Origin of the sequence: Klebsiella sp. CN_Kp088 (genome assembly GCF_040064335.1) — a bacterium.
GTDB lineage: Bacteria > Pseudomonadota > Gammaproteobacteria > Enterobacterales > Enterobacteriaceae > Klebsiella > Klebsiella aerogenes.
On record NZ_JBEAIQ010000033.1, the window covers coordinates 1 to 84,581 of the forward strand.

The 84,581-nt window shown below is 54.0% G+C and carries 77 protein-coding genes and 1 other annotated feature; of the genes, 17 read left to right on the top strand and 60 right to left on the bottom strand.

The genetic code is table 11. The annotated features are described in order from the left end of the window. The first annotated feature begins 199 nt into the window (after positions 1 to 199). Both ABLV08_RS20775 and ABLV08_RS20780 read left to right on the top strand, forming a co-directional pair. Positions 200 to 1,828 carry a sensor histidine kinase gene (locus ABLV08_RS20775; RefSeq protein WP_048230101.1) on the top strand — a complete coding sequence of 543 codons (1,629 nt, stop codon included), beginning with the start codon at positions 200 to 202 and terminating at the stop codon, positions 1,826 to 1,828. Further along, entirely contained in the window at positions 1,821 to 2,525 is a 705-nt protein-coding gene (locus tag ABLV08_RS20780) for a response regulator (protein WP_048230100.1), read from the top strand. The genes ABLV08_RS20775 and ABLV08_RS20780 overlap by 8 nt, the downstream gene beginning before the upstream one ends. A gap of 5 nt (positions 2,526 to 2,530) precedes the next feature. Here the strand turns inward: ABLV08_RS20780 and ABLV08_RS20785 are convergent, their stop codons facing one another. Beyond that, positions 2,531 to 3,160, bottom strand: coding sequence for an alanyl-tRNA synthetase (locus ABLV08_RS20785; protein ID WP_045358820.1), 630 nt, complete (start codon positions 3,158 to 3,160; stop codon positions 2,531 to 2,533). Between the two features lie 92 nt (positions 3,161 to 3,252). Here ABLV08_RS20785 and ABLV08_RS20790 point away from each other — a divergent pair, with 92 nt between their 5' ends. Next, positions 3,253 to 4,185: a LysR family transcriptional regulator gene (locus ABLV08_RS20790; RefSeq protein WP_063410534.1), complete on the top strand. Its 933-nt coding sequence runs from the start codon at positions 3,253 to 3,255 to the stop codon at positions 4,183 to 4,185. A 69-nt stretch (positions 4,186 to 4,254) separates the two neighbouring features. Here ABLV08_RS20790 and ABLV08_RS20795 read toward each other — a convergent pair whose 3' ends face one another. The 4 genes from ABLV08_RS20795 to ABLV08_RS20810 all read right to left on the bottom strand — a co-directional run bounded on the left by ABLV08_RS20795 (position 4,255) and on the right by ABLV08_RS20810 (position 10,471). Next, a complete protein-coding gene (locus ABLV08_RS20795) occupies positions 4,255 to 6,540 on the bottom strand; it encodes a hydratase (RefSeq protein WP_348856226.1) in 2,286 nt (761 codons plus the stop codon). A gap of 55 nt (positions 6,541 to 6,595) precedes the next feature. After that, positions 6,596 to 7,858 carry an SLC13 family permease gene (locus tag ABLV08_RS20800; protein WP_047077421.1) on the bottom strand — a complete coding sequence of 421 codons (1,263 nt, stop codon included), beginning with the start codon at positions 7,856 to 7,858 and terminating at the stop codon, positions 6,596 to 6,598. Positions 7,859 to 7,937: 79 nt separating this feature from the next. Then, positions 7,938 to 9,371: an anion permease gene (locus ABLV08_RS20805; RefSeq protein ID WP_285198288.1), complete on the bottom strand. Its 1,434-nt coding sequence runs from the start codon at positions 9,369 to 9,371 to the stop codon at positions 7,938 to 7,940. A 44-nt stretch (positions 9,372 to 9,415) separates the two neighbouring features. Then, positions 9,416 to 10,471, bottom strand: coding sequence for a 4-oxalomesaconate tautomerase (locus ABLV08_RS20810; protein WP_047077423.1), 1,056 nt, complete (start codon positions 10,469 to 10,471; stop codon positions 9,416 to 9,418). 266 nt (positions 10,472 to 10,737) lie between these two features. Between ABLV08_RS20810 and ABLV08_RS20815 the strand changes: the two genes are divergently transcribed. After that, positions 10,738 to 11,676, top strand: coding sequence for a LysR family transcriptional regulator (locus tag ABLV08_RS20815; RefSeq protein WP_015368323.1), 939 nt, complete (start codon positions 10,738 to 10,740; stop codon positions 11,674 to 11,676). Positions 11,677 to 11,679: 3 nt separating this feature from the next. Here the strand turns inward: ABLV08_RS20815 and rihC are convergent, their stop codons facing one another. The 6 genes from rihC to ribF form a co-directional block, all read right to left on the bottom strand. Next, positions 11,680 to 12,594, bottom strand: coding sequence for a ribonucleoside hydrolase RihC (gene rihC / locus ABLV08_RS20820; RefSeq protein ID WP_045358831.1), 915 nt, complete (start codon positions 12,592 to 12,594; stop codon positions 11,680 to 11,682). 68 nt (positions 12,595 to 12,662) lie between these two features. Beyond that, complete coding sequence (gene ispH, locus ABLV08_RS20825; RefSeq protein ID WP_015368325.1) at positions 12,663 to 13,613, bottom strand: 4-hydroxy-3-methylbut-2-enyl diphosphate reductase; 951 nt, start codon at positions 13,611 to 13,613, stop codon at positions 12,663 to 12,665. Between the two features lies 1 nt (position 13,614). Further along, complete coding sequence (fkpB, locus tag ABLV08_RS20830; RefSeq protein ID WP_015368326.1) at positions 13,615 to 14,064, bottom strand: FKBP-type peptidyl-prolyl cis-trans isomerase; 450 nt, start codon at positions 14,062 to 14,064, stop codon at positions 13,615 to 13,617. Positions 14,065 to 14,189: 125 nt separating this feature from the next. Next, positions 14,190 to 14,687 (bottom strand): signal peptidase II, encoded by a 498-nt coding sequence (lspA, locus tag ABLV08_RS20835; protein WP_015368327.1) that lies wholly within the window; start codon positions 14,685 to 14,687, stop codon positions 14,190 to 14,192. After that, a complete protein-coding gene (gene ileS / locus ABLV08_RS20840; protein WP_032713312.1) occupies positions 14,687 to 17,503 on the bottom strand; it encodes an isoleucine--tRNA ligase in 2,817 nt (938 codons plus the stop codon). The genes lspA and ileS overlap by 1 nt, the downstream gene beginning before the upstream one ends. A 45-nt stretch (positions 17,504 to 17,548) precedes the next feature. Continuing rightward, positions 17,549 to 18,487 (bottom strand): bifunctional riboflavin kinase/FAD synthetase, encoded by a 939-nt coding sequence (gene ribF / locus ABLV08_RS20845; RefSeq protein ID WP_015704352.1) that lies wholly within the window; start codon positions 18,485 to 18,487, stop codon positions 17,549 to 17,551. A gap of 330 nt (positions 18,488 to 18,817) precedes the next feature. Between ribF and rpsT the strand changes: the two genes are divergently transcribed. After that, positions 18,818 to 19,081 carry a 30S ribosomal protein S20 gene (rpsT, locus tag ABLV08_RS20850; RefSeq protein WP_002887965.1) on the top strand — a complete coding sequence of 88 codons (264 nt, stop codon included), beginning with the start codon at positions 18,818 to 18,820 and terminating at the stop codon, positions 19,079 to 19,081. A gap of 72 nt (positions 19,082 to 19,153) precedes the next feature. Here the strand turns inward: rpsT and nhaR are convergent, their stop codons facing one another. The 14 genes from nhaR to ABLV08_RS20920 form a co-directional block, all read right to left on the bottom strand. Beyond that, positions 19,154 to 20,053 carry a transcriptional activator NhaR gene (gene nhaR / locus ABLV08_RS20855; RefSeq protein WP_032709857.1) on the bottom strand — a complete coding sequence of 300 codons (900 nt, stop codon included), beginning with the start codon at positions 20,051 to 20,053 and terminating at the stop codon, positions 19,154 to 19,156. 50 nt (positions 20,054 to 20,103) lie between these two features. Beyond that, entirely contained in the window at positions 20,104 to 21,276 is a 1,173-nt protein-coding gene (nhaA, locus tag ABLV08_RS20860; protein ID WP_015704351.1) for a Na+/H+ antiporter NhaA, read from the bottom strand. 120 nt (positions 21,277 to 21,396) lie between these two features. After that, positions 21,397 to 21,687 (bottom strand): hypothetical protein, encoded by a 291-nt coding sequence (locus ABLV08_RS20865; RefSeq protein ID WP_045388760.1) that lies wholly within the window; start codon positions 21,685 to 21,687, stop codon positions 21,397 to 21,399. A 60-nt stretch (positions 21,688 to 21,747) separates the two neighbouring features. Then, entirely contained in the window at positions 21,748 to 22,587 is an 840-nt protein-coding gene (locus ABLV08_RS20870) for a DsbA family protein (RefSeq protein ID WP_348856227.1), read from the bottom strand. Between the two features lie 58 nt (positions 22,588 to 22,645). Then, a complete protein-coding gene (locus ABLV08_RS20875; RefSeq protein WP_348856228.1) occupies positions 22,646 to 23,344 on the bottom strand; it encodes a pili/flagellar-assembly chaperone in 699 nt (232 codons plus the stop codon). Further along, entirely contained in the window at positions 23,337 to 23,855 is a 519-nt protein-coding gene (locus ABLV08_RS20880; RefSeq protein ID WP_032710055.1) for a fimbrial protein BcfF, read from the bottom strand. Before ABLV08_RS20880 ends, ABLV08_RS20875 begins: the two co-directional genes overlap by 8 nt. Before the next feature lie 10 nt (positions 23,856 to 23,865). After that, positions 23,866 to 24,402, bottom strand: coding sequence for a fimbrial protein BcfE (locus ABLV08_RS20885; protein ID WP_045378916.1), 537 nt, complete (start codon positions 24,400 to 24,402; stop codon positions 23,866 to 23,868). Beyond that, positions 24,403 to 25,410, bottom strand: a complete 1,008-nt coding sequence (locus tag ABLV08_RS20890) for a fimbrial protein BcfD (RefSeq protein WP_348856229.1) — start codon at positions 25,408 to 25,410, stop codon at positions 24,403 to 24,405. Beyond that, positions 25,411 to 28,014 (bottom strand): fimbrial biogenesis usher protein, encoded by a 2,604-nt coding sequence (locus ABLV08_RS20895; RefSeq protein WP_348856236.1) that lies wholly within the window; start codon positions 28,012 to 28,014, stop codon positions 25,411 to 25,413. It lies immediately after the preceding gene. Positions 28,015 to 28,021: 7 nt separating this feature from the next. Continuing rightward, entirely contained in the window at positions 28,022 to 28,708 is a 687-nt protein-coding gene (locus ABLV08_RS20900) for a fimbria/pilus periplasmic chaperone (RefSeq protein ID WP_047057293.1), read from the bottom strand. Between the two features lie 71 nt (positions 28,709 to 28,779). Next, positions 28,780 to 29,322: a fimbrial protein BcfA gene (locus ABLV08_RS20905; RefSeq protein WP_015368341.1), complete on the bottom strand. Its 543-nt coding sequence runs from the start codon at positions 29,320 to 29,322 to the stop codon at positions 28,780 to 28,782. A 315-nt stretch (positions 29,323 to 29,637) separates the two neighbouring features. Continuing rightward, positions 29,638 to 30,330, bottom strand: a complete 693-nt coding sequence (locus tag ABLV08_RS20910; protein WP_045388775.1) for a winged helix-turn-helix transcriptional regulator — start codon at positions 30,328 to 30,330, stop codon at positions 29,638 to 29,640. Between the two features lie 318 nt (positions 30,331 to 30,648). Continuing rightward, entirely contained in the window at positions 30,649 to 33,714 is a 3,066-nt protein-coding gene (locus ABLV08_RS20915; protein WP_348856230.1) for a chitinase, read from the bottom strand. Positions 33,715 to 33,802: 88 nt separating this feature from the next. After that, positions 33,803 to 35,917: a glycosyl hydrolase family 18 protein gene (locus tag ABLV08_RS20920; protein WP_348856231.1), complete on the bottom strand. Its 2,115-nt coding sequence runs from the start codon at positions 35,915 to 35,917 to the stop codon at positions 33,803 to 33,805. A 390-nt stretch (positions 35,918 to 36,307) separates the two neighbouring features. Between ABLV08_RS20920 and ABLV08_RS20925 the strand changes: the two genes are divergently transcribed. Together ABLV08_RS20925 and ABLV08_RS20930 are read left to right on the top strand one after the other, a co-directional pair. Further along, complete coding sequence (locus ABLV08_RS20925; protein ID WP_045388784.1) at positions 36,308 to 36,751, top strand: transcriptional regulator; 444 nt, start codon at positions 36,308 to 36,310, stop codon at positions 36,749 to 36,751. Positions 36,752 to 36,766: 15 nt separating this feature from the next. Beyond that, positions 36,767 to 37,300: a glycoside hydrolase family 108 protein gene (locus ABLV08_RS20930; RefSeq protein ID WP_032713290.1), complete on the top strand. Its 534-nt coding sequence runs from the start codon at positions 36,767 to 36,769 to the stop codon at positions 37,298 to 37,300. A gap of 60 nt (positions 37,301 to 37,360) precedes the next feature. Here the strand turns inward: ABLV08_RS20930 and ABLV08_RS20935 are convergent, their stop codons facing one another. From ABLV08_RS20935 to dnaK, 4 genes are all read right to left on the bottom strand, one after another. Continuing rightward, positions 37,361 to 37,705, bottom strand: coding sequence for a phage holin family protein (locus tag ABLV08_RS20935; RefSeq protein ID WP_045378934.1), 345 nt, complete (start codon positions 37,703 to 37,705; stop codon positions 37,361 to 37,363). A gap of 126 nt (positions 37,706 to 37,831) precedes the next feature. Then, positions 37,832 to 38,776: a LysR family transcriptional regulator gene (locus ABLV08_RS20940; protein ID WP_032709849.1), complete on the bottom strand. Its 945-nt coding sequence runs from the start codon at positions 38,774 to 38,776 to the stop codon at positions 37,832 to 37,834. A 169-nt stretch (positions 38,777 to 38,945) separates the two neighbouring features. Next, the gene (gene dnaJ / locus ABLV08_RS20945; RefSeq protein WP_020079653.1) at positions 38,946 to 40,088 is read right to left on the bottom strand and encodes a molecular chaperone DnaJ; all 1,143 of its coding nucleotides are present in this window, start codon (positions 40,086 to 40,088) and stop codon (positions 38,946 to 38,948) included. Between the two features lie 86 nt (positions 40,089 to 40,174). Continuing rightward, complete coding sequence (gene dnaK / locus ABLV08_RS20950) at positions 40,175 to 42,091, bottom strand: molecular chaperone DnaK (protein ID WP_020079654.1); 1,917 nt, start codon at positions 42,089 to 42,091, stop codon at positions 40,175 to 40,177. Positions 42,092 to 42,533: 442 nt separating this feature from the next. On the opposite strand from dnaK, the gene satP reads away from it, so the two are divergent. Continuing rightward, entirely contained in the window at positions 42,534 to 43,100 is a 567-nt protein-coding gene (gene satP, locus ABLV08_RS20955; RefSeq protein ID WP_015368353.1) for an acetate uptake transporter, read from the top strand. A 40-nt stretch (positions 43,101 to 43,140) separates the two neighbouring features. On the opposite strand, the gene ABLV08_RS20960 is transcribed toward satP, so the two are convergent. The 3 genes from ABLV08_RS20960 to tal form a co-directional block, all read right to left on the bottom strand. Then, the gene (locus tag ABLV08_RS20960) at positions 43,141 to 44,445 is read right to left on the bottom strand and encodes an MFS transporter (RefSeq protein ID WP_045388790.1); all 1,305 of its coding nucleotides are present in this window, start codon (positions 44,443 to 44,445) and stop codon (positions 43,141 to 43,143) included. A 113-nt stretch (positions 44,446 to 44,558) separates the two neighbouring features. Further along, positions 44,559 to 45,146 (bottom strand): molybdopterin adenylyltransferase, encoded by a 588-nt coding sequence (mog, locus tag ABLV08_RS20965; RefSeq protein WP_015368355.1) that lies wholly within the window; start codon positions 45,144 to 45,146, stop codon positions 44,559 to 44,561. Between the two features lie 110 nt (positions 45,147 to 45,256). After that, a complete protein-coding gene (tal, locus tag ABLV08_RS20970; protein ID WP_032715979.1) occupies positions 45,257 to 46,210 on the bottom strand; it encodes a transaldolase in 954 nt (317 codons plus the stop codon). A gap of 202 nt (positions 46,211 to 46,412) precedes the next feature. On the opposite strand from tal, the gene ABLV08_RS20975 reads away from it, so the two are divergent. Next, on the top strand, positions 46,413 to 47,843 hold the full coding sequence (locus ABLV08_RS20975) for a sodium:alanine symporter family protein (RefSeq protein ID WP_015704336.1): 1,431 nt from the start codon (positions 46,413 to 46,415) through the stop codon (positions 47,841 to 47,843). A gap of 77 nt (positions 47,844 to 47,920) precedes the next feature. Further along, positions 47,921 to 48,694 (top strand): peroxide stress protein YaaA, encoded by a 774-nt coding sequence (yaaA, locus tag ABLV08_RS20980; RefSeq protein ID WP_032709845.1) that lies wholly within the window; start codon positions 47,921 to 47,923, stop codon positions 48,692 to 48,694. 50 nt (positions 48,695 to 48,744) lie between these two features. On the opposite strand, the gene thrC is transcribed toward yaaA, so the two are convergent. From thrC to yjjY, 6 genes are all read right to left on the bottom strand, one after another. After that, a complete protein-coding gene (gene thrC / locus ABLV08_RS20985) occupies positions 48,745 to 50,025 on the bottom strand; it encodes a threonine synthase (RefSeq protein WP_032715978.1) in 1,281 nt (426 codons plus the stop codon). Between the two features lie 3 nt (positions 50,026 to 50,028). After that, a complete protein-coding gene (thrB, locus tag ABLV08_RS20990) occupies positions 50,029 to 50,958 on the bottom strand; it encodes a homoserine kinase (protein ID WP_020079659.1) in 930 nt (309 codons plus the stop codon). Position 50,959: 1 nt separating this feature from the next. Then, the gene (thrA, locus tag ABLV08_RS20995; RefSeq protein WP_042892484.1) at positions 50,960 to 53,422 is read right to left on the bottom strand and encodes a bifunctional aspartate kinase/homoserine dehydrogenase I; all 2,463 of its coding nucleotides are present in this window, start codon (positions 53,420 to 53,422) and stop codon (positions 50,960 to 50,962) included. Positions 53,423 to 53,447: 25 nt separating this feature from the next. Then, positions 53,448 to 53,566: a sequence feature (Thr leader region), on the bottom strand. Next, a complete protein-coding gene (gene thrL / locus ABLV08_RS21000) occupies positions 53,505 to 53,573 on the bottom strand; it encodes a thr operon leader peptide (protein WP_004222578.1) in 69 nt (22 codons plus the stop codon). It overlaps the preceding feature by 62 nt. 210 nt (positions 53,574 to 53,783) lie before the next feature. Beyond that, on the bottom strand, positions 53,784 to 54,470 hold the full coding sequence (locus ABLV08_RS21005; RefSeq protein WP_032706622.1) for a tRNA/rRNA methyltransferase: 687 nt from the start codon (positions 54,468 to 54,470) through the stop codon (positions 53,784 to 53,786). 396 nt (positions 54,471 to 54,866) lie between these two features. Continuing rightward, complete coding sequence (gene yjjY / locus ABLV08_RS21010; protein WP_001541509.1) at positions 54,867 to 55,007, bottom strand: protein YjjY; 141 nt, start codon at positions 55,005 to 55,007, stop codon at positions 54,867 to 54,869. A 95-nt stretch (positions 55,008 to 55,102) separates the two neighbouring features. Between yjjY and arcA the strand changes: the two genes are divergently transcribed. Continuing rightward, positions 55,103 to 55,819, top strand: coding sequence for a two-component system response regulator ArcA (gene arcA, locus ABLV08_RS21015; RefSeq protein ID WP_002887843.1), 717 nt, complete (start codon positions 55,103 to 55,105; stop codon positions 55,817 to 55,819). 65 nt (positions 55,820 to 55,884) lie between these two features. Here arcA and creD read toward each other — a convergent pair whose 3' ends face one another. The 4 genes from creD to creA are packed head-to-tail and all read right to left on the bottom strand — an operon-like array spanning position 55,885 to position 59,899. Then, positions 55,885 to 57,240, bottom strand: coding sequence for a cell envelope integrity protein CreD (gene creD, locus ABLV08_RS21020; RefSeq protein WP_348856232.1), 1,356 nt, complete (start codon positions 57,238 to 57,240; stop codon positions 55,885 to 55,887). Positions 57,241 to 57,299: 59 nt separating this feature from the next. Next, entirely contained in the window at positions 57,300 to 58,724 is a 1,425-nt protein-coding gene (gene creC / locus ABLV08_RS21025; protein ID WP_015368365.1) for a two-component system sensor histidine kinase CreC, read from the bottom strand. After that, positions 58,724 to 59,413 carry a two-component system response regulator CreB gene (gene creB / locus ABLV08_RS21030; RefSeq protein ID WP_015368366.1) on the bottom strand — a complete coding sequence of 230 codons (690 nt, stop codon included), beginning with the start codon at positions 59,411 to 59,413 and terminating at the stop codon, positions 58,724 to 58,726. The genes creC and creB overlap by 1 nt, the downstream gene beginning before the upstream one ends. 12 nt (positions 59,414 to 59,425) lie before the next feature. Continuing rightward, entirely contained in the window at positions 59,426 to 59,899 is a 474-nt protein-coding gene (creA, locus tag ABLV08_RS21035; protein ID WP_015368367.1) for a protein CreA, read from the bottom strand. 208 nt (positions 59,900 to 60,107) lie between these two features. Here creA and robA point away from each other — a divergent pair, with 208 nt between their 5' ends. Then, positions 60,108 to 60,977, top strand: coding sequence for an MDR efflux pump AcrAB transcriptional activator RobA (gene robA / locus ABLV08_RS21040; protein ID WP_015368368.1), 870 nt, complete (start codon positions 60,108 to 60,110; stop codon positions 60,975 to 60,977). On the opposite strand, the gene gpmB is transcribed toward robA, so the two are convergent. Then, positions 60,974 to 61,621, bottom strand: a complete 648-nt coding sequence (gpmB, locus tag ABLV08_RS21045) for a 2,3-diphosphoglycerate-dependent phosphoglycerate mutase GpmB (RefSeq protein WP_015368369.1) — start codon at positions 61,619 to 61,621, stop codon at positions 60,974 to 60,976. The two genes, robA and gpmB, sit on opposite strands and share 4 nt — an antisense overlap. Before the next feature lie 113 nt (positions 61,622 to 61,734). Here gpmB and yjjX point away from each other — a divergent pair, with 113 nt between their 5' ends. Next, entirely contained in the window at positions 61,735 to 62,250 is a 516-nt protein-coding gene (yjjX, locus tag ABLV08_RS21050) for an inosine/xanthosine triphosphatase (protein WP_015368370.1), read from the top strand. Here the strand turns inward: yjjX and trpR are convergent. Both trpR and sltY read right to left on the bottom strand, forming a co-directional pair. Further along, positions 62,237 to 62,563 (bottom strand): trp operon repressor, encoded by a 327-nt coding sequence (gene trpR / locus ABLV08_RS21055; protein WP_015368371.1) that lies wholly within the window; start codon positions 62,561 to 62,563, stop codon positions 62,237 to 62,239. The genes yjjX and trpR overlap by 14 nt on opposite strands. 87 nt (positions 62,564 to 62,650) lie before the next feature. Continuing rightward, positions 62,651 to 64,588 carry a murein transglycosylase gene (sltY, locus tag ABLV08_RS21060; RefSeq protein ID WP_032709839.1) on the bottom strand — a complete coding sequence of 646 codons (1,938 nt, stop codon included), beginning with the start codon at positions 64,586 to 64,588 and terminating at the stop codon, positions 62,651 to 62,653. 219 nt (positions 64,589 to 64,807) lie between these two features. Here sltY and ettA point away from each other — a divergent pair, with 219 nt between their 5' ends. Then, positions 64,808 to 66,475, top strand: coding sequence for an energy-dependent translational throttle protein EttA (gene ettA / locus ABLV08_RS21065; protein ID WP_015704325.1), 1,668 nt, complete (start codon positions 64,808 to 64,810; stop codon positions 66,473 to 66,475). Positions 66,476 to 66,572: 97 nt separating this feature from the next. On the opposite strand, the gene nadR is transcribed toward ettA, so the two are convergent. The 3 genes from nadR to serB all read right to left on the bottom strand — a co-directional run bounded on the left by nadR (position 66,573) and on the right by serB (position 70,236). Further along, on the bottom strand, positions 66,573 to 67,805 hold the full coding sequence (gene nadR, locus ABLV08_RS21070) for a multifunctional transcriptional regulator/nicotinamide-nucleotide adenylyltransferase/ribosylnicotinamide kinase NadR (RefSeq protein ID WP_015368374.1): 1,233 nt from the start codon (positions 67,803 to 67,805) through the stop codon (positions 66,573 to 66,575). Between the two features lie 67 nt (positions 67,806 to 67,872). After that, positions 67,873 to 69,255: a DNA repair protein RadA gene (gene radA, locus ABLV08_RS21075; RefSeq protein ID WP_015368375.1), complete on the bottom strand. Its 1,383-nt coding sequence runs from the start codon at positions 69,253 to 69,255 to the stop codon at positions 67,873 to 67,875. A gap of 9 nt (positions 69,256 to 69,264) precedes the next feature. Next, positions 69,265 to 70,236, bottom strand: coding sequence for a phosphoserine phosphatase (gene serB, locus ABLV08_RS21080; RefSeq protein ID WP_015368376.1), 972 nt, complete (start codon positions 70,234 to 70,236; stop codon positions 69,265 to 69,267). A gap of 104 nt (positions 70,237 to 70,340) precedes the next feature. Here serB and ABLV08_RS21085 point away from each other — a divergent pair, with 104 nt between their 5' ends. Together ABLV08_RS21085 and lplA are read left to right on the top strand one after the other, a co-directional pair. Continuing rightward, the gene (locus tag ABLV08_RS21085; RefSeq protein WP_015368377.1) at positions 70,341 to 70,973 is read left to right on the top strand and encodes a YtjB family periplasmic protein; all 633 of its coding nucleotides are present in this window, start codon (positions 70,341 to 70,343) and stop codon (positions 70,971 to 70,973) included. Between the two features lie 17 nt (positions 70,974 to 70,990). After that, on the top strand, positions 70,991 to 72,007 hold the full coding sequence (gene lplA, locus ABLV08_RS21090) for a lipoate--protein ligase LplA (RefSeq protein WP_045388808.1): 1,017 nt from the start codon (positions 70,991 to 70,993) through the stop codon (positions 72,005 to 72,007). Between the two features lie 78 nt (positions 72,008 to 72,085). Here lplA and deoD read toward each other — a convergent pair whose 3' ends face one another. The 12 genes from deoD to ABLV08_RS21150 all read right to left on the bottom strand — a co-directional run bounded on the left by deoD (position 72,086) and on the right by ABLV08_RS21150 (position 83,225). Further along, on the bottom strand, positions 72,086 to 72,805 hold the full coding sequence (gene deoD / locus ABLV08_RS21095; protein ID WP_002887789.1) for a purine-nucleoside phosphorylase: 720 nt from the start codon (positions 72,803 to 72,805) through the stop codon (positions 72,086 to 72,088). Positions 72,806 to 73,002: 197 nt separating this feature from the next. Next, positions 73,003 to 74,226, bottom strand: coding sequence for a phosphopentomutase (deoB, locus tag ABLV08_RS21100; protein ID WP_015368379.1), 1,224 nt, complete (start codon positions 74,224 to 74,226; stop codon positions 73,003 to 73,005). 52 nt (positions 74,227 to 74,278) lie between these two features. Continuing rightward, positions 74,279 to 75,601 carry a thymidine phosphorylase gene (gene deoA / locus ABLV08_RS21105; protein ID WP_015368380.1) on the bottom strand — a complete coding sequence of 441 codons (1,323 nt, stop codon included), beginning with the start codon at positions 75,599 to 75,601 and terminating at the stop codon, positions 74,279 to 74,281. A 113-nt stretch (positions 75,602 to 75,714) separates the two neighbouring features. After that, on the bottom strand, positions 75,715 to 76,494 hold the full coding sequence (gene deoC / locus ABLV08_RS21110; RefSeq protein WP_015368381.1) for a deoxyribose-phosphate aldolase: 780 nt from the start codon (positions 76,492 to 76,494) through the stop codon (positions 75,715 to 75,717). Between the two features lie 408 nt (positions 76,495 to 76,902). Further along, positions 76,903 to 77,688, bottom strand: a complete 786-nt coding sequence (locus tag ABLV08_RS21115) for a metal-dependent hydrolase (protein ID WP_032713277.1) — start codon at positions 77,686 to 77,688, stop codon at positions 76,903 to 76,905. After that, entirely contained in the window at positions 77,685 to 78,758 is a 1,074-nt protein-coding gene (locus tag ABLV08_RS21120) for a patatin family protein (protein WP_032713275.1), read from the bottom strand. Before ABLV08_RS21120 ends, ABLV08_RS21115 begins: the two co-directional genes overlap by 4 nt. 151 nt (positions 78,759 to 78,909) lie before the next feature. Beyond that, positions 78,910 to 79,071 (bottom strand): DUF1328 domain-containing protein, encoded by a 162-nt coding sequence (locus ABLV08_RS21125; protein ID WP_015368384.1) that lies wholly within the window; start codon positions 79,069 to 79,071, stop codon positions 78,910 to 78,912. Between the two features lie 123 nt (positions 79,072 to 79,194). Further along, the gene (gene osmY / locus ABLV08_RS21130) at positions 79,195 to 79,806 is read right to left on the bottom strand and encodes a molecular chaperone OsmY (RefSeq protein WP_348856233.1); all 612 of its coding nucleotides are present in this window, start codon (positions 79,804 to 79,806) and stop codon (positions 79,195 to 79,197) included. A gap of 217 nt (positions 79,807 to 80,023) precedes the next feature. After that, complete coding sequence (gene prfC / locus ABLV08_RS21135; RefSeq protein ID WP_020079669.1) at positions 80,024 to 81,613, bottom strand: peptide chain release factor 3; 1,590 nt, start codon at positions 81,611 to 81,613, stop codon at positions 80,024 to 80,026. 91 nt (positions 81,614 to 81,704) lie between these two features. Further along, positions 81,705 to 82,382, bottom strand: coding sequence for a pyrimidine 5'-nucleotidase (gene yjjG, locus ABLV08_RS21140; protein ID WP_015368388.1), 678 nt, complete (start codon positions 82,380 to 82,382; stop codon positions 81,705 to 81,707). Between the two features lie 14 nt (positions 82,383 to 82,396). Continuing rightward, the gene (rimI, locus tag ABLV08_RS21145) at positions 82,397 to 82,843 is read right to left on the bottom strand and encodes a ribosomal protein S18-alanine N-acetyltransferase (RefSeq protein ID WP_015368389.1); all 447 of its coding nucleotides are present in this window, start codon (positions 82,841 to 82,843) and stop codon (positions 82,397 to 82,399) included. Continuing rightward, the gene (locus tag ABLV08_RS21150; RefSeq protein ID WP_015368390.1) at positions 82,812 to 83,225 is read right to left on the bottom strand and encodes a DNA polymerase III subunit psi; all 414 of its coding nucleotides are present in this window, start codon (positions 83,223 to 83,225) and stop codon (positions 82,812 to 82,814) included. Before ABLV08_RS21150 ends, rimI begins: the two co-directional genes overlap by 32 nt. A 102-nt stretch (positions 83,226 to 83,327) precedes the next feature. On the opposite strand from ABLV08_RS21150, the gene rsmC reads away from it, so the two are divergent. Beyond that, a complete protein-coding gene (gene rsmC, locus ABLV08_RS21155) occupies positions 83,328 to 84,356 on the top strand; it encodes a 16S rRNA (guanine(1207)-N(2))-methyltransferase RsmC (RefSeq protein ID WP_348856234.1) in 1,029 nt (342 codons plus the stop codon). The last annotated feature ends 225 nt before the right edge of the window (positions 84,357 to 84,581 follow it).

The following is an 84,581-nucleotide window of genomic DNA, read 5'->3' on the forward strand; positions in this document are numbered from 1 at the left end:
GGTTTGTAGCCCCGGTAAGCGCAGCGCCACCGGGGAGAGGTTCCCGGATAGCGGCAGTCGCCTTATCCGGGCTACCACACCAGCGCCCGATTCAATGGTTTTGAACGGGTGCTTTTCTGAAATTATTGGATCTGTGTGCCATCTGGTAGCACGCAGGCCGCCAAACGAGGAAACTAACTATTTAATGTCTATCGGCCCTATGTCTACCCGCAAAATCACCCATTGGTTTGCAAGGCGATCCTTTCAAAACCGCATCTTCCTGCTGATCTTATTTACCTCGACTGTCGTCATGCTGGGCATGTCGTGGTATCTGACAGACATTACCGAGGAACGTCTTCATTACCAGGTCGGGCAACGGGCATTAATTCAGGCAATGCAGATTTCGGCAATGCCGGAGCTGGTGGAAGCGGTACAGAAACGCGATCTCGCCAGAATTAAAGAGCTTATCGACCCCATGCGTTCCTTCTCTGACGCCACCTACATCACCGTCGGCGACGCCAACGGGCAGCGTCTTTATCACGTCAACCCTGACGAAATCGGTAAATCAATGGAAGGTGGTGATAGCGATGAGGCGCTGTATAACGCCAAAAGCTATGTCTCGGTACGCAAAGGTTCGCTAGGATCATCGTTACGGGGTAAATCGCCGGTGCAGGACGCCACCGGCAAAGTCATCGGCATCGTGTCGGTCGGTTATACCATTGAACAGTTAGAAAACTGGCTCAGCCTGCAGATAAGCTCGCTACTGATCCCGATGGCGATCATCCTGCTATTGCTGCTGTATTGCGCCCGCCGCTTCTCGTTGCATATCAAAAAGCAGATGCTCAATATGGAGCCCCAGCAGCTATCGCAACTGCTCATCCAGCAAAGCGTGCTCTTTGAATCGGTGTTTGAAGGGCTTATCGCCATAGACTCAAACTATAAAATAACCGCGATAAATCAGACCGCCCGCCGTCTGCTTAATCTGAGCCAGCCAGAGCCGACGCTAATCGGCAAAGGGATCAGCAGCGTTATTTCGCAAGAGGCCTTCTTCTACGATGCGCCTCACGAGAATAAGAAAGACGCGATCGTCACTTTTAATCAGATCAAAGTGATCGCCAGCCGTATGGCGGTGATCTTAAATAATGCGCCCCAGGGATGGGTAATTAGTTTCCGTAGCAAAGATGATATCAATACCCTCAGCCTGCAGCTCAGCCAGGTGCAACAGTACGCCGATAACCTGCGCGCCGTACAGCATGAACACCGTAATTTGATCTCGACTATCGCCGGACTGCTGTTTCTCAAACGCTACGATCACGCATTGGATCTGATTCAGCAACAGTCAGAAAGCCACCAGAAGGTGCTCGATTTTATTGCGCGTAATTTCCAGGATAATCACCTTGCCGGGTTACTGATCGGTAAATATTACCGGGCCAAAGAGCTCGGCCTTGAACTGGTGTTCGACCCATCCTGTTTCGTCGATAAACTTCCCGGCGCGCTTTCGCACAGCGAATGGATCTCGATCGTGGGGAATCTTCTCGACAACGCCTACAATGCCACTTTGCGCCAGCCGCTGGGATCGAAACAGATCGAATGTTTGATTAACAGCGATGGTCATGAACTGATTGTCGAGATCGCCGATCAGGGTTGCGGCATTGACGAGGCGCTACGCGATCGGATCTTCGAACGCGGCGTCACCAGCAGCGCCAGCGGCGATCACGGTATTGGGCTCTGGCTGGTACGCAGTTACGTAGATCAAGCAGGCGGCAGTATCGTCGTCGAAAATAATATTCCTTTTGGCACCATCTTTACTCTTTATATCCCCCTGACCCGAGATGAACATCATGGATAGCATTACTACTCTTATCGTTGAAGACGAACCTATGCTGGCGGAAATCCTGGTGGATACCATCAAACAGTTCCCCCAGTTCAACGTTATCGGCATTGCGGATAGACTGGAAAGCGCAAAAAAAATGCTGCGTCTCTACCAGCCGCAGCTGATCCTGTTAGATAACTTTCTCCCTGATGGCAAGGGATTGGATCTGATTCGCCACGCCGTCAGCACCAACTACAAAGGGCGAATCATTTTTATTACCGCTGATAATCATATGGATACCATCAGTGAAGCCCTGCGTCTGGGGGTATTTGATTACCTGATTAAGCCAGTGCACTATCAACGTTTACAACACACCCTGGAGCGCTTCGCCCGCTACCGCAGTTCGCTGCGTTCAAGCGAACAGGCCAGCCAGACCCACGTCGACGCCCTGTTTAATATTCAGGCTCGCGAGCAAACAGAACCTGCCGGCGCGCCGCTGCGCGGGATCGATGAAAGTACCTTTCATCGCGTGCTGCAGCTGTTCTCCGCCCCGGAAGTGGTGCATACCGCTGACTCTCTGGCTCGCATCCTCGGCAGCAGTAAAACCACCGCCCGCCGCTATCTGGAGCAAGGCGTTAAAAACGATTTTCTGGAAGCGGAAATCAGTTATGGCAAAGTCGGCCGACCGGAGCGCATTTATCGCGGCAAACATCCCTATCCGGAGCATGCCTGAAACACTTACTCGAGGTTATAGCTGACGATCATCTGCCCTTTTTTCATTTTCAGCTGGCTGATAACAATATTCCCCAGCGCCGCCAGACTGGCAACATGGGTACCGCCGCAGGGATAAGCCGGTAGCTCGCCAAATCCCACCGCGCGCAAGCCATTAGCGAAGGTGATGCGGCGCGGTAAATCCTGCTGCTGCCACGCGCTCACCTGCGCCAGCAGTGCGCTGGCTTCCGGTAATACGGCGCCAGCGCCGGCAGCAAACGTAATCCGCCCCTCTCCCGGCCAATGATGCGCCTTCACCGGCCGCCAGCCAAACTGCTCGCCTGCCAGCCCCAGCAAATGACCGGCTGAGTGCAGGCGGGCATGTAGCTGCCGCGCAGAGGCATCGATTCGTATCTTCACCTCGCCCAGCGGCAGCGGCTGCTCAACGATATGCAGTACGCTATCGCCGCGTGTAGCGACCGTCATTACGACCTGCTCGTCGATCCAGCCGCTATCCGACGGCTGGCCGCCGCCCTGCGGATGGAACAGCGTACGATCAAGTTCAATGGCGTAACGGCCATCGGCTTCGGCGCGACAGCCGATAATCAGAGCACGCCCTTCGGTGGCGTCGCTGGCGTAATAAACACGTTCAGTCATGGTTGTTCTCCTCTCTGTCAGCACAGTATATTGATAATATTGACAGCGATAATCTCTTCTACAACCAATGCACTTTTGCTCCGAGGGCACAAATGAATTTGAATCTTCTACCTGACCTCGCCCTCTTTGTACAAATTGTCGAGCAAGGCAGCTTTTCCGCCGTCGCCCGCCAGAACGGCCTTACCCCCTCCGCCGTGAGCCGCAGCGTCTCGCGGCTGGAGCAGGAAATGAGCTGCAAGCTGCTGCACCGAACCACACGCAAACTACGGCTGAGCGATGCCGGGAAAGCGGTGTATGAACCTGCGCTTGAAATGCTGGAAGCAGCGCGACAGGCCATGGACTCCGCCGGGAGTACCCAGACGGTGGCGCAAGGTAAACTCACCCTGAGCGTGCCGAAGGCCGTCGGACGCTTTGTCATACATCCGCTAATGATGAGCTTTTTCAACCAATATCCGCAGGTAGACGTCTGCTTACGGTTGGAAGACCGCGACCTTGATTTTATCGATGACGGCATTGACCTGGCGCTACGCATCACCCATAGCCCCTCCCCTGGCCTGCATGGCAAACCACTGATGCCGATCGCTCATCTCATCTGCGCCACTGAGGAATACTTACAGCGCCACGGAATGCCGCATACCCCACAGGATCTGCGTACGCATAGCTGTATCAGCCTTGGCGAAACGCCCGCCGACGCGCGGTGGAAATTTCGTCGCGAAGGCAAAAGCGAAACGGTGCAGACGCATGGGCGCTACGCCGCTAACCACACCGCCGTGCGTCTCGATGCCGTTAAGCAACATCTGGGTATCGGCAGTCTGCCGCTGTTTACCGCTCGCGAAGCGCTGGCAAAGGGTGAAATTGTGCAAGTGCTGGCGGAGTGGGAATTTATCAGCAGCTATTCCGGCAATCTGTGGTTGTTATGGGCAGGCCATAAGCATATGCCCGCCAGGATGCGGGCAATGATTGATTTTCTTAGCGAGAAGGTGCCGACACTGAACGCAGGCAACACATTGCCAGCCGCCAACTAAAACGTGTTCATATTTTCCAGAAGCTCATCTGCTGACAGCAAAATAGCTGCCAGCAGGGATTGGAATCAATTAATGGCCGTTTATTAATTGATTTTTATTATAATTAATAAGGCCACCTGCTTTGATAATATCTTGTTCTGATGAAGTTAATTTCTCCATATACAGCGTTATCTGCTGCACCGGGCGATGGTCGCTAACGACAAAAGCGGTGATATCACTTAACTCGCCCTTCAGCGCGCTTTTTATTGCCGGGATATAGATAAAATCGCCGACCTCGAAATCAGGCGCCTCTTTCATCTGCAGCGGCAGCATTCCCCAGTTAATCACATTGGAACGATAGCGCTTGGTCGCGTACTCCTGACAAATATTTGCCAGCCCGCCAAGTACTCGCTGGCAGCTGGCCGCCTGCTCTCGCGCCGAGCCATCACCGGGTTTCACCGCATAGATCATGCTACCGATCTCCGTCTGTGCCGCGGTAATATTTTCCTGACCCGGCAGCAGCCGTATCTGGGAAAATATATTTTCCAGCTGTGGATTTAAACGGCAAAGATCTTCACCATTGACGCGTTGTTGCTCGATGGCGGCAATTTTTTTAGCCCGCTCCACATACTGCGGATCGCGTCGGGAAAGGGTAAATTCCGCCAGACCTAATGGGTTTGAACGAAACGATGATGTTTCACCTGATGGTATCAGTTCGTCGGTAGTGGTCACCGGATCCATTATTTTTGAAGTAACGGCTAACAGAATATTATCCGTTAACGCATTCATTTCCGGCCAGTCTTTGATATTTGGGCCATAGATCAGCGGTTGCTGCGTAACACCTTTAACGAATCCCTGATAAACCCGGTTTTTATAGGGGGAAACATCAAATTCATATTCCTGAGCTTCGTGCCAACAATCAAGCTCCGCCGCCGAGGTTAACAATCCCCCGTTAGCGGCCGTCGCGGCAATTGAACGCGCATCCATCAGCGCCACCGCTGACATTTGCCCATTTCCAGGCTTGGAACCTTCACGGTTCGGAAAGTTACGCGTCGTATGACGGATGCTCAAGCCGTTATGCATCGGGGTATCGCCGGCGCCAAAGCAAGGGCCGCAGAATGCGGTACGAATAATGGCGCCCGCGCTCATTAAATCATTGATCATCCCCCTTTTCGTTAACGCCATCAGCACCGGCTGAGAGGAGGGATATACAGAAAGTGAGAAAATATTGTCGCCACAGGAATGATGCCTCAGGGCATTAGCCGCCTGCGCCACGTTGACATAGTTTCCTCCCGCGCAACCAGCAATAATCCCCTGCTGAACGCGTAATTTGCCATTCTCTATTTTGTCCAACAGAGATAGCTTCGCGCGCCCCAGCGAGATTTTCTCAGATTCAATTTCAACTTCGCGTAAAATATCCGGCAAATTCTGATTAAGCGTATCAATTTCATAGACATTGGCAGGATGAAACGGTAGCGCGATCATCGGCTTGATGGTGCTTAAATCGATCTCAATGCAGCCATCGTAGTAAGCCATCTCTTTGGCTGACAGCGCCCGATAGTCTTTCTCTCTACCATGAAGCCGCAAAAAGTTTTTCGTCTCTTCATCGGTCTGCCAGATGGAGGATAAGCAGGTGGTCTCGGTAGTCATGACGTCAATACTGTTTCTGTAGTCGGTCGACATACTGGCCACGCCGGGGCCGACGAACTCCATCACTTTGTTCTTCACATAACCACTTTTGAATACCGCACCAATCATTGCCAGCGCAATATCCTGAGGGCCAACGCCAGCGGCAGGTTTACCGGTTAAAAACACCGCGACGACCTCGGGATAATCAATATCCCAGGTGTTTCCCAATAGTTGTTTAACTAACTCACCGCCGCCTTCACCGACGGCCATCGTCCCCAGCGCGCCATAACGCGTATGGCTATCCGAGCCCAGTATCATTTGGCCACCGCCGGCCATCATCTCGCGCATGTATTGGTGAATAACGGAAATATGCGGCGGTACATAAATGCCGCCATATTTCTGTGCTGATGTAAGACCAAAAATATGATCGTCGCTGTTAATGGTACCGCCCACTGCACAAAGTGAATTGTGGCAATTGGTTAAAACATACGGCAAGGGAAAGCGCGTCATTCCAGAGGCCTTAGCCGTCTGGATGATGCCCACGAAGGTGATATCATGGGAAGCCATGGAATCAAACTTTATTTTTAATTTCTGTTCATCGCCAGAAATATTATGTGCTGACAGTATTGACCAGGCGATGGTTCCCTTCCGCGCAATATCTTTAGCGACAGGATTTGCGCACTCCTCTTCCGGAATGATCCCGTACTGATGGGATAAATATACCCCACGATCGTGTAATTTGATCATGACTAGCATCCTTTAAGATAGATTAAATAATAACGGTGTTCTTTTCTTCGTGACTCTACGAATAAAAAGGAAAGAATATCGGCAGCAAAATAAAACTGACAATTACCGAGATGGCAATCAGAGGTAATCCGACTCTGACATAATCCATAAACCGATATCCCCCGGCGGAAAAAATCATCATATTCGCCGGCGTGCCAACCGGTGTCGCATAGGCACATGAACAGCCAATGACAATAGCCATCAACACCGCTCGCGGATCAGCGCCCATTGAATTTGCAATAGACAGGCCAATGGGAATAAGCAAGGCCGCCGTTGCGGTATTCGACATAAAATTGGTTAATACGCAGGAAATAATCAAAACGGCACTTAACAATAAGAACGGTGAAGCCTGTTGACCAAGCAGATCGATAATTGAGTGGGCCATGATTGCACCAGCGCCAGTGGTTTCGAGTGCTTTCGCTAAAGCTAATGTGCCGCCAAAAAGGAAAATCGTCTGCGAGTCAATTGACTGATACGCCTGTTTTTCAGTAATCACTCGTGTAATAACCAAGAATAAAGCGCCAATTGAACCGATAATAGCAATCGGCAAACCAATGACGTTCTCAAAAATCATCCCCAGTACGGTAAATACCAACACTAAAACAGCAATTACTTGCTTATATTTTGGACAGTCAACTTTCCTGCTCTTTTCTGATTTCCCCGCAGTACTCACAGATTGCGCTGGCAGCAGTTTATAACCGATGGTCAAAAAGTAGATGATCCCGCAAAGCAGCATGGGGATACCTAGTTTGGCATACTCGAAAAAACCGAAGCGCTGCCCGACTTGCTCCAGAGCTGACTGGGCGATCAGATTACCCGGCGAGCCAATAAGCGATAAGTTTCCGCCCAACGCTGAAGCAAACGCCAATGGCATCAACAAACGGGATTGCGCATAGCCGGACTTAACCGCGGCACCAATGACCACCGGAATCAGTACCGCAGCGGTTCCCGTATTAGACAGAAAACCAGAGAGTATTCCGCAAACCAACATAATAATAACGATGAGCTGTTTCTCCGAGCGAGCGTAACGGGTAACGATTCCGCCAATTTTATCCGTCACCCCTGTCTCAAATAAGGCGCCGCCAACCACGAACATTGCCACAAATAAAATAACGTTCTGATTAATAAACCCCGCAAAAGCCGTTTTTACATCAAAAACACCTGTTACAACTAAAGTAATACAGACGATCATAGCCGTAGCGGCCAGAGGGATTTTTTCCCAAACAAACATCACAATTGAAAATAACAACAGTGACAATGTAATTGCTACTGGTGACATAAAGATATAACACCTCTTTTCAGCGTGTGAATTTAATAATTAGTCTAAGCAGGTGATGCAGCGTTTTATAAACTTCAAGTTAAATCACTTTCCAGTACATTAATAATTCCCACCACCATACCCCAACGGTGATATGCAGAATAAAAGTCAATAGCGCTAATATACCGCCAACAATCCACCAGGATTTAATATCATTATAACCAACCCCGAATATGACCGGGCCGGCAGCACCACCATAATGGGTGACCATACCGCCATAGGAATTACTAAACAGCAGCGCTAAAGCGGTTAACATAACTGGCGCACCGGAAACATTCGCCAGCATGGCAAAGACCGGAACCATCGCCACAATATAGGCGCTGCCCGAGGCAAAGAAATAACGAACCAGTATACTCAACGCGACGATGACAACGAATGCCAGCGTGCTATGGCTACCAAATGAAATGTTATCTTTCAGTAACTCGGCCAACCACAAGAAAAAACCAACTTTGGAAAGCAAAGAACTCAAACCAATGATACCGCCGTACCAAATTAGCGTGTTCCAGCCACCTTTATTTTTAATGACATCATCCCAGGTAACAATTTTTAATATCAGCATCAACGCCATGACGCAAATCGCCACCGTTGATTCATTAACCCCAAGAGAAGTGCTAAATATCCAACCCGCTAACGCCATCACAAACAAGCAGGAGAGCATTTTTTCACGTAAGGTCATCGGCCCTAAAGACTCAAGACCTTCTTTGGCAATGGCTTTATTATCTACTTTTTTTAATTCGGGCGGGTATAGCTTATAGGTTATAAGCGGTGTCAGTAACAGCATGATTAAGCCTGGCAATATGCCAGCCAATGCCCATCCGCCCCAGCTCAATTTGATATGGCAAATATCCTCAATCATTTTGAGCGCCAGGATATTACCCGCCATGGCGGTAAAGAACATATAACTGGTGGTTTTGGTAACCATATAGACGTTCATCATTAAATAATGACCAACGCGTTTTGCCGTATGCTCTGGTTCCGATCCTAGCGCGACAGCCACGCTATTGATGATAGGTAATACGATACCGCCAGCACGGGCCGTATTCGACGGTGTCGCGGGTGAAAGAATCAGATCCAGAAAGGCGGTAACATAGCCTAAGCCAAGTGTGGTACTCCCTATCTTGCCAATAAGAATATATGCAATCCGTTTACCTAAACCAGTAATAACAAAAGCGGCACTTAAGGTAAATGCAGAAAACACCAACCAGGTGGTACCTGATGCATAGCCACTTAATACGCTCGATGATTTTATTGAACCATCACCTAAATTGCCAATGACAACCATGGAGGCAGCCACAGCGACTAACAGTATGACTGGTTCAGAAAATGGTTTAATCACTAAACCAACAATTGCAGCCAGATAAATACCTGACAATACCCATGCAAGTTCAGTCAACCCAGCCGGGGCCGGAAATAGACTAATAAGCAATGGAATAGCAACAAGCAATAATAGCTTGCATAATGTTTTTTTATCCATTTTAATCCCTTACCTGAATGAATTTTATAAGTGCGCAGCCGCATTTATTCAGGGAGATAAACCATGCCAGAAAGAATTTTACGTGCGGTACGAATCACCGATGCGCGAATATTTTCAGGAGTTTCATTAGCATTACTTAAATTGACGTCAATACTTCCGCTAGGGTGTTCAACTCTGATTAATCCCGCACCCGATATTCTCGTCAGCTCGTTAACTACGGTATCAGCAATAATACAAGAGCTCGCCAGACCGATAGCGCCCGTTATGGCCAACGATTTATGACAGTTGTGGGGCATGAAATATCGAACACTCAGCGTTCCACCGTGTTGAGGTGGGGCAACCAGCACTGGTTTAGGTATTACCATGTTCGAGACATCGCCAAATCCCATTGCCGCGCCTGCTTGCTTACGTATTGATTCAAGGCGCTGAAAAAATTCCTTATCCTGATCTAATTCCGCCGCCGATTCATACCCTGTTTTACCCAAGCTATGCGCTGGAATAATAACCATCGGCATCGCCATATCGATACAGGTGACGCGAATATCATCCAAAATATCAACCCGGTTGCCGGTTGGGAAAAGCTGGCCTGATTTCGCCCCGGCGGCATTTAAGAATGTCAGGCCTACCGGGGCCGCCAGCCCTGGAACGCCATCAATATGGGTATCTCCTTCATAAACAACCTGGCCGCCCGGGGTTTGAATGTCTGCGTCAACAAAGGTGTTGGTATTGACGTTTCTGATTCGCACCCGCGTTACCGGGGAATTCGCCGCGACAAGTCCTTTTTCGATAGCAAACCCGCCGACTGCGCACAGCATGTTGCCGCAATTAGGCGTAGTATCAACCCGTCGCTCATTGACAATGACCTGTACAAATAAGTAGTCAATATCCGCTTGCTGGCTGGTCGATCTACTGACAATAGCCACTTTACTGGTTTGCGGACTCCCGCCGCCAATGCCATCAATTTCCAGTTCATGGCCAGAACCCATGATAGTTAATAATGTTTCATCACGTTTTTGAATATCTTCTGGTAGATCATCTGCTAACAGGAAAGCGCCTTTTGATGTTCCACCACGCATGAGAACACACGGAATTTGTTTCATAACATGTTCCTTACAAATATAAAAAGATTAAATAAACGGGGCGTGAATTTAATGCGCTTAATGTATTTAAAGTTTTTTATTTACTTTATTATTCATTTACTCGCACAACCGTTTACCATCTGATTCTACTTGCAAGGAAGATAGTGATTGATAAAATATAAAAATAAGACTTATACCTACAAAACATTAATAACTACTATCGTCATGGCAATAATTAACAGAGCCATTCTATATATAAATTATTTATTTCTGATTACGGAGCAGCAATGAACAATGAACTATCCGGAATGAAAGCTTTTGTCACTGTTGCCGAGCTGGGTTCATTTAGCAAAGCGGCAGAGGTACTTAACCTGACGCAACCCGCATTGACCCGCAAAATACAAAAAATAGAAAGTAACCTCAATACAGCCCTTTTCGAACGAACCACCCGAAAAATCATGCTCACTCAAGCAGGAAAAATGCTTCTTCCAAAGGCAAAGTCACTGATTGCCAGCCTTGATGCCGCCATTTTTAACATCAGCAACCTGACTTCTAATGTGCATGATACGGTAACGCTTTCTTGTATCCCGACGGCGGTATTTTATTTTTTACCTCGCGCCATCGTTCAATTTAATCAGCGTTACCCCCATATCAAAGTTCGAATTTATGAACAAGGTATAGAAAATTGCATGGCCTCGGTGAGAAAAGGCGAAGTCGATTTTGGAATAAATATGAACTTCATCACACATCCCGACATCGAATTTAGCCCACTGGTTAATGAACCCTTCGTGCTGGCTTGCCGGCAGGATCATCCGCTGGCCAGTAAAAAATTAGTGGAATGGCGGGAGCTCGTCTCGCAGAGATTAGTTGGCGTCAGACGCTCGAGCGGTAATCGGCAACTGATTGAAAGTTGCCTGCAGGATAAGCCATGGAAATTAGATTGGTTTTACGAAGTCAGACATTTATCCACCTCTCTGGGTCTGGTCGAGGCGGGGCTTGGCATATCGGCCTTGCCCTGCCTGGCCATGCCGCATCACGCCAACAGCGCTGTCGTCAGCGTGCCGCTGGTCGAACCGGTAATCAGACGCACGCTTGGCATGATTCGCGTTAAAAACCGCCCTCTTTCCGCAGCGGCTGAACGCTTCGCGTCATTATTACTGCTCATGTGGACGGATGAAGCGAGAGAGTTATGGTGTAATGTGGTCGATTCACACCAGCAGCTATAACTGTCACGGCGCGAGAGCGAAAACCTCCGCCGCCCAACGTTGAAAACCCGCGACATCCAAATCCAGCGCCACCTGTGCGTTGGCCGGTTGTCCCAGACGCCCTTCGATATCTACCACGGTAGCGCCAGCCGTCCAGGTCCCCTGCGTCTCTACCGCCACAAAGCAGGGTTTGAGCGTAAACAGATCCGGACGAACCAACCACGCAATAGCGCATAAATCATGCATTCTCAGACCGCTGCTCATACTGCCGCTGCGATAATGGCTAAATAAAGCATGAAGCATTTTGCCTGTCTGATTGAGCGTGGGCAGAGTGACCAGATAGTCCGCACTCAGCATCGCCTTATTGGTGACATCCAGCCCGCACATCACAATCTCCAGCCCGCTCTGGAAGACTTTCGCGGCGGCTTCAGGATCGATGGCGATATTAAACTCGGCGTTGGGGGTAAAGTTACCGCGCCCGGCCGAGCCGCCCATCAGCACCAGCCGACGAATATTAAACAGGCACTCAGGATACTGCGTTATCAGCAAGGCAATGTTGGTTAGCGGGCCGATGGCCACCAGGGTCAAGGGTTCCGGCGCGTGCATCAACGCATCGCGGATCGCCTGAAATGCCGGTTTTGCCAGCGGTTGACGGTTATGTTCGACGAAATCATAGCCCTCCATGCCGGATTCGCCATGCACCGAGGCGGCATCGCGCAGCGGACGTACCAGCGGCATCGACGCGCCTTGCGCCAGCGGTACATCGGCATTCCAGAAATGCAGCAGTTGCAGCGCGTTGCGGGTCGTCTTTTCCACCGAGACGTTGCCCGCCACCGTGGTCATTAATTGCAAATCCAACTGCGGCGAGAAGAGCGCGGCGGCGATCGCCGCCGCATCGTCAATACCCGGATCGGTGTCGAGAATAATCGGTAAGCGCATGGTTTTCTCCCAAAAAAAAATGCCAGACGTTAAGTCTGGCATCTTCTCATACTGCTGGGTGAAAGAACTTATTCTACTTCACGGACATCTACACGCAGCTCTTTCGGCACCTCGAAAACGATATTCTCTTCACGGCCTTCCAACGGCACCGCTTCGCCGCCGCCCAGCTCCTGCAGACGGGCAATCACATTCTGCACCAGGATATCCGGGGCCGACGCGCCCGCTGTTACCCCAACGCAGGCAGCAGACTTAACCCATTGTTCCTGGATATCGGTGGCATCGTCGATAAGATAGGCCGCTTTCCCCATCCGCTGCGCCAGTTCAGCCAGGCGATTGGAGTTCGAAGAGTTTTTCGAACCGACCACCAGCACCACATCAGCCTGCTCCGCCAGCGCGCGTACAGCTTCCTGACGGTTGGTGGTGGCGTAGCAAATATCGTCTTTACGCGGGCCGACGATTTTCGGGAAGCGCTCGCGCAGCGCGTCGATAACGTCAGAAGTATCATCGACGGAGAGCGTGGTCTGGGTCATAAACGACAGTCGGGCATCGTTTTTCACTTCCAGCGTCAGCACATCCTCCGGCGACTCAACCAGATACATGCCCCCTTCGGGGTTATTGTACTGGCCCATGGTGCCTTCAACTTCCGGATGCCCGGCGTGGCCAATCAGAATCGACTCTTCGCCGCGGCGGCTGGCGCGGGCGACTTCCATATGGACTTTAGTTACCAGCGGGCAGGTAGCGTCGAAAACCGTCAGGTCACGACTCTTCGCTTCGTTGCGTACCGCCTGTGAAACCCCGTGGGCGGAGAAAATCAGGATCGCGCCGTCCGGCACTTCGCTAATCTGTTCGATAAAAATCGCTCCACGCTGGCGCAGGCTATCGACGACGTAGCGGTTATGGACAACTTCGTGACGAACGTAGATCGGCGCGCCGTACAGCGTCAGCGCGTTTTCGACAATGCTGATAGCGCGGTCAACGCCGGCGCAAAAACCGCGCGGGTTAGCCAACAGGATCTGCATCTTACCCCTCCAGCGCCGGATCGACTTCCAGCACTTCAATATCAAAATGAACGGTACGCCCGGCCAGCGGATGGTTGAAGTCGACGGTGATGGAATCGCCGTTCACTTCGCGGATCACACCGGGCATTTCGCTGCCATCCATTGCGGTAAAGAGCATAATCGCGCCGATTTCCGGCTCGCCGGCGTCGATAAACTCGCGGCGAGAGAAGTACTGGATCAGATCCGGGCTAGGTACGCCGAAGGCGGCGTCAGGTTCCAGCGAGAACGTGGTTTTATCGCCGGCTTTCAGCCCCAGCAGATGCTGCTCCAGCCCTTCGGAAAGCGAGGCATCACCAAGACGAAACAGCGCTGGTTTGCCGTTGCCGCGCGTGGATTCGGCGGTGGAGCCGTCATCCAGTTTCAGCGTGAAGTGCACCAGCACCGCGCTGTTGCTCTGTACAGAGTTAGACATGCAGGTTTGCTCTTTTATATTGCCGCCGCTTGTTTGCCCGGTGGCGCTGCGCTTACCGGGCCTACAAAGGGCGATATATACTGTAGGCCGGATAAGACGCTTTAGCGTCGCCATCCGGCAATTTTTTATGATGTTTTTTTATCACTGGAAGGCAAGAAGCCTTCCAGTACAATCAGCGCCGCGCCGATGCAGATGGCGCTATCGGCAAGGTTGAAGGTGGCGAAATGCCAGTCGCCGACATAGAAGTCGATCATATCGACCACAAAGCCGTGCCACAGACGGTCGAACAGATTACCCAGCGCGCCGCCAATGATCAGCGCGTAGGCAATGTTGTTCAGCTTTTGCGTCGCCTTCGAACGGTACATCAGCACCGCCAGCACCACGCAGATACCAACGGCAATCCCGGCGAAGAACCAGCGCTGCCAGCCGCCGCTGTCGGCGAGGAAGCTAAAAGCCGCGCCGTAGTTGCGCGCATAATGCAGATTAAGCGATGGAAACAGCGAAACCGTCTCCCCCAGAGCGAAGTTCTGGAGGATCAGGAATTTGCTGCCCAGATCGATAATCAGCACGGCTACGACGACCCACAGCCAGCGTAGCCCCGTTGAACAGATCGATTTACTCATCAGGCGAATTTACGTTGCTCGCCGTCACCGGCGACGTTACTGACACAGCGACCGCAGATTTCTGCGTGTTCCGCCACCTTGCCGACATCGCTGGTGTAATGCCAGCAGCGTGGGCACTTCTCGCCCTCGGCTTTGCTCAGGACCACTTTCAGCCCTTTCAGCAGATCGCTCTGCCAGGCATCAGCCGGCGCCTGTGCATAATCGGCAACGTTAGCGCCGGAGGTCAACAGGACAAATCGTAATTCTTCGCCCAGCGCGTTGAGCTTGGCCGCCAGCTCAGCATCGGCATACAGCGTAACCGCCGCTTCCAGAGAACCACCGACTTTCTTATCAGCACGCGCCTGTTCGATCACCTTATTAACTTCGCCGCGCACTTTCAGCAGTTCATCCCAGAAATCGTCGTTCATCGCTTCGTCGTCGGCCAGGCCGAACAGGCCTTCATACCACTCGCCGGTGAAGACGTATTTTTCACGCTCGCCCGGCAGATAGCCCCAGATTTCGTCCGCGGTGAAGGACATGATCGGCGCCATCCAGCGCACCAGCGCTTCCACGATATGGAACAGCGCGGTCTGGCAGCTGCGACGCGCCACGCTGTCCGCTTTCGCGGTGTACTGGCGGTCTTTGATGATGTCGAGATAGAACGAGCCCATTTCGATGGAGCAGAAGCGCATCAGGCGCTGCACCACTTCGTGGAAGTCGTAGGATTCGTAGGCTTTGAGGATATCTTCCTGAGCCGCCTGCGCGCAGCCGACCGCCCAGCGGTCCAGAACGACCATCTCTTCCGGTTTAACCATATCTTTTGCCGGATCGAAACCGTTAAGGTTCGCCAGCAGGAAGCGCGCGGTATTACGGATACGACGATAGCTGTCCGCGGCGCGTTTGAGGATCTCATCGGAGACCGCCATTTCGCCGGTATAGTCGGTGGAAGCCACCCACAGGCGCAGAATATCGGCGCCCAGTTTGTTCATCACGTCCTGCGGGCTAACGGTGTTACCGATAGACTTGGACATTTTGCGGCCCTGACCGTCGACGGTGAAGCCGTGGGTCAGTACCTGACGATATGGCGCTTTGCCTTTCATCGCCGTGGAGATCATCAGTGAAGACATGAACCAGCCGCGATGCTGATCGGAGCCTTCCAGATACATGTCCGCGGCGTGACCGGCGAATTCCGGACGTACATCAACCACGGAAGAGTGGGTGGACCCGGAGTCAAACCACACGTCGAGGGTATCCGGCACTTTTTCGTAGCTGTCAGCGTCATCGCCAAGGATGTCGCGGGAATCGAGATCCCACCACGCCTGGATGCCGTCAACTTCAACGCGTTTCGCCACTTCTTCCATCAGTTCGAGGGTACGCGGGTGCAGCTCGTGGGTTTCTTTATGCACGAACAGCGACATCGGCACGCCCCAGGTACGCTGACGGGAGATACACCAGTCAGGACGGTTGGCCACCATCGATTCGATACGTGCCTGGCCCCAGTCCGGGATCCACTGCACGCCTTTAATCTCTTTCAGAGACTGCGCGCGCAGGCCTTTTTGATCCATGCTGACGAACCACTGCGGGGTAGCGCGGAAGATGATCGGCGATTTGTGGCGCCAGCAGCACGGATAGCTGTGCTGCATTTTTTCCACGTGCAGCAGCGCGCCGCTGTCACGCAGCATCTCAACGATAATGTCGTTGGCTTTGAAGACGTTGATACCGTCGAGAGACGGGTAAGTCCCCGGCAGATAAGAGCCGTCCGGGCCAACCGGGTTGGCGATTTCCAGACCGTATTTCTGGCTGATAGTGTAGTCGTCCGGGCCGTGGCCGCCGGCGGTATGTACCGCGCCGGTACCCGCATCCAGCGTCACGTGGTCGCCAAGGATCGCCGGCACATCGAAATCGAGGAACGGATGCTTAAAGCGCATCAGTTCAAGCTCGGAACCCTGTACCGCCGCCAGGATGGTGTAATCCGCCACGCCAATGCGCTGCATCACGCTCTCAACCAGGTCTTTCGCCAGGATCAGCGCCTGGCCGTCAACCTGCACCAGCGCATAGTCGAACTCAGGAGACAGAGAGATAGCGCGGTTGGCCGGCAGGGTCCACGGCGTGGTGGTCCAGATAACCAGAGAAACCGGGCCGTTAACGTCGGCTACGCCGAACTTCGCCAGCACGGCGGCTTTATCTACCGCGTGGAACGCCACATCGATAGACGGAGACGTTTTGTCATAGTACTCAACTTCCGCTTCCGCCAGCGCGGAACGGCAGTCAACGCACCAGTGCACCGGCTTAGCGCCTTTATGCAGGTGACCGTTGCCGATGATTTTACCCAGCGCGCGGATGATATTGGCTTCAGTTTTGAAGTCCATGGTCAGGTACGGACGCGACCAGTCGCCCAGCACGCCCAGGCGGATAAAGTCTTTACGCTGGCCGTCGATCTGCTCGGCGGCATATTCACGGCACTTGGCGCGGAATTCTGCGGCGGTGAATTTCTCACCCGGCTTGCCGTATTGCTGCTCGACTTTCAGTTCGATCGGCAAACCGTGGCAGTCCCAACCCGGAACGTACGGCGAGTCAAAACCCGTCAGTCCTTTGGACTTAACGATAATGTCTTTCAGAATCTTGTTAACCGAGTGACCAATATGAATGCTGCCATTCGCATAAGGAGGGCCATCATGCAGAATGAAGGTTTTTTTGCCTTTTTTCGCCGCACGGATGATGCCGTACAGGTCATCATCGGTCCAACGCGCCAGCATTCCCGGCTCGCGTTTGGCGAGGTCGCCACGCATCGGGAACCCTGTTTCCGGCAAATTCAGGGTGGATTTATAGTCACTCATCAGATTCTCGGTTCCGTTATTTCGGTTTGATAAATACCAGTAGGATTATCCCTGCCTGGTGAGCCCAAAGTACTCGCGGGCCGTTAACTCATCTCGTGCGATTTGCGCTTTTAGCTCATCCAGCGACGCAAAACGCTGCTCGTTACGTATTTTTTTACGCAGTATTACATCTATATGGCGACCGTAGAGGTCCATTACAACGTCCAGAAGGTGAACTTCCAGCTGCTGTCGCACGCCGGAGACCGTTGGACGAGTGCCAATGTTGGCGACGCCGGGTAATGGCTTATCGCCGAGCCCTGTCACTTCTACCGCAAAGACCCCTTTAACCGGGGAAACCTGACGACGCAGCGGTAAGTTCGCCGTCGGGAAACCTATGGTGCGCCCCAGCTCATCGCCGTGGACGACGCGACCAGAGATGGTAAACGGATGCCCCAGCAGGTTTTCCGCCTGCGCGAGGTCATCGTCGGCCAGCGCCTGACGCACCGCGGTGCTGCTAATACGCACGCCGCCTTCGCAGAAGGTCTGGGTACTGGTGACGTCAAAACCGTACTCCGCCCCGGCCTTCTGTAATAACAAGAAATCCCCCTGACGACCAGCGCCAAAGCGGAAATCATCGCCGACGGCAAGGAACCGCACGCCCAGCTGACGCACCAGCAGTTCGCTGATGAAATCTTGCGCCGTCAGCGCGGCGAAACGCCGGTCGAAACGGACACACAGCACGTAGTCGACACCGCTTTCCGCCAGGTAGCCAAGCTTCTCACGCAGCCGCGTGATCCGCGCCGGCGCTTTATCGGCGGCAAACAGCTCCAGCGGCTGCGGCTCAAAAATCATCACCACAACCGGCAGACCGAGCTGGCGGCCCTCTGCGCGCAGGCGCTGCAGCAGCGCCTGATGCCCGCGATGCACGCCGTCGAAATTTCCAATGGTCAGCACGCACCCGTGCGGGGCCTGACTGAGATTATGTATGCCGCGTATCAGCTTCATGTCTGGCTCAAAACAGTGAAAATCGTCCGAGTATACCTTGTACAACAGGCGACGTTAACCAGCGATTGCACCTCGATTACGAAAGATCCTGCTAATTCATTCACTCAGCGTAATAATGCAGGAAAAACTATACGCAGCCGTCGATTTTTATGGTGGAAAGACTGTATTCGACTACAACAAGCTGGTAGAATCTTGCGCCATCACTACGTAATGAAGCCTCGTTATCTTAAACGGCGCTTATTTGCACAAATCCATTGACAAAAGAAGGCTAAACGGGCATATTCCTCGGCCTTTGAATTGTCCATATAGAACACATTTGGGAGTTGGACCTTGGCTAATATCAAATCAGCTAAGAAGCGCGCCGTTCAGTCTGAAAAGGCTCGCAAGCACAACGCAAGCCGTCGCTCTATGATGCGTACTTTCATCAAGAAAGTATACGCAGCTATCGAAGCTGGCGACAAAGCTGCTGCACAGAAAGCATTTAACGAAATGCAACCAATCGTGGACCGTCAGGCTGCTAAAGGTCTGATCCACAAAAACAAAGCTGCGCGTCATAAAGCAAACCTGACTGCACAGATCAACAAACTGGCTTAATCGCCCGCTTGCTGAACTTTGTTAAAAAAACCCGCGAAAGCGGGTTTTTTTATGTCTGTTGTTTGCCGGTACTTAGCTTTGCGGCTGCGCAAACAGCGAGGAATAATCGCGGTTGCAGATACGCTGTACCGCAGGATGCTGAATCATTCGCTCGGCAAAAATAGCGTGATACTCCTCCATCACGTTTTCCATGCGGCCAATTTCGACAATCGACTCATCGGCATAGAAATCGTGAGCATAGAGGGTTGGCGCCACAAAAATCGCATTATGCGCCGCGCCGAAGGCTTTCATAAGCGCCGCATCGTCGAACTCGCCGAGAATTTCCACCTGCAGCCCCTGCGAATTAAACCAGTTCAGCAATTTGCGCCCGAGCATGGAACGGCGACCGGGAATGAGCAGGCGACGTTCCTCAAGACAGGCGGGAAACGGTTTTTCCGGCGGCGGATTCATACACCAGAAGCTCACCCCGCATTCACCGATTTTCACCGAGAACAGCCCTTCCTGCTGGGTTGAATCAATCGGGCAATCCGAGATAATCATATCCAGCTTATGCTGGCTCAGTTGTTCCAGCAGCATCTCGTGGGTGGATTCAAAACAGCGCAGGTGAATTTGTTCATCTTCCACTACCGCCGCATCCAGCACGCCGCTCACCAGCCGCTTGGATAGCGCATCGGCGACGCCGACATCAAACAGCAGGTTCGACTCTTTGCGATAATTGACGATATCAAGCATCTCCTGGCTCAGGGTGAACATGCGATCCGCGTAGCGAAACACCAGCTCTCCCAGCTCACTGGGTTCCAGGCCTCGTCCTTTACGTTTAAAGAGTTTGCCCTGCAATCGTTCTTCCAGCGCCTTAATCTGCCCGGTAATCGTCTGCGGCGTCAGATACAGCGCCTCGGCGGCGCCGACGACCGAGCCTTCCCGATAGACGTGCCAAAAGTAGTACAAATGGTTGTAATTGATATGCGACATGCTTCTCTCCCTGATATGCCCCGGAGAGCCCGCAGGCTCTCCCGATGATGTTACACGCTGTGAGGATCCGTTACGCGCTTACGCAGAATCATGTAGCCAATGATGGCTGACAGAATCGACCCTATCAGAATGCCCAGCTTGGCCCAGTTGATCAATCCGGGGTCAACGCTACTGAAGGCGAGCGTGGCGATGAAAATCGACATGGTGAAGCCAATTCCGCACAGTACGCCGACCGCCATAATCTGTGGGAAACGGGTTCCCGGCGGCAACGAGGCCCACTTAAACTTCAGCGCCAGCCAGCAGAACAGGCTAATGCCAAGCGGCTTACCGACAAACAGCCCGGCAATAATCCCCAGAGGCAGCAGCGAAGTCAGCCCCGCGAACGTGACGCCCTGCAGCGAAACCCCGGCATTGGCAAAAGCGAACAGCGGCAGGATTAGAAACGCAACCCACGGATGCAGCACATGCTCAAGCTGCTTCGCCGGCGATTTGCCATTCTGCTCCTTCAACGGGATCATAAAGCCGACGATAACCCCCGCCAGGGTCGCATGTACGCCAGATTTCAGTACTGCCGTCCACAGCACCGCGCCAACCAGGATATAGATACCGGTGCGCCGCACGCCGCAGAGATTGAGCGCCGCCAGTACCACAATCGCGCCAGCAGCGACGGCCAACGACAGTACCGACAGATCGTTGGTATAAAACAGCGCGATAATCACTATCGCCCCGAGGTCATCAATAATAGCCAGCGCCATCAGGAAAATTTTCAACGCCGTTGGTACCCGGTTGCCTAATAGCGCTAAAACGCCAAGCGCAAAGGCGATATCGGTCGCCGCCGGGATCGCCCACCCTTCCCGCGCAACGGGATCCTGAGCATTGAAGGCTAAATAGATAAGCGCCGGCACCACCATGCCGCCAATCGCGGCAACTACCGGGAACACCGCCTGACGACGGCTGGCGAGCGCCCCCTGGATCATCTCACGCTTCACCTCCAGGCCAATTAACAGGAAAAACACCGCCATTAGCGCATCGTTGATCCACAACAGCATGTTTTTGTTAATTTCCAGCGCGCCGACGCGCAGCTGTACCGGGGTATCTAAAAAAGCATGATACAGACCGCTGGTGACGCTGCTATTGGCCATCATCATCGCCAGTGCGGCGGCGCAGATTAGAATAATGCCCCCGGAAGCATCGCTACTGAAAAATCGTTGCAGATGTTTCACTTTTACTCTCACCTTATTGGTCAATAACTCGATAAAAGTATGATACAGCCGCCAACACATCGAAAAAAACAGATTTAAATTGCCATTAAGATCGCTTTTTCCGATCCTTATCGACATCCGTTAATCATAGACCACCCGCAGCAGAGTGAGCTGCTTGTCGGCATCGAGATAACTTTTCTCCACCGTTGCGTAAGCCGAAGCCAGCGAAGTGGTGATATTTTCCACAATCACGTGGCGTTCGATGCGATCGGCGCGCTGGCACAAAATCTCGCTACTTTCCGTTTCGTTCCAGCAACTTTCAGTAACTACATTGCCAAAAAATTGGATATTACCGGCAGTGTGAGCCCGCACGCCGCCAATCGTGAACAGTGAAATGGCCGCCAGCCCTAACCAGCCTTTCTTGAATTGCATACGCCAAATCCTCGGTCTGAGGAAGCTGATAACCGGGTACAGCGCCCCGGTCGGTGAGACTTAACCTTTAGCTTTCTGAATTGCCATCTGCAACGCATCCTGCGACGTGCTGCCCGGCACTACCGAGATACGCCCGGTATCCGGAGCCGCTGCCTGCGGCATCACCACAAAAGCCGGGGTTCCGGAAAAGTTCATATGCTGCGCCAGCGCCTGATTGCTCAGCAGCGCATCATGTACCGCCCCGCTCTGCTGGGCGGTTTTAACCGCCCTAATCTGTGGCTGGGTGAGATAGTGCGACGCCAGCGCATAAACATCCTGCTCGGTGAGCTGTCCCTCCACCTTACCCGTGGCGTACAGCGCATTATGCCAGGCCAAATACTTTTCGCCGCCATCGTTCAGCCACACCTGTTCGCCGATTCTCGCCGCCAAACCAGACACCGGCCAGCGGGATGAAAAGATCGGAAACTCTTTAAAGATAAAACGCGTATCAGGATTCGATTTCACCATCGCTTCCACCACCGGCGACATCTTGCTGCACCAGGAACACTGGTAGTCAAAAAACATCACCACCGCCGCTTTAGCATCCGCCGGTCCAACGGAGGGTGAGCTGTCGCTCAGCAACTCAGAGCGGTACTGCAGCGCCAGTTGCGCATAAGCCTGCTTCTGGGCAACCTGCTGACGCTGATGTAGCGTTTCGCTGGCGGCAATCAGGAATTCAGGATGATCCGCCAGATACGTCGCTACCGCTTCGCCGACTTTATCAGGATGGCTGGCAATATACGCCTCAGCGGTCGGCCCAATATCGCCTATCGCCGGGTCGGTCTTCGCCGCCAACGTGGAAAAAGAGATGATGCCGCCAAGCGCTAGCCACGCCGCCGATTTACAGGAAAGTTTGCGCATTATTGAGTTCTCATTGTTAAGTTCAGGGGATACCCACAAGGGCAGAGTAAAATCGCCATCATCGTTGCGCCGTTACCGTGACCGGCGGCATCACGCCTCCGGCATCGTTGAGGCTTTGCCAGCGCACCGCGCAGTGTGTCGTTTGTCGACACCAGTCTGTGCGGCGGGTAGAAAACGGCGCGACCACGCCGGCAGCGTCGATCGGCGACCCGTTGACGCGGGTTGAAAAGAGGGTGACGTAATAGGGGCCTGGATTACGTACCGTCAGCCCATCCGCCGTTAAGTTCCAGACCAGATGACGATAGGCCTGCTGCGGATCGCCGATTAGCCCCACAGGTCGATAAATCAGTTTTAACGCCGAGCGAAATGCCATCTGCACGCTATTGGCGCCGGTTTTTCCCGATGGAATAGCGGCAATGCTCAGCGTAAACAAGCTTTCACGGTCCCGCGCCAGCGCCTCGCCGCTCCATGCGACACGCAGCGTGTTCTCCTGACCTGTGCGCAATAAAAATAGCGGCGGCGTCACCGCGAATGGCGGTTTACGGGACGACAAATTATCGGCGCCGGGCCAGCGTCCACCGCTCAGCACGTGGCTATCCACCAGCCAGTCACTGTCCGAGGTATTGCGCAGTGGAACGCTCAACGTCGTCCTCTCAGCGTGATAAATAAAACGCGTGCCGCCAATCACCACACCGGCATGGCTTATTGCTACGGGCAGCAGCCAGAGCCCTGGCCAGTAGAAATATCGTCTATTCATAACTCAGTACGAAAGTCGCGGAAGCATCGGCAGCCCCCGGCGCCACCGGGGCGCCATCAGCCACATAGCGGGCATAAAACTGTAAACGTTCGGACGCGGCGCCCGCGGTTAGCGCCAGCACATCGCTCTGCGCCCCCGGCGCGATTTGCTGTTTATTCTTGTCATAGAGCGCAATTCCTATACCGCTTGCGGTATCCGCTCCGGTATTCACCGCGAACAAATCGCCATCTTGCGGATCGCTGGTACCGCTAAAGCTCACCGTTACGCCGCTGGCGGTGCTGCCGCAATTTTGTAGCGTGATCGAAAAAGGCTGCCACTCCGCGCCGGCGCCTGCCTGATAAAACTGGCGGTTGCTAACGGTTCCCATATCGACCTGAATGTTCTCGGAATCCGGCGACAGCGTGCAGGTGTTGTCGGTAATGGTTCCGGTGACGTAGACCCGGCCGTCATGGGCCAGCGCACCGCTTGCCGCCAGAGCCAGCCCCCAGCAGAGGTACAGTTTTTTAATCATTGCCGCGCGCCTATTCATATTGCAGGTCGAAATACATCACCGCCGTCGCATTGCCGGAGGTCACGGTTGGCCGGGTAGATTTGTAGCGGATATAGAACGATAAGGTATTGCGGCCCGTTTTCAGCGGGTAGACCACCGAACTGGTGTTATTGATGCTGACGGCATCCTGGTCCTCATCAAGGATCTCCACGCCAACACCACCTGCCAGCATTTTTTCGCTACCCATGCCGGTATCGCTCAGCGCCAGCAGCGCCGGATTGTCGCTGTCGGCGGTACCGGTAAACCAGATTTTGCTGCCGGTAATACCGCGCGAGCAGTTTTTCAGGTTGATGTTGAACGGCTTGAACTTCGTCGTCGTACCGGTAGAGGGAAAATCTGCCACTGAGAACTGACCTAAATCGATACTCTGGCTGAGGCTGGAAATTTCGACATCGCAGGTTTGCGCGACAATGGTCCCGGTGAATTCCAGGTTGTAACCGCTATCGTCGGCATAGCAACCGTTGCCGCATAGCAGGATGAATAAGAAGAAGTAACGAATCAGGCGCATTTAGTCGAAATCCACCCGTAAGTTAGCCAGCGCGGTGAAGGCCCCCTCCGCAGGCGTCTGGCCGGTGGTACTGACTGGATACGCCTGTAGGGAAATAGTCGCGCGTCCGTATTCATCCGTCGTGAAAGGCTCGACGCTGCTGGCGTCATTCGGCGTTAATACCGCGCCGTCGCTGCTCTCAACCACCACGCCAACATCAGGATTGTCAGAGGCAATGGCCTGGCTTAAGTGGCTATCGGCGGTGGCTATCAACCGCAGACTTAAGTTGACCTGTGAATCCACCCCACTGCACTTCACCGGCACGGTGAATCTTTTCTTACGGACACCCGTTGGTTTTTCCCCGGCGCGATTGAAGCCGCCGCTGTACAGCGAGCCAAAATCCACAAGAATGGTTTGCCCGGCGTTAATTTCGCAGCTTTGCGGCACTGTCACACTGCCGCTGTAGACAATGCTGTACACCACATTACTCAGTGGATCGTCGCCAGTGGTAGTGACATAAACATTAAACATGGTCTTCGGCTCGATATTTACCGTGCCAATAAATGGCTTCACAACCTTAAGCTGGAATACCAGATTCGAATCATGTACCGGAAAAGGCGAGCCATTGTTAACGTTGGCGTCATAGCCCATATAGACATAATCCATTGGTGGATAAAATTCCCCGGCCGCCGAATCTTCAATGCGCATTGCTCCTTCAAGATAGGAGCCATCCAGCTGCATATATTTCCAGTCGCCGTTGGTTTCCACTATCGATGAAGAAGCGACATACGAACGATACGTCCGCCCCGAATCCGAAGAGCCGGCGGGACAAACCGCCTGCACGTTCACATCCTGGTTTTTACTAAGTTGCGTGGTCGTACCGGCCTGATTCTGCGCCGCCGTTAGCGTCGTCGTCAGGTCATAATCGACCGTTGCAGGCGAGCCATTGGTGTTCTGGCAAACGGCCGCCAGACTACCGCGGGCCAGCAGCAGCCCCATTAACAGCACAAGAAAAGAGACAGGCTTCATTTAGCGACATTCCAGATGCTGACGCGCCAAAGACTGGCTAACGTCAGGGAGATGATAATGAGTGAGACATTGTTGGTCAGGATGCTGTCCCCATTGTGCTTTCAGCGTACCCTGCGGGCTAAGGCCTGAGAGATACACTTCCCCGTCGTCGCCGACGATGCCTTCTTCAGGCGAGCCAGCAATGGAAACCGTGGCGCCAAACGGCAGCGGTTTCCCGTAACGGCTTAACGTCAACAGCGCTCGCTCGCCAACCCGTGCCGTAAAGTTGGCCAGCACCAGCGCGCCTTGGGTGGGAACGACATTGATCACCGCATCATCAATATCGACATCGTCTTTTAGCGAGTTGACGTCCAGCGCCATACGGTTCTGGCGATAGGTAGTGGCATACGGCACCACCGCGTAGCCGCGGCTATCGGTGTGGATCCCCGGCTGATCTTCAATATTGACGTTTCCTGCCCCCGGCACGGCAATAAGGACATTGGTATCGCCCAGCGGCTGGCTGAGCGTCAAGCCATGGGCATGCGCGACTATTCCGCCGCTGAGGCCATAATTCAGTTGCCGATAATCGCCATGATTGCTGTTGTTGTAGCCGACATTCAGATTGCCCTTCGCGCCATCGTATTCCAGGCTGGCGGAACCGCTCTCGCCAACGCCCCGATTCTGGTATCCCTGCTGAACGCTGTAGCTCAGGTTGTTTTGATCCAACAACGTGCCGCTGATACCGCTATTCTGCGTTACGCCGCCGTGGCCATCGCTACTGGTGGAGAACGTCGCATAAACGTTATGACGCCGCTGGGTAATATCGTCGCCGTGAGAAAGCCACTGGCTGAGCGGTAATGAGATATTGAGCGCCAGCGCCTGGTCGCGTTCCTCCTCGCCGGGCGTGCGGCTGCTGCTATATGACAGGCTCCACGAGATCCCGGCCAGCGTGTCGCTGTAGCCAATTTGTAGCAATTTATTGGTTTCATCGGTGTGCCAATAACTCTGTTGGCTACCGGTGACGTACAGTGAGCCAAAATGACCGAACTGTTGAGAGAGGTTGATCTGTACCTTGCCGCGTTTGGTGTAATACAGGTTGTAGTCATCGCCAGTATCGCGATCGCCGTCATCCTCCTGCGGGTCGTTATAGCCTGACATCCGCTTCCACGCGGTATCATCAAGGGTATAAAAACCAGAGGTTGAGTAGCGATACCCCAACAATTGAAAATGGGTGCCCAGGTCGTTTAAGGATTTGGCATATAAAAAGCGCAGCGATTGCCCCTGATGTTCGCTCTCATCCGCCAGCGTACTGTAGGCTTGCGTAAGATCGACGGAAATCGCCCCCCAGTCGCCGAAGTTAGCTCCAGTGCCCAGCGCCAGCGCGCGGTAATCGGAGGAAAACTGCGTTCCGCCGTACAGCGTAAAGCCATGCGGCAACCCCCACATCAGGGTCGCCTGGCCGAAACTCACCTCTCGTTTTTGGCTGCTATCACCGCGATAGGTCGCCGCGGTGGCGGCATATTTCACCCGCCCCTCGCGTTGCAGAACCGGTACGGCGGCATAAGGCACGTTAAAGCTGGAGATGCTGCCGTCGGACTCCTTGATCTCGACGTTGAGATCGCCGCTGGAGGAGGTCGGATAGAGATCGTCGATGGTGAATGCGCCAGGCGGTACATAGCGCTGGTCGATGGTGTAGCCGTTCTGACGTATCGTCACCTGAGCGTTGCTTTTGGCGATGCCGTGGATAGTCGGCGCGAAGCCTTTCATGCTGTCCGGCAGCATATTGTCGTCAGACGCCAGCTGTAGCCCACGAAACGGCAGGCTGTCGAAAACGCCCGCGGGGGTGTAGCTATCGCCCGCCGTCAGTTCGCCTTTCAGCGCCGCCACATCACGTTCAACGTAGGTGCTGATGTGCTGCCAGTCGCTTTTATGTTGCTGATTATCGCTGTTGTAGTTCCATGTCGAGTAATCACGTAAACGCCAGGCGCCAAGATTTAATCCGCTATTGAGGCCGAGGAAATAACTATCGCTATTGCCGCCGCCAACGCTGTGGTCCCGGCTATTCGCGCCGGTAAACGTATAGTTGAGCAACAACGCATTGATACCTTCATCCCAGTTTTGTGGCGGAATATAGCCCCGCGCCTGGTTGTTTAGCGCCGCCTGCGGAATACTGATATTGAGACGCTGCTGGCTAAAGTCAAAAACGCTGGAAGCCGCAGGGATCGCAGCAGCAAGATCGACGCAGTCGCCCGCAGCGGCCTTCGCCAACTGCGGAAATGCGCTGATATTCACGTTCATGCCGTTGAGCATCTCAGGTGTCAGGCAGGCGCGAAGGCCTGAGCCATCGGCAGACTGCTGGTTCGCGCGAAAAGCAATATCGCGCGTCGTCAACAATGCGCCATTAAGATAGACATCGACCCGATAAACCCCCGGTGCCTGGCCATTATCCTCAAAGTGGGAAAGATCGGCGATCTTCGACGGGTCGTCAGATAAAAAAGCCGGGTTAAAATAGTTTTCGGCCCAGCTACGCGGCAGCGTGCATAGGCTTGCCGAGATCAGAGCCAGGCTGATAAGCGCCGGAAGTCTACCCACCGTCAACTGGCGAGCGGCGACATCGAGTTTCAACACAATATCAATGACTCAGACAGGTTTGCAGCGGCGTGGTAGCGCCGAAATCGTTAATCGACTGGAAAGTCACCTGCCCTACGCCGCCTTGCAACGTTATCTCGCTTTTCGGCGGGACCATTGAATTGGCTAACTTCTGCCCGCCGACATGAATATCAACCAGCGAGACATAATAGGGAGATGGATTGACGATGGTCAGGCGATCGTCTGCACGCTGACAGCGTAACATTGCCGGAGCTTCTACCGAGGCAACCGGTAAGTGTTTGGGGCGAATAAACAGTTTAATGACGCTTTGGGTGGCGATTTGCAGCGAATTCGCCGCCAGCTTGCTTTTATTAACCGAGGGAATGGCTTTACTGTTGAGATAAAAAACGCTTTCGCGATCTGTCGGCAGGGAGGGGCCAACGTACATAATACGCAGCAGATTTTCTTTTCCCGGCTGAATGACGAACAACGGCGGGGTAACAACAAAATCAGCGCTTCGGTCGCCATCGGCATTCGCCACCCACGATTGGATTAAAAATACATTATTGCTGGAGGAGTTTATTATCGGCAGAGAGACCTGCTTATCACCCTGCGGATAAATAACCCGGGTCGAACCCAGCGCAATACCGCCTGCATAGGCCAACTGAGTTACTCCCAGCGCCGCCAGCAGCAATAACGAAAATAAAATCGGGGTAATTCGCGTACTCATTTTTTTGATAACCACGGAGGAGATGAAATGCATCCCTCCGCTGCCAACAACGGAGGAGATGCGGATACCAATCAGGAATAGACCATGCTGAAGGTCGCGGTCGCTGCGACGTTACCTGCAGTCGCCGCGCCGGTAGCGACATAATCAACGCTCAGCGGTACGGTGTTTTCGCCATTAATCAGAGTGATCGCACCGGAGGTGTCGCCGATGTTCAGAACCTGTCCATCCGGGCCGTACAACTGCAGCGCAACATTTGTCGCCGAACCCGCGCCAGCGGTATTCGCCAGCGAGCCGGCAAGTGAACTGTCCTGCTGACCATTAAAAATGACCGCCGCATTCTGGCTAACGGTGGTGTCGCAATCTTCCAGTTTGATCGAGAAATCTTCTTTCTGATTAGCGACCATACCGGCAGCCGTCAGCTTGCTGGTGCGGACCTGGCTCAGGGTAACCGTCTGATCGATAGAGTCAGCTGAAACGGAGCATGCGGCATTCACAACCTGTCCGGTAAAATTCACCGTACCGCCGGAGACCGTTGAGGTATCCGCATTTGCCGCGCAGGTCATCCCCCCTGCAGCCATGGCTGTCATTACCATCGCTAAAAGATGTTTTTTCATAAATAACCTTTTAAATACACAAGTCGAAAATAAGTTAATAACGAATTTTAGTACCGAGCGCTCTTCACAGAACTCTCTTGTTGGTACCGGGCGCAAAAAACGTTAAAAGTTGTAGCGTACAGAAATACTATATTCAATGAATAGCAATCCCGCGCTGATTTATAAGCGCCGAGCGATAATTAATTTCTGCCGTTATTTAATTATTATAAATTGGCCAGAGAGTTGCAATCGGCAGGGACTGTTTTTATAGGACCGCCATTAACTAACTGTTTTTACAGTAAATAAATCATTGTAACTGTTATTTAGATTCAGTCATTAGTAAGCCAACGGCAGTTTTTTAACCCCTAACAGACGTCCACCATCAATATTGATATAACCACCTTTTCGCAATTCCGAAAGAAGCTTCATGGTACGACTCCTCGATATTCCAGTACGCCGTTGAATAAAATTGAGAACATTGATGCTCTGGCGATATTCGTCGTTGTAGGCGGCAATTTCGATTAATAACGCGCGAACCTTAAGATAAGAATCAACGCCAACCAGCTCCCGGTCGCGAACGTTCATCACCATCAGACGATAGGCAAGGAAACGGGCAACGTCGTGCCAAAGATTGCACTCATCCGTCACTTTAATAAAATCCGCCAGCGAGACCGCACGACCACGGCATTCTGTTTCAGCAATCAAAAAATGCTCCGGGCGGGTGGGAACATCGTATGTCACGCCATAGCTATCTATCAGCCCTGCAAGCGAAGGGGCAAAGACCGATAGCACATTCAACCCTCTGTCGCTGCGGCAAATAGAGAAGATCCCGGACTCCAGTAACACAATTCGGGTGCTCTGCTCTGTATACAGCGAAAATTCTTCACCCGGCTGCACGATGAAAGGCTTGCCAAATGGCAGGAGTGCAGAAAATAAGGCATCAATCGCAGCATGAGGTTTAGCCTGCTGAGAGAAAATATATGAGTGCAAGACATTCTCATTATCATTTTCGAAACCATTTAATTTCATTATATCTTCATTAAATATCCATAATCATATGAGAAATAAAGATATACGCACATTAGTTAGCCTTCAATTAATAATAAATAAATACTAAATATAGAATAAATGTATGATGAAAGCACAAATAATCAATCATTTATTGAATAAGGTAATTCTCAAACAAATAACCAACAAAGATCTCAAAATATCAATAACTATTTTTAACATCGCACACTATTACAAATGAAATTATTTTTTATGATATAACAAGAAAGTGAAAAGGCGGCGATCCAGAATAGTACCTCTTCTGAATCACCACCTTAACGCTACATGAAATAGAGGAAATTAACTAAAGTAGCGGGGCGCTGCGTAGTACTCCGCCATTTTCTCTGACAACCAACCGCCATCTTCACCGTTGGAATGAATAGTGGTGATACTGACGGTCGAACCGCCGCCCCACAGCACGGCAAAAACGTTATAGTCCGGCAGATTTAACGCCTGCATCTGGCTCCAATCATATCCGCCATCGCGGCGCAGAAAATCACCCACCGTCGCGACGCCATAGGTCGTGCTGTTCATCGCGGTATTTAGCAGCGTTGGGGTAATGGCGTTGATATCGCTGCCAATCCGCGAATCCCCCATGAAGAAAGTGCCACCTGACGCAAAATGCGCCGCCGCAATTTTACTGGTCCCTTCCGCCACTGTCGGCATATGGCCGCCGGGGATCTGCCACAACATCGCCGGTTTCTGCAACGCTCTGGCGACCTCCTTCACCATGCCCAGATAGTTAAACCAGCAGGTAGCATTCCAGCCGTAGTGGGCTAAGGCATCCGGGCTGAAGCAGTCGCGTTCAAATTTATCAAATGCGATAAAGTCTGGCGCATAGTCGCCGCCGTACACGCCCAGTTCATTAATGAAGTCAGCGATCGCCGCCCCTTGTTCCCGCGGCGCGGCATTGGCGCGCAGCAGCCAATCTGCCGTGCCCGTCGCCCAAACGTTGGTCTGCCAGCCGAAAGCGATGTCCGGCGCGAACTGGCGAACGATATAGTTAATCGCCTGTACGTAGCCGTACAAATCGTTGCTGAAAGTCGGCAGCGTCGGCGCGCTAAACCCTGGCATCGAAGGAAGCGCATTAATCGCCGCCGCCAGTTGGACATTGACCTGTACGCTATTGGCCTTACGCAGCGCGGTATAGCCATAAGGCTCCTGCTGCATGGCGCCAAGGAAGTCTGGATTCAGGACAAAGGTTGCCGGAACCGGATGCTGGTCATCTTTCCAGGATTGCGCAGCCAGACACTGGGTAATGAAGCTACCAAAGTGATTGCGTAGACGCTGTTCGTCCTGCAGGTCCGATACCGCGCTGCCGCCGCTGGCATTGGCGGTATAAACCACCATCACCGGCATCACCGCACGGCCGGCGTCGGCCTCGATCTCGCGAACCAAAGGCACGGTTTTATGGATCGGTAGTGAGGCATAATCAAGGAAGCCATCGCCGTTAGTGTCCACTTCCGCCGCCGGAATCGGATCGCCGCCGCCATCAAAACCATCATATTTAAACAGCGCGCTGAACGGGACATTGCGATAAAGATCGACAGTCTCCGCCGCATTTACCGTCACGCCGCCGTGCGCCAGATAATTCGGCCATCCTTTTACCTGCAGCGGAACGCCCTGGATAAACTCAAGCGTGACGTTATTAACGCTTTGCAGCAAACGCAACGGCGCGCTGACATCACAGCGCCACGGCGTACCGGCGATATACACATCCGCGACCTGCACGCTATATTCCCCGGCAGATAAACGCAGCGGTAATTTCTGCTGACGAGTATCGCTTGCCAGCACGAAACTGTACTGGTAGCTGCCGCAGCAGAAACGATAGCGTTGAGCAGCTGCGCCCTGCGGTAAGCCTAATACCGTCACCGCGACTTCAACAAAGTTGTCGCTCGCAACGGGCGTTTTTTGTAGCGCAACGCCTGCCTGAGCCGTCGTGCCTACCTTCGGCACGAAGGTCGCAGGCTGCGCAGACGTTGTCAGCAACTGGTTGTTCATCGTCGTCGGCTGCAGGCAAATAGCATATTGATGATTTGCTAATAGCCGAGTGACGCGCTGCGGTTGGTTCGCCATCAGCGTCAGGGTACGTTCGCGTACACCTGCTTCCGACCACAGCTCAACGACGACTTCTGCGCCTTCCAGTTCCTCATCCGCCAGCAGCAGCTCGATCGCGGCAAAGATCACCGCTGGCTGATAAGCAATCTGGCACCGTTCAACGGCGTTACCGGACGAGAGTTTCAACGTATAACTTTCAGCAACGGGTGAAATTCTCATCTCGTCGTTACACAATTCCAGTACCGTAATACCGTAGCTTCCTGCGCTCAGATCGCCAATGGTCAGCGAAGCGCCCCATTCGCCGGCAAAGCGCTGCTGGCGACCATCCGGATACTGTAGCTCAATCTCCGGCTTCAGCGAGGTGCTCTGCGCCTGCGTCGGGAATTGCACAATGATTTGTCCCTGGCGTCCAGGATCATGGGCCAGCGTCGCCGTGAGGTCGCTAAGTACGACGGGTGTTTGCGTGGCCGAAAGATAAAATTCCAGCACCGCCGATTTACCGGAAGCCAACAGGTACTCGCCGTCGTTATTGATTGTGATGGTATTTTTTTCTGTCGGCCAACCGCCGTCGCTGGTCAGCGTCACTGCCTGATTACCCAGCATAGTGCCGCTAAATGGACTGTACGGATCGGGATGCGCGGTCGCGGTGAAGCCTAATTTCAACTGGTTAATATCGACGGACTGCGAATACTGGTTCGTCAGCGTCAAGGCAATGCGCTGATACCAACTGGACGCTTTCACCTCACCGGATACCAGGGTCAGTGCTGCGCCGGTCATCGTATCATCGACAGGCGATTCAGGTTCAACTTCATCAGCGGTGTCATCCGCAGGTACTTCAGGTTCTGGCTCAACTTCATCAGCGGTATCATCCGCAGGTACTTCAGGTTCTGGCTCAACTTCATCAGCGGTATCGTCCGCAGGTACTTCAGGTTCTGGCTCAACTTCATCAGCGGTATCGTCCGTCAGAGTTAACGTAAAGGTGGACATTTTTACCGGTACCTGGGTGGCAGCCAGGCTAAAAAACAGGGTACCGCTTTCCCCTGCCTGCAGTAATAATTCACTACTGTTGTTGATGATGATTTCATTGAACTCCAGGGTTCCCTGGGCGGTGTCACGCAAAGTTAATGAACGATCCCCTTTTAGCGTGCCTCCCGTATTGCCCCACGGATCCGGATGACCGGAGGCGGTAAAGCTAATTGCCGCCTGGTTCAGGTCAACCGCGCGGTGACTTTCGTTTGTGAAGGTTAAAGTGACTTTTTGGTACCAGCTGTTCACATCAATCTGGCTATTTTTAATTACAACGGTCATCAACGTGATTCCTCATTCCCTGGTGGAAAAAAGCCCCGGAAAACCGGGGCTTTGTCATGGAGCCCATACCTCGTTAAGCGCAGAAGTATCAGTAAGCGCCTAAGTCAGTCCATGCGCCGCTCTGACCGCAGTTCAGGTCAGGCTGGTCGCCCTGGGACCACCATTTCACCTGGTAGTTGTGACCTTTCCAGCTAACAATTTCGAAGGTACCCCAGCTTGCGCCGTATACGGTGTTAGCATCCCACAGCGCGTGAGGCGCATCCTGGTCTGCCGCATCATCGGTAGAGGCGTCATCTTCAGCCGGTGTAGTATCTTCGTCTGGAACCGGAATAATGTCAGTTTCATCTTCTTCATCAGCCGGTTCAGGTTCGCCCTGAGCAGCTAATGCTGGAACCGCAGTCAGCACAAAACGTTGCTGAGTGGAAGGTTCGTTGTAGCAGTCACGCACAAACAGAGTGAACTGGAGGGTCGTTTTCGCGCTCACTTCAGGCACCACGAACTCAATCACTTCCGCGGCTTTATCCGCGACGGTAATTCCAGATGGCACGCCCCAGCTGTAGCTCAGTTCATCATCATCTTCATCAGAAGAACCCGCGCCAGACAGTTGAACGGTAGAACCGCCGACGACCAGCAGCTCAATAGCGGCTTTTGGCGCATGATTGACGTCAGTTGTCTTATCGTCTTCTTCGGATTCATCTTTTTCTACGTTGATGCCTTCGAAATAGAACGGGTCCATATCGATGACTTCAGACTCAATTTCATAACCGAGGCCTTCACGAGCTGCGTTCAGCAACACGCCATTATCCTGATCGATAGTCCAGGTAAACATACCGCCCAGGCCCAGACTTGCTGCATATTCGCCCTTTGCTTTTACTGAACGCGGGGTATCCAGGGACATGAACAGCTTGGATTCCGGGTTATACAGGTAGTCAGCATCAGCGACCTGATCGGTGTAAACGTTGAAACCATTGCGGCCTTTCTGGTTTTCCAGATCCAGGTAGTTGTAGATCACGTCATACCATTCATTCGTACCGGACTCGAAAGTACCCGTGGTGTCCCCGTTACCTGGGTTATAGGTGCCTTTCAGCGGAGACAGCGACTCCAGCTCAACGTTACGGCCATTACGGGTATAGCCGGCATAGCCAATGTTGATATTTTCAGCTGGGAAACCTTCGGACAGCAGATGTTCCACGATAGTGTTGACGCCCCAACCGCCCTCTTCCAGCGCATTCAGGTTAGTGTGATGGGCAACGGTTTCCGCCCACGGGGTGCCAAAGAAGTCATAGGTCATCAGGTTAATGCCGTACAGACCTGCTTTAATCAGCGCTTTCACGTTGGAATAATCAAAGGTCTTCACGACCGCGGAGCTGGCGATAGAGATTTTCACATTGCTCAGGTTGGCGGAATCCAGTTGCTTACGCAGTTCGCCAATCAGCAAGGCGTAGTTTTCGCCATCTTCCGGACCGCAAGGGTTGCCCGCGCCTTCGGCATTCGGGTATTCCCAGTCGATATCCACTTCGCTGAACATCGGGAACTGTTTGAACAGCTTCACCACACCTTTAGCGAAGGTTTTGCGTGCGGAATCAGACGCTGCAGTTTCATGGAAGCCGTTGCTCATGGTCCAGCCGCCGATGCTCATGGACAGCACCAGGTTGTGGCCTTGCTGTTTGGCTTTCGCCTGCAGGTCACGCAGACCGCCGAGCAGACCTTTGGTGTTCTCCTGGGTTACGGTTTTCGGATCAACGTCCCAGCCGCTAACGCTGTGGCCAACGTTAACGTAAGACTGGAAGTCGCCCCACGGATCAAGGAAGGTCGGTTCATATTTGACTTTGCCGCATTGTTCCGCGCCTTCGGCAACCACATCGCGATACTGACCATCATTTTTATGGAAGCCGGTCACACCTACGAATCCGACAATAATTTTGTCATAAGCGGTCGGTGAGATATTGGTCAGGTCATAGCCGCGACCGCGGTTATCTTTAGAATCGTCCCCTTGCAGGCGACCATCATACTGAGACCAGTCGGTATAATAGCCAAATACCTTCGGCTTAGTGGTTGCTGCTTTATATTTGTTATAGACCGGCTTTGCGACACGCGCTGAAGTATAGCTATAGTTGCTAACTTCAGTTGCTGGGTTAAAACCATCAGCGGCGTTGCTGGTTTCGGTAAGAGTATCGCCTTTAATCAGTTTGCTGGTAGCCATTTTAAATTTCCTTTTAAGTTTAAAATTTATCGCAGTTCGTTCTGCGAGACCAATAATCCATGACTCACAAAGAATCGGCTAATCACAAAATCTCAGCAATTCATCAGCGTTAAAGAATTATTTTTATGATGTCTTATCAGGAAACATCAGCGTGACATCATTGGGCAAATGAGGTCCATCTCCCGGCCGGAGTGACAAAAAACAGACAGCATATTAAATATTATTTAGGTAGTAATTAATCGTCATTTAATTTACGTGAGATTATGTGACAAGAATCTCCTCAACAAATAACACTACAATAAAACAGATGACAAAAAATGGATTAAGCCATTTCTTGTGCAATATATTCATCGGCGACAATCAGGATGTGCAAATCTAAAGGACGACGTTATGAAAACATATCTCATCAATAACAACTGTATCTACAACGAACAGAAATATGAACTAAGAACAAGCTCAAATTCGCAGGTTATTCGAATGACGGCGATGCGTTCCAAATGTCTTAGCTTCATTATTGAAAACGCTCATCTGGAGATTATCGAACGACAGAAAATTACCAATGAGCTGTGGGGTAGCAGAAGTCATTTTGTGAATGATGCCAATCTAACGCAGATACTGTATTTAATCAGACGTGACCTGAAAACGCTGGGCATAAACGATCTTTTCATTACCATCCCGCGCCAGGGATTACAGGTCAACAAGGACATCACCATTGAGAAAGTCGAACCCAAAAAACCTAAAGTCAGGAAGCAGTTTTTCCGTAAAACGCTAGCGGCCCTGACCACCGTCTTTTCGGTCACGCTAGGTACAATGATGTACATGCATATTCATTAATTCAGGGAGAATAAAATGAATCCAATTATTGATGGAATCCTCGGACTGGAAGGCGGCTATAGCGCCAACCCGAAGGATAAAGGCGGTGAGACTAACTGGGGCATCACTGAAGCAACGGCGCGAGCGCACGGTTATCAAGGAAAGATGAGCGAACTTTCTCACAATGAAGCCTATGCGATGCTGGAAACGGATTACTGGATCAAACCCGGCTTTGAACAAGTATCGCAACTTTCCTGGGCGGTGGCATTTGAACTCTGCGATGCCGCCGTGAATATTGGTCCTCATCACCCTTGTACGTGGCTACAGCGCTGGCTTAACGTGATGAATCGCGAGCAGCAGTATTACCCGGATATAAAAGCAGATGGCAGCATCGGCCCGCAAACCTTACATGCGCTAAATTCCTATTTGTCGCGACGAGGTAAAGAAGGAGAAGCGGTGTTAGTGAAAGCACTCAACTGCAGCCAGGGAGCTTATTATCTTGATATCTGCGAAAATCGCCGGAAAAATGAGGAGTTTATTTACGGCTGGATTAAAAACCGAGTGACATAGTTGGTACGGCTGAATTTATAATAAAAGACTCATGGATGAGCCTTTTATTACCCGATGAAACTATTTGAGTTTCGTACCGCCAACCGCGTTTTTAACTTTCTCTCCGAGAATTTTTAATATGGGTCCAGCAAAAACACCGCCTAAACCGGCGGCTAACAGCACCATATTAAAGCTAAACCCTTTTTCGATAGCAATAGCGCTAAGGAGAAAACTGGTAAAGCAAGATATGACCACCTGCGTCAGGCAGGTCATAATCCCCTGATGTGATTCGCCATCTTCTTCTTTATTCCTGCGAAGAAGGAAACTGACGAAACCGCCCCAGGCGCCAATAGAGATAATGGTCAGAAGTATTTCCACTTCCAGTAGCACAACTTCCGTTGTTTCTAAATGATTAGGTATAGACATAATCGCTCCTGAATAACTAAAGTTTAAAAAAGATTCATCAGGAGTGTAAGTGGCAGAGTCGCGGAAAGGTAATCAAAGAACATCAAGACTAACCACATCATCTCAATGACGGTAAGGTGATGAAACTTACCGTCGGAATGATGACAGCGTATGCAACATGGAAACCGTTTCATTTATCGCTGATATATTTCTACTGTTTTTGTTCCATGAAGCATAAACCTGCACGGACTTAAACATTAATTCAGGTGGAGGTTGAATGAAATTTATATCGTATTTACGCTGATTTTTATAAAACAGCGCAAGTTTTAAAGGCAATAGCGCAATTAATGTGGTTCTTTCTACCATGCTAACCACTCCAGTGATGGAGTCGCTGCAATAGCCTATAGCTCGGGAACCACGGTAATAAACATCATCTTTAAATAATCCGTTATCAGTGATGATGGAAGGAGAGGAAATGCCGGGTTGATACATGGCATGGCGGGAAGAGTAGAACTGATGCAAAGAAAGCTGCGATAGTTCGCTGAATAAATGGCCTTTGGCGCAAATACAGACAAAGTTTCTAAAGCTATCAATAACTTGATTATCGAGTCCGGCCTCAACCAACGGTTCAGAACCGATCGATAAATCACATTGTGCCGTCAGTAAAAGCTCTTTAGCTTTATCGCGGCTAATGTTGCGGGACGAAAAATGGTTGATAACGCTCTGCTCGAAAAGCGCGCTACCGTACAGTTGGGAAAGGTAATAGCTTTCGATGAAGTCACTTCCAAGGATCGTAATCCGGGCATCATCGGCCTTGCTTGCAGTCTGAAAGGTATTATCGACAAGCGACATAGCCTGGCGAAAGCTATGGTGGATTTCGATCGCTTTCGCCGTTGGCAGTAAACCATCTTTGCTTCTGACAAACAGCTCTTGCTCATAGAAGTTTTGCAGACGTCTTAATGCCAGAGAGACCGCTGCGGGAGTGATGGCCAATTTTTTCGCCGCCTTCACGGCATTACCTGCCGAAATGACAGCGTCAAGAACCTTGATTAAATTATAATCAAAGCCCTTATTGGCACCTTTCGATCCCATCCACTGTCAGCCTCTTTTATCGAAAAAAGCAATATAGATAATACTCAAAATAAATCAAATCCGGACATGCTAAACAAAGTATAGCGTTTCTATTCAAGGCTGAGATTGGGACAGAAAAAAGCCTGAACAAGGATGTTCAGGCTTGTGCTAATAACGTGGATAAACGCAATTAACGCGTTAAATCATCAAAGAATTTTTTCACGCCATCGAAGAAGCTTTTGGAACGCGGGCTATTTTTTTCCCCCGTAGGGCCGCCAAAAGTTTCCTGCAACTCTTTAAGCAATTGCTTCTGCTTGTCGTTAAGACCCACCGGGGTTTCAACTACCACGCGACACAACAGGTCGCCCTGAGCGCCGCCACGTACTGACTTAACGCCCTTGCCGCGCATGCGGAACAGTTTGCCAGTCTGCGTTTCGCCAGGAACTTTCAGGTTAACGCGGCCATCCAGCGTCGGTACTTCAATCTCGCCGCCAAGCGCAGCCATGGTGAAGTTGATCGGTACTTCGCAGTACAGATTATTCCCCTCACGCTCGAAGATCGCGTGCTGTTTGACCTGAACCTGAACGTACAGATCGCCCGCCGGAGCACCATGCTCGCCCGCTTCGCCTTCGCCAGCCAGACGAATACGGTCGCCGGTATCGACGCCAGCCGGGATTTTCACCGACAAGGTTTTGGTTTTTTCAACGCGACCGTGACCGTGGCATTTATTGCACGGATCTTTAATCAGCGTACCGCGTCCCTGACAGTGTGGACAGGTTTGCTGAACGGCAAAAAAGCCCTGACGCATCTGGACCTGACCGGAACCGTGACAGGTTGGACAGGTCTGCGGCTGAGTTCCGGATTTGGCGCCGCTGCCGTGGCAGACATCGCACTCTTCCAGCGTCGGGATGCGGATTTCCTTGGTGACGCCACGGACCGCTTCTTCCAGCGTCAATTCCATGTTGTAACGCAGATCTGCGCCGCGCGCCGCGCGCTGACGACCACGGCCACCGCCGAAGATATCGCCGAACACATCGCCAAAGATATCGCTGAAATCCGCGCCGCCGCCAAAGCCGCCACCGAAACCGCCGCCGCCCATGCCGCCTTGTTCAAACGCGGCGTGGCCGTACTGATCGTAGGCTGCACGCTTCTGGGCATCAGTCAGGACTTCATACGCTTCTTTGATTTCTTTAAATTTGGCTTCGGCCTCTTTGTCACCCTGGTTACGGTCCGGATGGTATTTCATGGCCAGGCGCTTGTACGCCTTTTTGATTTCACGCTCTTCCGCTGTTTTGGAAACGCCTAAAATCTCGTAATAATCTTGCTTTGCCATTGGTGTTTTTCAGCCCCTTAACATGCGTGCACGGGCGGAGAGGAAACCTCTTCGCCCGTGCCAGTGTTTACCCGTTCAAAGGGCGATTATTTTTTATCTTTCACTTCTTCGAACTCAGCGTCGACAACATCGTCATCCTTCGCGCTGCTTTCTTGAGCGTCAGCGCCGCCAGCCTGCTGCTGAGCGTGCTGCTGCTGAGCGATTTCCATCAGCTTCTGGGAAGCCTGGGCCAGCGCCTGCATCTTCGCTTCGATGTCCGCTTTGTCTTCACCTTTCAGAGAAGTTTCCAGTGCGGTCAGCGCAGACTCGATTGCAGTTTTGTCGTCAGCCGGCAGTTTGTCGCCTGCTTCTTCAACCTGCTTACGGGTGCTGTGCAGCAGATGGTCGCCCTGGTTACGGGTCTGAACCAGCTCTTCGAACTTACGGTCAGATTCAGCGTTAGCTTCCGCTTCGCGAACCATTTTCTGAATTTCTTCTTCATTCAGACCGGAAGAAGCCTTGATGGTGATCTTCTGCTCTTTACCGCTGTTTTTATCTTTAGCGGAAACGTGCAGGATACCGTCAGCATCGATATCGAAGGTCACTTCGATCTGCGGCATACCGCGCGGTGCTGGGTTAATACCATCCAGGTTGAACTGACCCAGAGATTTGTTATCGGAAGCGCGTTTACGCTCACCCTGCAGCACATGGATGGTTACCGCGGACTGGTTGTCTTCCGCAGTAGAGAACACCTGGCTGTGCTTGGTCGGGATCGTGGTGTTTTTGCTGATGAGCGCGGTCATCACGCCGCCCATGGTTTCGATACCCAGCGACAGCGGGGTAACGTCCAGCAGCAGAACGTCTTTAACATCACCAGTCAGTACACCACCCTGAACGGCTGCGCCGATAGCTACAGCTTCATCCGGGTTAACGTCTTTACGCGGTTCTTTACCAAAGAACTCAGCAACTTTCTTCTGCACCATCGGCATACGAGTCTGACCACCAACGAGGATCACGTCGTTGATATCGGAAACGGACAGACCGGCATCCTGCAGGGCAACTTTCAGCGGCTCGATGGAACGGTTAACCAGATCTTCAACCAGGCTTTCCAGTTTCGCGCGAGTCACTTTGATGTTCATGTGTTTCGGACCGGTCGCGTCTGCGGTGATATACGGCAGGTTAACGTCGGTCTGTTGAGCGGAAGACAGCTCAATTTTCGCTTTTTCTGCGGCTTCTTTCAGACGCTGCATCGCCAGCGGGTCGTTGCGCAGGTCAATACCCTGCTCTTTCTTAAACTCGTCAACGAGGTAGTTGATCAGACGAGTATCGAAGTCTTCACCACCCAGGTGGGTATCACCGTTGGTTGCCAGAACTTCGAAGGTTTTTTCGCCGTCAACTTCGTCGATTTCAATAATAGAGATATCGAAGGTACCACCACCGAGGTCGTATACCGCGATAGTGCGGTTGCCGACTTCTTTATCCAGACCGTAAGCCAGCGCAGCGGCAGTCGGTTCGTTGATGATACGTTTGACTTCCAGACCCGCGATACGACCGGCATCTTTGGTTGCCTGACGCTGAGCATCGTTGAAGTACGCAGGTACGGTGATAACAGCTTCAGTTACCGGCTCACCCAGATAATCTTCAGCGGTTTTCTTCATTTTTTTCAGCACTTCAGCAGAAATCTGCGGCGGCGCGGTTTTGGTGCCTTTCACATCAAGCCAGGCGTCGCCATTATCTGCGGCAACGATTTTGTACGGCATGATGGAAACGTCACGCTGAACTTCTTCATCCTGGAAGCGGCGACCAATCAGGCGTTTAATCGCAAACAGGGTGTTTTGCGGGTTTGTCACTGCCTGACGTTTAGCCGGCTGACCAACCAGAGTTTCACCATCCTGGGTATAGGCAATAATAGAAGGCGTGGTGCGATCGCCTTCGGCGTTCTCCAGCACGCGAGCGGTAGTGCCATCCATAATCGCTACACAAGAGTTGGTAGTACCCAGGTCGATACCAATAATTTTACCCATCTAAACGTCTCCACTAAAAATTCGATCAACATGTGGTTGTGAACCTGTAATAAGGGCGAAACGTGCGGTTTCAACTGCCCTGACATCATTTTTTTTCAGGTTCTTCACTGCGGTTGACTACAAGATGGGGTCGCCCTGGTTTTCATCAAGGGGCAGGCCAAAAAAAATTTTTCTGGCAAAACGCAGACGCGAGAGCAAACGACACGCCAGACGATAAAAATAGCCGGTATAACCCATACAAAAAATAAATAGTAAATAAGAACATATTCATTGGATATCGCACTCGTTCGCCGAAGAGTTGGCCATTATCGCCGCGAAAGGTAAATTGCTGAAAAATACCCCGCCAGATCATAGACAGCCTCTGCACGCCTCATTATTATGCCGCGCCCCACCGCAAGTGGCGGGGTAATGCTTCCCTTTCTAATCATTATTTTGAGGAATTATGGGCAACACTAAGTTGGCTAATCCGGCACCGCTGGGCCTTATGGGCTTTGGCATGACCACTATTCTGCTTAACCTGGCAAATAGCGGCCTTTTCGCATTCGATGTAGCTATCCTGGCGATGGGCATTTTTTACGGCGGCATTGCGCAAATTTTTGCCGGCCTGCTCGAGTATAAAAAAGGCAACACCTTTGGTTTAACCGCTTTTACGTCCTACGGCTCCTTCTGGCTGACGTTGGTCGCGATCCTTCTGATGCCGAAAATGGGCCTGGCTGATGCGCCGAACGCGCACTTCCTGGGCATGTATCTCGGCCTGTGGGGTATCTTTACGTTGTTCATGTTCTTCGGCACGCTGAAAGCCGCGCGCATGCTGCAGTTCGTCTTCCTTAGCCTGACGGTACTGTTCGCGCTGCTGGCGATTGGTCACCTGGTCGATAACGAAGGCATTGTTAAAATTGCCGGTTGGGTCGGCCTGGTATGCGGCGCGAGCGCTATTTACCTGGCGATGGGAGAAGTGTTGAACGAGCAGTTCGGCCGCACCGTTCTGCCGATTGGCGAGCCACGCTAATGGCCTGCCGCCGCCCGCAAACCGGGCGGCGGCGTTAAATTTAACGCTGCAGTTCTCCTTGCGGTAAAACCGCCTGCGTCGTCAACCCCTGACGCAGCCAGATACCTAACCCCAGCCCCATCAGCGACAGCGCCAGTACGTACCAGGCCGGCGCCATCGGCGAAACCCCCATCAGCATCGTAACGGCGATCGGCGTCAGACCGCCGAAAATGGCGTACGACAGGTTGTAGGAAAATGAGATGCCGGTAAAACGCACTTCCGCCGGGAAAGCGCGCACCATTACGTAAGGTACCGCCCCCACCACGCCGACGCACAGCCCCACCGTCCCATACAGCAGAAACAGCCGTTGCGGGCTGGCGCCGGAAAGGTGGTAAAAGGCCCAACTGGCGACCGCCAACAACAGGCTACCGACGATAAAAGTGCGGCTGGCGCCGAAACGGTCTGCCGCCAGACCGGCGAGTAGACAGCCGATGCACAGCATAATCGTGGCGATGCTATTGGCCTGCAGGGTAATAGCCGGCGCAAAGCCATAATGTTTTTGCAGCCAGACCGGCGACATCAGGATCACCACCACCACGCCGGCGGACAGCAGCCAGGTGAGCAGCATCGAAACGATGACGGCCTTCTGGTGCTTAAGCGCCACCGCCTTCACCGGCAACTCCTGCGCCAGCGCTTTGCGCTTCTGCATCTCCAGAAATATCGGCGTTTCCTGCAGCCAACGACGCAGGTACATCGCCACCAGGCCAAAAACGCCGCCCAGCAGGAAAGGAATACGCCAGCCGCCGTCGTGGATACCTTGCGGCGTCATGCTGGTGTTGATAAGCGTCGCCACCACCGACCCCAACAGGATACCGACGGTCAATCCCGCGGTCAGGGTGCCGCAGGCGATACCGATGCGTTTTTCCGGGACATGTTCGGCCACGAAGACCCAGGCGCCCGGCACTTCTCCGCCAATCGCCGCCCCTTGTAAAATACGCATGAGCAGTAATAGCAGCGGCGCAACGATGCCCATCGAGGCATAAGTCGGCAGCAGACCGATCGCCAGCGTCGGCAGCGCCATGAGCAGAATGCTGAGGGTGAACATTTTTTTGCGACCGACCAGGTCGCCAAAGTGGGCCATGATAATGCCGCCAAGAGGGCGCGCCAGATAACCTGCGGCGAAAATACCGAAGGTCTGTACCTGACGTAGCCATTCCGGAATATCGGCCGGGAAGAACAGTTCGCCGACGACGGCGGCGAAGAAGACAAAGATAATGAAGTCATAAAACTCCAGCGCCCCGCCGAGGGCGGCCAGCGTCAGAGTTTTATAATCCTGTCGATTCAGTGCTCGGGTGTGTTGTGACATAACTGGCGCTTCGTCCGCAGTAATATTACGCAATGTGTAAAGTAAAAAACACTATACCGTAAATAAAACAGCACACCACCGGCGATGCAGGTTATATCAGCAATGCATTAAATTCAGGATAAAGTTTCACGTCGTGCACTTTTCGGGCGAAAAGCTGCTACAACGCTCGCTTCCGTCTCCACATACGGCCCCTCAAGCAACTGTACACAATAAGGTACACTTGCAAAGACACCATGCACCAGCACCTTACCGTCCGCGTCTTTGACTCCTTCGAGAGTCTCCTGAATCGCTTTCGGCTGGCCAGGCAGGTTGAGGATCAGCGCCTGCTTGCGGATGACGCCAACCTGCCGGGAGAGGATAGCCGTCGGCACAAAGTGTAGGCTAACCTGGCGCATTTGCTCGCCGAAACCGGGCATGACGCGATCGGCAATCGCTAAAGTTGCGTCCGGCGTCACATCACGGCGCGCCGGGCCGGTGCCGCCGGTGGTCAACACCAGATGACAGCCCATCTCGTCAACCAGCTCGCACAGCGTTTGTTCAATGATGGGCTGTTCATCAGGGATCAGGCGAGTCTGCAGTTCAAAGGGCGTTGTCAGCGCACGCGCCAGCCACTCTTCCAACGCAGGAATACCTTTGTCCTGGTAAACGCCGCTGGAGGCGCGGTCAGAAATAGAAACTAAGCCGATGCGTAATTTATTCATATTCATTCCGTTCAAATAGTGCAATTAAGCGGAATGATACACGCTGGAGAGAATTACAGACAGGATTCAAAAGAAGTAGCGTGACCGGTAGCCCGGTCACGCTGGGATGATTACAGCAGGTCGCCGATCATTTTTTCCAGTTTTTCCTGGTCGATGGCAAACTTACGGATACCTTCCGCCAGTTTGTCTACCGCCATCGGATCCTGGTTGTGCTGCCACAGGAACTGAGATTCAGTAATGCGTTCCGGACGCGCTTTCACTTCGCCGCTGAACGCCAGTTTACGCTCGACAGCGCCTTCGCTTTCCGCCAGCTCTTTCAGCAGCGTAGGGGCGATGGTCAGACGGTCGCAACCGGCCAGCTCAAGGATTTCGCCAACGTTACGGAAGCTTGCGCCCATCACGACGGTTTCATAGCCGTGCTGCTTGTAGTACTCGTAGATTTCGCTAACGGAAACCACGCCCGGATCTTCTGCCGGCGCGTACTCTTTCTTATCCGTGTTCGCTTTGTACCAGTCGAGGATACGGCCAACGAACGGAGAAATCAGGAAGACGCCCGCTTCGGCGCAAGCGCGAGCCTGAGCGAAGGAGAACAGCAGGGTCAGGTTACAGTTGATGCCTTCTTTTTCCAGCTGCTCAGCGGCGCGAATGCCCTGCCAGGTCGAAGCCAGTTTGATCAGGATACGATCGTTGCCGATACCGGCATCGTTATACAGTTTGATCAGGCGTTTCGCTTTCGCGATAGAGGCGTCGGTGTCGTAGGACAGACGGGCGTCAACTTCAGTAGAAATACGGCCCGGGATCAGTTTAAGGATTTCGAGACCGATGTTCACCGCCAGTTTGTCGGAAGCATCGATAATCTGCTGCGCGCGATCGCTGCTCTGGCCGCGAGCCCAGGCAACAGCATCGTCAATCAGCTTACGGTACTCAGGGATCTGAGCCGCGCCGAGGATCAAAGAAGGGTTGGTGGTGGCATCCTGAGGCTGATACAGCTTCATTGCCGCGATATCTCCGGTGTCAGCTACGACAGTGGTGTACTGACGCAGAGAAGTCAATTTATCCGTCATGATAGTGTTTCTCTTAAACAGCAGTTAAGGGGATGTAACCGGTCTGCCAAGATGATAACACGCCATAGGGTCAGCGCAACCGCCGACAATGCAAGAGCGCAGAGTGTGATAAACTCGACATATTAATTATCTGAATGCTAAAGGATTGTCACCGGAGTGGTAGCGCTTACACCGCGCGCCGGCATGGACAAGAGGACGTTTAATGCCTGATTTTCTCTCGTTTATCAATGAAATACTCTGGGGCTCGGTAATGATTTACCTGTTACTGGGCGCCGGTATTTGGTTCACCTGGCGAACGGAGTTTATTCAGTTCCGTTATATTCGCCAGTTTGGCAAAAGTCTTAAAAAAAGCCTTCGCCCGCAGCCCGGCGGATTAACGTCTTTTCAGGCGCTGTGCACCAGCCTGGCGGCTCGCGTCGGCAGCGGTAATCTGGCGGGCGTGGCGTTAGCGATTGCCGCCGGCGGCCCAGGTGCCGTGTTCTGGATGTGGGTCTCCGCACTACTCGGCATGGCCAGTAGCTTCGCCGAATGTTCTCTTGCCCAACTGTACAAAGAGCGCGATGGCGAAGGCCAGTTTCGCGGCGGCCCGGCATGGTATATGGCCCGCGGCCTCGAGATGCGCTGGATGGGCGTGGTCTTCTCGATTCTGCTCCTGCTGGCCTACGGGGTGATTTTTAATACCGTGCAGGCCAACTCGGTGGCGCACGCCATGGCCTATGCCTTCGATTTGCCGATGGTCGCCGTCGGCGCCGCGCTGGCTGCCGCAACACTGTTGATTATCGTCCGCGGATTACGCGGCGTGGCGCGATTGATGCAGTGGTTTGTGCCGCTTATGGCTCTGATATGGGTCGGCGCCAGCCTGTTGATTGGCCTCTGGCACTTCGCCGCCCTGCCGGCGGTTTTTGAAACCATCTTCCGCTGCGCTTTTGGCTGGCAGGAAGCGGCGGCGGGCGCGGTGGGTTATACCATCAGCCAGGCGCTTACCGGCGGTTTCCAGCGCGGGATGTTTTCCAACGAAGCAGGCATGGGTTCAACGCCAAATGCTGCCGCTGCCGCTGCATCATGGCCTCCGCATCCCGCGGCGCAGGGCATCGTACAGATGATTGGCGTCTTTATTGATACCATTGTTATCTGTACCGCCAGCGCGGTCATTATCATGCTGGCGCCGCGCGAAAACCGCGACAGTGCGGTCAGCGGTATTCAAACCATGCAGCACGCGATGGGCGATCTTATTGGCAGTTGGGGGCCGGGATTGGTGGCTGCTGTGCTACTGTTCTTCGCTTTCAGTTCGATTGTCGCCAATTATATTTATGCCGAAAACAATCTGATCTTCCTGCGTCTCAATAAGCCGCTACATATCTGGACGCTCCGGGTTATCACCGTGTTGATGGTACTGACAGGCACCCTGGTGAGTCTTCCGGTGGTCTGGCAACTGGCGGATATTATTATGGCGCTAATGGCGATCACCAACTTAACGGCGATTTTGCTGCTGTCGCCAACGGTTCGGATCCTCGCCAGCGATTATCTGCGCCAGCGCAAACTCGGCGTGCAACCGGTCTTCGACCCCGCTCGCTATCCGGAAATTCAGCAACATCTGGCACCCGGCGCCTGGGATGAGATACCGCGTGAATAGCGCGGTAATCGCAGCAATCGATCCCATCGTACTCTTTTTTTGTTAAAATTCGTCGAAATTCCCTGCAAGGACTGGATATGCTGATTCTGATTTCACCTGCTAAAACGCTCGATTATCAAAGCCCGCTGGCAACGACGCGCTATACCCAGCCCGAACTCCTGGAGCATTCTCAACAGCTTATCGGTATCGCCCGTAAGCTGACAGCGCCGCAAATCGGTAAGCTGATGAGCATCAGCGATAAGCTGGCCGATCTCAACGCCACCCGTTTTCACGACTGGCATCCGGACTTTACCCCGCAGAATGCCCGTCAGGCGATACTGGCGTTCAAAGGCGACGTTTATACCGGTCTGCAGGCCGAAACCTTTAGCGAAGCGGATTTCGATTTTGCCCAGCAGCATCTGCGCATGCTTTCCGGCCTTTACGGCGTATTACGCCCGTTGGATCTGATGCAGCCCTACCGTCTGGAGATGGGTATTAAGCTTGAAAATCCGCAGGGCAAAGATTTGTATCATTTCTGGGGCGATATCATCACCGATAAGCTCAATCAGGCGCTGCAGGCCCAGGGCGACGATATCGTCATCAACCTGGCATCCGATGAGTATTTTAAATCGGTCAAACCGAAAAAATTGCAGGGACAGTTGATTAAGCCAGTATTCCTCGATGAGAAAAACGGTAAATTCAAGGTGATCAGCTTCTATGCCAAAAAAGCGCGCGGTCTGATGAGCCGCTACATCATTGAAAACCGTTTAACCCGTCCGGAACAGCTGCAGGCGTTTAATAGCGAAGGCTATTTCTTTGATGGGGAAGCTTCGGAGAAAGGCGAACTGGTGTTTAAGCGCCACGAGCAGTAAAAACGACGACACCCCTGTCCGGTAAGCGACAGGGGTGTTTTCAGTCTTAATTAGCCCATCATCAGCTTACGCAGCGCGGCGAAATCAGCCGGCAGATTATGCGACAGCAGCGGCAGGTCGGCGCGGTCAGCCAGTTCTTTCGGCAGCGGCAGCGTCTCCTGCAGAATCTCTTCTACGCTCTCTTTGAATTTCGCCGGATGCGCGGTACCGAGGAATAACCCGTACTCGCCCGGTTGCAATTGGTCGCGCAGCGCGCGATAAGCAATCGCCGCATGCGGTTCAGAGGTGTAGCCGATGGACTTCAGTTCACGCATGGTTGCTTTGGTGGTTTCATCATCAACCGCGGCGTATCCCAGCTCATTAAGACGCCAGATTTTGCGGCGGAACAGCTCTTCCACGCGCGGCCAGTTGTTCGGTTGGCTGACGTCCATGGCGTTAGACAGGGTCGCCTGCGTCGCCTTCGGCGCCCAGTTGCCATCCTGCAGGAAGCGCGGCACGGTATCGTTGGCGTTGGTAGCGGCAATAAAACGCTTAATCGGCAGCCCCAGCGATTTCGCCAGCAGGCCGGCGGTGAGATCGCCGAAGTTGCCGCTTGGCACCGACACCACCAGCTGGTTACGGGCCTCCTGCGGCAGCTGCGCGACCGCCTCGAAGTAGTAGCAGATCTGCGCCAGCAGACGACTGATATTAATAGAGTTGGCGGAGTTGAGGCCAATCGCGACCTTCAGCTCTTCATCGTCAAACGCCTGCTTAACCAGCGCCTGACAGGCGTCGAAATCACCGTCAATCGCCACGGTTTCGATGTTGCCGCCCAGGGTGCAGAACAGCTTCTCCTGCAGCGGGCTAATCTTACCGCGCGGATAGAGGATAACTACCTTGACGTTCGGCAGGCCGTAGAAGGCATGCGCCACGGCCGCGCCGGTGTCGCCGGAGGTCGCGGTCAGGATCGTCACCGGCTTATCGCCTGCGATATGCGTCAGCATCTGGGCCATAAAACGGCCGCCAAAATCTTTAAACGCCAGGGTCGGGCCGTGGAACAGCTCCAGGCAGCCGACATCATCCTGTACTTGAGTGACCGGCGCCGGGAAGGCGAACGCCGAAGCTACGCGGGCCTGCAGTTCATTCTGCGGGATCTCATCGCCAATAAAGGCCGACAGGATTTTCGCGCTGCGGGTCACGAAATCCTGCTCCAGCATTTCGTCGATTTCGGTCAGATTGAATTCCGGCAAATCGTGCGGAAAAAACAGCCCCTGTTGTTTGCCAAGCCCTTGCGTCACGGCCTGCGCAAAGCTGACCTGTTCGTTATGATCTTTTAAGTTATACAGTTTCATCACTTATCCCACTACTCGAGCGCCCGCCGTGTCCAGCCGGCAAATATGAACGAAGCCTTCCTGATTTTGCAGATAATGCGCGGCCAGCCAGTCGGCGACGCGCTGCGCGGTGTCCGGTTTATCGCACAACGCGAACAGCGTCGGGCCGGAGCCGGAAATACCACAAGCCTGCGCGCCGATTTCCATCGCCGCCTGACGCGCTTCGCTGAAGCCCGGCAGCAGTTTGGTGCGGTACGGTTCGGCAATAACATCTTTCATTAACTTTGCCGCCAACTGCGGCTGACGGCTATAGCAGGCGTGAATAAAACCTGCCAGATGGCGACCATGGGCGATGCAATCCTGACGGCGATACTGTGCCGGAAGAATCGCGCGCGCTTCGGCGGTAGAGACCTTAATGCCCGGATAGGCCAGCACCCACAACCATTCATCAAAACCCGGGATCTGCTGGCTGATGATGCCTTGCTCTTCAATCATCAACTGCATACCGCCAAGATAGCACGGCGCCACGTTATCATAGTGAACGCTGCCGGAGATGCGCCCTTCCATCTCGCCCATCAACGCCAGCATCCGGTTTTCATTCAGCGGCTTGCCGCAGTGTTCGTTCATCGCCACCAGCGCGGCGACCACCGAACAGGCGCTGGAGCCAAGGCCCGAGCCAATCGGCATATTCTTTTCCAGGGTCATCGCCACCGGAACCGTTTTACCGATCTCGCGGCAAAAGGCTTCCCAGCATTGATAGACGATATTTTCCTGCGGCGCCGACGGTAATTTGCCGGCGAAGCGGCCTACGTTACGCAGGCTAAACTCCGCCGCTGCCTCTACCGAGACGTTATCCCCCAGCAACGTGCCGTCGACCGGCGTCACCGCGGCCCCCAGCACATCAAACCCGACGCTCATATTGGCACTGGAAGCCGGGGCGTATACTTTGACCATCTTAAACTCCTAACTTCCATGACAGGGTACGCAGCAGGTCGGCGAACACGCCAGCCGCGGTTACGTCGTTACCCGCGCCATAGCCGCGCAGCACCAGCGGCAGCGGCTGATAATAGTGGCTGTAAAACGCCAGCGCGTTCTCGCCGTTCTTCACCTTATACAGCGGATCGTTACCGTCCACTTCGGCGATTTTCACCCGGCAGACGCCATCTTCTTCAATATTGCCAACGTAACGTAAGACTTTACCCTCGTCGCGCGCTTTAGCAACCCGCGCGGCGAATTGATCGTCAAGCGTCGGCAGGCGCGCCATAAAGCTATCGACATCGCCGCTGGCATCAAAATCGGCAGGCAGCGCAGGCTCAACGATAATATCCGAGAGCTCCAGCTCGCGCCCGGTTTCGCGGGCAAGGATCAGCAGCTTGCGCGCCACATCCACGCCGGAAAGATCGTCGCGCGGATCCGGTTCGGTATAGCCCATCTCACGCGCCAGTTTAGTGGCTTCGGAGAGGCTCATCCCTTCATCCAGCTTACCAAAAATGAATGAAAGCGAGCCAGACAGGATCCCGGAGAAGTGCAGCAGTTCATCGCCGGCATTCAGCAGGTTCTGCAGGTTTTCAATGACCGGAAGACCCGCGCCGACGTTGGTGTCGTAGAGGAATTTGCGCCGCGAGCTGCTGGCGGCGTGGCGTAACTGGTGATAGTAATCCAGTGAAGAGGTGTTGGCCTTTTTATTCGGCGTCACCACGTGGAAACCTTCACGCAGGAAGTCAGCGTACTGGTCGGCTACCGCCTGGCTGGAGGTACAGTCAACGATAACCGGGTTCAGCAGGTGATACTCCTTCACCAGGCGGATTAAACGGCCCAGATTAAAGGGTTCTTTCGCTTCCGCGAGTTCGCCACGCCAGTTTTCCAGATTCAAACCATGGACGTTGGTCAGCAGCGCCTGCGAATTGGCGACGCCGCATACGCGCAGATCGATATGCTTGCCCTTCAACCAGCTCTGCTGGCGTTTAATCTGTTCGATTAACGCGCCGCCGACGCCGCCGACGCCAATCACGAAGACTTCAATAACCTGGTCGGTGTTAAACAGCATCTGATGCGTCACGCGCACGCCAGTGGTCGCATCGTCATTGCTGACGACCACCGAAATTGAGCGCTCGGAAGAGCCCTGGGCAATCGCCACGATATTAATATTGGCGCGCGCCAGCGCGGCGAAGAATTTCGCCGAGATACCGCGCAGCGTACGCATCCCATCACCCACGACGGAGATGATCGCCAGCCGCTCCATGATTGACAACGGCTCCAGCAGACCTTCTTTCAATTCGAGATAAAATTCATCTTCCATCACCCGCTTCGCGCGAGCGCAGTCGCTTTGCGGCACGCAGAAGCTGATGCTGTATTCCGAAGAGGATTGGGTAATCAGCACCACAGAGATACCGGCGCGGGACATGGTGGCAAAGACGCGCGCCGCCATGCCAACCATGCCCTTCATTCCTGGCCCGGAAACGTTGAACATCGCCATATTGTTGAGATTCGAGATCCCTTTTACCGGCAGGCCGTCTTCATCAAGGCTGGCGCCGATAAGCGTTCCCGGCGCCTGCGGATTACCGGTATTTTTAATCAGGCATGGGATCTGGAACTGGGCGATGGGCGCGATGGTGCGCGGGTGCAGCACCTTAGCGCCAAAATAGGAAAGCTCCATCGCTTCCTGATAAGACATGGATTTCAACAGGCGCGCATCCGGTACCTGACGCGGATCGCAGGTATAAACGCCATCGACGTCGGTCCAGATTTCGCAGCAGTCAGCGCGCATACAGGCGGCCAGCACAGCTGCGGAATAGTCAGAGCCATTACGCCCCAGCACCACCAGTTCACCCTTTTCATTGCCGGCGGTAAAACCGGCCATCAGCACCATGTGGTCTGCCGGGATTTGGCTGGCGGCGATACGGCGAGTGGATTCAGTAATATCGACAGTGGATTCAAGGTAGTGGCCGACGGCCAGCAGTTTTTCGACCGGGTTAATCACGCTGACTTTATGACCGCGCGCTTCCAGCAACGCCGCCATGATAGCGATAGAGAGCTTTTCACCGCGACAGATCAACGAGGCGTTAACGCCGTCCGGGCACTGGCCCAGCAGACTGATACCGTGCAGGACGTGTTTAATCTGCGCAAATTCCTGATCAACGAAGGTTTTCAGCTGTGCGAGCGGGAAGCCTGGCTGCATGTCGGCCAGTCCCTGCAGCAGGTCGGCAAAGATGCGTTCGGCGTCGGCGATATTGGTCAGAGCGTCCTGGCCGCTGATAGTTTTTTCAATCATCGCGACCAGATGGTTAGTAATTTTCGCCGGGGCAGACAGCACGGTCGCAACCTGCCCCTGCCTGGCATTGCTCTCCAGAATATCGGCAACTCGCAGAAAGCGTTCTGCATTTGCCACTGATGTACCGCCGAACTTCAACACTCGCATGGTTCTTACCCCTTGATCTCTTGTCAAAAAAAAAGCCCGCACTGTTCAGGTGCGGGCTTTTTTCTGTTGTTTCCTGTACGCGTCAGCCCGCACCGTTACCTGTGGTAATGGTGGTGGTGATAATGGTGGTAATCATGCCGATGCGATTCATGGATGTTGTGTACTCTGTATTTTTATCTGTCTTGTGTCCTGCCTATATTGGTTAAAGTATCTGCCTGCTTAAGTCAACGAATTTCTAAATTGGCGACTTTTCAACCAACACCATCATTCCGCCACAGCACCCCGATATTTCCGCCGCATTACCAGACTGTTGCTATTGCAATCAGTACACAAAACTATAAAAAAAACTTATTCCGGTATTTTATTCCGGGAGACTTTTTTCAATATCATGCAACAAACGATGCAGCATGGCGGTGTCGCGCTGCTGTAACAGCCCGATTCGCTGTTGTAGCCAGTCGGCCAGTTTCATGTCGTCATCGACCCCCAACCGTCCAAGTAGTGAAAGCGCCCGCTGACGAAGCGCCTGCAATTGTTTTTCGTCGGTTTCAGGCTGCTGAACCGCAGTCTGCTGCTGCAGTGAGCTCAGCTGATAGCAATACACCATCACCGATTGCCCAAGATTCAAGGAGGGATAATCGGCGACCATCGGCACGCCGGTAAGCACATCGGCCAGCGCCAGTTCATCGTTAGTTAATCCGGAATCTTCACGGCCAAAGACCAGCGCCGTATGTTTCATCCATTGTGCTTTTTCTTCCAGCAGCGGTAGCAACTGCTGCGGCGTGGCGTAGTAGTGAAAACGCGCGCGACTGCGGGCGGTAGTGGCGACGGTAAAGTCGACATCGTGCAGGGCCTGCTCAAGCGTCGGGTAGGTTTTTATATTATCTAAAATATCTCCCGAACCATGCGCCACCCAGCGCGCGGCGGGCTGCTGATGCGCTTCGCTATCGACAATCCGCAATTCGCTGAATCCCATGGTTTTCATCGCTCGCGCCGCCGCGCCCACGTTCTCCGCCCTGGCGGGCGCCACCAAAATAATTGATAAACGCATTGTGCTTCTCTTTATCCTCTTACGCGGCGCGACTCTGCGGTCTCCCCCATTTTACGCGGCGAAAATTTACAAATTTGCAACAAAAATCACTAAAAATGGGCTTTCTTACTCTTAAAAAAAACTAAACTGTTCACATTGGACACCAATACGGAGTATGTTAACAGAACGCATTTATCCATATGTTTGGCAATGATATTTCAGTTTTCATTTGCCCACAGGCTTAGGATTCACTGCATTTATTAATTCATAGTTGCAACTAATTGAGCTGTGTAAGAAATGTGACGATAAGTCGCAAATCGATGCAATGATTTCACAAGACTGTTAACGTGCTACAATTGAACTTGATATATGTCAACGAAGCGTAGTTTTATTGGGTGTTCGGCCTCTCTTAGCCTGTTATGTTGCTGTTAAAATGGTTAGGATGACAGCCGTTTTTGACACCGTCGGGTCCAGAGGGAAAGTACCCACGACCAAGCTAATGATGTTGTTGACGTTGATGGAAAGTGCATCAAGAACGCAATTACGTACTTTAGTCATGTTACGCCGGACATGTTAATTTGTGGCATGTACCAGGCAGGTCAGGGACTTTGGTACTTCCTGTTTCGATTTAGTTGGCAATTTAGGTAGCAAACATGCAGACCCCGCACATTCTTATCGTTGAAGACGAGTTGGTAACACGCAACACGTTAAAAAGTATTTTCGAAGCAGAAGGTTATGATGTATTCGAAGCGACCGATGGCGCGGAAATGCATCAGATCCTGTCTGAAAATGATATCAACCTGGTGATCATGGATATCAACCTGCCAGGTAAAAATGGTCTTCTGCTGGCGCGTGAACTGCGTGAGCAGGCTGACGTCGCGCTGATGTTCCTTACCGGCCGCGACAACGAAGTTGATAAAATTCTTGGCCTCGAAATCGGCGCCGATGACTATATCACTAAACCGTTTAACCCGCGTGAACTGACTATCCGCGCGCGTAACCTGCTCTCCCGTACCATGAACCTCGGTACCGTGAGCGAAGAGCGTCGCAGCGTTGAGAGCTACAAGTTCAACGGTTGGGAACTGGATATCAACAGCCGTTCGTTGGTGAGCCCAAACGGCGAGCAGTATAAGCTGCCGCGCAGTGAATTCCGCGCGATGCTGCACTTCTGCGAAAACCCGGGCAAAATCCAGTCACGCGCAGAGCTGCTGAAGAAAATGACCGGTCGCGAGCTGAAGCCGCATGACCGTACCGTGGACGTGACCATTCGTCGCATTCGTAAGCATTTCGAATCCACGCCGGATACCCCGGAAATCATCGCCACTATTCACGGTGAAGGTTACCGCTTCTGTGGCGATCTGCAGGAATAACTTCGGTTATGCCGCAGCTATAATGCAAAAACAGCGCCTTCTGGCGCTGTTTTTTTATCTCTCTTTTACTTCCAGATACGTAACGTGTCTTCATCCTTACTTTGCGGTTTTTGCGGATTGCTTTGCGGTAGTGACAAGGCGTACCAGTCCACGCGGCGGGTCAGGAACATCAACGCGCACAGCGCCAACAGTAGAACCCCGGTGCCGAGCAGCAACGCGCTATCCTCAGAACGCAACAGTAACCACATCACGCCATCCAGCAGCAGTAGCACTGCAACAAATAACAGACTATTACGCCACCCTTTCAGTACCGCCTGTAAATAAACGCCGTTTATCACCGCGCCAATCAGGCTGGCAACGACCCAGGCAGGCGTAAACCCAACATGTTCCGAGAGCGCCAGCAACACCAGGTAGAACATCACCAGCGATAACCCCACCAGCAGATACTGCATTGGATGCAGACGGCGATGCGTCAGGCTCTCGAAAACGAAGAAGGCCATAAAAGTTAGCGCGATTAACAGGATGGCGTATTTAGTCGCCCGGTCGGTGAGCTGATATTGATCGGCCTGCGACATCACGTCCACGCTGAAGGCGGGTAAACGCGGCCATTCAATATCGGTATCATCGTTGAAATAGCTGCCCATATTGTTGGCGAACCAGCTGCTTTGCCAGTGCGCGCTATAACCCGAGGCGCTCACTTCGCGCTTTGTAGGCAGGAAGTTGCCCAGGAATCCCGGATGCGGCCAGTTACTGGTTAGCCGCAGCTCGCTGTTGCGGCCCAACGGTACGACAGAGAAGTCGCCGGTACCATTAAGATCGAGGGTAAAAGCAATCTCCAGCGGTTTGTTGTCTGCGGTTAATACCGGCATCGGCATATGAATGCCCATACCGCCGCCGTTCAATCCCAGCCCCGGTTCAACGACCAGTGCCGTACCGTTAATGACCGGCGCGTTGATGGCGCCGATGCCGCGGGCATCGCTCACGCTGAGAACTAAAAACGGCTTTCCTAACGTGGTATTCGCTTTTTTCAGCTCCGTCAGCCGCGTAGGATCATACTGCGCCTTAATTTGCAGGGTGTTATGCCAGATCTGCCCACTGTAAATGCCGACTTTTCTCGACTCCACATTTTGCGCGCCGCTGACCGCCAGCGATTCCGGTAGCCAGTAGTAGATCCAGCGACGCTGATATTCGACCTCTTTTTGGTTCTCCATTCGGGTCAGCGTCTCGGTTACCGGGATGGCGATCAGCGGCCCGGCCAGCTTTTGTGAACCGCTGGTGCTGTGCTCTATCGCATCCACAACATCGCTACGATAGTCCGCCCGCTCGACAATAAGCGCTCTGACCATCATCAGCGGCACGGACAACAGCAAAATACAGCCCAACAACGTACTAATTTTCCAGAACAACGGTGATTTCATCATAGCCTTCTCCCAATCGTGATGGGCTCACTGTAAGGGGGCTATGTGCAGTGTGTTTGAAGTTATGTGAAGGGACGGTGAAGATGTAGCGTCGCGACCACGCCGCCTTCAGGGCGATTGTGCAAACTAATATCGCCCTGATGTAGACGCGCGACTTCACGAACAAACGCCAGGCCAAGACCACTGCTTTTATGGCCGTCATCCCGCGGCAGCGAGTAAAAGCGTTCAAAGATGCGCTCCAGCGCAAAATCAGGAATTCCGCTACCGTTATCCGTGACGCTCAACCACGCCTCTTCATTACGCATCTCTACCGCCAGGGAAATTTCACCGCCGTACGGGGTAAAGTCAATCGCATTGTCGATAAGATTGCCCAGCGCCTGCCCCAGTAGTTCGCTATCGCCATTCACCGTTACCCCGCTCTCCTGCCAGCGTAAGGTGATGGCCTTCGCCGTCAGCGCAATGTCGCGGTCTTCCGCCAGACGTTGGAAAAGCGCATCAACCGAAACCAACTGCGGCGTTATCTCCAGACGATTTTCCAGCCGCGCCTGCTGCAGCAGTTTTTCCACCAGCAGTTGCATGCGCGTATTCTGCGCAAGAATATTGGCGGTGAAACGCGCGGCGATCTCGGGCGGCGGCGCCTCGCTCAGGATCTCCGCCGCGCCGCGAATGGCCGCCAGAGGGCTTTTGAGTTCATGCGTGAGATCGTAGACATAGTTTTCAATCGCGTTTTTGCCTTCAAGCTTCACGCGCATGCTCTCCAGCGCCTGCGCCAGCTTGCTTAGCTCGCGGCTGCCGACGTTCGGTAGAGGTAACGGACGCTCGGCGGTCACCGAATCAGCGTAACGAACCAGTTTGCCAATTGAGAAGTTAATCCACCAGACGATCCCGCCGCCGATCAGTAAAGCGATCCCCAACAACGCGCCGCCAGCCCACAGGATCCGCCGCTCGCTGCGTTTAATCACCGGCGTCATGGCCAGATTAGGTTTGCCGACGCTCACCACGCCGATGATACGGCCGTTATCCATTACCGGTGCGGCAATGTACATGACTGAGCTATTATCATCATCAGGATCGCTGCGCGTGCTGCGCGCGCCGTACTGGCCGCGTAGGGTCAGCCAGACGTCGTTCCAGCGCGAATAATCCTGGCCCACCGCCTGCCCGCTGGAGTCAAACACCACCTTTCCCTGAGCATCCGTCAGATAGACGCGATACTCATTGCGCATTTTCCTGATACCGCTGATATTGGCGTTGATGGGCTGCTGATTAAGCGACTGAAACGCCTGCGCCAACCGCCCTTGCTGCGGGTTTGCCGAAAGCAGGTCATCACGAGCCAGCGCCGCCAGTAGCGTTGCGGTATCGTTAAGCGTGCCTTCCGTTGCCCTACGCACGCCCGGTTTGACTTCCTGCACAAATATTGAGAGCACAAACCACGCGGCAATGGCGACAATCAAAAAATAACCCAGCAGCAGGCGCATCCCGATACGCATCAACAGCCTCCCAGGCTATAGCCCAAACCGCGATGCGTATTAATAGGGTTAACATTCGGATTCACCGCCCGCAGCTTGGCGCGCAGGGTCTTGATATGGGTATCGACGGTGCGATCGATACTCTCGTAGGCATCGCTCCATACCAGTTCCATCAGCTGCTGGCGGGAGAATACGCGACCGGGGGCGTTGATTAGGGTTTTCAGCAGCAGGAATTCGTAACGCGTCAGATTCAACGGTTGGCCAAACCAGCTTATCGCCATCGCCTGCTCATCCAGCAGGAACTCGCCAACGCGCACCACCGGCGAAGGAGCTGAAAATTTCTGTAGCCGACGCAGAACAGTACGCACCCGCGCGCAAACTTCGCGCGGCGAAAATGGTTTGGCGATGTAGTCATCAGCGCCAATTTCCAGTCCCAGCAGCTTATCAACCTCTTCGCTGCGTGCGGTCAGAAACAATAGCGGCAATGCCGGATGGCGCGCCAGCAGTCGTCGGCATAGTTCAAAGCCGCTAATATCGGGCAAACCAACGTCGAGGATCGCTAAATCCGGGATCTGATGCAGCGCCGCATCAAGCGCGGGCAACCCGCGTCCGAAAACGGTCACGTCGAATCCTTCCTGCTGCAGCATGTAAACAAGGGTATCGGCGATACTCTGTTCATCCTCAACTAACCAAATCCGTGGCTGTTGCATTGCGACTCCCGTTTATTTATTCCAGGGCATAATTGGCACGGCGCTGATGGCATTCTTCGGCGAGCCGTCGACCACTTTATCCGAATAGGTCAGATAGACCAGCGCATTACGTTTAGCGTCAAAGAAGCGAACGACCTGCAGTTTTTTGAACACCAGCGAGGTACGTTTCTGGAACACGACATCGCCCTGACTTTTGCCGTTTTTGATCTTGTCCGTCAGCTCAATCGGCCCGACCTGCTGACAGGAGATGGCGGCGTCTGAGGTATCCTCCGCCAGCCCCAACCCGCCTTTAATGCCGCCGGTTTTTGCCCGGCTGATATAGCAGGTGACGTTCTGTACATCGGGATCGTCGAAGGCTTCGACCACGATTTTGTGATCCGGCCCCAGCCATTTAAATACCGTATCGACGGAGCCGATTTGCTCGGCGTGCGCCAGTTGGCCCGCCGCCAGTAAGAACAACCCTGCTACTAACTTCTTGTATTTCATATTGTTACCATTTCTTAAAATTCCGCTGCGTGATAATCACAAACGCTGTGGAAAAGGTTTAAAGATCACAGCTTTACAAAATTACTAACGATATCCACCAGATAATCGCATTTAAAAGCAAAAAAAACACTGAATGCTAAAACATCAAAAAATGCTATTATCCGCTACCTTAATATAGGTACCTGAGTTTAAAGGATGGGGACATTTTATGGATCAAGCTGGGATTATTCGCGATCTCCTGAGCTGGCTGGAAGGTCACCTGGATCAGCCCCTCTCGTTGGATAATGTGGCGGCGAAGGCAGGTTATTCCAAGTGGCATTTGCAACGTATGTTTAAAGACGTCACGGGTCAAGCTATCGGTGCCTATATTCGCGCACGTCGTCTATCAAAATCCGCCGTTGCGCTACGCCTGACCGCACGTCCGATCCTCGACATCGCGCTACAGTACCGCTTCGATTCTCAGCAGACGTTTACCCGCGCCTTTAAAAAACAGTTTAACCTGACCCCCGCGCTCTATCGCCGTTCTGCGGACTGGAGCTCATTTGGGATGCGTCCACCGCTGCGCCTCGGTGAATTTACCATGCCGAAGCATGAGTTTGTCACCCTGAACACCACGCAACTGGTCGGCGTGACCCAAAGCTATACCTGTAAGCTGGAAGAGATTTCTGAATTCCGTAACCAGATGCGCGTTCAGTTCTGGCGCGAATTCCTCGGCAACGCGCCCAGCATTCCGCCGACGCTGTACGGCCTGCATGAACCGCGTCCAAGCCTGGAAAAAGATGACGAGCAGGAGGTCTTCTACACCACCGCACTGACGCCAGAGCTGGCGAACGGACACCTGCATAATTCCCATCCGGTGATTCTGGAAGGCGGCGAGTACGTGATGTTCACCTACGAAGGGTTAGGTACTGGGCTGCAGGAGTTTATTCTGACGGTGTACGGCACCTGTATGCCGATGCTCAACCTCACCCGCCGCAAGGGTCTGGATATTGAACGTTTCTATCCGGAAGATGATAACCGGAACCAGGCCACGCCAATTCAGCTGCGCTGCGAGTACCTGATTCCGATTCGTCGTTAACGCTGCAGTTCGTCCATCGCGGGGGCATCGAGATGCGAGACGTCCCCCGCGGTCTCCACCACCCATCCTGACGCCAGCCACGGGCTCTGCTGGTAATCAACGCGTGAAATCGAACAGTTGCGCAGGCGCAAACGACGCTCCGCATAAGCAGGCAGTCCGAGGATCGTACTCACCAGACAGCCCAGCGCCATCCCATGACTCACCAGCAGCGGCCGGCTCCCTGGCGGTAACTCCAGACAAGACGATAGCGCCGCGCGCATACGCTCGCTCAGCTCCTGCATGGATTCGCCCTGCGGAATGCGGCCATCCGGCGTACCGTTGACCAGCTGACGGCGCCAGCCCTCCTCTTCTTCGCTAAGCGAGTCGATATGGCGCTTCTCCAGCACCCCCATATCCAGCTCGCGCAGGCGCGGATCGGTAACGACGCCGCAACCGCAGGCTTCGGCGATAATTTCTGCCGTGCGGCGGGTACGACCGAGGTCGCTGGCGATAATATGGGTAATCCCCAGCGTTCTGGCGCGCTCGCCAACCTGCCATGCCTGGCGCTCACCGTGAGCGGTCAGCGGACTATCGGACTGGCCTTGAATACGTCGCTCGGCGTTCCACTGCGTTTCACCGTGGCGAACAAGGTATACCTGTAACATGCTTATTTTCCGTTCTGAACCCTTCATCATTCAACGAGCAGCGCGATCGGCTGCCGCCAGAGTGATTTAGAGTATACTGCGATGACGTTAATTAATTCTGAGTTGTTTTGATTATGCACCATGTTGTCTCAGCTACCACTAATCCCGCCAAAATTCAGGCAATTCTGCAGGCTTTTAACGAGATCTTCGGCGAAGGATCCTGCCATATTGAGTCCGTCGCCGTCGAGAGCGGCGTGCCGGAACAACCCTTCGGCAGCGAGGAAACGCGGGCTGGCGCACGAAATCGCGTCGCTAATGCCCGGCTCGCACAGCCGGAAGCCGATTTTTGGGTGGCGATCGAAGCCGGGATCGACGAAGGCAGCACCTTCAGTTGGGTAGTGATTGAGAGCCGGCAGCAGCGTGGCGAAGCGCGCTCGGCAACCCTGCCGCTGCCGGAGGCGATCCTTGCGCAGGTTCGCGCCGGAGAAGCGCTGGGGCCGGTCATGTCGCAACATACCGGGATCGACCAGATTGGCCGCAAAGAGGGCGCTATCGGCGTCTTTACCGCGGGTAAGCTGACGCGCAGCAGCGTCTACCATCAGGCGGTAGTGCTGGCGCTCAGCCCATTTCATAACGCTATTTATCGTTAAGCAGCGTCTGTTCCAGCCACTGGCGTAGCTCTACCGGAGCCGATTTCAGGCTATTTGAGCCGCGAGTAATCGTGGCAATACCGGCGCCGAGTTCGTTTTTCAGCTCGCGCTGGCTCATCTCGCCGCGCAGCAGCTCTTCAATAATACGCACCCGGGTGCCCAGCGCTTCGCGCTCGTCGGGCGTCAGCATCAGCTGTAGTAACGGCAGGTGAAGATCTTCGGCGTAGGCCTGCTGCAGTAGCGCCACAAAGCGCAGCCACTCCTGATGACGTTGTTCGGCCACTGCCGCTGAATAGGGAGATTGTTGGGTCATGTTACGTCGCCATGTTGAGACGGGCAGCCAGGCTGCCCGTCGAATGTACTCATCAACGAGTACAAAGAATAACATACTTACGGACGATCAGTAACGCTGTCGCCATTCGGCGTCGCTCAGCAAGTTATCCTGCTTGCCCATAAAGTAGCGGTAATAGGCATCGTAAGAGAGGACGTTTTTTACGTACCCGCGGGTTTCCGAGAACGGAATACTCTCGATAAATGCCACCGCATCGATGCGCCCGGCGCTATTGCCCTGCCAGGTGCGTACGCGTCCTGGCCCGGCGTTATAGGCGGCGGAAGCGTAAATGCGGTTATTGCCGAACTGCTGGTAGACGTACTGCAGGTAGCTGGTACCAATGTTGATATTGGTTTCCGGATCCAGCAGCTGAGACGGGCCGCTATAACCAGGGATGCTGAACATGCTGACGGTATGCGTCGCGGTGCCCGGCATAATCTGCATCAAGCCACTGGCGCCGACCGGTGAACGCACTTTCGGGTTCCAGGCGCTCTCCTGACGCGCAATCGCCATCGCGTAGCTCTGCGGAATATCTTTGCCGCTAATGTAACGCGCGAACAGATCGTTGTACGCCAGCGGGAAGCGCTCTTCCAGTTGATCCCACAATTTACCCGCGATCGTCGCCTGCACGCTGAGATCCCACCAGTGTTGATCAAACGCGTAACGCGCCAGCTGCGCCTGTTGCGATTTGGTCCGGCTGCTCACCAGGTTCGCCCATTCGCTGCGCGCGGTGTTGTCCATGTTCCAGTACATCAGCTCGCGAACGCGCGCCATCTCAGGGCCAGAGGCCAGCGCCGGGTCGATAGTGCCGGAGGCTTTATCAATGCGGAAGGTGTACTCTTCGCCCAGACGTTGAGCAGCAACCATCGGATAGAAGCCGCGCTGCTGCATCAGCGAATGCAGGATCGTCTTCGCTTCGTCATCGCGCCCGCGCTCCAGCAGCAGATCCGCCTGCCAGTAGCGCCACTCGTCTTTTTCTTTCGCCTCCATCGGCAGACGCGCCAGCCAGGTGTTCAGCCCATGACGATCGCCGTTGCCGAGCGCCATACGTACCCGGCGTTCCACCAGCGAGGTTGATTGCGAACGCATTATGGCGTCATCGCGCCACTCCGCCTGCGCTTCGGTCACATCGGTGCCCATCAGGCGCCAGGCGACAATATCGCGCAGCTCCTGGGTTTGATCCTCATTCAACTGCTGCGCCTGCACCAGCGACGGGATCATCAGACGAGCGTTTTCTACATCCTGACGCGCGACGCTGGCAAAAGCGACCGCCGCCATCTGGCGGGTAAAGTCAGTGGCCCCGGTGGTGCGGGCAAAGGTCATCACGCTATTGGGATCGTTAGCTAACGCCACCACTGCCGAAGCGATGCTCTGATAGTTTGACGGCATCTGTTGAGCAAGCACGCGGACCAGACTGGTATTGCCCGCCTTCATCGCCAGACGAATTCGTTCGAGATAGGCCAGCGGATCCTGCTGCCCGGAATCGCGCCACGCGCTGAACAGCGGATCGCAGGCATTTGGCTGGCTCTTGCCGGTTAGCCACAGCTCTTTCGCCCCGCTCCACGCTTCCTGCGATTGGCCGACGCTGAGTTTGGCGTAGTAGTAGTTACACTGCGCTTCGGTTGTCGCCGGTTTATCCGGGCTGAACGCCAGTAAGCCGCGCCAGTCGGTGCGCCGCGCCAGCTCATTAACAAAGCGTGATTTCAGCGAACGCGCCGCCGGTAGGGTCGGGTTCGCCGCAATGAAATTAGTGACCACCAGCGGCGGCTGGTTCATCAGGTCATCGGTAATTTGTCGATATTGCAGGTAGGGATACAGCGGATAGCTGCTGAGCGTGGGCATCAACTGGTTGACGACATCCATCTGGCGGTTGTCCCACGCCTGTTTAATTTGAGCATAGCGGCTGCGCTGTTCATCCAGTGAATCCGCATGCGCCAGCTGGCTTAGCGTCAGCAGACTCACGCCGGCAGCCAGAAGACGCCATGCCGTAGTTTTGGCTTTTTCCACAAGCTCTTCCTCTAGTTTGGTGCATCACCGCGGCATCGTGCCGCTTCAAAAAATTCAGGTATTGCTTAGTTATGCTAATCAGACAACTGAAAACATGCCATGTCCTGAACATTTTTTTACGCTTCTGTGAATCCTGTCGCCTCGCTGGGATTACCGCGCGAAAAAGGCTACACTTCGCCTTTGAACTATCTATCAGAATAGAAAGAGGCGAAGTCCAACGTGGCTCAATTCGTTTATACCATGCATCGTGTCGGCAAAGTGGTTCCGCCGAAACGTCATATTTTGAAAAATATCTCCCTCAGTTTCTTCCCTGGCGCGAAAATCGGTGTTCTCGGTCTGAACGGCGCCGGTAAATCTACCCTGCTGCGCATCATGGCCGGTATCGACACCGAGATCGAAGGTGAAGCGCGCCCGCAGCCCGGTATCAAAATCGGCTACCTGCCGCAGGAGCCGCAGCTGAATCCGGAGCACACCGTGCGCGAATCCGTTGAAGAAGCGGTCGCCGAAGTGGTTAACGCGCTGAAAGGCCTGGACGAAGTTTATGCCAAATACGCCGAGCCGGATGCCGACTTCGATAAGCTTGCCGCGCAACAGGGCAAGTTCGAAGAGATCATCCAGGCGCACGACGGCCATAACCTGAACGTACAGCTGGAGCGTGCGGCCGATGCCCTGCGCCTGCCGGACTGGGATGCGAAGATCGCCACTCTTTCCGGTGGTGAACGCCGCCGCGTCGCGCTGTGCCGTCTGCTGCTGGAAAAACCAGACATGCTGCTGCTCGACGAACCGACCAACCACCTCGACGCCGAATCCGTCGCCTGGCTGGAACGCTTCCTGCACGATTTCGAAGGCACCGTGGTGGCGATTACCCACGACCGTTACTTCCTCGATAACGTCGCCGGTTGGATCCTCGAACTTGACCGCGGCGAAGGTATTCCGTGGGAAGGCAACTACTCCTCCTGGCTGGAGCAGAAAGATCAACGTCTGGCGCAAGAAGCTTCTCAGGAAGCCGCACGCCGCAAATCTATCGAGAAAGAACTCGAGTGGGTTCGCCAGGGCGCGAAAGGCCGTCAGTCTAAGGGCAAAGCCCGTCTGGCGCGCTTTGAAGAGCTTAACAACGTCGAATACCAGAAACGTAACGAGACCAACGAACTGTTCATTCCGCCAGGAGCGCGTCTGGGCGATAAAGTTCTGGAAGTCAGCAATCTGCGCAAATCTTACGGCGACCGCGTACTGATTGACGATCTGAGCTTCTCCGTACCGAAAGGCGCTATCGTTGGTATCATCGGTCCGAACGGCGCGGGTAAATCCACCCTGTTCCGCATGATGTCCGGCCAGGAACAGCCTGATTCCGGCACCATCACGCTGGGTGAAACCGTTAAACTGGCTTCCGTCGATCAGTTCCGCGACGCGATGGACAACAGCAAAACCGTTTGGGAAGAAGTGTCCGGCGGACTGGATATCATGAAGATCGGCAACACCGAGATGCCAAGCCGCGCCTACGTTGGCCGCTTTAACTTCAAAGGCGTCGACCAGGGCAAACGCGTTGGCGAACTGTCCGGTGGTGAGCGTGGTCGTCTGCACCTGGCGAAGCTGTTGCAGGTCGGCGGTAACGTCCTGCTGCTCGATGAACCAACCAACGACCTGGATATCGAAACCCTGCGCGCGCTGGAAAACGCCCTGCTGGAGTTCCCGGGTTGCGCCATGGTTATCTCGCACGACCGCTGGTTCCTTGACCGTATCGCGACCCACATTCTGGATTACCAGGATGAAGGTAAAGTTGAGTTCTTCGAAGGTAACTTTACCGAGTACGAAGAGTACAAGAAACGCACCCTCGGCGCCGATGCACTGGAACCGAAGCGTATCAAGTACAAACGCATTGCCAAGTAATCTGTAAGTGCCGGATGGCGCTACGCTTATCCGGCCTACCAGGCGTGTAGCACTTGTAGGCCGGATAAGGCGTTCACGCCGCCATCCGGCAAAAAGCCTACCCCTGCTCGCCCATCAACTGCTTCACCAGCTCAACGCAGCGCAGGAACCGGGCATCGTAATCCGACTCTTCCACGTGGACAAATTCGATCTCGTTTTCTTTCAGCAGCGACACCAGCAGCGTCTGAAACTCTTTGCGATCTACCGAACTGCCGAGGCTACGCAGCCCATCGGCTACCCACGGCGTGTTGTTTTCCAGCAGGATCACCAGATCAAAGCGATATTCATCGATTAACGCCTGCACGAACGGATGTTCGCGGCCTTCGTACTTCAGGCAGAAGGCCTGAGTGCTGACGAAGTCGGTATCGATAAACGCCACCTTATTGGCGTATTTCACCGCGAAATCAATGTACTGTGCGTGCCCCAGCGCGATTTTATCGTAATCGGAATACTGCAACGCCATTTCATCGCCGCCGAGGTGTGAGAAGACGTAATCGCGGCCATACTCCCAGGCGCTGGTAGTATTGAAGATATTGGCGAGCTTATTCACCAGCGTAGATTTACCGCTCGACTCGCCGCCTAGGATCGCCACCGTACGCACAAAGAACGGTTTTACCTCAGTCGGAATATATTCCCAATAGCGGAACGGGTTTTCGCGGATCTGGCCGCCGCTGATACTCATGAAGGTTCGCTTCGGATCGATAAGCACGGTTTCGATCCCCAGATGCTCCAGATACTGCGGCGCATCGGCCTCTTCTGAGGTATAAATCCAGTTTGGCTCGATTCCCTTTTCACTCATGAAGGCGCGGATCCCACGGCTCCAGACATCCCAGCCGTGCGGGTACGGCTCCATCCCCTCTTCATTGAAGGCATGGATGCGAATGTTTTTTTGATATTTAAAGGTTTGCAGCAGCCAGCGCAGACGATCGGGAACCGTCGGCTGTTGCGACATGGCGCTCTCTTCGAACAACTCGCGGTCACGAGTGTCGTCATAGCCCATGATGATATGAAGCTCATCGACCTGGCTACAGGCGCGCTGAATCAGGTAAATATGCCCGGTATGCAGCGGATAAAATTTACCAAAAACCACCCCGACGCTTTTTTGTTTGCGCGGGAATTCAAGGCCGAGAAAGCGGTGTAACGCTTCGAGCTTCTGGGCGCTCGGGCTTTTGATTTTCGCGTTTAATAGCTGACTGAGATAACCTTTGGTCATCCCGCTGGCTTCCGCCACCTGCTGCAGCGTACAACCCTTTTGCTTAATGGCGTTTTTCAGATAGTCGAATGACGACATAGTTTATGCGTGCCTCCTGCAAACTCGGGTTTGCTACCCGTCATACCCTGAAGTATGACGGGTATCATTATAAGTCGTCAAAAACGCTCAGCGCATCGGCCAGTTTTTTCACGCCAAAGATTTGCATCCCTTCCGGCGCTTTTTTGGGCACATTGGCCGCTGGAACAATGGCGCGACGGAACCCATGCTTCGCCGCCTCGGAAATGCGCTCCTGGCCGCTTGGCACCGGACGAATTTCACCGGCTAATCCGACTTCGCCAAAAACCACCAGATCCTGCGGCAACGGACGATCGCGCAGGCTCGAGACCATCGCCAGCAGCAGCGCCAGGTCGGCGCTGGTTTCAGTGACTTTGACCCCGCCAACCACGTTGACGAAGACGTCCTGATCGGCCATCTGCAGGCCGCCATGACGGTGCAGCACCGCCAGCAGGATCGCCAGACGGTTCTGTTCCAGGCCTACCGCTACGCGACGCGGATTAGACATCATTGAGTGATCGACCAATGCCTGAATCTCAACCAGCAGCGGGCGGGTGCCTTCCCATACCACCATGACCGAGCTGCCGGAGGTAACTTCATCGCCGCGGCTGAGGAAGATGGCGGAGGGGTTGCTGACTTCGCGCAGGCCCTGCTCGGTCATCGCGAAGACGCCGAGTTCGTTGACCGCGCCAAAGCGGTTTTTATGGCTGCGCAACGTGCGGAAACGGGAATCGGCATCGCCGTCCAGCAGCACCGAACAGTCAATACAGTGTTCCAGTACTTTCGGACCGGCCAGCGAGCCATCTTTGGTGACGTGGCCGACCATCACAATCGCCACGCCGCGAGTTTTGGCAAAGCGCGTCAAATAGGCCGCGGTTTCACGTACCTGGGCCACGCTCCCCGGCGACGACTGGACATCAGCCATATGCATCACCTGGATGGAGTCGATGACCATCAGCTGCGGCTTTTCTTCATCGGCAATCTGGCAAATTTGCTCGATGCTGGTCTCCGAGAGCATATTCAGATTCGCCGTCGGCAGGCCGAGACGATGCGCGCGCATCGCTACCTGCTGCAGGGATTCTTCCCCGGTGACGTACAGCGTTTTCATCCCTTCGGCCAGCTTACAGAGGGTTTGCAGCAGCAGCGTCGATTTCCCGGCGCCGGGGTTGCCGCCGATCAGAATGGCGCTGCCCGGCACGACGCCACCGCCGAGTACGCGGTCGAACTCTTTAAATCCGGTGGAGAAACGCGGCAGCGCCTCCAGGCTTATCTCCGATAGCTTCTGTACCTTCGACACGCCGGCATTCCCGGCGTAGCCTGACAGACGCTCGTTTCTCGCCACCTGCGGCGAGGCGGCGATGCGCATCTCGGTGATGGTGTTCCAGGCATGGCAGGCGCTGCACTGCCCCTGCCAGCGCGGATAATCCGCACCACATTCATTACAGACAAATGCGCGTTTTGGAGCTTTCGCCACGTTAACCTCTTACTTTTGATTCATGCTGCCGGAGAGAATACAGAATACCCCCATCAGGTCAGCGTGGCGGATGGTGACTTCCGCCTGTTCATTGACTTTTGGTTTCGCATGATAGGCAATGCCGAGACCTGCCGCCTTGATCATCGGCAGATCGTTGGCGCCATCGCCAATCGCCACGGTTTGCGCCGACGGAATTTCATATTTTTCCGCCAGTTTACGCAGAGTATTGGCTTTATATTTGGCGTCAACGATGTCGCCGATCACGTTGCCGGTGAGCTTGCCGTCCATAATTTCCAGCTCGTTGGCGAATACCGCGTCGAGATGCAGCTTATCGCGCAGATATTCGGCAAAGAAGGTAAAGCCGCCGGAGGCGATGGCCACCTTCCAGCCCAGCGTTTCCAGCTTCAGCACCAGTTGGGTCAGCCCCGGCATCAGCGGCAGCGCTTCCCGCACCTGCAGCAGAATGTTCGCGTCGGCGTCTTTCAGGGTGGCGACGCGCTGGCGCAGGCTGGCGGTGAAGTCGAGCTCGCCGCGCATCGCGCGTTCGGTCACTTCCGAAACCAGTTCGCCGGTGCCGGCAAGCTTAGCGATTTCATCGATACATTCGATCTGAATCGCCGTGGAGTCCATATCCATCACCAACAGGCCCGGCGTGCGCAGATGCGGGATTTTGCCCAGCGGCGCGACGTCCAGCCCGGCCTCGTGGGCCAGGCGCGTGGCGCGCTGCGTCAGCGAACCCGCCAGGCGAATCACCTGATAGTCTTCCACGACCCAGGAAGAGACGATAACCAGCGCCGCGCCGAGCTCGCGCTGCCACGCCGTCAGCCGACGTTTATCGAGACCGCGACCATACAGCAGCCAGCCGCTGCGCCCGGCGTGATAATCCAGCGGCATGACCTCGTCGCCGCTCAGGGAAAGCGGCAACCCAGGCCACAAGGAAACATCTTCGGGCAGGTCGCACCAGGTCAAACTGTTAGGCATTACGGCTCCACATCTCTTCATTCAGGCGAGGAAAATAACGCATGAGGCTACCTTGTAACCAGCGCTTCTGGCAACATTAAGCTGCAAATTTTCAAAGGTGGAATATGGTACGAGCAAAACTGAAATTCCGACTGCATCGCGCCGTCATTGTTCTGATCTGTCTCGCGCTTCTCGTCGCGCTGATGCAGGGCGCCTCGTGGTTCAGTCAGAATAGCCAAAAGCAGCGTAATCCGCAGTTGGAAGAGCTGGCGCGAACGCTGGCGCAGCAGGTTACGCTGAACCTGGCGCCGCTGATGCGCAGCGAAACGCCCGACGAAAAGCGCATTACCCGCCTGCTGGAACAGCTGACGGATAAAAGCCGGGTGCTCGATGCCGGGGTATATGATGAACAGGGCGATTTGGTGGCCCGCTCCGGCGAAAGCGTCGATGTGCGCGACCGCCTGGCGCTGGACGGCAAAAAAGCCGGCGGCTACTTTAACCAGCAAATCGTCGAGCCGATCCTCGGCAAAAACGGTCCGGTCGGCTATCTGCGCCTGACGCTGGATACCCACACGTTGGCCACCGAGGCGAAACAGGTGGATAATACCACCAATATCTTACGCCTGATGCTGCTGTTGTCGCTGGCCATCGGCGTGGTGCTGACTCGTACGTTGCTGCAGGGCAAACGTACCCGCTGGCAGCAATCGCCCTTCCTGCTCACCGCCAATAAGCCCGTCCAGGACGAAGATAAAGATTAATCAGACAAGGATATCCTATGCCGACGCTCCGCCTGTTGCTCTCCGATTCCTACGACCCCTGGTTTAACCTCGCGGTCGAGGAGTGTATTTTCCGCCAGATGCCGGCCACTCAACGGGTGCTGTTTCTGTGGCGCAACGCCGACACCGTGGTGATTGGCCGCGCGCAGAACCCGTGGAAGGAGTGCAATACCCGGCGCATGGAAGAAGATAACGTACGGCTGGCCCGGCGCAGCAGCGGCGGCGGCGCGGTATTCCACGACCTCGGCAATACCTGCTTTACCTTTATGGCGGGCAAACCGGAATACGACAAAACCGTTTCTACCGCTATCGTGCTCGCGGCGTTGAATTCGCTTGGCGTGACCGCCGAGGCTTCCGGGCGCAACGATCTGGTCGTGAAAACCGACAATGGCGACCGCAAGGTGTCTGGCTCCGCCTATCGCGAAACGATGGACCGCGGTTTTCATCACGGCACCCTGCTGCTAAACGCCGACTTAAGCCGTCTCGCCAACTATCTTAATCCGGACAAAAAAAAGCTGCAGGCCAAGGGCATTACCTCGGTACGCGGGCGCGTAGCGAACCTGGTTGAACTCCTGCCGGGCATTACCCATCAGCAGATTTGCGAAGCCATTCAGGAGGCATTCTTCAGCCATTACGGCGAGCGGGTAGAGGCGGAAGTCATTTCGCCGGACAACACGCCGGATCTGCCGAATTTTGCCGAGACCTTCGCCCGCCAGAGCAGCTGGGAGTGGAACTTCGGCCAGGCGCCCGCTTTCTCCCACCTGCTGGATGAGCGCTTTCGCTGGGGCGGCGTCGAGCTGCATTTTGACGTCGAGAAGGGCCATATCACCCGCGCCCAGGCTTTTACCGATAGCCTGAACCCGGCGCCGCTCGAGGCGTTGGCGGCACGATTAGTCGGTTGTCAGTATCGGGCGGAAATATTACAGCAGCAGTGTGAGGCGCTGCTCGCCGATTTCCCTGAGCAGGAAGCGGAACTGAAAGAACTGTCGGCGTGGCTGGCCGGCGCGGTGCGCTAATAAAAAAGCCCGCTGCGCTTAGCGGGCCTGGAAACCGTAGGCCGGGTCAGGCGAAGCCGCCACCCGGCACAACAGGTCTTACTCTTTATCACCCAGCAGTACGGATTCCAGCGCGATTTTGATCATATCGTTGAAGGTGGTCTGACGCTCAGCGGCAGTGGTCTGCTCGTGAGTGCGGATATGATCGGAAACGGTGCAGATGGTCAGCGCTTTCGCACCGAACTCAGCCGCTACGCCATAAATGCCGGCCGCTTCCATTTCCACGCCCAAAATGCCGTATTTTTCCATCACGTCGAACATGGACGGGTCCGGCGTATAGAACAGGTCAGCGGAGAAGATGTTGCCAACGCGCGCGTCAACGCCCAGCGCCTTCGCCGCGTCTACCGCGTTACGCACCATACCGAAATCGGCAATCGCCGCGAAGTCGTGGTCTTTGAAACGCAGACGGTTGACTTTAGAGTCGGTGCACGCGCCCATGCCGATAACCACATCACGCAGTTTGACATCTTCACGTACCGCACCGCAGGAGCCGACGCGGATGATTTTCTTCACGCCGAAATCGGTGATCAGCTCTTTAGTGTAGATAGAGCAGGATGGGATCCCCATACCGTGGCCCATCACGGAGATTTTGCGGCCTTTGTAGGTACCGGTGAAGCCCAGCATGCCGCGCACGTTGTTCACTTCACGCACGTCTTCGAGGAAGGTTTCTGCAATGTGTTTCGCGCGCAGCGGGTCGCCCGGCATCAAAACTACGTCAGCAAAATCGCCCATTTCTGCGTTAATGTGTGGGGTGGCCATCGTTTTATCCTTATATAAATTGTTCGGGCCTGATGGCGGCTACGCCTTATCAGGCCTACAAAACGTATTCAAATACCCTAAGGATTTCGCGTTGTAGGAAGACGACGAATTCGTGAATCCCCGGGAGCATAGATTAACTATGTGACCGGGGTGAGCGAATGAAGTCAACGCATCTACAGCGCGAAAGACAACGGGTATCACAGCATGTTTTTACCGTATTCCATTGGCGACGTACCAAAGTATGTCGCCAGCGTCTGGCCGATATCGGCGAAAGTTTCGCGGTGGCCTAACGAACCCGGCTTCACTTTCGGGCCGTACACCAGCACCGGAATGTGTTCGCGGGTGTGGTCGGTACCGGTCCAGGTCGGGTCGCAGCCGTGGTCGGCGGTGAGGATCAGAATGTCGTCTTCCCCAACCAGCTCCATCAGCTCCGGCAGACGACGGTCGAACAGTTCCAGACCCGCCGCGTAGCCAGCGACGTCGCGACGGTGGCCCCAGGAGGAGTCAAAATCGACGAAGTTAGTGAAGACGATAGTCTCGTCGCCCGCTTCCTTCATCTCTTTGATGGTCGCGTCGAACAACGCGTCCAGCCCGGTGGCTTTCACTTTCTTAGTGATGCCGCAGTTGGCGTAGATGTCGGCGATTTTACCCACGGAAACCACGTGGCCGTTTTTCTCGTCGACCAGCTTCTGCAGCACGGTCGGCGCCGGCGGCTCGACCGCCAGATCGTGACGGTTACCGGTACGCTGGAAGTTACCGGCTTTGTCGCCAACAAACGGACGAGCAATCACGCGGCCAATGTTATAGCCGCCTTCGGTCAGCTCTTCACGGGCGATTTCGCACAGCTCATACAGCTTGTCGAGGCCGAAAGTCTCTTCGTGACAGGCGATCTGGAACACCGAGTCAGCAGAGGTATAGAAAATCGGTTTCCCGGTTTTCATATGCTCTTCACCCAGTTGGTCCAGAATCACGGTACCGGAAGAGTGGCAATTGCCGAGGTAGCCCGGCAGGTTCGCGCGCTTAACCAGTTTATCCAGCAGTTCCTGCGGGAAGCTGTTCTCGTGGTCGCTGAAGTAGCCCCAGTCAAACAGCACCGGCACGCCGGCGATTTCCCAGTGGCCAGACGGCGTATCTTTACCAGAAGAGAGTTCATGCGCCCAGGCATAGGCACCAACGACTTCGGCATTACCGTCCATACCGGCGGCAATTTTACCGGTAGAACCTTCATGCGCTTTCACCAGACCCAGACGGGTCAGGTTAGGTAAATTCAACGGGCCTTTACGACCATTGTCAGCTTCACCTTTGGCGCAGGCTTCCGCAATGTGGCCCAGAGTATCGGCGCCAACATCGCCAAAGCGGTCAGCGTCTTCCGTTGCGCCAATCCCAAAGGAGTCCAGCACCATAATAAATGCACGTTTCATCTTGTTCTCCATACATCATGCGCTGCAAAAAAGCGATCAGATCAGTATATCGCTACTTGGTGATACGGCGATAGACCGTCGGTGTAATTTCTGGGGCGTGGGCGTCCAGTTTTATTGCCGCTTTCACGGCTTTGGCCGCTTCCTGCCAGCTCGATTCATCTTTCGCATGAATCACCGCCAGCGGACGTTCGCCATCAACTTTATCGCCAAGGCGCGCCATATCGGTAAAGCCAACGCTGTAGTCAATAGTATCGGAAGCCTGGCGACGACCGCCGCCCATCGACACCACCGCCATCCCCAGCGCGCGGGTATCCATTTCAGAGACAAATCCGGCGCCTTCAGCATAGACCGCTTTGCTCAGCATTGCCGTCGGCAGGTATTTCGCATAGTTTTCGACAAAGTCGCTCGGCCCCTTCTGCGCCGCCACCATGCGGCCAAAGACTTCCGCCGCTTTACCGTTATCCAGCACCGCCTGCAATTTCGCGCGCGCCTCGGCGTCATCCGCCGCCAGCTTGCCGGAAATCAGCATTTCCACGCACAGCGCCATGGTGACGTCGTACAGGCGCGGGTTGCGGTATTCGCCGGTCAGGAACTGTACCGCTTCGCGAACTTCAACGGCGTTACCCGCGCTGGAGGCCAGCACCTGGTTCATATCCGTTAACAGTGCGGTCGTGCGCACGCCGGCGCCGTTAGAGACGCCAACGATAGCTTCGGCAAGCGCTTCTGAAAGCTCATAAGTCGGCATAAAGGCGCCGCTGCCGACTTTAACGTCCATCACCAGCGCGTCCAGACCTTCCGCCAGTTTCTTGGCCAGAATAGACGCGGTAATCAGCGGGATGGAATCCACCGTCGCGGTAATATCGCGGGTGGCATAGAAACGTTTGTCAGCCGGCGCGAGCGAGCTGGTCTGCCCGATAATCGCCACGCCGACATCTTTAATAATTTCGCGGAAACGCGCGTCGTCCGGGAAAATATCAAAACCCGGGATCGCTTCCAGTTTATCAAGCGTACCGCCGGTATGGCCGAGACCACGCCCGGAGATCATCGGTACGTAACCGCCGCAGGCGGCAACCATTGGCCCCAGCATCAGCGAGGTGACGTCACCCACGCCGCCGGTCGAGTGTTTATCGACGATCGGGCCGTTGAGGTTAAGGCTTTTCCAGTCGAGAACGGTTCCTGAATCCCGCATCGCCATGGTCAGCGAGACACGTTCCGGCATAGACATATCATGGAAGAAGATGGTCATCGCCAGCGCGGCGATCTGTCCTTCAGAGATAGTATTATCGCGGATACCGTTGATGAAAAAGCGAATTTCTTCATCGCTTAATACATGACCATCACGTTTTTTACGAATAATTTCTTGTGCGAGAAACACGGTAACCTCCCAAATAGTATAAAGTGCCGGATGGCGGCGCGAGCGCCTTATCCGGCCTACAGGCATCCATTCGTAGGCCGGATAAGCGCAGCACCATCCGGCGTATCAAGGGATTAGTAGCTGCTGGCGCTCTTACCGTCGCCGTGACCCAGGGCTTTCAGCAGGCTAGCCAGCAGGCTGGATGCGCCGAAACGGTAGTGGCGGGAATCGGCCCAGTCGGCGCCGAACAGTTCATCAGCAATCGCCAGGAACTGCTGCGCGTCTTCCGCGCTACGCACGCCGCCGGCAGGTTTGAAGCCAACGGTCTTCTCAACGCCCATATCGCGGATCACTTCCATCATGATGCGCGCGCTTTCCGGCGTCGCATTCACCGGCACTTTACCGGTAGAAGTTTTGATAAAATCCGCGCCCGCTTTAATAGAGATTTCAGACGCCTTACGAATCAGCGCTTCTTCTTTCAGTTCGCCGGTTTCGATGATCACTTTCAGCAGCACATTCGCCGCCGCACAGGCTTCTTTACAAGCTTTCACCAGATCAAAACCCACCTGCTCGTTACCCGCGATCAGCGCGCGGTACGGGAAAACCACATCCACTTCATCCGCGCCATAAGCGATTGCCGCGCGGGTTTCCGCCAGCGCGATATCGATATCGTCATTACCATGCGGGAAGTTAGTCACCGTCGCAATGCGGATATCCGGCGTTCCTTGTTCGTTCAGCGTCTTACGGGCAATCGGGATAAAACGCGGGTAGATGCAGACCGCAGCGGTATTTCCCACCGGCGTTTTCGCCTGATGACACAGAGCGATCACCTTCTCATTGGTGTCGTCATCGTTCAGGGTGGTCAGATCCATCAGTTTCAACGCGCGCAGGCTGCTTGCTTTCAAATCAGTCATTTCATACTCCGACGGCGTATTGCCGGTTCAATAGTTTGTTCACCTTGCGAGCCTGTTACTATTGTAACAACCGCTCGCCATTACACTTCGACATTCATCACAGTTAATGAAAACTAATTACTAATTTGCATTACTGTAACGTGATAAAAATCACAATTAACCAGCAATTCCCGCCAGCCTCACCGTCATCTCCTGTTTAAGCATAATCGGCAAACCGAAGTTCATGGTGATGTTATTATTCTAACATATCAAAACGAGTTATCTCGACGTCATGGCGCACAAATTGTGCAAATCCTGGCCATAAATATACTTTCTGATTGAAACTTAATGGATTTTATATTTATAAAAAATGATGGGATTGTCACACCCGACCAGAACCGGGGACGACGTTGTCCAGTATGTGGGTCGTTAGAGGGTTAGCGCGGTAAAGAGGTTTTTGGTATTCGCCAGTAGTGCCGCTGCAATTTCCTGCGCCGGTTCCGCGCGCAGTTCGCAGAGCGAGTCAAAGACGCGGGCCGCCTGTTCCGGGCGGTTCGGCTGTCCCTGAAAACCATTCAGCGGCATATCCGGAGCATCGGTTTCCAGCAGCAGCGAAGAAAGCGGCAGACGCGCCATAACATCGCGAGTTTTGCTGGCGCGGGGATAGGTAATGGTACCGCCAACGCCAATCTTATAGCCCAGCTGTACAAAACGTTCCGCCTGCTGCAGGCTGCCGGCAAAACCATGCACCACCCCGGCGCGCGGCAGGTTATGTTTTTTTAGCAACATCGCCAGCTTATCGTGGGTGCGGCGCGAATGCAGGATCACCGGCAAATCGTAACGCTTTGCCAGCCGCAATTGCGCTTCCAGCAGCGCCTGTTGGCGATCGTATTGCGGATCGTCGCGGTAGAGATCGAGGCCAATCTCCCCGACTGCTACGAGTTTAGGATGACGCTGTATAAGATAGCTTTCCAGTTGCGCTAACCCGCGGTCATCATGCTGTTCGATAACAATGGGATGCATCCCTAACGCGGCATACAGCGGCTCGTGTTGCTCCGCCAGCGCCAGCACGCGAGCAAAGCGCGCGGCGGATATCGACGGCACGATTATGCGCCCAACGCCGGCCTGCGCCGCCCGTGCGATACTCGCCGGCTCATCCTCTGTAAATGGGGGAAAATCGAAATGACAGTGGGTATCAATAAAGCGTAACGTCACGCCAAATCCTCGTTATTAAAGCTGGGGTCATTAGCCTGCGGCGCGGTGATAATCGCCTGTTGCGGCGTTTCGTTAGCTACCGGCAGCGGCGGCACCACCACCGGCGTCGGCATTGCCACACGCGGCGCATGACGTAACAGCGGCGGTTGCTCGGTCAGCAGTTTCCCTACCGTAGCGAGGAAGTAGCGGCCGCACTGGCGCCCGGTTTTATAATCTTCCAGCAGCGCCGGCAGACGGCTGCCAAGCGCCATACTGCGCAGTGGCCGCTGCGGATAGATTTCGAATATCCGCAGTTTACCCGGCGGCTTTTCAATAAACTGCTGCGTCGCGCGATAGGTGGTTTCGTGGTGCTGTACCAGGTTCACAAAAGGCTGCAAACTGCTTTCCCCCAGCCAGCGCTCCATCCGTTTAAACCACTGCGGAGTGTAGAACATCTGCGAAGGGACGGTACGGATAACCACAATAGTCTGCGCGCCGCGGCGCGCCGCCTCCTGCACAGGGATCGCGTCGCTGACGCCGCCATCGAGGTAGTTCACGCCATCCAGCAGGACACCGCTACGGTAAAAACCTGGAATGGCGCTGGAGGCGCGGATCAGATCAAGCCAGGTCTGGCGGGTAGGGGAAAAATAGTTTGCCGTGTAGTCGTCACCGCGGCAGGCGCACATCCACAACTCTTTACCCAGCGCGAACTGCTCCTCGGCATAGTTCATCGCCAGCGGCATTTGTTGCGAAGTGGAATCGACCAGCCAATCGAGATCGATAAGATTGCCGCCGCGTACGAAGCGCATTGGGTCAAAAAACTGCCGCGAGGTGGTGTAACGCGTAATGACTTTACGGGCGTAGCCCTGCTGATTACAGATATAAGCGGAGATGTTTTGCGCGCCAGCGGAAGTGCCGAGCATCAGGTCGAAAGGGTTAAATCCAGCGCGCATGAATTCGTCCAGAACCCCGGCTGTGAAAATACCTCTCTGACCACCGCCTTCGCACACCAGAGCCAATTTGCCTGGACGGAAGGGTTTTACCGCTAACGGGGCGATATTGCCCAACGTCACGGGAATGCGCTGCCCCACCCTGCTTTCCTGTTTGTCTATTTTCTGTCATTAAAGTAACGCAAATTGTCGTCCCCTGAAACCGCAAAAGCCAGTCACATTGACTGGCTTTATGTAAGACGTTATGTCATCACTGCGCGGTTATTGATTCACGCCTTTCGGCACATCGCCTCTAGGGTCGTTTTCGCCCGGTAAACAGGCTGACCAGGAAAATGATAATACCGACAACAAAGACGATTTTAGCCGCCCACGCCGCGGTACCCGCCAGACCACCAAAACCCAATGCGGCGGCAATTAACGCGATGATCAGAAAAATAATGCCCCATCTAAACATACTGTTCTCCTTACCATATGATTAACGGTCGCTTTTCTGCGCGCTCAGGCCGCGCATACATCAACCCTGCGTACAACTCGCTCAGCGGTCTCGCCGCTGGCGAATATCTTTTAATAAATACCCTTACTGCACTTTAAGATCGTTCTTCACGCTCTTAACACCGGTAACCGCTTTGGCAATGTCTGCCGCACGATCGACCTGCTTGCTCGATTCCAGGGTTCCGGAGAGGTGTACCACCCCGTTGCTGGTTTCCACCGTCACCTTACGCGACGGAACGATATCGTCCGCGAGCAGTTTAGCTTTGACTTCGCTGGTGATAGCGGTGTCGCCAGCATAGCCCTTCAGGCTTGCCGATTTTTCACCCGCCACGGTCAGCTTATCGCTTACCGAACTCACCCCTTCGACGCCTTTCGCCGCGCTGACGGCCTGTGATTTTTGCTCAGCGCTCTCAACAGTCCCGCTTAAGGTCACGACTTTGTTTTCCGTTTTCACCGAGATATCGGTGCTACGGATCCTTTTGTCATCGATCAGCGCCGCCTTAACACGGGCGGTGATCGTGCTGTCATCCATAAAATCGCCAACCTTGTTGATCGACTTATCGACGCTGTCTCCGGCGCTGGTCGCGGCAGCCTTGGCGCTATCGGCGACGGTGGTTTCCGCATAGGTCGAGGCGCTTATCAACGCTGAGCCTAAGAAGAGAGGCAGCAATAGCCTGGCGCTCTTTAGTCTGGTCATTGGTATGCCCTCACGATGTCTGCTTTGGTAAAACACATGGCTGTTTATTCAGCCAGGTTTCTGAAAAGTGCTTAATAAATATAGTAGATGAGCGGAGATGCGGCGGAGGGTTTGAATAAAAAAGCTACGATTCGCGCAGATTTAAGAACTTTCTATGGTAAGGAGGGAGACGGGCAAAACAGGCTGGAGCGCAGCATCGCCGCGCTCCAGAGAGATATTAGTGTTCGCGGGTTTTGCGGAACACCACGTCAGGGTAACGCTCTTGCGTCAGGTTCAGGTTCACCATCGTCGGGGCGATATAGGTGAGATTATCGCCGCCATCCAGCGCCAGCTGAACTTCGTTCTTACGCTTAAACTCTTCGAATTTCTTCACGTCTGTCGATTCAACCCAACGCGCGGTGGCCACGTTGACGGATTCGTAAATCGCTTCAACGTTGTATTCGCTTTTAAGACGCGCTACTACCACGTCAAACTGCAGCACGCCGACGGCGCCAACGATCAGATCGTTATTCGCGATCGGACGGAAGACCTGTACCGCGCCCTCTTCAGAGAGCTGTACCAGCCCTTTCAGCAGCTGTTTCTGCTTCAGCGGATCTTTCAGGCGAATACGACGGAACAGTTCCGGCGCGAAGTTCGGAATACCGGTGAACTTCATCATTTCGCCCTGGGTAAAGGTGTCGCCAATCTGAATGGTGCCGTGGTTATGCAGACCGATAATATCGCCAGGGTAGGCTTCTTCAACGTGCGAGCGATCGCCCGCCATAAAGGTCAGCGCGTCGGAAATCACCACGTCTTTGCCGATACGCACCTGACGCAGCTTCATGCCTTTCTCGTATTTGCCGGAAACCACGCGCATAAAGGCCACGCGGTCGCGGTGTTTCGGGTCCATGTTGGCCTGAATCTTAAACACAAAGCCGGTGAATTTCTCTTCTGCAGCCGTCACTTCACGGGTATCAGTGTTACGCGGCATCGGCGCCGGCGCCCACTCCACCAGGCCATCCAGCATATGATCCACGCCGAAGTTGCCTAATGCGGTCCCGAAGAACACCGGAGTAATTTCGCCCGCCAGGAACAGTTCTTTATCGAACTCGTTCGATGCGCCCTGCACCAGTTCCAGTTCATCGCGCAGCTGCTGCGCCAGATCGTCGCCCACCGCGGCATCGAGTTCAGGGTTATTCAACCCCTTAACCACGCGCACTTCCTGAATGGTGTGCCCTTTACCGGTCTGATAGAGGTAAGTTTCATCTTTATAAAGATGATAAACCCCTTTAAACAGCTTGCCGCAACCGATAGGCCAGGTAATCGGCGCGCAGCCGATTTTCAGCTCATTTTCGACTTCATCCAGCAATTCCATCGGATCGCGGATATCACGGTCGAGTTTGTTCATAAAGGTGAGAATCGGCGTATCGCGCAGACGGGTAACTTCCATCAGCTTACGGGTACGATCTTCGACGCCTTTCGCCGCATCGATAACCATCAGACAGCAGTCAACCGCCGTCAGGGTACGGTAAGTATCTTCGGAGAAGTCTTCGTGCCCCGGGGTATCCAGCAGGTTAACCAGGCTGTCATGGTAAGGGAACTGCATCACCGAGGTGGTAATCGAGATCCCACGCTGCTTTTCCATTTCCATCCAGTCGGATTTAGCATGCTGGCTGGAACCACGGCCCTTCACGGTACCTGCGGTCTGAATCGCCTGTCCGAACAGCAGCACTTTTTCCGTGATGGTGGTCTTACCGGCATCCGGGTGAGAAATAATGGCAAAAGTGCGGCGTTTAGCCACCTCTTGCAGATAAGGAGACAACGTCATAATTCAATCTTCTAAGTAAACGCGGCAATGGGCCGCGCATGTGGAATACGAAAAATTGCGGCTATTTTACCCATCAATGGGGGGGAGGCAATTAGTGTTTACACAGGAGTTGCTCCAGTTCGCTTAAAGAGGTCACCGTCCAGTCTGGCTGCAGGTCTGCCGGCAGCGTTTGCTGGTGCGCATTCAACCAACAGGTGGCAAGCCCGGCATTGACGCCGCCGCGGATATCCGACTCGGCGGTATCGCCAACCATCAATACCCTGTCGCGCGACGGATTACCCGCCTGCGCCAGCGCGTAATCGAAGATACGCGCATCCGGCTTCGCGACGCCGACTTCCTCAGAAATAATCAGCAAATCAAAGTGATCGCGCAGTCCTGTTCGCTCCAGACGAGTCTGCTGCAACGAGGTAAAACCGTTGGTGATGATGCCCATTTTTACCTTGCCCTGCAGCGCATTCAGCAGCGATACAGCGCCCGGCAGCGGCGCGCAGATTTCCGCCATCGCATTCATGAAAGCGTCGTTCAGTTCGCCCGGAGGGACGTTCAAACGTTCCGCCCAGCTATCAAAACGCTGATGCTGTAATTGTAGCGAGGTGATGGCGCCGTTTTGATAATCCACCCACAGCGGCTTATTAACGGCCTGATAGTCCTGAAAATCTTTGGCGGTAAATGTCACGCTATAGTCGAGAAACATCCGCTGTAAACCGCTGAAAGAGTCAAACGTAAACAACGTTTCATCGGCATCAAAGAAAATCCAGTCCCATTTCATCGTTTCACCTTGTCTTACATACTGATTGGCAGAGCCATGATAATTGCGTCTTCACGCCCGTCGGCCGTAGGGTAGTAATTGCGGCGGATAGTCGCCTCGTTAAAGCCTAAGCTTTCGTAGAGCGCGATGGCGGCGACATTCGATGCCCGCACCTCCAGCCACAGCGTGACGACGCCGAGTTTTTCTACTTCATCAATAACATGTTCCAGCAGTTCCCGTCCCAGGCCGCGGCGCTGGTAGGCGGGGTCGACGGCGATGTTAAAAAGCGTCGCTTCATCAAGGACAATCTGAGTAATGGCAAATGCCGCCATTTCTCCATCCACTGCCAGTTGGTAATTCAGATAACGTTCACCCTGATTGCTGGCAAAGGTTTGTTCGCTCCACGGAAAAGCGTGGGCGCGTTTTTCGATTTGCCAGGCTTTGGATAAATCAGCCGTGCTGAGGGTAGAAATCGTGTTCATGTGCGCAGATTTGTTGCCAGAGCGCGATGCGAGCCGGCGCGCTGCTCTGAAGTTCATCAAAAACGGGCGTCGAGACCTGGGCGCCCGCCAGCGACAACGGCGTCTCGCAGCCCAGTCGCCAGCTGTTGCAGCGGCTATTTTGCGGCAGCATCGCTACCCGGTCCGGCGTAAGCTGCAGTACCTGATCGGCGCGAATCGAGAGCGCGCGCAGAATATCGCTAATGAGCGGTTCAGTCAGCGACGGCGGGGTTTCCGCCACCATCACCAGACGAATATGTTCAGGAAGCGAGATAGCGATTTCGCCCTGCAACGCCCCCGGGCGACGCAGCGACCACTGGGTAATTCCCAGTTGCTGTAATTGCCAGTCTCGTCGGGAAGTCATAGCGAAACACTCCTGTTAAACAAGCGCGCAATATAGCAAATCCGTCGTATCTGCGCCAACAAACTACTATAATCGGCGCCAGTCTTATTGAAGGAGTGTTTCATGTCAGCTTTTACCCCGGCAAGTGAAGTCTTGCTGCGCCACAGTGATGATTTCGAGTCCGCCCGCGTTCTGTTTGCCGGTGACCTGCAGGATGACCTGCCTGCACGTCTGGATACCGCGGCCAGCCGCGCTCACACCCAACAATTCCACCACTGGCAGGTCCTGAATCGCCAGATGGGCGACAACGTTCGTTTTAGCTTAGTGGCCGAGGCCGCCGACGTCGCCGATTGCGATACCCTGATCTACTACTGGCCGAAGAACAAGCCAGAAGCGCAGTTCCAACTGATGAACCTGCTCTCTCTGCTGCCGGTGGGGAGCGATATTTTTGTGATCGGCGAAAACCGCAGCGGCGTACGTAGCGCCGAGCAAATGCTCGCCGAATACGCGCCGCTGAATAAAGTGGATAGCGCCCGCCGCTGCGGTCTCTACCACGGCCGTCTGGAAAAACAGCCCTCCTTCAACGCCGAACAGTACTGGAACGAGTACACGCTCGATAATCTGACCATTAAAACGCTGCCGGGCGTGTTCAGCCGCAACGGCCTTGATGTCGGCAGCCAGCTGCTGCTGTCGACCCTGCAACCGCACACCAAAGGTAAAGTGCTCGATGTCGGCTGCGGCGCCGGGGTGCTTGCCACGGTACTGGCCAGCCATTCACCGAAGGTACGCCTGACGCTATGCGACGTCAGCGCTCCGGCGGTCGAAGCCAGCCGCGCGACGCTTGCCGCGAATGGTTTTGAAGGCGAGGTTTTTGCCAGTAACGTCTTCTCTGAAGTCAACGGCCGTTTTGACATGATCATCTCAAATCCGCCATTCCACGACGGCCTGCAGACCAGTCTTGAAGCGGCGCAGGCGCTGATCCGCGGCGCGGTCCGCCATCTGAACAGCGGCGGCGAACTGCGTATCGTTGCTAACGCCTTCCTGCCGTATCCGCAGGTGCTGGATGAGACGTTTGGCTTCCACGAAGTGATCGCCCAAACCGGCCGTTTCAAAGTTTACCGCACGGTGATGACTCGCCAGGCCAGGAAATAATTTTCTTTTCCCATCGGCGGCATGCTCGAAGTGCCGCCAGGCCTTCCCTTCGCTCTGAATAGCCCATTTTTGCAGCAATCGAGAAAACCTGCATAATTAACTATTGACGTGTCGCCGAAAACCACTAGAATGCGCCTCCGTGGTAACGATACTTTTTAGTGTCGATGGTATGCGAAGGTGGCGGAATTGGTAGACGCGCTAGCTTCAGGTGTTAGTGTCCTTACG

What these genes read in the sequence shown, in the direction of transcription:
- ABLV08_RS20775 (WP_048230101.1), top strand. Translation starts at nt 200, where the DNA reads ATGTCTACCCGCAAAATCACCCATTGGTTTGCAAGGCGATCCTTTCAA.
- ABLV08_RS20780 (WP_048230100.1), top strand. Translation starts at nt 1,821, where the DNA reads ATGGATAGCATTACTACTCTTATCGTTGAAGACGAACCTATGCTGGCG.
- ABLV08_RS20785 (WP_045358820.1), bottom strand. Translation starts at nt 3,160, where the DNA reads ATGACTGAACGTGTTTATTACGCCAGCGACGCCACCGAAGGGCGTGCT.
- ABLV08_RS20790 (WP_063410534.1), top strand. Translation starts at nt 3,253, where the DNA reads ATGAATTTGAATCTTCTACCTGACCTCGCCCTCTTTGTACAAATTGTC.
- ABLV08_RS20795 (WP_348856226.1), bottom strand. Translation starts at nt 6,540, where the DNA reads ATGATCAAATTACACGATCGTGGGGTATATTTATCCCATCAGTACGGG.
- ABLV08_RS20800 (WP_047077421.1), bottom strand. Translation starts at nt 7,858, where the DNA reads ATGTCACCAGTAGCAATTACATTGTCACTGTTGTTATTTTCAATTGTG.
- ABLV08_RS20805 (WP_285198288.1), bottom strand. Translation starts at nt 9,371, where the DNA reads ATGGATAAAAAAACATTATGCAAGCTATTATTGCTTGTTGCTATTCCA.
- ABLV08_RS20810 (WP_047077423.1), bottom strand. Translation starts at nt 10,471, where the DNA reads ATGAAACAAATTCCGTGTGTTCTCATGCGTGGTGGAACATCAAAAGGC.
- ABLV08_RS20815 (WP_015368323.1), top strand. Translation starts at nt 10,738, where the DNA reads ATGAACAATGAACTATCCGGAATGAAAGCTTTTGTCACTGTTGCCGAG.
- rihC (WP_045358831.1), bottom strand. Translation starts at nt 12,594, where the DNA reads ATGCGCTTACCGATTATTCTCGACACCGATCCGGGTATTGACGATGCG.
- ispH (WP_015368325.1), bottom strand. Translation starts at nt 13,613, where the DNA reads ATGCAGATCCTGTTGGCTAACCCGCGCGGTTTTTGCGCCGGCGTTGAC.
- fkpB (WP_015368326.1), bottom strand. Translation starts at nt 14,064, where the DNA reads ATGTCTAACTCTGTACAGAGCAACAGCGCGGTGCTGGTGCACTTCACG.
- lspA (WP_015368327.1), bottom strand. Translation starts at nt 14,687, where the DNA reads ATGAGTAAATCGATCTGTTCAACGGGGCTACGCTGGCTGTGGGTCGTC.
- ileS (WP_032713312.1), bottom strand. Translation starts at nt 17,503, where the DNA reads ATGAGTGACTATAAATCCACCCTGAATTTGCCGGAAACAGGGTTCCCG.
- ribF (WP_015704352.1), bottom strand. Translation starts at nt 18,487, where the DNA reads ATGAAGCTGATACGCGGCATACATAATCTCAGTCAGGCCCCGCACGGG.
- nhaR (WP_032709857.1), bottom strand. Translation starts at nt 20,053, where the DNA reads ATGTCGCATATCAATTACAACCATTTGTACTACTTTTGGCACGTCTAT.
- ABLV08_RS20865 (WP_045388760.1), bottom strand. Translation starts at nt 21,687, where the DNA reads ATGCAATTCAAGAAAGGCTGGTTAGGGCTGGCGGCCATTTCACTGTTC.
- ABLV08_RS20870 (WP_348856227.1), bottom strand. Translation starts at nt 22,587, where the DNA reads ATGCGCAAACTTTCCTGTAAATCGGCGGCGTGGCTAGCGCTTGGCGGC.
- ABLV08_RS20875 (WP_348856228.1), bottom strand. Translation starts at nt 23,344, where the DNA reads ATGAATAGACGATATTTCTACTGGCCAGGGCTCTGGCTGCTGCCCGTA.
- ABLV08_RS20880 (WP_032710055.1), bottom strand. Translation starts at nt 23,855, where the DNA reads ATGATTAAAAAACTGTACCTCTGCTGGGGGCTGGCTCTGGCGGCAAGC.
- ABLV08_RS20885 (WP_045378916.1), bottom strand. Translation starts at nt 24,402, where the DNA reads ATGCGCCTGATTCGTTACTTCTTCTTATTCATCCTGCTATGCGGCAAC.
- ABLV08_RS20890 (WP_348856229.1), bottom strand. Translation starts at nt 25,410, where the DNA reads ATGAAGCCTGTCTCTTTTCTTGTGCTGTTAATGGGGCTGCTGCTGGCC.
- ABLV08_RS20900 (WP_047057293.1), bottom strand. Translation starts at nt 28,708, where the DNA reads ATGAGTACGCGAATTACCCCGATTTTATTTTCGTTATTGCTGCTGGCG.
- ABLV08_RS20905 (WP_015368341.1), bottom strand. Translation starts at nt 29,322, where the DNA reads ATGAAAAAACATCTTTTAGCGATGGTAATGACAGCCATGGCTGCAGGG.
- ABLV08_RS20910 (WP_045388775.1), bottom strand. Translation starts at nt 30,330, where the DNA reads ATGAAATTAAATGGTTTCGAAAATGATAATGAGAATGTCTTGCACTCA.
- ABLV08_RS20915 (WP_348856230.1), bottom strand. Translation starts at nt 33,714, where the DNA reads ATGACCGTTGTAATTAAAAATAGCCAGATTGATGTGAACAGCTGGTAC.
- ABLV08_RS20920 (WP_348856231.1), bottom strand. Translation starts at nt 35,917, where the DNA reads ATGGCTACCAGCAAACTGATTAAAGGCGATACTCTTACCGAAACCAGC.
- ABLV08_RS20925 (WP_045388784.1), top strand. Translation starts at nt 36,308, where the DNA reads ATGAAAACATATCTCATCAATAACAACTGTATCTACAACGAACAGAAA.
- ABLV08_RS20930 (WP_032713290.1), top strand. Translation starts at nt 36,767, where the DNA reads ATGAATCCAATTATTGATGGAATCCTCGGACTGGAAGGCGGCTATAGC.
- ABLV08_RS20935 (WP_045378934.1), bottom strand. Translation starts at nt 37,705, where the DNA reads ATGTCTATACCTAATCATTTAGAAACAACGGAAGTTGTGCTACTGGAA.
- ABLV08_RS20940 (WP_032709849.1), bottom strand. Translation starts at nt 38,776, where the DNA reads ATGGGATCGAAAGGTGCCAATAAGGGCTTTGATTATAATTTAATCAAG.
- dnaJ (WP_020079653.1), bottom strand. Translation starts at nt 40,088, where the DNA reads ATGGCAAAGCAAGATTATTACGAGATTTTAGGCGTTTCCAAAACAGCG.
- dnaK (WP_020079654.1), bottom strand. Translation starts at nt 42,091, where the DNA reads ATGGGTAAAATTATTGGTATCGACCTGGGTACTACCAACTCTTGTGTA.
- satP (WP_015368353.1), top strand. Translation starts at nt 42,534, where the DNA reads ATGGGCAACACTAAGTTGGCTAATCCGGCACCGCTGGGCCTTATGGGC.
- ABLV08_RS20960 (WP_045388790.1), bottom strand. Translation starts at nt 44,445, where the DNA reads ATGTCACAACACACCCGAGCACTGAATCGACAGGATTATAAAACTCTG.
- mog (WP_015368355.1), bottom strand. Translation starts at nt 45,146, where the DNA reads ATGAATAAATTACGCATCGGCTTAGTTTCTATTTCTGACCGCGCCTCC.
- tal (WP_032715979.1), bottom strand. Translation starts at nt 46,210, where the DNA reads ATGACGGATAAATTGACTTCTCTGCGTCAGTACACCACTGTCGTAGCT.
- ABLV08_RS20975 (WP_015704336.1), top strand. Translation starts at nt 46,413, where the DNA reads ATGCCTGATTTTCTCTCGTTTATCAATGAAATACTCTGGGGCTCGGTA.
- yaaA (WP_032709845.1), top strand. Translation starts at nt 47,921, where the DNA reads ATGCTGATTCTGATTTCACCTGCTAAAACGCTCGATTATCAAAGCCCG.
- thrC (WP_032715978.1), bottom strand. Translation starts at nt 50,025, where the DNA reads ATGAAACTGTATAACTTAAAAGATCATAACGAACAGGTCAGCTTTGCG.
- thrB (WP_020079659.1), bottom strand. Translation starts at nt 50,958, where the DNA reads ATGGTCAAAGTATACGCCCCGGCTTCCAGTGCCAATATGAGCGTCGGG.
- thrA (WP_042892484.1), bottom strand. Translation starts at nt 53,422, where the DNA reads ATGCGAGTGTTGAAGTTCGGCGGTACATCAGTGGCAAATGCAGAACGC.
- ABLV08_RS21005 (WP_032706622.1), bottom strand. Translation starts at nt 54,470, where the DNA reads ATGCGTTTATCAATTATTTTGGTGGCGCCCGCCAGGGCGGAGAACGTG.
- yjjY (WP_001541509.1), bottom strand. Translation starts at nt 55,007, where the DNA reads ATGACTAAAGTACGTAATTGCGTTCTTGATGCACTTTCCATCAACGTC.
- arcA (WP_002887843.1), top strand. Translation starts at nt 55,103, where the DNA reads ATGCAGACCCCGCACATTCTTATCGTTGAAGACGAGTTGGTAACACGC.
- creD (WP_348856232.1), bottom strand. Translation starts at nt 57,240, where the DNA reads ATGATGAAATCACCGTTGTTCTGGAAAATTAGTACGTTGTTGGGCTGT.
- creC (WP_015368365.1), bottom strand. Translation starts at nt 58,724, where the DNA reads ATGCGTATCGGGATGCGCCTGCTGCTGGGTTATTTTTTGATTGTCGCC.
- creB (WP_015368366.1), bottom strand. Translation starts at nt 59,413, where the DNA reads ATGCAACAGCCACGGATTTGGTTAGTTGAGGATGAACAGAGTATCGCC.
- creA (WP_015368367.1), bottom strand. Translation starts at nt 59,899, where the DNA reads ATGAAATACAAGAAGTTAGTAGCAGGGTTGTTCTTACTGGCGGCGGGC.
- robA (WP_015368368.1), top strand. Translation starts at nt 60,108, where the DNA reads ATGGATCAAGCTGGGATTATTCGCGATCTCCTGAGCTGGCTGGAAGGT.
- gpmB (WP_015368369.1), bottom strand. Translation starts at nt 61,621, where the DNA reads ATGTTACAGGTATACCTTGTTCGCCACGGTGAAACGCAGTGGAACGCC.
- yjjX (WP_015368370.1), top strand. Translation starts at nt 61,735, where the DNA reads ATGCACCATGTTGTCTCAGCTACCACTAATCCCGCCAAAATTCAGGCA.
- trpR (WP_015368371.1), bottom strand. Translation starts at nt 62,563, where the DNA reads ATGACCCAACAATCTCCCTATTCAGCGGCAGTGGCCGAACAACGTCAT.
- nadR (WP_015368374.1), bottom strand. Translation starts at nt 67,805, where the DNA reads ATGTCGTCATTCGACTATCTGAAAAACGCCATTAAGCAAAAGGGTTGT.
- serB (WP_015368376.1), bottom strand. Translation starts at nt 70,236, where the DNA reads ATGCCTAACAGTTTGACCTGGTGCGACCTGCCCGAAGATGTTTCCTTG.
- ABLV08_RS21085 (WP_015368377.1), top strand. Translation starts at nt 70,341, where the DNA reads ATGGTACGAGCAAAACTGAAATTCCGACTGCATCGCGCCGTCATTGTT.
- lplA (WP_045388808.1), top strand. Translation starts at nt 70,991, where the DNA reads ATGCCGACGCTCCGCCTGTTGCTCTCCGATTCCTACGACCCCTGGTTT.
- deoD (WP_002887789.1), bottom strand. Translation starts at nt 72,805, where the DNA reads ATGGCCACCCCACACATTAACGCAGAAATGGGCGATTTTGCTGACGTA.
- deoB (WP_015368379.1), bottom strand. Translation starts at nt 74,226, where the DNA reads ATGAAACGTGCATTTATTATGGTGCTGGACTCCTTTGGGATTGGCGCA.
- deoC (WP_015368381.1), bottom strand. Translation starts at nt 76,494, where the DNA reads ATGACTGATTTGAAAGCAAGCAGCCTGCGCGCGTTGAAACTGATGGAT.
- ABLV08_RS21125 (WP_015368384.1), bottom strand. Translation starts at nt 79,071, where the DNA reads ATGTTTAGATGGGGCATTATTTTTCTGATCATCGCGTTAATTGCCGCC.
- osmY (WP_348856233.1), bottom strand. Translation starts at nt 79,806, where the DNA reads ATGACCAGACTAAAGAGCGCCAGGCTATTGCTGCCTCTCTTCTTAGGC.
- prfC (WP_020079669.1), bottom strand. Translation starts at nt 81,613, where the DNA reads ATGACGTTGTCTCCTTATCTGCAAGAGGTGGCTAAACGCCGCACTTTT.
- yjjG (WP_015368388.1), bottom strand. Translation starts at nt 82,382, where the DNA reads ATGAAATGGGACTGGATTTTCTTTGATGCCGATGAAACGTTGTTTACG.
- rimI (WP_015368389.1), bottom strand. Translation starts at nt 82,843, where the DNA reads ATGAACACGATTTCTACCCTCAGCACGGCTGATTTATCCAAAGCCTGG.
- ABLV08_RS21150 (WP_015368390.1), bottom strand. Translation starts at nt 83,225, where the DNA reads ATGACTTCCCGACGAGACTGGCAATTACAGCAACTGGGAATTACCCAG.
- rsmC (WP_348856234.1), top strand. Translation starts at nt 83,328, where the DNA reads ATGTCAGCTTTTACCCCGGCAAGTGAAGTCTTGCTGCGCCACAGTGAT.